Genomic DNA, 115,343 nt, shown 5'->3' with positions numbered 1-115,343 from the left:
GCCAACTAAGATCGCTCGCCGAAACGGAATCGCCCTTGGCCCGGTTGGACGTGGAAATGAAGGTTCCGTCAATCCAGTCGTTGGCCCATTCGAACCACATGACGTCCATAGCCATCTTGACCTTCTGCTTAAAAGCAGGCTCGTCCGTATACTGGTACAAAGCATTCAGACAAAAATACGTCATAAACGTATATTCGGGACTTTCATATTCGGCCCAGCCGTAATGAACCCCGGCATCGATCATCGCTTCGATGTTGGCTCTGTTCTCGCTCTTCAGAACCGCCCCCGACTTGCCGTTCAGATCCTTCAGATCGGGCAAATACTGCCCCACCAAATAGCCGGCCGTATAATTGCTCATCCGGAGATTCTCGGTCTGTGGCAGCTTGGCGTACGCATATTGGGAAAAATACGATTTGACATGCTCTTTCATCGTGCTGCTGAATTGATCGCCGATCATAAGATACGCATACATTTTGGACACCGTTTTATACTGCTCCGGATCGTAAAGTTGGAACATTTTATCGATCTTTTGCAGGTTGACCGCCACGTTCTGTCCGTCGAGAATTTGGGCGACGTACTGCGAAATGTTGAGCTGCAGCCCCATTTCGGACATGGTCTTGGTCTTATCCCACAGCCACTGCCGCCTGCTTTGGACCGTTCCCGGATATGGCGAGCTGGTGCCGTCCGACGGGGTCACCTCGCCGATGCTCACCTGATCGAATTCCGCACCGGCCAGCTTGCCCGGGTTGTGGCTCGTCACCGCCAGGCCGATATATACGGTTTCCGGCAGCGTGAGCGCCGCTTTCTTCACCAGCGCCCAATGAATTCCGTCTATCGAATCGTAGGCGCTGATCACGTTGTTCACCCGCACCAGCTTCACCCAATAAGGCGCCGCCGCTTTCGTCCCCGCCATCGAGGTGGAGGCGCCCCCCGCTTGCTGGCGGTCCTGGTAATAGACGCCGCTGCCGGGTGTAACCGCAATCATCGCATACGGCGACTGCTCCGATATGCCGCCCCGGATCATGACCCCAGACTTCGTCCAAGTGACGCCGTTCTCGATGTTGGAGACGCGCGCCACGATCTGCCCGTCCCCTGTCCAAGGCCGGTACACGTAATGGAACGCATCCTCCGTTCCCCAGATATCGCTCCCGGAGCCCTGCACCTTGAACCGGCCAGCGGCCGCATCGAAGACGGCGCTGCCGGCCGTCTTCACATCGCCGATATCGCGGTTGCCAAGGGGCGCGGGCAGTCCCCCTGCCGACGGGTCCGTCGTGACGGCAAGCTCGCTGCTGGCCGCAGATACGTTCCCGGACCCGTCCCGGGCTTTCACGGCGAACCGGTAAGTCGTTGAAGGCGACAGCCCAATGGCGGCGTACGACGTCGTGGCGCCGCTTACATAACCGTTTAAAACGCCATCCCGGTAAATGTCATACCGCGTAACGCCCACATTGTCCGTCGATGCCGTCCAAGTCAGATTGACGCTCGTATCCGTTTTCCCCGCTAGCGTTAAGTGGGAAGGGACCGAAGGGGGCTCCGTATCCTCCGCTTGCTGGCTCCTCACTTCGGAAATCGCCAGGTCGTCGACAATATACGCCTCGTCGGTCCCGCCGGTATCGACACGCACCGAGAAAGCCAGCTTAATGCTCGTAATATTGCGCTGGCCGCCGTTCGGGTACACCTTGAACCGGTAGGTGGCCAGATCGCTATCATCCACGGTCTTCAGCACGTTCGGCTGGCCGCTCAGGTAGGCTGCCGTCCCTGCGATGCTCGGATAATCCACGGGAAAACGCGGGACCAGATTATTGTCGTAGGGGGCGAACTGGATCTGCGCATATATATCTTTGGCGACAGGCTTGTCGCTGGCCGCGCTGCGCAGAAGCTTGTAGGAGAAGACGAACTCCACCGGGGAACTCCCGGCCGGCCTATTGTAAATTTCGTTAATCCGGTCCTTGAGGCTGCCGCTGTTCAATTGGTAATAGAAATAACTGGCCAGGTTCGACCCTTGTGACGCATCGCGAAACTCCAGCGCATTATTGCCGTTAACCTGAACGATCCGCTGCGACCCTCCGGCCGTGCTCTTATCGAGCGTAAAGGGACTTGTTCCCCCGTCAAAATGTGTATCCATATCGGCAGCCAACAAGTTCACGAGCGTATACGGCCCGCTTTCCGCCGCGTATAGGGCAGGCAGATTACACAGTGCAAGCGCCACTGTCAGCAGCAGGCAGAGCCATCGTTTACTTTTTCCCAGCATCATCGATCCTCCTCGATAAATCGCTTTCGAACGACCGCAATCATTCGCTGTTTTGTTCCCGGTACTGATTAGGCGTCAGCCCCGTATACTTTTTAAACGAGGTAAAGAACGTCGTTTTCGATTGGAAGCCCGATCTCTCGGCAATATCGAGCACGGGCAAATCCGTGGAAACCAGCAGTTTTTTGGCCTGCTCCAGCCGCTCTTGATGGATGAAATCGGATAACGTCACCAGATACGTTTCTTTGAAGACCAGCCGCACATAACTGACAGAAAGAACCAGGTAATCGGCAATGCTTTCCAGAGTGAGCATAGGATCGTGAAGGTGCTGCTTCACGTAGTCGAAAATTTCCGAGGCTAATTCTTCCTTCCTGTTGGACGTCGAATGCTTAAGCGCAACACTGTCGATGATTGTGACACACTGGCTGTAGATCCAATCCTTCACATCCATGAGCGTATCGAACTTCTGAAGGAGCAAGTCCGCTCCCCCCGTCTCTTGATCGGCCATGACTTTATTGAACGCCTTGAACATGTAGAAAAGCAGCAGCTTCAATTGAAATTGGCACTCGGCATAGGTCAGGGTTTGCAGTCTGGCGAACAGCTTGTCGAGCTGCTCGCGAGCCTTCTCTTTGTGCGATTTGCGCACCGATTGGATCAACTCCTGCACCAGCTTCTCGTCGAAATCCGGCTTAGGCTCAGACCAATAAGGGCCCAGGTCCTCTTCCGCATACACCTTATCCTGCTCGTTGAAGAACCGCAGCAAGGTCAGATCGCATGTCCTGTCGTACACGGCTCGAATATTGCTCTGCACCGCCGTACGCCCGCTTAGCGCGACAGTCACCTGGAACTGCAGCCAATTGCCGATCTCCTGCCGGGCCTCGTACAACGCCTGCGCGGGCGTCACGCCCTGCCCGCCTCCGCCGATCATCACGACCAGATGGTCGCTTCCGAGATCGACGGTCTCGGATATGAAGCCATGCTTCGCCAGCACCTCTCCCGCAATGTTGCCCATCGCATAGAGGAGCAGCTTCCTCGAAGCATAGGAATAGCGCTCCGAGAATGCTTGAAAGCGGTTAATCCGCATGATAGCCAAATAAATATCCGAGCTCAGCAGCGCTTGCAGACGAAGGCCGCCCGTTTGCAGGAAGGCTTCGTTATACGTGCCTTGAAGCACCCACTGCCGCATGAATTCGTTTTTGATCACCTCCTGATGGTTGCGGATGACATTGTTCATCTCTTCCATCGATTTGACCATATGATCGAGGCCCGACTTGATAATTGCGAACTCCGTAATCCGCTTGTTGCCGGGAGCGGGCATCGTAGAAGCCACGGTTTTCTTCATCTGACTGGCCAACTGGCTGAACGGCTTGAAATGCCGGCGCGAGTTCCAGAAGGTCAGCGCCGAGAGCAGGAGGAGAAGGAACAGGCACATGCCCAAAATTTCCAGCTCGATCCTGTCGATATTTTTACTGATATCTTTCAATTTGACGGTGGAGTAGAGTGTCCAGTCCTCGACTTTAAACGCATGGGCATGAATAAGATACACGTTGTCGCCCAGGTACACTTGATGGTTTTTCAAATCCGGCTGGAGCAGCCTGGTATCGAAAGCGTCGGAGCCGCCGAGAATGACATGCCGCTCACCGTCCACAATGCGGATGCTGGCAGTCGCATCATTCAGATTTTGGAGCAAATACTTCTCCAGCAGACCTTTGTCCAGCAGGATGACGACATATCCTTGACCGGCGATTGGCGAGCGGTTCGACGGCACCGTCAGCGCCAAATACGATTGGCCTGCCACCGTGTGGTCAAAAAATCGCAGCATCGTCGGAGGACGCTCGCTCATGCGGGTCAGCATCGCCTGATCCTCGAAATCCGCAAACGTATGGATGCCGTCCTTCGAATTGATGACCTGCCCCGTCTTCCGGTTCACCAGATACGTCGAGGCAATGTACGACTGCAGGCTCATATATTTGGATACCGATTTGAACGCGGCAGCCGCAGACAGCGGCTCGTTCTGATCGGACATTAACCAATTCGTAATTTCGGGGTCCTGGTAAATATTCAACGCGTACGAACGAAGATGATCGAGCTGGTATTCGAACCCCTGGCTCAGGCTGTCCGTCTTTGTTGCCATTAATTGATTGATATCCTCATAAGCCTGCCTGGAATATTGCTGCCTTAACAAATAGGAGAACAACAGAATAATAACCGTAAATAACAGGCCCATATTCAAAAAATTTCGAAGGTATGTTTTTTCCGGCAGTAACCGCAGCATCTGAACTCCCCTTCATCGTTTCTTGTCCCCTATATTAAAGCACAAATATCGGCATCTGTGAGGTTCGATAATGGCGATGAGGCCGGTTTTACTTCTTGGCGAGAAAAGCGTCGATCTGCTTCTGCTCTTCCAGCTGAATTTTTTTGGCTAACGGCGCCGCTTCCGCCTTGAATTTGGCCCAATACGATTCGGGATCGACAACGCCGTTGAACAAAGCCGAGTAGTATTTCGCCTCCATGCTGGTGTACTGGGAAATCTCGTTGCTGACCGGAGCGTTGTTGAAGGTAAACCCGGACAGCTTGTCGATCGTAAAATTGCCGGCGTCCGCCGTCCACTTGTTGAGCTTCTTGGTCTCCTCGTCCTGGCTGGCGTCCTGCCGGTCGGTCGTCGGATTCCATACCCATACGTAAGGGAACCATTTGTAGCCGTCGCCTTTGAATTTATACTGGTCGTCCCCGACCGCTTCCCAGTTCTTGTCCTTTATGCCGTAGACCAGCAAATCGTAGTTTTCCTTCTGGTTCGCCCAGTCCAGAAACTGAATCGCCCGCTCCTTGTGCTTGCTCACGACGGGAACCGAGATGAAATTGTATTGCAGCGAGTTCGTCAGCACGGCGCCTTTGGTCAAATTCATGAAGGTGACCGCTTCGAACTCCGCTTTGGGATTGCCGCTTTTCAGCGCTTTCTGAATGTCGTCCTTCACCCCGAAATCGTTGCTGACCACAATCGCGGCTTTGCCTTGTTTGGCCGGCTCCATCACCTCCTTGATGGCGAGCACGTCCGGACTGATCACTTTATCCTGATACAGCTTGCGCGCGTTCTGAATCCAGGACCAGACCGACGGCTCCATCTCGTCGAACAGGTTGTAGATTTTCCCGTCATTGTTCTTCGTGTACAGGATGAGGGATTCGGAGAGCGCAGGACTCGGTTGGATGTTCTCCTTATTATCCGCCCAATAGTGCCTGTAAGCGCCTTCAGATAAGCCTTTGTTTACATCCTGGCCTGCCGGAACCAGCGGAGTAATGTTCGGCACCTTCTCCTTCACCGCGTAGGCGAATTTGATCAAGTCGTCATAGGTTTTGATCGGCGCGATACCGAGCTGCTCGCGAAGATCTTTCCTCACATAGTACACGCGGCCCTGCACGAAGGAATTGCCATTGGGGATTCCCATGATCTTCCCGTCGAATTTGTTGGCGTCCCACATTTGCTGCGGGCGGTTCTTGAGAATGTTGGGCCCGTACTGCTTCAGCAGATCGTCCAGCGGCTCGTAGCTGCCCGCGGCGATTTGCTGAGTCAGGTGCAGCCAGGGCGCATCGAAGATCAGATCGATGTTCTCGCCGGAGGACAGCGTCACCTGCGTTTTTTGCGCCAGATCGGCCCATGGCACGAAGACCACGTCCAGCTTCACGTTCAGCGAGTCGGCCATCCGTTTCTCCGCTTCCTGAATCACGGCGTCGAAATCTTTGGGCCTGTCCCCCGGCACCATAATCTTGAGCGTAACGGGGTCCGGTTTCTTCGTCCCATCCCCCTTCGCCGTGCTTCCGGGCGCGTTCGTCGCGGCGGAGCCGGCGTCCGAATTGCCGCTGCAGGCCGCCAGCAAGCTTGTCAGCAGCACCAACGCTATTGCAGCACCTGTCCATTTTTGCATCTTCATGTTGCGTTCCTCCTGTGTTTGTATGGTACCGAGAGAGAACTCGGATAAATCCTCCGTACGCTCAGCCTTTCACAGCGCCAATCGTAATGCCTTTTACGAAATACTTTTGCAGAAACGGATACAGAAACACGATGGGACCGATCGTCAGGCAGACCGTCGCCAGTTGGATAGCGCTCGTCGGCGCCGATACCTGGTAGCTGCCGCCGCCGCCGACATAGGCGGAAACGTTGAGATTCGAAATCAGCTGACGAATCATGAGCTGCAGCGGATGCAGCTTGTAATTGTCGATGAACAGCAGCGATAAATACCAGTCGTTCCAGTACTGGATCGCATAGAAGAGCGAGACCGTCGCAATCACCGGCGTCGAAATCGGCAATATAATTTTGTAGAAGAGCCGGATGTCGCCGGCTCCGTCAATCGTGGCGGCCTCGTTGATCTCGAAGGGCAGCGATCTGTAGAAGGCCACGAGAATGAACGCATAGAACGGATTCAACAAATACGGAAGAATGAGCGCCCAGAGGGAGTCCTTCAGGTGAAGCCAATTGGTCACCATGATGTAGAACCCGACCAGACCGCCTCCGAGCACCATCGCCAAATAGGTCAAAAAGGAAAGCGCATGGCGGTACTTCACCTTCGGATGCGCCAGCACGTAGGCGAACATGGCGGTCATGACGACGGCCAGAACGGTGCCGACCGCCGTTACAATCAGCGAGTTCTTGTAGCTGGTGAGGAACTGGCCCCCTTGCAGCAAATACTTGTAAGCGTCAAGGTTCCACTCGCTTGGAAGAATCTGGTATCCATACTGAAGGAAGCTCGCTTCGGAAGCGAAGGAGTCCGCCAGAACGATCCAAAAGGGAATAACGCAGATCAGGCTGAACCCGATAATGAACAGATAGATGAACCCTACAAACATTTTCTCCCGCCAGGACGTATCCGTCCGGATTCGCGTCCGTGCCTTTTTGTCCGGTGATACCTTAGCTATGGCTTCCATAAGCCCCTCCTAAAAAAGACTGGAATCGGGATCGATTTTCTTGGCGATCCGGTTGAAAATCAGGATGGTCACGAGTCCCATCATCGACTGGTACAAGACGACGGCCGACGACATGCCGAAGTTGCCTAACTGGCGCAGCGCGCGGAACGAATACGTATCGATGACGTCCGTCGTCGGGTATAGGATCGAGTTGTCGCCGATAATGCCGTAGATCATCCCGAAATCCCCGAAGAAAATACGGCCTACGCCCAGCAGCATCAGCACAACGATAACCGATCGGATCGAAGGAATCGTAATATGAACGATTTGCTGGAACCGGGTCGCTCCGTCGATCTTCGCCGACTCGTAGTATTCGGAGGAAATGCCCACAATCGCAGCCAAAAAGATAATGGAATAGTACCCGGAAAACTTCCAGATGTAAACCAGCGTCAGCAGAAACGGCCACAAATGCACGCTTTGATACCAGTTCACTCCATCGATCCCCGCACTCTTCAGCAAGTTGTTCACCAGCCCCTCCGTGCTCATGAATGCGAGCATCATCAGACTGACCACCAGCCAAGAAATGAAATAAGGAAGGAAAATGAACGACTGGCTCAATTTCTTGATCAGCGCGGACCGAACCTCATTGACGATAATCGCCAGCACGATAGCGATCCCGATCCCGAAAATAAGAAAAAGCATATTCAGATACACCGTATTGAACGTAACCCGCAGCCAGTCGTGTCCTCCGAAAAAAAACTTGAAATTATCGAAGCCGACCCACTGGCTGCCCCATATGCCTTTCACGGGCTGAAAGCGTTGGAACGCGATCAAATGGCCCAGCATCGGAATATAGGAGAAAATAGCCAAAAAGATCATGCCGGGAACCGCCAAAATATACAACTGACGGTTTCTTGTAATCTCCCTCACGAAACTCATAATTCTGATACTCCTTCCCGATTGTCGAAGTCACCGTTGTCTCACATATTCACCATAAAGAATCCGGCGGACCTTGCCTAGTTCGAATACTGCTTCTTCTGGGGCAAAAGTCAATTTTCAAACCTGTCGCACAATCGGAACTCGCTTGCCGCCTAAGAAAACATAAAAAGCATACTATTGCCTGTACGGCGAAAGTATGCTTTAATCATTTTTCTGCGGTCAGGAGCTTAGCAAAATGTCAACGGAAGCTTCCTCCAGCGCGGCCCTCAGCTCCTCGCCCGGAGAACCGTCCGTCACGATGCGGTGAATGCCGTGCAGCGGGGCGAAAGAAAACAGGTCCTGACGGCCAAACTTCGTATGGTCTGCCACGACGTTCACTTCCGTGGCCTTCGCAATGGCCAACTGCTTGATTTCCGCCTCGTGCATGTTCGAGTTGCTGTAACCGTGCTTGACCGTTATCCCCGTCGTGCCGATGAACACGCGGTTGAACGCCATTTTGGCAAGGGCTGCAGCGGCTACGGGCCCCACCAGCGTGGCGGTGCTGTCCAGCATCATGCCTCCGATCACAATCGTCGGGATGCGCTTGTTCTGGAGCTCCGCAGCGATGTTCAGCGCGTTGGTGACGACCGTGATTTGCCGGTCTGGCTGCAAATATTTGGCGACCTGGAGTGTCGTCGAGCCCCCGTCGAGAAAGATGGAATCCCCCGGCTCCACCAGCGAGGCCGCCCGCTTGCCGATGCGCGCCTTTTCCTCGATGAGAACGCTGGTCCTCTCTTGCAGAGCGATATCTTTGCCGAGCAGGATCGCGCCGCCGAATATACGCCGGATATAGCCCCAATGCTCCAGCTTTTCCAAATCTCTGCGCAGCGTCATCTCGGTAACGTCGAACATGATCTTCAGCTCGGCGATTTTCACCTCGCCGTCTTCCGCCATCCGGTTCAAAATCATCTGTTGGCGTTGGTTCAATTGGTGTAACGTCATGCGAAACCTCATTTCTTAATCGTCGATGCCTCTATTATCCCAACAACTCATGCCAGGTTCAACTCGATCCGGTAATTGACCGTTTCTCCCGGCTCCAGGAAGACGAGCGTGCCCCGCTTGCGTTCCATAGCCCGGCCCGCGACGCCGCAGTTGGCGGGCTCGATCCCGAGCACATGCATGCCGGCCCCCGGCATTTTCCACTGAAGGAGGTTCGGAAGCGTATCCGCCGACCATCGCAAGACAGCCTCCACCTGCCGCCCTCCGTCCGGCAGCGGGAAATTCCGGTTCACGATGCGGACTGCCGGATCGGTGATCCCGGTATGCAGGTAAACGCGCTCCCGATAATCGGGGTCGGGGGCCTGCCACGTATCGTAGCCGTCCACAGGCGTCTGAGGCTCCCGCGCCCGCACGTTCGCCGCCGGGAAGCGGATCGCCGTATTTTCGTCCATCAGGGGGAAGCCGAAGTTGAAATGATAAAGCATCATATGCGGACAGCGCCGGAAGCCCATATTTCGCACCTCGTCCTCGATCCGAATCGAATTTTGCCCGAGAAAACTGCTAATCCGTCTCGTCAACCGCAAATAGCCGCCGAATAAGGACGCCTCCTCGACGATGCCGGTGATGCGCATTTCCATCTCGTCGCCGTCCCAATTGCTTGCCGCAGTCACCTGCCTGGCAGGCGTATGATGCGCCCGCCCGTGCAGTCCGAGCGGTTCGCCCTCATCCTCGCAGGCCGAACCGACCTGCATCATGCCGCAGGTCATCAGCAGACCGCCCGATGCCGTCCTCAGCCAGCCGTCGCCCTGCGCTTCATAGTAACGGGGATGCGCATCCCCGTTGCACGATTGCCAACTGATCGGCACACCGCCGTAATCGGCCATGGCGATATCCAATCCTTTGGTAGGCGTCACCCAGTAGCTCAGCCCCGCTCCCGTGCGGACATGCAGCTGCTCGACGCCAGCCTCCCGTCCCTCGGCTGCGACCCACCGCCGAATACCGGCGATCTGCTCGATCCGCCCTACGCGCGCCTCCAATTCCCGTCGCGACCATTCCCTGCCGTACAGCTTCATGGCCGCAGCCTCTATTCGTCTTCCCGGATGACCGGAATCCGCTCGATGCGGGGATCGGTGAAAATATCGAATTCGTCCCGGCTTGTGCTGGAGAACTCGGAAATAACCGCTCCCTCTGCGCCAGCCTGAAACCAGTGTTTGACGCCGGGCTGAATCGTATATTGTTCTCCGGGATGCAGCACGATTTCGTGGAAGACCGTGTAGTAAGGCTCGCCATCTGCCGGAACTATCACTTGTATCGCCGGTGCCGGCTTGCCTTCTACATACAGGAAAACGCTTCCTGCCCGGCAGCGGAACGTTTCCATCTTCCCGGGGTCGCCTCCCACTGGCGGGTGCAGGTGCTCGGGGCACGTTTGCCCTGGAAACATGACCAGTTCCTTGGCGCAGTACCGATCCGTGTTCACGTACGTGATAAGCTGCAAGCCTTGCACCTCAAGCTGCCCCAGACCGAAGCCCGCGACTTCGATCGCCTCGATTTCCTTCTGCGTCAGCACAATACCGCCGGCGTGCAAGAATGCCGCCGTTCGCCGCTGCGCCTCTCTGATCTCGCTTCTTTTCATCCGGCATCCCTTCCTGTCTTCCGTAAATGATGATGTGGTCCAACCCACACCTGCCGCTCGTTCAAAACCCAATCGGCCAAATCCAGCTTCTGCTCCCGCTTGGCCCATCCCCGGTTCATCCGGCTCTGCACGTCGGCCCAAGGCGGGATGCCGCTGACGGCATCCGCCTGCTCCACGTTGCACGCGCCGACGCCGACAGCGGCATGAACCGCCTCTTCGAGCGGCATACCCCGCAGCAGGCCGTATAGAAATCCGGCGATCGTACAATCGCCGGCTCCCGTCGTCCCTCTAACCTCCACCTCGTAACAAGAGGTAAGCAGTTCGCAGCCGAGCCAGCCCGCTGACAAACCGTCAACGGGGGCGCATGCGCCCATGGCGGAGAGGCGGTCCGGGTCCGAAGTCGTGCGGACGTATAGGCCGTGCTCGCCCAGTTTCAGCGCGACGATGGCAGCACCCATGTCGAGCAATTGCCCGGACAGTTCCGATAACAGGGTCCCGTTCGCCAACGGCAGCAAGTCATCAGATGCCGCCTCCTGCGACAGTTGATGAAAGCGCTCGCGATTCAGCATAAAGAGCACCTCTTCGAAGCTGGGCATGAATACATCCACATAAGGCAGCGCGCTTGCCAGAATCGCCCGCCAATCGGCTCGGCCCGCCTCCGATTCCGGGTCCGGCTTCGCCATGTCCAGCGACACGGTTAAGCCGAGAGCCTTCACCTTCTGGAACAGGCTTGTCAATTCGCGCCCCCCCTGTTCGTACATCCTGCACATCAGCGGCGGATAGCCGAAATGGAACAGTTTCGAGCCCTCCAGCCGGTCTGTCTGCAAATCTGCGGCGGAGTACGTATCGTTCGCTCCCGTCGCATGCAGGAAAGCCCGATCCGTTTGCGGCGGACTGATAACGATGGAGTAGGAGCTGGTCTCGCCTTCGGCTACGATCATTCCCTCCGCCAAAACATCTTGCTGCTGCCGCAATAGCGACAAAATCGTTTCGCCGAAAGGATCCTTGCCCACTTTCCCCATCAGCTTGACCCGGCTGCCGAGCCGGTGAAGCGCAAGCCCCGTATTGGGAACCGCGCCTCCCGTCGAAAGCACGGCGGGGCCGATGCTCATCAGCTTGCCGGGGACGAGAATTCCCTCCATCCCGATCCGCTTCTCATCGATCGTCGGTATAATGTCCAGACAGATGTGCCCTGCAACCACCACTTCCGCAATATGACGGCTCAAAGCTAGCTCCTCCAGTCGATTGATATCGTGCGCCCCGTCCGATTCGATTCCAATGCCGCCGTAAAAATCTGATGGCTGGACCCAGCCTCCTGCGGCGTCGCGCAGCGGAAAGGCTGCTGCATCCGGTCGCCATGCGCCAGCTCGTCGCAGAACGCGGCCCACATTTGCAAAATGGAGTCCGGGAAGCCGAATTCGAAAATGCCGCCGGTGACGGTGCCGTAGGCCGATTTATAAGGCGCATCGGCCACATGCCAAGCCTGAACTCCGCCCGGCGAATAAGGCAAGGAAGCGATCTGCTTCGGCTGCTTGGTGGTAAATTCGGCGGAAAACGCTGTTCCGGCTATGCGGATAAACCATGTATTCGCATGTCCGGGCGCGATCCGTTTCATGGACAGCAGCATGGGGAACTGCTGGTCTTCCGTGTGCGCTTCACAGGCCAGAATGGCGTTGTCCCAGGTTTCGCAAGGGACCGTGCCGCCTTGTCCGTCCGGCCTTTCCGGCACGATTTGAGACAGAAGAGCCCGTACGGACCGGGGCCTCCACCCGAAGCGCATCGGAAGATGCAGCACATGCATGCCGAGATCGCCCATACATCCATATTCGCCGTTCGTGGCGATTCGCCTCTTCCAGTTGATCGGTTTAGTCGGGTCAAGGTCGCTGGAATGCCAAAAGCCCGCCTCCACCTCGATGATTCGGCCGAATTTGCGTTCCTGCACCCATCGATAGATTTGCTGTGCGCCGGGAAAGAAAGGGAACTCGGACGAGCAGCGGACAATCACCTCCGGATGTCTGTCGATGGCATCCTGTATGAGCCTGTTGGCCGCCTGATCGATGCCGAACGGCTTTTCGCCGAGCAAATGCTTGCCTGCTTCGATTATATCGACATAGATTTGCGCGTGAAGCTGGTGAGGCACGGCACAATAGATCGCATCGACGGCCGAGTCCGCAAGCAAGCTTTTATAATCGGTGTAGACCGCCTCCACGCTGGACACATGATCCCTGAACCACTGTGAGGCGGCTTCATTGGCATCGCAGACGGCCGTGATTCTCGGCTCGAAGTCTACGCCGGTCAGATGACACCAGCGAGCCGCCGCGCTGGCGAATTCTTTGCCCATTAAACCGCAGCCGATAACGCCGAAACGGATAATTGTTCTGGCCATGACCGATCAGCGCTCCCTAACAGGCGAAATGGCGTCCGTATTGCTTAACCAAGCCAAAGCTTGCGCCTCATCGGCCCCGTCATGGACGATGGACATCAGCGCTTTGGTCATCCCGGCGGGGTTAGCGTGCTGAATGACATTACGTCCGTACACAATGCCCGAGGCCCCCTGCCGCATCAGCTGCACCGTACGGCTCACGATCTCCTCGTCGGCGGCTCTCCCTCCGCCGCGCACGAGGACGGGAATGCCGGAAGCCACCTCGATGACCCGGTGATACTGCTCGACATCGTCGCACGGATCGGCTTTAATGACATCCGCTCCCAATTCCACTGCCTGACGCACCAGCGGCATAATTTTGTTGATATCTCCATCCACCATATAGCCGCCCTTGACTTCGTTCGCAAGCATGACCAGCGGTTCGACCATGAGCGGCATACCGTATTTCTCGCATTCGGTGCGGAGCGCCGCTACATTTTTCACGCATTGATAATGAAGCTCGGGTTGGTTCGGCAGCAGCAGCAGATTCACGCATACGGCCACGGCATCCAAGCGTACGGCCTGCTCGACGGCTCTGTCAATCAACTCGCTGAATAAGTAGCGCGGCAGCGCCTGACCATAAATGTTGGCGACATCGGTACGCAGCACGAGTCCGATACGCCGGCTCCCCGGGATCGACGGCAGGTGTGCCGCCTGTCCGACGCTCAGCTGGATGCAATTCGGACCGGCTTCCACGATCGTTGCGATCGCCTGCCGCATATTCTCGATACCGGACAAGAATGAGATCTCATTGAAAAATCCGTGATCAATCGCCACATCGAAACATTTGCCCTGCTCGCTGAACATGCGCTGCAGTCTGGGTTTTATCGGCATTGTTGTTCTCCTCCAAAATTAAAATGTTAATATAAAACATAAATATTCGTTTACAACATTATGATATGTTTATTTATAACAAATGTCTACGAAAATTTTATCCCTTTGTCACTCCAACGGGAACAAAAAGAGCTTCAACCCACCGCAGTGAAGTTGAAGCTCTCTCTAGGTTCTTCTATATGCTGAAGCCTTCATCAAACCGGCTGCATCACCTGCATAAACCTTCCCATCCGCTCCAGCGCCTTCACCAAATCGACGAGCGAGGTTGCGTAGGAGCAGCGAATAAAACCCTCTCCGCCCGATCCGAATACATGTCCCGGGACGACCGCCACCTTCGCTTCCTCCAGCAGCCGAAGAGCAAACCGCTCGGATGACATGCCGGTAGAAGCAATGGAAGGGAAGGCATAGAAAGCCCCCTCAGGCTCGTGACAGGCCAGCCCGATTGCATTCAAGCCGGCTACAAACAGCTTGCGGCGTTCATTGTAGCTTGCCATCATCTCATCCTTGGCAGCCAAGCCATGACGCAATGATTCGAGCGCGGCAATCTGGGCAATGGTAGGGGCGCACATGGCCGTGTACTGGTGGATTTTCAGCATGCCGGCAATCAGCTCGCGCGGACCGCACGCATAGCCTACCCGCCAGCCTGTCATTGCGAACGCTTTGGAAAAGCCGCTGACGACAATCGTACGCTCCTTCATGCCCGGCAAGGAGGCAATGCTGACATGCTTTCTCCCGTAAGTCAATTCGGCATAAACTTCATCCGAAATGACGACCAGATTATGTTTGATAACGAGCTCTGCAATCGGCAGCCAATCCTGCTCTGTCATAACTGTTCCGGTCGGATTACACGGATAATTGATCATCAAAACCTTCGAATGAGGCGTAATTGCCGCTTGCAGCGCTTGCGGGGTCAGCTTGAACCGCTCCTTTGCCGTAGCCGCCACCTCTACAATTTTACCGCCATGCAGATGGGTAATCGGTTCATAAGCGATATAGCTTGGCGCCGGAATCAGCACCTCGTCACCCGGATCGATCACGGCCCGCAGAGCTAGGTCGACGGCTTCACTGCTCCCCACCGTCACGATGATTTCCTGCCCGGGGTCGTAGGATAGCGCGAAGCTGCCGGCAAAATAAGCCGAAAGCTCCTCCCGCAGCTCCATCATTCCGGCATTCGAAGTATATTTCGTCTGCCCTTCGCGCAATGCTCGAATACAAGCTTCCCGCACCTTTTCCGGTGTAACGAAATCAGGCTCTCCGACCCCAAGAGCGATTGTATCTCCGCCTGCTGCATTCAGATCAAAAAAAGCACGAATTCCCGATGGCCGAATATCCCGTACACGCGAGGATAAAAATCGCCCTGTACCCTCTTCACTAAGCATGCTGCATCATCCCCCACTCCTGTTTCCGCTCATGGAGCGAGCTGGCAATAATACGGTCCAGCAGCTGTGTAAAGGTGATACCCGCAGCAGCCGCACTCTTCGGAAGCAGACTGCCCGCGGTCATTCCCGGTAAGGTGTTCACTTCCAGCACGTAAGGCGTATCCTGACACAAAATCATATCGACCCTTGCATAGACCTTGCATTGCAGCAGCCGATAGCTGGCCAGCGCCGCCTCGCGCACACGCTGCTCCATCACGGGAGGAAGCTGAATCACCTTCTCCTCAGCGCCGCCGGCCTCATATTTCGCTTTGTAGTCGAACCACTCCGAATGAGCGGAGCGAATGCCGATAATCGGCAAGACCTCGCCATCCACAATCGGGCAGGTGAGCTCCGTCCCTTGAATATAGGGCTCGATCAAGATCGCTTGATCCAAGCGGCAAGCCTCCTGAACAGCCGGCAGCAGCTCTTTCTCATTCTGTACAAGCCGGATGCCGATGCTGGATCCCCCCGTATTCGGCTTCACAATAACCGGGTAACCCAGCCGCTCTACCGCTTGCGGATCATAATCATCCATCCCCTGCCAGCAAAATCCTGCAGGCGTATGCACACCCGCTGCCTTCAGCAGCATCTTGGACAGCTGCTTATTCATGCCTAAGCTGCTTGCCAGGACACCGCTTCCTGTATATGGAATGCCCAGCGTCTCCAGCGCTCCCTGCACCGTGCCGTCCTCGCCATACTGGCCATGCAGCGCCAGCAACGCGAGATCGATGCCTGCCTGCTGAACCAGTGCGATTAAATCCGCTCGCTGTTCGATCACAATGGGAACCACCTCATAGCGGCTGCGATCCAAATGATGGATCATCTCTTGACCTGTCAGCAGCGAAACCTCACGCTCAGAGGAAATACCGCCCATAATAACGCCAATTTTCATCACGACACCTCATTTTAGCTCTTTTCTTCATCGTTATGCCTTAAGAAAGCTGCGCGCCTGTTTGCCGATGATTCGAATCCCCCGCTCGATATTTTCATCCGTTACTCGTGAAAAACCAAGCCGCAATGTATTCGTCCCTTCGCCTTCTTGAATAAAAAACTTGTCTCCCGGTGTAAAAATAACGCCCTGTTCCGTGCATGCTTCCAGCAATTGCCGTGTATTTACGCCTGTCGGGAAAGTGAGGAACAAATGCAAGCCCCCGTCGCCGGACAGCTGCGCCTCGGGAAGATGCGCTTCACAGCATGCCTTGGTCAGCTCATATTTTCGCTTATACTCCGTACGTGCTTTTTTGACATACTTATCGAAATTTCCATTAAGCAAATATTGGTATAAAATCGATTGATCGATGGTTGAGGTATGAATGGTGCGCGCACGCTTAATACTTTCCAGCGTGTCGATCAGCGCCCGGTCTCCAAGCACCCAGCCTACCCGCAAGCCAGGGAACAGTACCTTGGAGAAGCTGCCGATATAGATGACTCCGTTCCCTTGCCCTGCCGTCGCTATTAAAGGTGCAACATGCGCTCCCGAGTAGCGCAACTCCTCATTGAATCCATCCTCGATCACCGGAATCTGATAGCGCATCATTAATTTCATAACGGCACTGCGCTTGGCCGGCGACATGACGATGCCTGTCGGATTGTGATAGGAAGGGGTCAAATAGGCCAGATCGAAGCGGTTTGGCTGCTTCTGCAATACCGCCTCCAGCCGCTCCACATCCATACCGTCACGTTCCATCGGAATGCCGGTAATTTCAAAGCCTTGCAACTTCAAATTTTTGATCGCCGTATGATGGGTCGGATTTTCACAAATGGCCGCTCCGCGGCGCGCAGAAGGGCGCAGTGCCGACAGCACGATGTCAAAGCCTTCTGTAAACCCGCCTGTAATCAGCATATCCTTACCGCTTAGATCAACGCCCTTGTTCTCCATGTAACGCATCAGGTAATCGATCAGCGGTTTGTAGCCCTTGGCATAGCCGTAATTGAGCAGCACCTGCCCTTCGATGGCCATTCGGTCCATAAAGGCTCGCCTGACATCCCCCAGATCAAACAGGTGCTCATCCGGAGCGATGCTTGTGAACGAGATGGCTCCTTTTTTGCCGCGAATGCCCTGCTTGATCCTATCCAGCTCTACAGCCGATACGGCATACTCGTTCATTCTTGCCTTCCAGTCGATCTGCCAGACGGCTGGGCCGTCAGTTCCTCCGTTCTCTGCCGCCAAATGACCTACCATAGCGGCGACATAGCTGCCTTTGCCGGGAATCGCGTACGCAAATCCGTCATCCTCCAGGCCTTCATAGGCGGCAATGACGGTATTGCGGCTCACCTGAAGCAGACCGCTCATTTCTCGTGTAGAGGGCAGCCTCTGATCCGCCTGAAGCGCCCCTTTTATAATTAAACGTTTGACGTATTCTTTCACCTGTATCGCGACCGGACGGTCACCGACGAGCTTGAAATCCTGGAACATCCTTCATCGCCCCCACCTACAATGATGGCATAGGAGACGAGAGAAAAAAAGAACCACCGCACTGGATTTTTCATCCTTCGGTGGTTCCTCCGCATTTTATCCCCTTGGTCCGCCCTTAACTCAGCGACCGCCTCATGAAAGCCGCCAAATCTTTTGTGTCAAAAGGACCTTGCTCTTGGGTAATCGTGCTTCTGACGCGAAGCCCGTACAAGATCATGGCAAACATCTCCGCGGTTACGTCGCTGTCGATTTCAGCAGGGATGGCACCGTGCAGCTTCCCAATATCGATCCATCTTGTACAGATCTGCATCGTATAGCCGTAAACTTCCTGAACGATTTCCGCAACCTTCGGATTGTCCATCTGCCCTAGCAGATAGATAAAGATCAAGTTCGTCACGTTCTGATGATTGGACGAGCGTACCATCCCCTCGGCTATGAGCTGCAGGGGATCGCCCAGTCCCGAAGACTGCGGGCTGTTGACAATCTCCGTGAACCGTTCATTCAACTGTTCTACGCGCGATTTCAAGATGAGTCCCAACAATTCGTCCTTGCTCGATACATAATGGTAAATGGCGCCTTTGGACAGACCGGTTTCCCGAATAATATCTTGAAGCGTGGTTTGCCGGCAGCCCTTCTCCTGAATTAATCTCTCCGTAGTATCCATGATTGTATGAAAAGTCGTGTTTCCGGTTGTCATAACCTTATCACCCTAGCCTTATTTGCACATTTTTCGGTCCATGATGGCATTTCCCACTCTAACATACCGACTCCCGGTTTGCAAAATCCATTAGCTTAAGCGTTCCTCAATTAAATTGAATAGCAATTCTTTCTCCCGATTAGGAATCCATTCGGATAGTCTCGCAGCTGCAATCGGGAGCATCCACTCGTCAATGTCACTGAATGGAAGACCAGAGCATGAAAGATAGCGCTCCAGGTAGATCCGGCTTATCTTAGTACTCATGAACTGCAGTGCTTCTTTCACGGCTCTTGGCGCTTCGTCAGGCAGCGTACCGAAGCGGAATAGGAGTACGGTACGAGCCACATCGCCGGCAGGATTACCTACCATTCCCGTCATCCAATCGATAACCCAAGGACGTTCACCGACGATGACATTATCCGGGTGAAAATCACCATGGCATAAACATTCTCCGTCCGGCAGCCGCTCCAAAACATCGATTATCTTTTTTTTCACATCGTCCGAGAGTTCCCGTGCATTGTGTATATTTCGGGCTAATATCACTTTTTGTTTCACGATGGATGACTTTTTATGTTCATCAAGCTTGTAGCTATGAACTTGATAATGGAGATCGGCAAACTCTTTTGATAAACGATCCAGGCCGTCAGGATGTTGAACCATCCTGCTTAGAAAAGTTGAACCTTCGATCCGTTCAAAAACGATCCCGTCCCTTTGTTCAAAGTGTATTAAGTCATAAGCACGGGGGGCAGGAACGCCACAGGAAGCGATAGCCTGATTCATCTCATATTCATACCTGATGGCTTCCGGCGGAAAACCGCTTCGATAAAGCTTTAAAATTTTTCCCGGTCCTTGCTCGAAAATTTCGGCTGTTCGCCCCTCACTAATTTTCAGCATTTCTTTATCTCCTTTCCGAATTGGCGATCAAATCAAGACGGGTACAACGCTTCCGTAAAACCTCCTAGGTTAATACGGTTCAGGGTTGCATACCGACCGTCGGTTTCTTAACTACATATTGACAGACCGTTGGTCGGTCTGTCAATAGTCAATTCTTATTTTGGGCTTGCTCGACTCCCATTATTCTATACTTTTTAAAGATTCAATCATATGGATCTGGTTTACTTTTCTCCTAAGCAGCAAGTTAGCCAGAATGGTAAGCAGGAATGCTAGAACAACTGCTGCCAACAATACAACAACGTTTAATTGATCCGGGATTTGTTGATGGGCGCTGGAGAGCGCCTTTACAATAATGGTGTACATATAGCCGCTAATCGGTAAAGCAACAATTACCGCAAATGTGGTTAGGATGATGTTTTCAAAAAATATGAGTCGGTTTATTTTATATTTGGGATAGCCTAATACCTTAAGTGTGGCAAGCTCACGATTTCGTTCATAAATGTTTATGGAAGATATCGTATAAATAGCGCCAAAGGAGAGGATGACGGCACAAATAATAAACATGATAAAAACAAAGCTGTTTTGCTTCACAATATATTGAGCTGATTTCTTAAGATCATTCTTATCTGTAATCTTATCTACGCGAGGATCTTGCTCAAAGAAGCTACGAACGCTTACAAGCTCTGTAGAGCTAGTGGCTTCAACGAAAAGCGAGGATGGACTGTAGTCGATGTCAAAGCTCTTCAAGTAGGCTGGCGTACTATAAAACGACGGATTCGAATACTGGGTGGATATATTCAAAACCTTCATCTCGATCGTCTTATTTTTAAACTCCGGTGCTGTGAACTTGAGCTGGATGAGATCCCCTTGCACAATATGATATTTATCGGCGTAAGATTTGGGCACCAAAACGCCATTATTCCCCAAATACAGTTTATTTTTATTTTCGTCAAAGAAATGAATGAGATTGTTTTCTTTTTCAGTGACCGTTAAAGTAGCCTTTTCTTTTTTATCATCCTTTATGAATTCAACAGGAGAGGCGGATAAATCAAACTTTTGTTTAATACCGGAGGGGAGGTTTGATGCCTCGGAAGATGCTCCTGTCGCATAATCTACTCTTAAATCATAAGCATACACCTCTTCGATCTGGTCAGCTACTTTTAGCAAGGCCGTGTGCGTGCCGAAAGCCGTTATCAATAAAACCGTGCTTGCCACAACACCGACCGAGCTCACTAAAGCTTTTTGTTTATTCAATAGTATGTTTCTCAAAATGAGCTTGTAACTGTAAGAAATACGACTCCAAATGCCCGGAATTCTTTCGATGAGAAGCATTTTCATCTTCTTTGGCGGTTTGGGACGCATAGCTTGGGCCGCACGTTCTTTTAATACGATTCTGCCGCTTAAGTAACACGAGAGAAGTCCAAAGGCACTAGAGAATATCATGGGAGGAAGAAACGAGTAAAAATCAAGGGCGAATTTTATGCCCGGCAGAGAGTAAGCCCTAGAACTGGATGCCGTTATTAAAGGAATAAATACCATAGCGGCTATGGAGCAACCTAGAATTGAGCCTATCATCGATACCAGCAAAGGGTATCCCATGTAATGAAGCATGATCGTTCTGTTTTTTACACCCAAAGCCTTCATGATACCCACTTGATTTCTTTGAGAATCGATCATCCTCGACATGGTTAGGAACAAGATAATAGCTCCTATCAAAAAAAGAACCAAAGGGATAACCTTGCTCATCAAGTTATTATTATGTATCGTTTCCGTTAGCTTCGAATAGCTGAAAGTCCTTTCTTTACTTACCTGGTTTAAATAGGAAAGCGGTTTGGATTGGGCTTCAATCGATTTGCCTAATTGGTCAGGATCGTAGCCTTCTTTGGCATCAATCAAGACTTCATTATAGAAAAAGCCGTCTGCCATTTCGGGGATCGTCTCTTCGGACATATAAGCTACTCCGAAGGTTTTATGGTCTTGGATTTCGTTCTTTTTGGCATATTCGACATTCTCGCACAGACCGCTGATCGTAAAGCTGTAGTCTTTTTTATTTGAAGTTATGTTGATTTTATCGCCGACGTTGTACTGATGTTCTTTGGCATAATGGGAATCTAGCATGATCTCATTTTTTTTGGACGGGACCCTGCCCTCTACCATAGCAGGCGTATTGATTTCATTGTTCACCGGGATTGAATGAATTTTTATTGAAGCTTTATACCCTTCGAACGCTTGCGTGGCGTCCAGCGTATAGCGTCCTTCTATTTTATTTATCCCTTCTATTTCGCTTAAACCAGCCACGTCCTCTTTGGAAATTTGGCTGTAATACACATTCAGATCGCTTAAATTATGCTCTTTAAAATAAGCCTTCGTATAAGCACTAAGGATATCGCTATACGTGATCAGCCCCGCATAGAAAAAAGCCCCTACTGCAATAACCGAAACAATGGCTATGAATTGCCCTATCGATTGTCTAATATCCCTTACTAATTTTAAAAATAATTTCATCATTACCACTCAATTCCTTCCACACTTTGTTTCACATCATTGATCGTAATACTTTCGATCCTTCCGCTTTTCACTTTAATAATTTTATCGGCCATCGGAGCGATTGCGGAATTATGTGTGACCAATACAACGCACTTTTTCATTTCCCTGTTTAAATCCTGAAGAAGCTTTAAGACGGATTTACCGGTAACATAATCCAAAGCTCCAGTGGGTTCATCGCAGAGTAGAAGCAAAGGATTTTTGGCGACAGCTCTGGCAATTGCCACTCTTTGCTGTTCTCCCCCGGAGAGCTGGGAAGGGAAGCTGTTCATTCGATTCTTTAATCCGACTTGATGCAAAATAGCTTGAGCATCCAGATGGTTTTTACATACTTCAGCGGCAAATTCAACATTTTCCAGTGCGGTTAAATTCGGAATCAAATTGTAGAATTGAAAGACAAAACCGACCTTCTCACCGCGATATTGAGTTAATTTTTTTTCGTTGAATTTTGTTATTTCTTGATCGCCGACAAACACCTGGCCTGAGGTAGCCGTATCCATACCGCCAAGGATATTCAATATCGTACTTTTACCGGCGCCGCTTGCTCCCAAAATAACGACGAATTCCCCCTCTGAAATGGAAAAATCAACACCATCAAGCGCATTGATTGGCACTTCTCCGATTTTGTATTGTTTCGTTACTTTTTTGAACTCGATTAAGTTTTTCACTTCGGACATCTCCTCGAATAACAATGATTGAAACTTCGTCAGTTCCCTTTAGCCAAGTTTCTCTTCGATCAGCATGCTAGTATGTTACTCATGTAGCACACTATAATTCATGTTCAAATGATTGTCAATCACCGATCGAACGATCGTTTATTGACAATTGTTTGCCTATCCATTATGGTATGCTAGATGGATAACATACCGATATACTGAAGGTGGGGCAATGAACATCACTTTCGACGATAAACAACCGATTTTTCAACAAGTAGCCAACATCATTGAGGACGATATTCTGAACGGCACTTTCCGTGTGGACGAGCAAATTCTTTCTGTGGCGCAGTTTTCTCAACTGTTTCAAATTAATCCGGCGACCGTCGTGAAGGGGATCGCCCTGCTCGTCAATGAAGGTATTCTGTACAAAAAAAGAGGACTTGGCATGTATGTCGCGACCGATGCGAGGCAGAAGATTCAGATGAAGCGAAGAGATCGTTTCTACAAGGAACTGTTGTCCAATCTGCTGAATGAAGCCGACAAGCTCGGGCTGACAACCGAAGAGATTATGGACATGATCAAACAGTTGAGAAAGGAATGAACGAACCGTGAGCATTGCATTGACTTGCGGCAATTTAAATAAAAAATACGGTCGAACTGACGCATTGCGGAATCTGAATCTGCAGCTGGAGGAAAACGTCATTTACGGCTTGCTTGGGCGAAACGGCGCCGGCAAAACGACGCTGCTTAACATGATCGCAGGCGGAATCTTCCCGGACTACGGCACAATCGAGGTAAGAGGAAAAAAGCTGGGCAAAGGAGAACTTCCGAAGGATTTCTGTTTCGTACGCGAGAAAAACAAACCCTTCGGAGGAGCACGGGTTATCGAGGTTTTGCAGTTTGCTGCGAATTTCCATCCAAATTGGGACTGGACATTTGCTCATGAGCTGCTCGAGACGTTTCGGCTCGATCCGCGCAAAAAAATCAGACAGCTATCAAGAGGCACGGAATCGCTCGTAGGAAACATCATCGGTCTGGCCAGCCGGGCATCGCTGACGTTATATGACGAGCCGGTGCTCGGACTCGATGTCTTGATGCGGGAAAGGTTTTACAAGGCGCTTCTGGAGGATTATGCCAATCACCCTCGCACGATTTTACTATCTACGCATTTAATTGACGAAATCGCCACCGTCGCAGAAAGAGTATACATCATTGAAGCCGGCTCCCTCCTGCTTCACGATGAGATGGATCGGATACACATGGCGGCTCATCTGATCCGGGGAAATTCGGAAGCGGTGGCTTCGTTTACAACCGGTAAGCGAGTATTACATACGGAAGCCTATGGCCGCGGCACACTTGCCGCTATTTACGAAATGTTGGACGACGGGGACATGCTACGGGCGCGCGAGATGGACATTTCGATTGAACATCTGACACTTCAAAAGTTTTTCTCGTATTTGATCGAAGGAGGTCACTAAGTTGGGCGCATGGGCCGTTCATTTAAAGGCAACCTATTTGCAAATGAGGATTTACATCTGGTGCGTCATTATTCTTATCCTGCTTGGAAGGCTGGCGGATTTCATTGTTAGCCTCTGTACGGACAGCAGCCACAATACCCGCCTTTCGGACGGCAACATGCTGATTCTCATTTTGCTCCTTATCGCTATCGTGCTGCCGCTCCGTTATTACAAACGCATCGTACATTTGGGCGCAAGCCGAGAGCAATATTTTAAAGCGCTTCACTTCGTCTTTGCCGTCTGGGCAGCAGCCATCGCTTTGTTCAATTCTTTATGGTTTGAATTTGAAGTGGGCGTGCTCCGGAATTACATGAACACCGTTGATCTGATTGAAGCGTTTCATTGGGTTGACTTTGGCTTGGCAGGTTCTTTTCTTCACCAAATCGCCTTTTATTTGATGGTGATGGCGCTTCTAAGCATGCTGATCTCCGGGTACTACCACCCTGTCGGTTGGCTGCTGTGGGCGCTGCTCCTTGCGGCGATCCCGATCGGAACGGCGATTCCTTCGCTGCGCGTTTATGTCGTCTTATTTTTCAAAGCGCTGTTATTCAACAGCTCGCTGCCGGCGGGCGTCGGATATAACCTTATACTTTATCTTGTTTTCGTGGCCGGCGGTTGGCTTTTTACTAGGGGAAGAACCCACTAAACGAACTCGTTTATTTATCCAGACACAAAAGAAAATGCATAAACATTCACCAATCTACACATGGGAATGTTTATGCATTATATTGAATGTTTAAATCCGCAGGAGGTTGAGCCACCTTAGGAGGGGAACAAGATATCCGCTGCGCAGTTCTTCCACAACGGAGATCGCATCTTCCGGATAATCCGTAATGATCCCGTCAACCCCCATGCCGATAAATCGCTCCATATTATCCCTGTCGTTCACCGTCCATACATAGATCGGTTTGTTATTCAGCTTGGCCGAAGCGACGATCGATTCGTTGACCATATATTCTTCCATCACGACAAAATCGGCGTGGATCTGCCCTATATCGGGGACTCCGGCGAACATGATGAAGCCGACCTGAAGCGCCGGCTCCGCGGCTTTGATCTCCTGCACGATTTCATAATCCAGCGATTGCACGACACAATGCGTCTGAAAATCATTTTCGCGAATGGTCTTAATGAACGTATTTACTAAATTACGTTCTTTTCCGTGTGTTTTTACCTCAATATTCAGCTTGATTTTTCCGCGAGCGGCGTTCATGACTTCCGCAAGACTGCTGATTTGGCTTGTGAAATTCCCTTGTTTGACTTCCAGCTTCCGTAGTTCAGCCATCGTCAGATCGTACACTTCCGCGTTGCTGCCTGTCAGTCTTTTCAGATTGGTGTCGTGAATGACGGCGAGCTCCCCGTCCTTCGTTTCCAATATGTCGATTTCTGCATAATCCGCGCGGGCGTCTATAGCACCTTGAATCGCATCGATCGTATTCTCGGGGCCTTTCGAAATATAGCCGCGATGGGCCATCACCGTCGCTTTTTGATCGCTTGGCCGGATATCGGTCAGGGCTGGAACCAACACGAGTGCCGTTGCGAAGGCGATGATCAGTCCGAGTACGATCAGCTTTCGTTTATGCTTGTGAAGCAGACCGTAGCTTTGGGAGGAACGGTTTTCAATGTCGCTCCAGTTGGGCATTTGCAGGACGGCATGATCCGGGTCCGCTTTGGCTATGTAAATTCTGGTGAGCGTTGTAATGTAAAGCGGCGTTACAAACAAGGTAGCAAGGTACAAAGAAATGATGGCGCTCTTCGATACGACGAACCACGCAATTTCAGCAAAAGCCGTCTCTTGAGGCAGCACGATATAAATGAGAATCACCGCGGCCAGAATCAAGACAACGACGACTGCAAACAAAAGAGAAATGCACAGCAGCGCCACAAACATTCGGATATAGATTTTTTTCAGGATAGCTGCGCTTTTTTTGGCGGCTTGCCGGAAGCTGCTTGTTCCCTCAATGACGATCACATGAAGCAGGAAGATCCACCGGATATTGAAAAAGGTCATGACGGCGAACAGCCCTATATAGAGCAGCGTGCCCCAGCCCGTTTTCAACAGCTCTCCGGAAATAAAATTCGGAATTTGCAGGGTAGGCAACAGGGTGGAGCCGCCGCCCGAACTCAGCAAAGGGACGACCAGCAGTAAGTAAAAGGCCCAGCCGACAAAGCCGTATTTGAAAAGCGACGGAAGATAGGCCACGGATTGCAGAAATGCCGGGATAAGCCCGATTCTTTGTTTCTTTTGCCCGTAGTACGAAAGGATCACCAGAACCGAAAATTCCAAAAATATCAATACCGTAGCGGCCGGGATCAAAATAAGCATGCATAGTAAACCGTAGCGGCTCATAACGAAATTCAGCAGCTCATAATTCGTCGCACCGACATATCCGCCCAAGCGGAGAAGCCTGTGAAAGATGAAAGAAATCGCCGGTATAAATATGAATAGCGTGAGTGCCTTATACAACAGCTCGAAAATGAAAACTTGCCTGTAAGTAAAAGCCAGTATATTGAAAATATCCGCAATCAGCTTATGTATGGGGGTCTCCTTGGCATTGCTCATGTTCTGTACCTGCTTTCAATGGGAAATAAAGGAAGAGAACCGATTCGAGCTGTACTGAGCCCATATCACAATCGGCAGTTTTGGGACTCAGAGTTATATATACCAAAAAAAGTATCAACCTGTCACCTGCAGTTCCATTATAGAACTTGTGGATGCACAGGCCAAGACATTTTCATTCAATTGTATGCGCTTCCGGCGCGGGTTTCTAAAATCTAAAATAAGACATGGCAGCTGCAGGACGTTCCCTGAAGCTGCCATGTCTTATTTAGAAGCCTAAAAATACGGCCAAGCATTACTTCTAAGCCCCTGTCATCAAGATTTTCAGTTAAAGCAACGAAGCGGCTTTGGTTATAAGTCAGTCGGGAAGCTGAACATTTCCGGGAACAAAGTAGGCAGCACCGCCATATTCCGGAAGGCCAGGAATCGTATCATAGACACTTATTCCTCGAATATCCGTAATTCTGACTTGAAGCGGTTGAGTACCCAATTGTTGCGTGCTGAGAAAATGATTGTAGGCAGTTTTCGGCAGATCGACCCAAGTACCGTTCTTGTTGACTTCGAACTTCATTACAGGATACTTATGATTTCTGACTTGAATGGCTGCCCACCATTGGCTGCTGCCTTCTTTGATTCGGTACGTAAAATTCCCGGAGATCGGAGCTTTAACTACCTTCCACTGAATATTGATTTTGCCGGCACTCATGTCCCCGATTTTAGAAAATGCGTTTGGACTTAAATCGAGCGCTCCCGGTGCTGCTTCCGGGTACAGGTCCGTTACATATACGACGGTTTTCCCCTTGGGTCCCTGCACTTCCAAATAAGCGCCCGCGAGCGCAGACTGTACGCCGTTATAATTATAATCCGCAGGGTTCAATGCCGTGATTTCCATATCAGCCGGAATCGGATCAAGCAGAGCCGCACCGCCTTCATACCCCGAACCAGTGTAGGTCGCATAGGAGCTGCGAACATCATTCCAGGCGGCAAAAGCCGTAACCGCAAATAATAACAGAGCGGATATCAAGGTGATTACAATTGCAAGCAACGATTTTCTTCTCATTCTCATGGCACACCGCCTCCTTAATTACTAGTTTTGATCATAAAGTTAACAAGTCGTCTCTTCACCTCCTGTCTTGAGTCTTGCTTGCGAGGAACGCATCGAGCTGTTTTTGCTTCTCTGCCTGTATTTTGTCTAAACCGGCCGCCTTCAGCTTCTCCGTATATTTCGGAAGCGTTTTTTCGGGATCTACGGAACCCGTATCCAGAGCCGGATCGTACTCTTTGCCGACATTCACGAGCGCCGCAACTTCCGTTTTAACGGGCTCGGCATTAAAGGTAAAACCAAGGCCGGGGGATTTTTTCGCATCCTTGTTGAATTCTTTGAATTTATCCCATTTTTGCGGATCTTCGGTATCCCAGATATAGTTCAGGAACTGATTGCCGAACATCCACGAGGCCCCGGGGCTGTAATTCTTTGTGGCATCCGTCGCCTTGATGATGTTGTCGGAAACTTTCCGATAATGCACGCCTTCGATTCCAAAGTTGAGCAGATTGTTCAACTCTTTGTCCGTATGCAGCAAGTTGATGAACATCATGGCCCGCACCGGATCATCCGACGTGGTCGAAATTCCCAGCATAGAGCCTGCGGTTTCTCCGGTCGATACGGTTTTGGCCGTCATTTCGATTTGCTTCAGCTTCCCTTGCAGGCTAATCCCGTTGGCCATCTCGGCATCTTTCCCCGGTTTTAAAGGAGAAACGATCATAAACACGTTCCCTGCCTTTAAAGCGTCTCCGGTGCCAAGTGAAGTCGTGGCCGCATCTTTGTTGATGAAGCCTTTTTTCATATAATCACGCGTCATTTTCAAGGTTTCTTTATACCGGTCAAGCTCGCTTGTTTTCACTACCTTCGTGCTGTCCTGATCCTTCAGAATGACGCATGGAATGGTAGCATCGCCAAGCGCGTCGGTTTGGGCAAAGTAATGCGCGTTGAACGTATCCCCTTGTCTCAGGAACAGCGGAATCATATCGGGCCTTTTCTCCTTGACGGCATATAAAATAGGATCAAGATCCTGAATTGTCTTGACGCGGGTCATATCCAGACCCAGCTCTTTGGCAATATCCGAACGATAGATGACTCCACCCTGAGCAGCCAATTCCTTATTTGTCGGCACGGCGTAATTTTTACCGTTAATTTTCGCTCCTTCCAGGAACATGGGACTCAAGGTGTCAAGAACGCCTTGGCCGTACTTTTTTAGTAAATTTCCATAGGTGTCGAGTCCGTCGGCATTCAGCGGGAGAAACGCGCCCTTGGACACATTGACGGCATGCCCGTTCCACTGGGCGGTAAACAGAATGTCAAACTTTTCACGGGACGCGATCATCAGATTGGATTTGTTATCCCATTGTCCCCAGTCGATCGGCATCAGTTCGATCGTAGCATTGATTTTGGGCTGCAAAATCTTGTTCAAGGCCTCTTCGACTTTGGCTTGATCCGGTTGAGGGCTTCCCGGGTACACCATTTTCAGTTTATATGACTTCTGGCCCATCGCAGATTGACCGTCGCCTTTCGAAGGGCCGCCAGCCTCATTCATACTGCCGTTATCCCCACTGCATCCGATCAGAGTTAAAGTGAAAAATAAGAAGAACGCGAATAACCCAAGAACGTTTCTTCGCCATGCTTTCATGGAATAAAACCTCCGTTTAGCTAAATTGCTTTAGGCCAACAACACTCACCCTTTTACGGCTCCTACCGTCAACCCTTTGACAAAATATTTCTGAAAAAAGGGGTAAGCGAATACGATCGGGCCAATGCCTAACACCGCCATGGCCATGCGTACGGTCTCCGTGGGAAGATTAAGACCTCCTCCTGATTGGTTAATAGCCTGCAGGGCTTGCGTGTTGGAGGTCAGAAATTGGATATCGAGCATGGTTTTGTACATTAAATACTGCAGATTGACATTTTGATTACCGGTTATAAAGACCAGGCTGGTAAACCAATCGTTCCAGTAATTTAAAGTCTGAAACAAGGAAACGGTTGCCAGAACGGGTAGAGAAAGCGGCAAAATGATTTGAACAAAAATCCGAAACTCGCCGGCTCCATCTATTTTAGCCGACTCGATTAGCGCAGGCGGTATCGTGCCCGAAAAGAACGTTCGCAGCATCAGTACGAAAAATGCGGATACCAGCAAAGGCAAAATCAGAGCGAACAGCGTATTTTTAAAATTCAGCATCTGGGTGTAGACCAAATACCAGGGAACAAGTCCGCCGTTAAACAGCATCGTGAAAAACATAAAGAATGAAAACACGTTTTTGTGCGGAAAATCTCTGCGTGAGATCGGGTAAGCGTACATCGCCATGATGATCACACTGACGACGGTCCCGACTGCCGTGACAAAAACGGAAACCCCAAACGATCGTACGATCTGTTCCCAGTCCTTAAACAGAAATCGATACGCCGAAAGACTGAATGATTCCGGTATAAAGTTATAACCGTTTATTAATACAGCCTTCTCGTCGGAGAATGACACGATGATCACGAGCAGAAGCGGCAGAATGCATACTGCCGTATGAAACCAGAAAAACAAATTAATTATAATGTTAGCGGTGTTTGAAATGTCATTTGGCCTACGCCTGTTCACCCAAAATCACCCTTCTTAAAATAATGCATTCTCTTTGCTGCTCCGTCGTACAATCAGGTTCGAGCCAAGGACCAGAATAAATCCTATGACCGATTGAAATAACCCCGCTGCAGATGACATCCCGATATCCCCCATGGACAAAAAGGTTTGATAGACGTAAGTATCAATAACCTGCGTCGCAGGATAGAGCGCCCCCGCGTTCCGTGTCACTTGAAAAAACAATCCGAAGTCGGCATAAAAAATTTTTCCGATTTGTAATAAGGTCATGACGATCATAACAGGTACAATAAGAGGAATCGTAATATTTTTGATCTGCTGCCATTTCGAAGCGCCGTCAATCAGCGCGGCTTCGTAGTATTCGTTGTCAATTCCCAGCATGGCCGCCATGTAGATTACCGTATAATAGCCGATGTTCTTCCAAACGTTTACAATCGGTAAAATCAAGGGCCAGTACTTCGGCTCGGAATACCATTCGATCGGCTCGATCCCGAATTTTGGAAAAACGACGGTGTTCAAGAAGCCGTGGTCTTGCCCAAGAAAAGCATAAACCAAATAGCTGACAACGATCATCGATAAGAAAAACGGAAGGAACATCGTGCTCTGATGGAATTTGGACAGAAACCTGCTGCGCATTTCGTTGAACATCATAGCGAATGCTACGGCAATAAGGAGATTCAGGACAATAAATACGGCGTTATAACAGATTGTATTTCGGGTGATGATCCAAGCGGCTTCAGTCGAAAATAAAAATTTGAAATTTTGAAAGCCAATCCATGGGCTTTGAAAAATCCCTTTGGCGTAGTTAATGTTCTTGAAAGCGATGATCACGCCGAACATTGGAATATAGTTGTTTACAATCAGAACAAGACCCGCGGGCAGCATCATGAGATAGAAAACCCAATAGGCGCGGACTGTCTTGCAAAACGCAGGAATCGATTCAGGCATTGTCCAAACGTGCCCTCCTCTTGGCCGAATTGCTCATATCATTGCTCATGGTTCTGTCCCCCCTAGTCGGTTAGTTGCTACTTATTATCACAGATATGGAATATCCAGGTCTATCCGATATGTAGCTTTTTGAGCATCATTATGACTTGTTGGTTTGGAATTTTTTTCGGTATTCTTGCGGGGAAATGCCGGTGACCCTCTTGAACATTTTGGCAAAATGCGAGAAGTGGCTGTAACCGATAACTTCCGCTACGCTGCTGATTTTACGATCCGACTCGATGAGCAGCTTCTGCGCCTTGTCCATTCTGATCTTGAGCATATATTCAGATAGCGATAGCCCCGTTTCCTTCTTAAAAAGACGGGACAAATAAGCCGGATTCAGGTGCACGAAATGTGCAATATCGTCCCTGCTCACTTCCTCATGCAGATGATCGTTCATATATTTCTGGACTTTCGCGACGACAGCGGAAATATCCTGATGATGCCTGCTCATATACTCGATGCCGGTCGATACAACGCGAATCGCCCAACTGCGAAGTTGGTTGATTGACCGGATAGCGGCGTCAATATCCTGCAGTTCGTCGTGCGGGAACATGTTCTGAATTGACAAGCCCTTTTTATGACCCACATGATATACCATATGAATTAGACCGTAACCCAAAGCTTGCAAGGTTTCCGAACGCGCCGCGCCTTGCTGCATCCGATCTGTAAGTTCATCGATGCGCAGAAGCAGCTCGTCCAGTTTGCCGAGCTCATACAGTAAAAACCAGTCAGTGATTGAAGGTGCCGTCGGCAAGAGAATCCCGGGTACTTCGTCGCGAAGCTGATGCAGCACGCCATTGATCTTGACCACATTATCCCGTTCCATTCTAAGCAGCGTGCCCACCACCTGATTGATTTCGGCAACAGGCGTCTTTTCCCCGATATAACACGATAAGCTGCAGTGAAAGAACCGGTTGCAAGCCTGAATGTAGTCGTAACACCTCCTGTCTAATTCCATGGGAACAGGAGTGCTATCTTGCACATAGAGGAGCACCAGATGAAAACCATTTTGATCCAGTATGACGCAACCGGGATGCTCTTGAAGAATCATTTCCGCACCCGCTTTGCGCAAAGCGTAACCCATGATTTCCTCGTCTCTTGCGTTCAAATCTTCCTTCCATTGTTCCACGCTGATCAGAACAGGAATCACCAGGCTTTGTGCGTTCAGCGGAATGCCGTACAACTCGAACGCCGCCTGCAGCCGTTCTTGCGTCAAGGGGATTTTGCCGGCCAACACCTCTTGCCAAAACCGCTCTACAAGAATAGGCAGTTGATTTAACCAATGCTTGTAATAGGTTTCGTACGTTTTATTGAAATCCAGCAGTTCCCGCTCCGATTGAATTTGATGAATCGCCTTGGCGACGATTTCCTTCAATTGGCTATGATCCACAGGCTTTAACAAGTAATTAAAGCTTCCAAGCTGGATCGCTTTCTGCGCGTAATCGAAATTGGCGTGGCCTGTCAAAAAAACGGTTTCTGTAAAGGGGGATTGCTCCTTCACCCATTCCTGCAGCTTCAAGCCGTTGGTATCAGGCATTTCGATGTCGGAAATTAATACGTCAATAGGGCAGGCCGTCAATATATGCTTGGCTTCTTCCGCACCGTAAGCCTCATACATTTGCCCGATGGGCAGGTCGGACCAATCGATCCCTTGCGTAATGCCTTTTACGGCGAATTTCTCGTCATCCACGACCAGTAAGTTAAACAACCACATCATCTCCATGTCCAAAATGTTGAAGAGGAAAGCGAATTTTAATTTCAGCGCCTCTGTGCTCCCGGTTTGCAAAATGGATTTTGACCGCCCCGGAGCTCATTCCAAGCCGGCGCATCACGTTCCAAATCCCTAAATGCTCCTCTCCGGATTTCTCCGCATAGCACCCGGAATTCAACTCATGCAGCATCTCCGGCGCAAATCCTTTTCCGTTGTCGGAAATCGTGACCATAAAGTAATGTTCCGGGTCATCCGGGTCAGGGAGCGCTTCGATTTCCACATAAAACCGGTCTTGATCCATTCGGTAGCCGTGAATCACCGCATTTTCCACAAACGGCTGCACGGTCAACGGCGGCAATGGATACTGCCTATACGCTTCTTCGATTCGTATAGCAAACGTCAGGTTGTCGGGATATCTCATGACCTGGATTTCCAAGTAATTGCAAATGTGCTGAAGCTCGTCTCCTAGCGATATGAACGTGCGGTTGGTGCGTATGAGATTACGGAAATAATCGGCCAAATGAAGCGACATTTTTTGCACGGATTTGTGGTCTTTTAAGGCGGCTAGATTGTAGATGATATTCAAGCAATTCATGTAAAAGTGGGGATTGATTTGCACCTGAAGATGTTTGAACTCGGCTTGCTGCACCCTTATTTTTTCTTCGTATACGGAAATTTTCAAATGTTCGATTTGCTTGGCCATATCGTTAAAAGTCGATATCAGGTACGCAAACTCGGCGGAGTGGCTTTCATTCAGACGGACATCGAATTGACCACGGCCGATTTTTCTCATCCCCTGAATGAGCTGAGCCATCGGCTTAAAAAAAATTTTTTGCAGGAAAGCAAGATATAACGCAAGTACCAAGGCGACTCCTAAGGGGAGAACATAAATGGCCTTTTGCAAATAAGGAAGATTCTGCAAAATGTTCGTCTCGGCCACTACAACAAGGTAACGAATACTCGCATACTGTGACGATCTTCCGACCACCAAGTATTTCTTGTTACTCGTGTCGTCTTGTACGGTTTGATATACCTGGTGATCGGGGGTAAGCTGACTTTTAATCGCAGCATAAGTTTGAGTCGGCAAAGCCTGGCTCGTCAACGGTTGTCCGTCGCCCGTAACGATGACCGATCCACCGCCTTCCCCCACATCCCATGTGCCAAGCGGCTTCGCCAAGCTCTTCATATCGATAAGACAGCCTGCATACATATCGGAACCTAAATCTTTCATTTGCACGATAAAATAAGAATGGTTCGATTCGATTAACTTCCATTTACCCTGGTTTGGAGTCATTGAGCTTAAACTTAAGGCTTGCGAAAGATACTTCTGTACGGTTTCATAACGTTCGTGGAAATGCCCGTTCTCCTGCGTGACGATGAACAGGTCCTCATTGGATTTGGCGTAGACGAAAAAAGTATCGATCAAGCTGTAATATCCGAGGTCTTGAATTAGTTTGTTGTACACTTTTTGTTTGGCCAAGATATAGTCGTCCTTATAGGATCTATAAGCCTGCATCGAAACAATTTCCGGGTCGCTCTCCATGCGGTAGAAATAGTAGTCGAATTCCTTCAACGCATTATCGGTAACATTTACATAATGAGCGAGCATTTTACTATAATTCATGGAAACTTGATCGCGAACTACATTCATCGAATAGATGTTATTGTAAAAAAGTAAAAAAACAAGCGGAGCCACAACCAAAATGAATCCGCTTACAATTTTGAATTTAACGGAATTCTTGAAGTTCATATAGGACACCTCAATAGGACATATGAGTTTTTATACCGATATTATACAATCCGTAAGTTTTTTGACTCTAGCACTTTTAATGTAATAGTAACACTTTTATTACTTTTTTGCCCAATTATGCACATCCGTTTTTTAACAAGTCATGAAAGTGCTAACGATATCACGCCATAGATAGATGTCCTCTTGCCGAATCGGTAAAATAAAAACAAATTTAAGGGAGGGAGGTACTTTGACCGGCGGCACCACAGCAAGGAGAGAAAAAATCATAAGGAGGTAATGTTATTATGCTGAAAAGAATGGTTTCGTTGCTCTGCGCATTTCTTGTCGCTGTCCTGCTGTCCGTGAATTTCGTTCCGGCAAGCGAGGCAAAGGCCGAAGCAAGTACGTTCGTCACCCAAAACGGTCAACTGAGCGTTTCCGGAAGCCAGTTGGTGAACCAGGCGGGGCAAGCCGTCCGATTAAAAGGGATGAGTTCCCATGGGCTGCAGTGGTTTGGACAGTTTGTGAACAAAGACAGCATCAAATGGTTGAGAGACAATTGGGGAATCAACGTATTTCGTGCGGCGCTATATACGGGTGGTCAAGACGGCTATATTCAAAATCCTTCGCTGCAAAAAAACAAGGTGAAAGAGGCCGTTCAAGCCGCCATTGATCTTGGCATCTATGTCATCATCGACTGGCACGTGCTGGAAGAAAGAGATCCGAACGTCTATAAACAAGAAGCAAAAGAGTTTTTCCGGGAAATGGCTTCCTTGTACCATAATTACCCGAACGTGATTTATGAAATCTGCAACGAGCCGAATGGAAGTAATGTCACGTGGAATGGCAGTATAAAGCCTTATGCGGAGGAAGTCATCCCGGTCATCCGCTCCCTTGATCCGGACAGCACCATTATCGTTGGAACCGGAACATGGAGTCAGGATGTCCATGACGCAGCGAACAATCCGCTCTCTTACAATAACGTTATGTATACCGTGCATTTCTATGCCGGTACTCACGGTCAATGGCTGAGAGATCGCATAGACTATGCGAGAAGCAAAGGTGTAGCTGTGTTCATTACGGAGTGGGGAACGAGCGACGCTTCCGGCGATGGCGGCCCTTTCCTGCCGGAGTCGCAGCAATGGATCGACTTTTTGGATAGCCGAAATTTGAGTTGGGTCAATTGGTCGTTATGTGATAAAGCTGAAGTCTCCGCAGCACTACTCCCCGGCGCAGGTCCATATGGAGGATGGTCTGATGCGCAGTTATCGCCTTCTGGTAAGTTTGTCAAAAGTAAAATGAATCCAACCTCGCCCGGCGACGGCATCATTTCCGGCAAAACCTACAAATTGATTAATGTGGGAAGTGGAAAAGCTCTTGATGTAGCCGCTGGCAGTACCGAAGACGGTGCGAACGTACAAATCTGGGAAGATAACGGTACCGGAGCTCAGCGATGGGTGATTACCGATGTAGGCGGCGGGCTGTATAAAGTGATCAAGGAAAATAGCAATAAAGCTTTGGATGTAGCCGGAAGTTGGAGTGGTGCGAATGTGCAAATATGGAATTACGGCGGCGGCGCCAATCAGAAGTGGCGTATTGTAGATGTAGGCGGCGCCTACAAATTAATCGACAGCAACAGCGGCAAAGCTTTGGATGTAGCAGCTGCCGGGACTGATAATGGGTCCAACGTTCAGGTCTGGGACGATAATGGTTCGAACGCCCAAAAGTGGAATCTGTATAAATTGAATTAAATTAGGAGAGTACATTCCCTGTAATTGAAAAAGCCTGCATCGTTTATTGATAAGCGATAGCAGGCTTTTTCAGAATTTCAGCAGCGTGTCATCCAAAGGACTAAAGCTTGATCATTCTCCACTTCTACGCGCCCGGCCGTTCCTGCGCCGGCGACATACTCGTGCATTGGGTCTTAGGGTTGAATTCCCCAGACAAGAGTGCCTTTGCGGAAAAGCGTCACTTTGTCCCAATCGGCAAATGACGTCTTCGTCCCGTCGAATGAGTAGTCATTCGATTCGTTAAAGTTTGACCAGTCTGCTTTAGCCATACGGAGCTGAATTTCTCCAGACTGACCGCCTGCCGGAATGGAGCCGGCCTCCGGTGAAAAGCTGAGCTCGATATAAGTATCCGTATTGATGCCGCTTGCGCTAACGAATGTTTGCTGAATATTCGCACCTCCCACTTGTGCCCAATCGATCCAAGCCCTCATCTCCGAAATGCTGTCTTTCGTAAAATAGTACCGGAGTTTGATGTCGCTTAATGGAACGGAAGTTGTACCGTTATTTTTGATGTTGAAATGCGGTTTGATCTGGTCATTATTGGCGTCAGTGTCGGCCGCTCGATATTGCACGATTAATTCCCTTGAAGCAGGCTTTCCTTGCGGTGTCGCGTCCACTTGCACGGAATTCGCGCTTTCCCCCCAGCGGTTCAGTGCGCTCACGACAAAGTAGTATGTCGCCCCATTGTTCAAGCCTGTGTCTGTATAATTTGTTGCTGTCACTCCGGTAGCCACCGTTGTATACGGACCGCCGCTTCTTGTCGCGCGCTTAATATTGTAGCTCGTTGCACCGCTTGAAGCTGCCCAGTTTAGCATGACTTGTGCGTTTCCAGCCATAGCCTTCAGGCCGGATGGAGTAGCGGGTACCGTTGAATGATCGATAGGTATTTCCGGAAAAGCGTTCTGTACAAGCTGCACGAATTGGTTGTGGAACCAGTGCCCAGATAACGGAGCATCCGGCATTGCTCCGGTTGGCGTACCGCTGCCGCTTATATAATCAGGATCACACATTCTGTCAAAACCTTTGCCCTCATCATTTGGAATCTCTTTGCTTGAGCCATCCGACTCGCCCGGAGGTTTCACCCATACGAACGCGTCGAGATGTGATGCTGGGTATTCTGAGGGTGCTGCCGTTGGAGGTTGCCCCATACCCGCACCGGAGGGATTGCACCAATTTCCGCGGTGAAAACGTTTATCGACGCGTCCGGAATTGGCGTATTCGTTAACGTCATTGCCGCTTGCACCAGTCGGCCGATTTGGACCCCCCCACCCGTTACGCGAAGTATCGATCAAGAAACCGATACTTTCAGGCCAACCGTTCTTCACAAATCCCGCATACAACGCCGCGGTGAAATCCGCCTCATCAAAATACGGATTCCATTGATAGAAATTTGCAGACCTCAACTGCTGTCCGCCAACTGTCAAGTTCGGATCGGTTAGATAGGGTTCCTCTAACGGAGTAGTATTCGCTGTGTTGGTGATAAAGCCGTCGACGCTTGCAAGCCCATCTCTGGTCCCTGCAACTACAGCTGTAAAAAGGTCAATGGCAGGCTGACGGTTTGTATCCCAACCAAGCCAACCCGAGTGACCGATATCTAGATAAGTGTAAACATTAGGGATCGCATGCAGTTTATCCAGCGCGTATTGATTGGCATCCCGGTAAATATTTGTAGAATTGGCCTGCGCACACTTCGGGTCGCTCAAATTCGTGACGAGGTTAGGCAACGAATCTGGTTCGATCACCGTTACAATCCGAATGCTTTGGTATTTCGGGTTGGAAAATACATCTGCAATCACGTCAATGTATTGCGTCTTGTACGTCTGCAAGCCTTCAGGAGTCAACGGTAGTTCTCCGTTCGACGCTAATGCATGACAATCCCGTCCCGGCATGTCATAGATAACGAACATGACCGTGATCGGGGTATTGCCTTTTTTTTGCGCTAATACCGCATCCATAGTTTCCACAAGACTCTTGCGACCGCCATTCGCGCTGCCGCCTTTAATGGCCGCGATTCGATCAAGCCATATAGCAGTAGGATACGATTTAACCTTCTGCATCTTTGCAATCAGAGTACTATCGCTCACCCTCGCGATCGACGTGTCGATAAGAGCCGCATAATCCGGGTTCACATACATTGTCGTACCCAGGAACGGATTATCCACATGTGCCTCAGCGGCAAAAGCATCGGTTTCGTAAAACAGGTTAATCACCAAGGCTAAGATCATAGCAAATATCGCGGCACGCTTAGCTATAGACAAAGCGATTGTCATAATCTTCAACTCCTTTTTAATAACACGAGTTGGACAAATCGATTTGGGTTCAAACAAATCAGCTCCGCCTTAAAAGGAATCTATTCCATCAAGCGGTCAAGCATCACCTGCTTCGGTTGATTCCAGGTGACCCAATCATCTAGCAGAAGTCCTCCTGTATCGCCACTATTTGGGTTGACGCACCAATACGTCCAATATAGTTTTTGCAAACGAATATAATCGACAAGCTTGTTCTGCCACTTGCCTTCCGCTGAAGTCATATCGACACTTCTGCCTCCGAATTCGCCAACGAGAATCGGTGCGATGTTGTTTTTGTGAATATATCCCCAATACGCATCCCAAATGCCGGGCAAGTTGTTGGGGAACGCGGGATCGGAGAACCAAGGTTGGGAGGCTACCCCTGGACCGTAATCGTGAGGAGAATATACAATACGATTGGTCACCGTCAAGCGCACCGGATCATTCTGCACCCCTTTCAGATTGCCTCCCCACCAGTAGTTGCCGGTCTGGCCCTGAATATTAGAACTAACGCCTTCAACAATGATCAACCAATTCGAATTGACGCTTAGTATGGCATTACCAGCACGTTCGGCAGCCAAACGCCAATCACGAGCCAAATCCCCGCACCCCCAACAAGCATTCCCATGAGGCTCGTTATGCAGATCAGCTCCGATGACCGTATCGTTGCCCAAATAACGCTTCGCAAGCATCTTCCAGTCTTCTACCCATGTCGTTTCTGAAACTGTCGGAGTGTACCATAGTTCGGATTGTTCCGCGGAAGTGGGGCGGTGGCGGTCCAGAATTACCTTCATTCCTCTTGCTCCCGCCTTTTCAATCAATTTATCCAGAATTTCAATAGGCTTCAAACCTTGTAAATCAGGATTTTTCCAGTAATCAATGCTGTTAGGCATCTTACCTGGTAGAAACATCTCATTTGTATAAGGAATACGCAGTAAATTGTACCCTTTACCCTTCATTTGATCGAGTAAACCGTCCATCGAACGAGTCCACAATCCGTGTGGCGTAAAATTCGACGTTTCAAAACCAAACCAGTTGATACCTTTAAAAATTGCAGCATTTCCCTTAGAATCGACGATTCGATTACCGCTGGTGTGATAATAATTGGGACTGTCTGCAGATACCTGAAATCCCAGCATACTCCCCATAAGGAAAAGAACTAACGTGAGTCTCCATACTTTTCTTTTCACATTTCCCAACCTTTCTTTATTAAGAATAGGATCTAGGGTATTTTGCATGATCTACATTTGTATCACCTCCCTTCTTCTTTATATCTCCTTCTTTCCTGGAAACTCGTCTTGGTAAAACCGAATTCATTGTGCAAGGAATACGAAATAGGTAGGATGAAAACTTTTCGAGAGGGAAAAAGTGGGAGAGGACTGGAGTATCTTACATTTGATCGTGAGCCCATTATAAGAAGGAAAGATCAGATGGCGCTACAATTTTAGTTACCTGATTAGCATTTTTATGATTAATACCCCATTTTCAAGTTTTTTCATGTTCTAAATAAGTTACAATAATGTTCTTTTAGTCATTTTTTGGATAGAACACTCATTCTTTAATTAGGTAATATATACATACTGAGACAAGACACACGACGATGGAAAACACCTTGATCCAGGCATACATTTTGATGCTGCCTCGACAGTCGTTTCGAGAGGAGGGGTAGATAAGGAGTAAAATTATTCAAGCAGGAGGTGATATTTGCTGTAAACGATTTTCCACATTAATGAATCTTATATAAGGAGTGATCTTATGTTTTACGAAAAGAGGTTTAAACGCATCTCCTCCGCTATTGGGGCAATGCTGCTGCTGCTTCAGATGTTTGTGCCTATTGCTTACGCTGAGGCTGTTATACCGGGGAGAATTGAAGCTGAAAAATACAGCAATATACACGACATTCAGGCCAAGACGACGACCGATACGGATCAGGACTTGAATGTGGGCCGGATGAATACGGGAGGATTATCGACGTCTTCTGTGTACTCTATTCCTCCCTCTTCCATACCCGCACCGACTGGAAAAGGAGTTTTATCCTTTAAGGTCATGAATGGAACCAATGGCGCTTATGCGGATAGCCAAATCTTCTGGGGTGTTCTCGGGATCAATCCAGATAACGGAAAGTGGAGTTACTTGGATCTAAATGGAAATTTGCTGCCTATTTCATTGGCGCTCAATGATGCTCCCGGACATTTAACGAAAAATGGCATGAATTATGCAAACATTTATCACAAAGTTAGCGATGCACCGTGGGTAAGTATGCCACGAATAACATCGGGAAGAATGTACCTTTGCGTAGCCACTGAATGCTACATTAAAACTTATGATCATGGATTTGCCGGGCCTGATCTTAATAACCCGAGAGATCCGAACCTAAACGTATATTTTGATTTTATCGAATTTACAGTTGATTCCGCGGGATATCATGGGAACACAACCAGGGTCGATATGTTCGGTCTCCCCCTTCAACACCGATTAGTAAATGTAGAAGGGACTTATGATCGAACCGTTGGTGAATTAGAAGTTGAAACCCGCTCCGGATTATTTACAAAATTTTATCAAGAAGTACCTTCGCAATTTACATCGCTAGGCACCATTCAAGCTCCCTACCGAATTATCGCCCCCATTCACGGTTCTTTTGCAGCCGGCGGCGCTAACGCGAATTACTTTGCAGGTTATTCCAATTTTTCGACACAAGACATTCTCAGATGTGATGGGGCTGTAAGCAATGCTCAAACGTGTGCTGCGATCAACAGGCATGTATATACAGATGACAATTGGAACGTCGTTAGAAATTATTATCAGGCTGCTCCAGCCAATTACTATTCGAAATTTTGGCATACTCATGCTATTAACGGTTTAGCCTACGGTTTTGCTTATGACGACGTTAATAATCAAGCGGCATACTTGGAAACCAGCAAACCCAAAGGTTTAATTGTTCGAGTTGGATGGTAATATCACATGTCAAAAGCCGGTGCCTGTTTGTAAGGGTACCGGCTTTACGCGTCGCGCTGCGGTTCGTAAACTATTGAACTGACTGTATAATGTTAAGCAACTCTGATTCTGTTATCGCTTGATCTATTTGTAGGGAATACGAGAAATGTTTGAATTGCCAGATAGCAAGATTGTATAACCATTTTTACCTTTGATAGTCACATTATAGGAACCTGCTTGGCTATTCTTTATATCATTGTAGTTATCATAGTTGCCGCTTACGTCTTCATCGCTTGTAGCCATTCTAAAAACTAATACCTTATTTTCTCCTGAGTAGGTTATTTCGGACATTCTTCCCCAATAAGAAGGTAGCAACAACTTATGGTGGTAATTGACAAGAATAGCTTGCGCTTTGTTCGTAGCATCTTCATGCCGCTTTGCTATGGCTTATCTCCGAAAAACTGCTAATCGCAGCATCATTGTCTCCAATTATCTCCGTTCGTGTCGCTTCTGGAGCTATAGTACTTGAAACGAATGCCTTAAGTCCTTCTTCATCTATTACATGATCAGGTTTACATCATAGACAGAATGAACTTCAACATCTTGGAGACGTTTGTACGCACTGGCATGATAATTGCTAATTGTCCCTGTTTCAATTTCAACTTTGATCCTTTAAATTCGTCCAATCCAAAAGAACCCCCATGGCTGAGCTGCGGTTTTGCACCAGTGAATCATAGACCTCAACAGCCTCTAGTGGGGAATAGCGATGGGTAATTAAAGGGGCTACATTCATTCTTCCCTGCATAATATAGCTCAAATACAGAGCTGCCATAGCGGGATGATCCCAACCTTTGTAATTCGCGGTTCCATGGATACCCAGAATGGCAACGGAGTTGGATACCACATTGCTTCCAATTCCCTGCGCAGTAGGAGTAGCGGTATCTCCGAGTAAAATAACGCGTCCGAAATGGTTGACGAGTTGTGTGGCTTGGGCTAATACAACCGGATGACCCGTAATATCGAAGACAACGTCAAGCATTTTCCCCTTAGTCTTCTTTGAAATTTCCGCCTTAGCTTTCGCTGCATCCATAGCCATCCGATGGATACCCGCCTTTTCGGGAACAAGTTGGATTCGGCTTTCCGCCGGATCAATGGCGTATATCTCTTTGGCCCCAGACAGATAGAGGTATTGGGTAACCAATTGTCCAAGGAGTCCAAGTCCGATCACACCGACTGCTTCTCCGAGAACTAACTCGGCTCTCCTTACCCCAAGCTGCGATATTTTGGAAAGACTAATCCATACGCCTTCCTCAGAGCTGACCTCATCAGGAAGCACAGTTGCATGGATAGCTTCTGTCTTAAAATATTGGGTATGTGGTCCTTCCACGAATACGCGATCACCTTTGTGAATTGCCTGGACATCCTCACCGACTTCAAGCACTTCAGCGACCAAGGAATAGCCAGGATAAAACGGATACTTAACCCAGCTAGCCCAGTTTGTATCCTTGTCGAACACGCCTCTAAGACATTGAAGCTCCGTACCTGTACTAATGAGTGAAGAGATAGCTGCGCATAAAATTTCTGTCTTTCCGAGTTTGGAATCGAATGATTCTTTGCGAATCTCTACCTTTTGTTTTTCTACGAAAACGATACTTAAGGTTTCCATCTGAATTCCTCCTCCGAAGGGATGATTTACCCTTGAGATTAGCTTAAAGGTATCGGATTAGGAAAAGAAGAGCATGGTTTTGCTGAAATTTAACACTTATACAGGTCAAAATATTGGATGATTATTTAGAAGTTTTTATTAAACAAACCCTTGTATTGACTAGGGGAAATACCTGTGTACTTTTTGAAAAGACGGGTAAAGGTTTGGATATCGTTAAAACCAAGGCTTGTGCTAATTTCCGTAATGTTCATTTCCTGTATTTTCAGAAGCGATTTGGCTTTTTCAATTTTGATCTCCCGATGTAGCAGGATGGGTGATTTGCCGAACATTTCTTTGAAATGGTTGCTGACATAGGTTGGATTCATATGTAATTCCTTGGCTAAATCCGGTAAAGAAAAGGAAGCTTCCGGCTGGGATACGATCTTCAGTAAAATGGATAAAAAGCTGTGAGACTGCTGCCTCGTATCCACGACGTGAACATTTTCAAAAGCATTATCTAATAATAGATACAGTAACTCCAACGATTTAGCTTTTTGCAAAATGATGTTGGGTATGTAACCCCCTCGTGTCCTGGTGAGTATAAATTCATCAAATACAGCTTCGAATTTTTTGTGATTTTTCAGCGGGTAAATGTAGGGGATTCGTAGAAGTGGCAGAACATCAACCACATTCTGAATCTTGTAAGTGAAATTCCACCATAGAAACTCAGTCTCCTCATCATTATCTTTATATTGATCATATTCCAGATGGGGAGGGATAAAGATGACGGTTCCCGGATCAATGTCATAGATTTGGTTCTGAACTCTGAGTTTGGCTGATCCTTTTCTTACATAAGTCATCATATAAAATTCTTTAATGATGTTCTTCCTATAGTTCATCTCCGTGCGATGATGGATGTCGAACGTCAAAACTTTCAACTCAGCTGTTTCCAACAGAGATGAGAGGATATCATCCTTCAAAAATAAGCACATCCTTTTACGGCATTTCTATCCAATGCCTCCTCCAATAATGATGACCTTAGAGTTTTGGATTGTCTACACAAAATCAGACAACTTTTTCAAGGAATCGCCGCCTTAAAAAAGTAAAGACCGGAACTCCTTATAAGGGAATCCCGGTCAATCTAATGATCTTTAGATATGCAATTTCTTCTCGTTCAATCATGCCATTTCAGATTTTGCGGCGCCTGCCCTTTCCTATAGCACGGCATTGCCCCGGAGCAGCCGCTCCTGCAGCCGCTTCACGTCCAGCTCTCGGGCCGGCACGTCGATCGCGCAGGCAAGCGCCGCCGCCGTACCGGCCGCCTCCCCGGTGGCCATGCAGCTCGGGGTCAGGCGCGTCGTCGCCAGCGCTTCATGCGTCGTCGAGATGCACCGGCCGGCCGCGAGCAGGTTGTCCAGTCCCTGCGCGATCAAGCTGCGGTACGGGATGTCGTATGCGCCGCTGCCCTTAATAAAAGCGGACGTTACGCCTTTCCCCGACGGATCGTGGAGATCGATCGGATAGCCGCTGCGGGCGATCGCGTCGTCGAAACGCCGCCCTTCGAGCACGTCTTCGATCGACAAGCGGTACAGCCCGTCGATGCGCCGCGTCTCGCGGATGCCGATCTGCGCGCCGACCGACGAGATGGATGCTTTGGCGAAGCCGGGAATGCTCTTTTGCAAAAATTCGGCCATCATAAGCACTTGCTTGCGGCCGATCGCTTCCGCCAGCGTCAAGTCCTCGACGCTTGTGCCGTCCAGTCCCTGTACCCGGGTGCAATTCACCAGCACTTCGTCCTCGGCCGGGCCGGTGAAGAACAGCACCTGGTCGCGGTTAATCGGGACTTGGCCCGCTTTCCATTCGGCGTAGAAACCGGATACGCCAGTCAGCGGAAGGCGGTCGAGCTCGGCAAACGGCGTTTTGTGATAAAAGTTAGCCGGATTGTCGATCATCGCCTGCCGGACTGCTTCCAGATCGACGCCACGCATACGGAATTTCATCGTCATCGGCTGTGTGCGCTGATCCTCCTCCCTACCTTTCAGGGTCGGCGCTCCAGCCAAGTGCGCGACGTCGGCATCGCCAGACGTGTCAACGAACATGCGTCCGTGCACGTCGATCCGGCCCGATTTGCCGGACAGCGATACGGAACGGATCTTGCCGCCTTCCACTTGAACCTCGTCCGCAAAGCTGTGGGCCAGCAGCTTCACGCCTGCTTCCTGAAGCATATCCACCGCGAGCACTTTGAAAATTTCCGGATGATACGGCGTTACCGAATAGACGAAGCCGACCGTATCGCGCAGATGCCCCGGAGATCCGCCCCGCTCCATCAGCCGGTCGACGATCTCCTGCGCCAGCCCCTTGATCACTTGCTCGCCCTGCTCCGTATGAAACGTCATCCACGGGTAGACCGAAGCTGCCGTAGACATGCCACCTAAAAATCCGTACCGTTCGATCAGCACGGTACTCGCGCCCTGGCGCCCCGCGGCAATGGCAGCAGCGATCCCGGCCGGGCCTCCGCCAACGACAACGACATCCGCTTCAAGCGTATGCTTCATTTTGCGTCCCTCTCCTTCAGCTTTTCTGTACCGAACGCCGCTTTATTCTTTTAAACCCGTCATCGCAACGCCTTCAATGAACTGCTTCTGCGCGAAAAAGAACACAACGAGCAGCGGCAGCGTCGCCATCACCGAAGCGCTCATCAGATGATGCCACGCGGTCCCGGCCTCGTCGGTGAACAAGGACAAGGCGAGCGGCAGCGTCATCAGCATCCGGTCGTTGATGAAAATCAGCGGATCGAAAAAATCGTTCCAGCATGTCAAAAAGGTAAAAATAACCAAAGTAGCAATCGCCGGCCTCGCAAGCGGCAGCATAATGCTGGCATAAATCCGCAGGCGCGAGCAGCCGTCGATCATTGCCGCTTCTTCCAGCTCCTTCGGAATGCCAAGGAAGAATTGCCGCATAATGAAGACGCCGAACACCCCGCCCGCCCCGAAGATCGGCAGCACGATCAGCGGCAAATGCGTATTAAGGAACCCGATTTCCCGCATGAACAAAAACATCGGAATTGCCGTCACTTCGTTCGGAATCATCATCGTGCTGAGCAGCAGCAGAAACACGAGATTCCGTCCCCGGAACGGAATGCGGGCGAAGGAATAGCCGGCCAGCGAGGCAAAAAAAGCCGTGCCGGCCGTCACGACGACGGCAATATAAGCGCTGTTCCAATAAAACAGATGAAACGGAATCGTTCGCAGCACTTCCGCATAATTCGCCCAGCGCACCGGCGAAGGAATAAGTTCCGGCGGGAAGACGAAGACTTTGGCCGGTTCCTTCAGCGAAGTCGAGACCATCCACAGGAACGGGACGATCATGACGGCGGATATGACGGTCAACAAGATATAGTGGAGCGTCAGGCCAAGACGGCCGCCGGTCTTTGCGGCGGATAAGGAGTCAGCTCTCATGAATAACCCACCTTTTTCTCATCTGCCATTGGATCATCGTCAGAATCAGAATAATGACGAACAGCACATAAGCCAGGGCGGACGCGTAACCGAACTCGAACAGCTTGAACGCTTTTTCCCAAATGTAATAGACGAGCACCTTGGTGCTGCCCGCCGGTCCGCCCTGCGTCATGACGTAGATTTGGCCGAATACTTTAAGCGACCCGATGATCGTCATCATGACCGTAAGAAAAATCGTCGGGGTAATCATCGGAACCGTGACCCGGAAGAACGTTGCCGTTTTGCTGGCGCCGTCGATTCTGGCCGCCTCATAGAGCTGGACGGGCACCTGCTGCAAGGCAGCGATAAACAGCACCATATTGAGCCCGACATTTTTGAGCACGCTGGTTACGATGACCGCAGGCATCGCCAGCTTCGTATTATAGAGCCACGCCGGACCTTGGATGCCGATCAGTTGCAGCAGCTGGTTGATAAAGCCCGAATCGGTGGCGAACATGTATTTCCACACGATGGACCATACAACAAGCGAAGTCATGACCGGAATGAAAATGACGGTCCGGTACATGCCCATTCCCGGCAGGCTCTTGGACAGCGGCACCGCCAGCAGCAGCGCCAATATGATGTTAAGCGGAACCAGACCGGCCGCAAAATAAACGGTATTGCCGAGCACCTTCCAAAATTCGCTATCCGTCAGAATCGTGCGGTAATTGTCCAAGCCCGTAAAGGTGGCCTCGCCGAGCAGCGGCCAATCCGTCAAGCTCATGTAAAATGCGGTAACGAGCGGAATGAGAAGCAAAGTGACGAAACCGAGCACCATCGGCGCCACGAACAGCCACCCGGTTAAGTTGGCTCCCCGAGCCAGCGGACCGGCGGAACGGGCGACTTGAAGCCTGGGCATTGCTGCCATATCCATTCCCCCTCTTCTAGAAGTATGTGACGTTCGTTACCGGTCGATCGCCTCGCGGAAGCCCGCAACGGCCCGGCGAACCTCGTCCGCTTGATTGCCGGTAACGACCGCGCCGATGAGCAGTGCCTTCACGCCGCAATCCACTAGCGACGGAACGTCCTCCGGCACGATTTTTCGTTGGGACGGCACAATGACCGGAAGTCCCGAATGCTGCACAAGCCAGCGGTATTTCAACAGGTCGGCGAAGCTGAGCGGAGACCCGTACTCTTCTCCCGGAATGACCGATGCTTCCAGCGCGTCGATCCGAAACGGTCCGGCCGCTTCGATCAGCCGAAGGTCGAACTCGCTGTTGATGGCAAACGTGCGCGCCAGCTTGGGAAAGCGCAGCAGGAAGGTTGGCATATGAAAGGCGTAAATGGAGAAAAAATCGAACCCGATGTCCGGCAAAGCTTCAATTTCCTCCGGGTGAATATCTTGAAGCGAGCCTCCCGGAACGATGCCCAGCGGCCCGTCGAACATGCCGCGGATGCGTTCGAACGTCTCCCGGTAAGCGGCGAGCGGTCCGAAGCTGTTGCCGCTGGCTCGATGGCTGACATTCATATGCACCTTGACGCCGTCGGCGCCTTCTTCGATCGCTGCTTTGGCAAGCTCCTCATCGTTCGACGGCAGGCTGACAAACAACTGCAGCTTGTCGCGTTTCCATGCATTTTGCAGACGATTCATCGTTGTCGCTCCTCTTCTCGGTTTGCCGTATTTATGAAGCAACGGTCCGTTGCCGAACCGCTGCCCGTCCGTTCCTTTATTTTTTCAGCAATGGATTGACTTTCTCTTCAACCGTCTTGAGCACTTTTTCCGGCTCGGCCACTTGGCCGAACAGCTGATCGAAGCCGGCCAAAATTTCCGTGTCGATCTTTTGCCATTGGATATGGCCCGGCTGCACCTTCGCCTTCGGCATCTCGTCGATCACCGCTTGCTTGATGATGTCCGGGTCCGGATTGCCCGGCTGCTTCAGGAACGCATCGGAATCGAGCACCGATTTGCGCGGTGGTACGAAGAAGGTCGCGGTCGCCTGTATGCCTTCCTGGCTTGCGAAAAATTTGAGCAGCTCCTTGGCTTCCTTCGGATGCTTGGTTTCCTTGAACACCGCGTACCCGGCCTGTCCCATCATCGGCACGCTTCCCTTGGAGCCCGACGGCATCGGCGCGATGCTCCATTTGAAGTCCTTGATTGTACGCGCTTTCGAGACATAGCTGTAGTTATCGAAGAACATGCCGATCTTGCCGGATTCGAAGCTGACCTGCTCGCCCGCTTTCGGATGCGATTGGTCGGTAAACATCATGGTTTGCAGCATTTTCAGCGCTTGTACTCCGTACTGGTCACTCCAGGTGAATTTGCTCATGTCGTCGCTAAACGGCCCGCTGCCGTTGGACAAGGAATACGAGGCAAGCATGATCCACGTTTTCCAGTCCCGGAAAAAGTTGGCCCCGTACGTCTTGTTCGCGCCGGAACCGCTTGAGAGCGCCTTTGCGGATTTGACGAACTCCTCCCACGTCCATTTGCCCTGCTTCGCCAGCTCGTTCGGCGACGAAAGTCCGGCCTTATCGAACATGTCCTTGTTGTAGAACATGACGCTGGGGGGCGTGGAGAACGGCAATCCGTACAGCTTGCTGTCCTTCTGGAACAGCTGTAGAGTCGAAGGAATGAAATCCCCGCTGTTGAAAGCCGCGTCCTTCGTAATGTCCGAGACGTCTTCGAGAATGCCGTTCTGCATAAACTGCGGAACCATGCGTTCCGCTACCCATGCCAGATCCGGCAGCTCCCGGCCGGCCGCGAGCACGGACATCTTTTGCTGGTATTCCGCAAACGGGATCGAATCGATTTTGACCGTGATGTTCGGATGGGTTTCTCTGAACTTGTCGACCAGCTTCTGATACACTTCCAGGTGGGCCTGGTTGCCCCAAGTGACGAATTTCAGCTCAACCGGCTTGTCGCCGCCCCCTCCGGCGGCCGGGTTCGCCTTCTCTTCCTGCTTCCCGCCGCCGCATCCCGCGGAACCGGCCGCCAGCGCCATAACAAGCGTGCCCGTCAGCAATTTCTTCATGGTATCCCCCCGTTTTGTAATGGATCAATTGCTAGCTTCATTATATTGAAAGCGTTATCTGGAAAAAATCACGCATCGTTTAGATTTAGTATGTTATTTTTGGAACTGACGGCCGGGAGCCGTTCGGCCTATACGGAAGTTTCAGATGCCCGATTCGTCGCGAAAAGAGCCCGGCGTCCGCCCGACCTGCTGCTTGAACACCAGCATAAAGTGCTTGGGGCTTTGATACCCGGACAGCCGGGCCACATCATAAATTTTAAGATCCGTATGTGTCAGCAAATGCTTCGCCCGCTGGATTCTCGCTTCCGTGATGAAGTCGGACAAGTTCGTGCCCGTCTCCTGCTTGAACAGTTGGCTCAAATAAGCCGGGTTCAAATGCACATACTCGGCCAGCGTCTGCAGCCTCAGATCGCCCTCGGGATGGCCGTTGATATACTCTTTTACCTTGCGGATCAGCCGGCGGCCGTCTCCGCCCGTCTGCGACTCCGCTTGCGGACCTTCGTCCGCCGGCGCTTGGCCGATTCCGCTGCGCTTCAGCAGGAGCTGACGGATTTTGTCCAGCGCGGAGACGAACGCCGTCCGGTCGATCGGCTTCAGCAGGTAGTCGAGCACGCCGTGCCGCAGCGCCTTCTGCGCGTAAATGAAATCGCTGTAGCCGCTAATAATGAGCAGCGGCATGTCCTCGTACTGCTCCCTGATTTTGCCGATCAACTGCAAGCCATCCATCTCGCGCATCCGAATGTCCGTAATGACCGCATCCGCGACGTTCCTGCTTAAATAGTCCAGCGCCTCCCGGCCGTGCGCGGCCTCCTTCACCACGACAAAATCGTCGGACAATTGACCGATCAACGTTCGGATTCCACTGCGTATCACTTCTTCATCTTCGACCAGAAGCACTTTAATCATCGCGTTCTCCTTCTTCCCTTGTCGGAATCGTGATTGTAAATGCGGTTCCTTCCCCCGGACTTCCGTCCACATGCAGTCCGTACCGTTCTCCGTACATCAACACGAGCCGTTGGTTGATATTTTTCAGCGCGAGCCCGTGTTCGCCTGCCGTTTCGGCGGCAGAGAACGGCGGCGCGGCAAGCGACTGACGCAGCTGCTGCAGCTCGTCTTCCGACATCCCTTTGCCGTCGTCCCGCACGGTCAGCAGCAGCTCGGCTTCGAAGCGGACGGCTTCGATCCAGATTGTCCCGCCCTCTTCGCAATCGCCGATCCCATGATAAATCGCGTTCTCCACCAGCGGCTGAAACAGCAGCTTCGGCACCTCATAGCCAAGCAGACCTTCCTCCACGTCGATCATGACCTTCAGCCGTTCTCCATAGCGCAGCTGCTGGATCTTCACATATGAAGCCGCTGATTCCAGCTCCTCGCGCAGCCGTACCAGCCGGGCGTTCCGGCCGACGGTATACCGCAAAAGCCGGCCGAGCGCGGATACCATATCGGATACTTCGTCATTTTGCCGCTTCAGTGCCAGCATGTTGATCGATTCCAGCGTGTTGTAGATAAAATGCGGATTGATCTGGCTCTGCAGCGCAGCCAGTTCGGCTTCTTTCTCCCGAAGTCCGATAACGAATACCTCGTGAACAAGCCGGTCGATCTCTTCGACCATCCGGTTGAAGCTGCGGCTGAGCTGCCCGATCTCGTCCTGCGACTCGACCTTGACGCTCTGCTTGAAGCTGCCTTGTTCGACCCGGAGCATTTTGTTCTTCAAGGCGGCTAGCGGTCGGCTCAGCCGGTAGGAGAAAAAGGTGGCCAGCGCCCCGGCAAATATTAAACAGATGAACCCGATGCCGAACGTAAAATTACGCAAGTCTTTCGTCTCTTTCAGCAGCGATTCGACGGGAATGAAGCTGATGACCTTCAAATCGGAATAGTCGGAATAATCGACGATGGCGAGATAGGTTTTGCCCTGGATGTTCATATGACGGACATTGGAAGCTTGGGGCAGCTCGGTCGTAAGGCGAAGCTCGTCCATCATTTCAGGAGTCAGACCGCCGCTGCCTTGCTGGAAGAACAGCTCGCCGCGGCTGTTTACAACGAGCAGGCCGCCCTTCTCCTCGAATTTGACATTCGAGACAATTTGCCGGAAGACGTCCTCTTTCAAGTCGATTTTGACCACGCCGAGCCCTTCGTTCGTATTCGGCTCCCGGATCAAGCGGGCCACCGAGACATAATCTTGGGCTCCGTTATCCAAGTAGTAGCTGGGCCGGTGCTTCGGAATGACTACCCATGCCCCGTCCTCCTGCTTTACCCGTTCGTACCAAGCTTCCCGTTTCACATCGGTAAACGACCGGATCGCGCTGGCATCGACGTTCGAGAACGTGTAACCGCTTCCCGCAAATAGCTGAATCCCCCGAATTTCGGGACGGTTGTACGTCATCCCTGCGATATATAGCTGCATCTTCTCCAGATCCTCCACGGCAGGACGCTGGTTGGCAAGCGCCGGACCGCTGTATTTGCGCAGGATGCCAAGCACCCCGGGGTCATAGGTGGGCATGAGCGACAGCCGCTGCATTTCCATAAACGTCCGGTCCAGATTGCGGTTGATTTGCCCGACCAATTGCGCGGAGTAATCCGCCGTACGGCGTTCGACGGACATGGAAAAGTCGTAGTACGTTATGATTCCCTGCAAGCTGAGCGGGATCGCAATGAGGAGCATAAAAATAAGCAGCGTTTTGGAGCGCAAGCTCCAATGGGAAAACGGGTGGATCTCTAAGGTACGTAGTGATTTCATCTGTAACCGCCTCTCGTCGGCTTGAAGTGTGCCCTTAAGTGACCCTATTGTAGCACAGTCCCCGCTTCTCGCGGATATGTTAAGTTCAAATGGCTGGACAAGTGATCAAAGAAATAAAGTCCTAGCTGATAAATAAACTTGTAGACTAAGAAAAAAAAGTAGTAGACTGAGAAAATAAGTCTTAGCGTGATAAGCAGCCTCGCTTTTGGAGGTGAAACAATAAAAGACCCTGAACGAAAGGCCAGAGACTTAAATCATGATTAGGGGTGTAGAACGTTGCGTAACGAAAGCATATTGTTGGTGGACGATGAAGAAGGCATTTTGAACATGCTTGAACGAGTGCTGAAACAAGAAGGATATAACAGAATTCATACCGCCATGACGGGAGCAGAAGCCCTAAGGCAGGTTCAGAACGGATCGATCGACCTTATCGTCCTCGACGTCACACTGCCGGATACGGATGGATTTGAATTATGCAGACAAATACGGCGTTACACAACAATTCCAATTCTCTTTGTAACCGCTCGTTCCGGGGAGCTGGACAAGCTGATGGGTCTTGGAATCGGTGGCGACGATTATATCACAAAGCCGTTTAGTGCGCTGGAAATCGCAGCGAGAATAAATGCACAATTACGTCGTCATATTCAGTATCGTACCAGTGAGTCAACAAGCGAAGAAGTTATGCGATATGGCCCGATGATCATAGACAAAGGCACAGGTCTGTTAAAGCACAATGGCAAGCAGGTCCAATGTACGGCAAAAGAGTTTGAACTTCTCGTGTTTCTGTGCGAACGTCCAAACAAGGTGTTTACTGCACATCAATTATATGAACAGGTCTGGAATGCCTTTATGCCAGGTGATGAGAAAACGGTTGTCATTCATATCTCCAAACTACGAAAAAAAATTGAGCAAAACCCCGCAGATCCTAAAATTATCGTTAATCTTCGAGGCATTGGTTACAAATTTGTCCCCCCCGTCGGGAGTGATTCCGAATGAGGTTCATCATACGTTTAGTCCTGATTTTTCTTTTTCTCTTCACGGTCATACTCATTGGCGGCAGTATGGTACTCGCCATGACTGTTGAATTTTTTATCCCCTCGGCAAGCGGGTCAGCAAACACGACAGCAGACATTATTATTCTATTGGGGATGCTGATCCTTTTTATGGGTTCCTTGTTATTCTTCGCATGGTTTATCGGCCGTCCGATTTATTATATTGTTCTCTGGATTTTCCAATTGGCACAAGGATGTTACGAAGAGCCATTTAAACGAAGCATGTACTCCCGCGAAAGCGGAACGCTGAAACAGCCCTACAAATTATACGAGGAAATGATCGTGCAACTTCGTACTTTAACGGAGACATTGGCTCGGAATGAGCGGGAACGGATTGCCATGGACAAGATGAAAGAGGAATGGATATCGGGGATTTCCCATGACCTGAAAACGCCTCTGACCTATATCACGGGCTATTCGGAGATGATGTTGTTACCGAAATATCAATGGAGCGAAGAAGACAAGACGGAATTTCTCAAGCAAATTAATCAAAAAGGCTTGCATATGCAGGCCTTGATCCAGGATTTGAATTTGTCGCTGCAATTAAATGGTCAGCGCTTGCCCCTTCATGTAGAACCCGTCAACATGGTCGAGCTTATCCGACGCAGCGTGGCTGACATCGTTAATGCGCCCTGGGCAAGTGAATATTTGCTTTCATTTCATGCAGACATTGACCTTCTGGAAATGGCCGTTGACCCACAGTTTTTGCAACGTGCCCTCCGCAATTTAATCGTGAATGCAATTATCCATAACCCAAACGGCACGAGTGTCACCGTTTCTTTACGTCAATCGCCGACCCAAATCATCATTATGATTGAAGACAATGGCATCGGGATGGACAAAGAGACCGTCAACAGACTTTTCGACCGGTATTACCGGGGAACGACAACGGATGCGAATAGTGAGGGGACCGGTCTTGGCATGGCGATTGCCCTGCAATTAATCGCGGCTCATCATGGAGAAATCGACGTTGCTAGCCGTAAAGGGGAAGGAACGTCAGTCCGTATTAGGATCCCGTTATCTTAATTAACTTATTGTTAGTTTTCCGTTTACTTCGATTTAACCATATAACATTTATAATACTCCTTGAACAACCATTCTACGGTTTTACACGACACGTAGTGGGGATACGAAAGGAGTATTTTTTATTGGAACTCATAATCGACGAGGGCTGACTCTGCACTATCTTGCACCCAATTCTTAGGGCGGTTTGGATTTTATTTCTTAAGGAGCAGTATGGATGAGGAAAATAGGTATATTCATAGGGTGGCTTGCTTGCCTATGGTTGTTATGCGCATGCACGAAATTGCAAAATATTCAAGATTTGTGGACCAAACAAGTCAATATTCAAAAAAGCATCAAGCCCGATAAAATCGATACCATCGTACTTGACGGCAACAATGCCGAGACAGTGGAAATCACCCAAGGGAACTCGGATGAAATTCTCATTCATTTGAGTGGGAATGCATCGTCTAAAATTGCGGATGGGGTGAATGTAAACGCGGAAACTAGCGCCAATACGCTGACACTTGGCATTCATCCTTTGGATGGTTCCGAGAATGGGGTTACCCTGAGCGATCTCAATTTGACGATCCAATTGCCTGAAAAGCGATGGAGCAGCATTCATGCCAAAACTACACACGGCAACCTTCATGTTGCCCGGATCAAAACGGATGAACTTCTGCTAAATACGTCGTCCGGCAGCATTAAAACCGAAAAGCTGGAAACCGGTAAACTGGAGTTAACCACAAAATATGGAGCGGCACTTGTGTCGTCAATCCAAGGAGATTCCATTGCTCTGCAGACTCAAACGGGCAATATCGACGCTTCGGATTTTAAAGCGAAAACCTTCACCTTCGATACAAAGGACGGTTCCGTTAAATTGGTGAACGGGGAGGCCCCGATATCAGGGAACACAAGGTCAGGTTCTATTCATGTCTCGTACAAAGAAATGCTGCATAACGCAGATTTGCAATCGAATGACGGATCGATTGTGGTGAATTTTGATGACCGGCCACAAGCGTTGGCGATCGATTTTGCAAGTAAGGTTGGCAAAGGGACTATCGATCTGCCCCATTTAAGCTATGAGGAAAACAAACAAAACCTGATCAAAGGCGGATATGGGGGCGCTGGAATCATACTTAAAGTTCGCACAACTACGGGTAACTTTTCTTTGAAATAACCGTGAAAATAAAGCAATAAAGAACGCGCAACCTGCGCTCCAGCCTATACCAATTTCATTGAAGGAGAATTTTCTAATGCGCAAAAAAAGAGTTTCAAAAGTGCTCGCTGTAACGCTAAGCACGTCTCTAGCTGTAACTTGCTTGATTACATTAGTCGGAGGGCATAGTGTCAGTGCGGAACAGCTCCCTCTTAAGGGGCAAACCATCACAGCGATTCAGCCTGCAGCTGTTCCTGCTGCTCCAAGCGGTCCGGTTGACCCCAAAGAAGTGGAGGCCTTCGCGGACAATTACTTTGGGGAAAGCTTGAAAAAGTTCAATGTCCCGGGTGCCATGTTCGTCGTCGTTCAGGACGGACAAGTCGTTTTATCCAAAGGATACGGGTATGCAAACAAAGAAAGCAAAACCCCGGTTGATTCCAATACCGTTTTTCGCATCGGTTCCATTTCTAAGACGTTTACGGCTGCGGCTGTGCTGCAGCTAGCTGACCAAGGAAAGATCAAGCTGGATCAGGACATCCAATCCTATCTCGGAGGTATCACAATACCCAATTCGACAGGTAAACCGCTAACGATGGAAAATATGCTGACCCACATGACGGGGTTCGATTTCCCATATGAAAAAGACGATGACGCCTCGCCCGATCTTCTTAATCAAGAGACTTCTCTTCGAGATTTCTTAATCGATCGAATGCCGACCATCGTCCGGACGCCGGGGGAAGCCTACCAGTATGACGATTATGCTTTTGCTTTGGCGGGATATGCCGTGGAACAAGTTACCGGGCTCCCTTTTCATGAATACATGGATAAAAACATCTTTCAGCCGCTCGGCATGAATTCTTCCCATGATCTTGTAACCCCAGAGCTTAAAGCCCGAATGGCTACAGCTTACGATCCGCAAGGCACGCCATACCCGGAGTATGGCCTTTATCCTACGGACATGCCTCAGGGCGGAATGTTGTCCACCGGAAGCGATATGGCTAAATTCATGATCATGCTTCTGCAAAATGGAAAGGCTGGAGATCGACAAATATTAAGCGAACAAAGTGTTCAGCGAATGAGCAAGTTTTCCGTTTTCGCTCATCCGGCCATACCCATTACAAGCTATGGATTTGAAAGTATTTTCAATGAACTGTCGAATGGTCAGTATGTCGTCGGCAAAGGCGGGAACATCCCCGGATATGCCACATGGACATGGCTACTGCCTGAGCGCAAAACGGGATTGTTCGTCATTTATAATAATGATTCCGAATTGCGCTCGGATTTGTATGCTGCCTTTATGAACCATTATTATCCGAAGAGCACCGAGACGCCTGAATCGGTATCGCCTCTGACAGAACAGCAAGCCGCTCGTTACGTCGGATTATACAGAGACCTGCATACCCCGGCATTTGTGACTAGAATTACGTACAATAACGGACAACTAGTAGTGGAAGACAGATACAAGTTGGGGAATAGCAAGACTACGTTGAAAAAGATAGATCCCTTGTTGTTTATGGATGACCACGGGAACAAAATAGCATTTCTTGAACAAAAGGATGGCGGTATTGCTTATATGTACAGACCTGACAAGTCACCGATCGCGTATTCGCCCAAAATGCAGGAAAAAGCGCTGTTTTCCGATGTCTCGAAAGAAAGCCCCTACCAACCGTCTATTGAAAAGCTCCATTCGCTGGATATCATCAATGGAAGAGATGGGCGCAGCTTTGACCCGAAGGCACCCATGACCCGCGCGGAATTCATCACAATGCTGCTGCATGCTGTCGGCTATCCGCCCTCCAAATCGAAATCCGGTTACACGGATATCGAGCACCATTTTGCGGTCAAAGAGATACAGGCAGCGGTCGAGAATCATTGGTTGGGGGATGAGCCCGGAGGCCGATTTGAACCGGATCGCACAATAACTCGGGAAGAAATGGCCGTCATCTTAACGCGCATTCCTCTTCCATGGCCGCTTGGCGATGAGGTACGATTAGCAGGGCAAACCGATGAATCGGCTATCAAGGCCGTAAGCAAGCTTGTTGCTGCCGGAGTTACGGATCCAGTCACAATAACCCATTCTGACGGTTCAGTCGATTTCCGCTCCAAAGCACCTTTGCTTCGCCAAGAAGCCTCCTTTTTCATTGACAAGGTTCTATTTGTTCCTTAATCTCTTATCGGCCGTTACAGCCATATTCGCTGCATATAACAAGAAACCTTCTAAGAAATTTTCAGGTCATAGACAATCACCTGAACCATTTCCTAAAAGGTTTCCTTTTTTTATTATTGTTTGCTCGATCACCATGCGTGTCGCCAGAGGCAGCAAGCCGAACCATCGCGTCTGCCAGCCTTCTCTGTGCTCCTTTTGATTGCCTTGGTCTGCTTCCGAGCATCCTTCGGCGTTTCCATGCAGGTCACGACCTGCTGGGCTTTCAATCGGAATTATTCCGGATAGATTGGCATTTTAAACCTATTTTAAGCACCTCTGAGATGCTGTGAATGAAAGCTTCGCCTACAATTTAATCAACACTTCCGTGCCGTCCTGAGCCTTGACATCGACCAGAACCGTCCCTTTGCAACGTTGTAACTCTTTGATGAGCTGCCTGATCGCTTGCTTCGTGCTTCGGTTTTCGAGAATCGACAGCACCAGTTCAATCCCGAACCGGCTGCTGTCCGAATCGAAATCATGCTTCCGACTCGTGTGCCCCCCCGCATGTCCGTCATGCTTGTTCAGCCAATCCTTCATTTTGCGCTGGACCAAATTGGAAGTCAGTATACCGCTCCCCATGCGCAATACGGCATAAGGGACCGGAATCGTAAAAGCGTGATCCTTGCTCTTAACCCTCACAATCATCATGACCCATCACTCAATCACTACGGTGACGGTATCCTCTTCACCGGAGCGGACGTCAATGATTTGCCCGTCAAGCTCGTTCTCGATTGCATCGATCAGCAGATCGATATCGATATCCTTCACATATTTCGCAGCCTGCGGAATATTGGACGCGATGTTGTGCCCCGCTCTGAGAACAGCCTTCACCAGTTTAATCGGCAAATTGATGATGACATTATCGTTTTCTTGGGATGTTACCCGTATTTTCAACGTTTTGTCTAAATAACCGCCGGATGCCGATGACAGTTTCTTCGAATAGTCGGGTTTCCCCAGCACCTGCACAGCTTGCGATGTTTGAGCCGTTTGCTTCTCCTTTAGCGCGTCAATCAACTCCGAAGCCTTGTCTGAATCAATTTTGCCTTCTTGCATCATGGACAGCACTTTGCTGATTTCTTCTTTCATCGTTTATTCCTCCTTATTCATCCTTCAACATTTTGACCGCTTCATCCGCGGTGATTTCGCCATTCTCCAGCATGGAAATGACCTTCTTTTCATCGACTTCCGGCTTCTTCCGCGTATCGTATCCGAGGGCCGTAATGATATCATTGAGCTTGCCGCGCACCGTCGGGTAAGATATGCCGAGCTCTTTCTCCACTTCCTTTATGTTGCCCCTGTTCACTAGAAAGGTGATCACAAAATGGAGCTGTTCGGGCGAGAGTAGAGCCAGCTTTGATAATTCAAACGTGTTCTCAATCGTCGTCCGGCAATGTCCGCATTCCAGCTTGACGGCGTGCAGCGGATGGTCGCATACAGGACACTGTGTGATAATGGGATATTTCATACTACACTCCTTTCTTTTTTGAATTATAAATCAATATATTCAATTTGTAAATAAATAAAATTAATTATTTTAATTCAATAATTAATTTTATTGATTTTACGGTTTATTATCCTGAATATTTAAAATACTCTATTAAAAAAAGAAAGCCTCAACGAATCCATCAGGACGGAGCCCAGTTTCAACCAGGTCCATCTCGATCGACTCGATGAGACTCTTTCCATTTTGGCCTGTGATTCATAGGTATCTCCACCTAGGAAACGTTAGGGATAAGACCATTTTGCCCTAAATCAACTATACCACATATTGGAACTCCCCTGCCCCGTCAGGCGAACAAAGACAGCCATTCTTGGCCGGCTGCCTTCGTTGTTTACAACAATTTGATGATGCGAGTTTCATTTACTTAAAGCAACTTATCTTCTACGATATGGGTATCTCGGCTGTTCCAATCGAAGAGCCAGTGGCCGTATTCATCCCGGATTAACTGATCGGTAATTTGTAAGGTCGTCTCAGACAATTGAGAGGGTTGTGGATTCTTCGAGTAAGAAACGCTTGAGAACGAGTATCTGAGGCGATACGTTGCACTGCCCTTCTTTCCACTAGGGTCTACCTGAACGCTTTCGATTTCTACTCCCTCAAATTTTGCGCCATTTTTCCCTGTAAAAGAACGAGCAAATGTATTGGCCGAAGAGGAAAAAGCATACAGTTCAATCCAATGTGCAATTCGCTCATCTTCAGTTATCCGTGCTTCCGTACTCATCTGAATTTCCAACCGATCATCTTCCCACTTTACGACGATACCTGTCGATTCCTCGAAAAAATCAAGAGGTATGTATGAAACGCCATCTATTAACAGGGGTGAAGTAAAAAGCCAAAACTGCATCCCATTCGCATCGCCGACCCCTCTATTTATTCTGAAATCGATTCTGGATAGGCCACGCTCAGCGTGGATCGTTTCATCTGACTCGTTCCATTCAACCTTGTAACCGAGCCTTTCAAAAAGTTGGCGAGCTGGAACCAGGACCTCCTTGTTTATAATCACGGGGGTAGGATCAAGGATAAGGGCTTCTCCGTTCAAAAATGTATTTATATAACGATTATCATGGTCTGTAGCTGCATTTACAGATTCATCGGTAAAACCGATAGCTACTATTAAACACGATAGAATGATGACTAAGATGGCACGTCTTCTCAACAAGGGCAACTCCATTTCGACTATCGATTGATTTTATAATCATATATTGAAAATCAACTATGCTGTCCATTGGCCGGAATTTCTACCGAATTGCGCGGGATCTTTAAGCGTAATATTGCCTCCCGCGAAATGGCTATCGTTCGTTACCCGCGATGGTTGTCCGGAGCGAGCTGCTTCTCCAAGAGCAGCTCCGCAGCCTTCCGGAAATACTCCGGATCAAAATCGGACCTATCCAAGTAGCTCTTCATGACGAATCCGTCATACAACATCCTCAGCTGCGCAGTCAGCTCCTCGGGCTGTCGTGCCCCGCCCTCCCTTGCAAGCTCTAGAACCCGAGACCAGAAGCTCCTCTGAATGTCCAGCAATTTGACGTGGGCGGGGTGATCCGGATCCGGGAATTCGACCGCCGCGTTCAAGAACGGACATCCCCGGTAATCCGGCATCCCCATCTGTTCGGTCACATCGTGAATGAGGGTGTGGAGCTGTTCCTTAGGGGAGCTCGGATACAGCTGTCTCAGTTTTTCCAGTTTTTCTACTTTTAGCTCATCCCTAGATTCCAGATAAGCAACCGCCAGATCATCTTTCGTCGCGAAACTTCGATAGAAGCTTGCCTTGGCAACGCCGGATTGCTTGATAATCCGATCGATGCCGACCGCCCGTATTCCCTCCATGTAAAACAATTCTGAGGCGACCCGCAGTATACGATCTCTAGCCGATTCTTTTTTCATCTTAGACCCCCGTTTCTATAGGTTTGGAAAAAAGCGCATTGACATGAGACAGATCTGTCTGTATCATTTCATCATGAAGAGACAGACCTGTCTCCTCCATTATATGAAATCCTCTCGCCTCCTGTCAATTGAGCGAGTAGTGAGAAAGGGGAACTTTCTATGCCCAATACACTTTCGGACGCTTCCGCCCAGTTGGTGCGGACTCGTGACCCCGTCTCCAAAGGAGACGGACGCAGATCGCGTCTGATGCTGCCGGCTCTGCTTTTGCCTGTATTTATGGCAGTGTCGAACGCGTTCATCGTGAACGTAGCCACGCCTTCGATCCAGAAAGGGCTCGGGGCCAGCTTCGCCGATGTACAATTCATACTTACCGGGTATACTCTTACGTTCGCCGTTTTGCTGATTATCGGCGCCCGGCTGGGCGATCGGTTTGGACGCCGGAGAATGCTGTTCATCGGGGTGGCCTTATTCACGATCGCTTCTCTGTTATGCGGCTTATCTGCCCATGTCACTATGCTCATTGCGTCGCGCGTGTTGCAAGGCGTTGGCGCCGCTCTGTTAATGCCGCAGGTTTTATCTCTCATTCAAGCCAATTATACTCTGGAACGTCGAGGTGCGATCTTCGGCATGTATGGAGCGACCCAGGGAATTGCGGCGACGGCTGGGCAGATCATCGGCGGGCTGCTTCTCCGCATGAATTTGTGGGATCTGGATTGGAGAGCGGTGTTCCTGATCAGCGTCCTGCTCGGGGCTCTGATATTGGCCCTGATTCCGTTTATTCCAGAATCCGGCTCGTCGGATCGCGCCGGACTGGATTGGATGGGAGCCGCACTCGCCGCTGCCGGCTTACTGATGCTCGTCTATCCGCTCGTGCAGGGACAGCGTGAAGGATGGCCCGCCGGCCTCGTCGTCAGTTTGCTCTTGTCGGCCCCTGTGTTGGTTTTGTTCGCCTGGTACGAACGGCGACTGTTGCGCCGCGGCCGACTCCCATTTATGAATATCGATCTCTTTAGACATAAGGTGTTCACGTTCGGCATTCTCGTCGTGCTGCTGTTGATGTCGTCGCAGGGCGCCTTCTTCCTTGTCTCCGCCTACATGCTTCAGCTTGGACTTCATTTCTCGGCTCTGCAAGCAGGTCTTGTCATCGGGTCGATGGGAATGGGCTATTTCCTCGCATCGCTGTTCTCTTCCCGAGTCGCTGCGAAGCTTGGAGCCCATGTGCTGACCGTCGGTTCCATCTTGACGACTGCAGGTTACCTGCTGCTTAGCTGGGCGGTCCGAACGACCGGAGTTTCATCCGATATCGGCGTGTGGATCCCGGCTCTAGCTGTGCTCGGCATCGGTCAAGGCTTCGTCGCCGCGCCACTGACTAACATCGTTTTGGCGAAAATCCGTACCACGGACATCGGCTCTGCATCCGGTGTCATGACAACCAGCATACAGATCGCCTCTACGATCGGAATCGCCCTGATCGGCATCGTTTGGCTTAGCGCTCTTGGAGCCCATACCGGCTCGGTCTCCGCCTATCCCGACGCGTTTAACATTTGCCTATATGTGCTGGCCGCCGCCACTGCGCTCATCCTGCCGCTGGCATTGATGCTGGCGGGGCGAAACGGAGCCCGTCGATCGTGAAAGAGAATAAGCCCACGCGCAACCTGGGGCTAACTTCAACTTATAAGGTACTTCCTCCCAAACCTTGAACGACCGGTATCAACTCCCGTTGGTATAGAAGATTGTTCTTTGCGGTGCCAAGAGGACAAAACACAAACAAAAAAAGAGGCCCGAAGGCCTCTTTCCTAACTGCAGCGGCTGTAGCCGCAGTTGCTGCAATTTTTACAACCTTCGCTGTTAATCAGCGAAGCCGAGCCGCAGGACGGGCACAAGTCAAGAGACGTCGCCGCGCTGCGTGTTACCGCGTATTGAGCGGGCGTTTCCATCACGACCTCCTGCGTGGCGGTGATGTAATCGTCCGCGCTGTCGGAGAAATCGCCATGCATTTCAAGCGCCTTGGCGACAGCGTCGGCAATCGACTCGACGCGGTTCGCGCCGAAGCCGATCGCACCGGAGCCGCCGATGCCCTTAAGGTGCTTGATCAACAGCTGCACCTTGTTGCCATGGTCGCCGTAGCGCAGAAACAGCGAGCAGACGCGTCCGAGCGCTTCGGACATCGCGAAGACATCGGAGCCGGCTTTGCCGACGTTCAAGAAAATTTCGCTCGGGCTGCCATTCATATCGTTAATCGTAATGTAAGCCATCCCGAACGGGGTGTTGAATTTATACGTCGCCCCGCGCAGAGCCTGCGGACGGCGTTTGTATTCCTTGTCGAACACCTGCTCCGTCTTGGCGTCAATGTTGACCGTCAGCGATTGGGACAGGTTGGTGAGCGACTTCTCCTCGCCTGCAGCGGATGGCTCGGCCGCCACCACCGGTTTCGCTTCCGCAGCCTTCTCTTCCTTCTTGTCCGTGCTCAGCACCTGCACGTCGCGGCTGCCGTCCCGATAGATCGTCACGCCTTTGCAGCCCAGATCGAAGGCAAGCTCGTACAGCTGCTTCGTTTCTTCAACCGTAAAGTCGGACGGGCAGTTCGCCGTTTTGGAGATCGAGCTGTCCACCCATTTTTGAATGGCGGCCTGCGCGCGAATATGATCTTCCGCGGACAAATCCATGGCGGTCACGAAATAGTCCGGCAGCTCTTCGTTCGGATGCCGATCCTTCCATTCTTGAGCGATCGGCACGTATTGCTTGTCGAAGCCGAGACGGCTTTGACGGTAGTACTCGAACGCAAAGTACGGCTCGATCCCTGTCGAGGTTCCCACCATCGTTCCCGTGCTGCCCGTCGGCGCTTGGGTAATGACCGTGACGTTGCGCATGCCCTTTTTCTGGATGGCGGTGCCCACTTCCGGGAAGACGGACGTCATATGCTTCATGAAGCCGCTCTGCAGGAACGGTTCCGCTTGGAACTGCTTGAAGGAGCCCTTCTCTTCCGCGATATCGGCGGAAGCCAAATACGCTTCCTTCGCCATGAAACCATACAGCTTATCGAGGAATTCGAGCGATTCCGGACTGCCGTAGCGAATGCCAAGTTTAATCATCAGCTCGGCGAGGCCCATAGAGCCGAGTCCGACACGGCGCTCGCCCTGCTGGTTCACCCGGTTTTGCTCAAAGTGATACGGCGTTTTGTCAATAACGTTATCCAGGAAACGCGTGGAATAACGGACGACCTGGGCAAGCTCGTCCCATGCCACGTCGTGATTATGCTCATCGTAAAACTTGGACAGGTTGATCGCGGACAGATTGCATACGCCCCACGCCGGCAATCCCTGCTCGCCGCAAGGGTTCGTGCAGATGATCGGGTTGAAATACCAGCTGTTGGACATCTGGTTATAGTATTCCATAAACACGACCCCGGGCTCTGCCGATTTCCATGCGGACTCGATAATCGTATGCCACACGTCGCGCGCTTTGACCGTACGGTAATGGTTTATTTTTTTACCGGTCTTTCTCCACTTGTCCAAATCGCCGTCCCACAGATCGTCATACTCGGGGTCGGTCGTATCCGGATAGACCAATTCCCAGTCCAGATCCTCTTTGACCGCCTTCATAAAGCCGTTGCTGACGCATACGGACAAGTTGGCGTTCGTGATCTGGCCCATCGTTTGCTTCACGGTAATAAAATCGACCACGTCCGGATGCCAGTCGTTGATCATCAGCATCAGCGCACCGCGGCGGCTTCCGCCTTGTTCGATCAGGCCGGTCGTGTAGCTGAACAGTCCTCCCCATGATACCGCGCCGCTCGAAGAACCGTTGACGCCTTTGACCACGGAACGCCGTGGACGAAGCGAGGACAAGTTAATCCCGACGCCGCCTCCGCGCGCCATAATTTCCGTCATTTCGGACAGCGTCGCCATAATGCCTCCTCGGCTGTCATGCGGGGACGGGATGACGTAACAATTGAACAGCGTCAATTCGTCGCTTGCATCCGCTCCTGCGGCGATCCGCCCGCCGGGCACAAGCTTCCAATCGTCGAGCACGTAACGGAACTTGTCCGTCCATTCCTTGCGTTTCTCCGGAGTTGCTTCCACGGAAGCCATGGCAGCGGCCAAGCGGTCCCACATCTGCTGCGGCGTTTTTTCCAGCGTCAGCGTCAGCTTCTCGACGGAGGAATCGACAACGTCTCCGCTCCGCAGCTTGACTTTGACCTGGTTTCCTTGACGTTCAATGACTTCCCCTACTTCCTTGGCCGGAAACTTCGGATCGTCCTTCGTCAGCACCAGTACCGTATCTCCCACCTTCGTGTTGCGGGTGTCGGCATCCTTCATCGCATAACGGTCAAGAAATATTTTTTCGCTTAAGCCTTCCAATTTGGTCTGCTGCACGGTCTTCAAAACAACAACCTCCCGGAAATATGTTCAAAGATCAATCACAATATCTGGTATGCGAAAATCATTATACAATACAATATATTGTGTTACGAATAGGCAAAAAGCGGATTTAACGATGTAGTATGGAATACAATCCCGCTAGCTTCTTTTTTCGCGGTCAGGCTCTCTTTTTCGTTGACGAAATATTCATCTTTTTCGACAAAACCGACCTTAGCTGACGGAAAACCGGAACTATGTACACCCAAAAACATGTTGAAACGAACCTTGCGAACCCGCCCTTTGCTTCGTTTTGACAATGAATCAGCCGATTGTTAGTCTAGTAATAGTATAACCGAATCCAGCAGCATTATCAAACGTATGTTCCCATTTCCAAAACCTACATCATACGGGAGGTGTACCCATGACTCCGATTTACTTGATCCAAGACAGACTCGTTCCCAAGGAAGAAGTTCGCGTCTCGCCGGACGACCGCGGGTACTATTTCGGCGACGGCATCTATGAAGTATTCCGCGTCTACGGAGGCAAATTGTTCGAAGCCGAGGCGCATTTCAAGCGGCTGGAGCGCACGGCGGCTGCCGTCCGCATAGACTTACCCGCTGCGTCAAGCGAATTGCAAAAGCAGTTGGAACAATTAATCGCCGCAAACGCGCTCATCGAAGGCACCGTTTACCTCCAGATCACCCGCGGTACGGCGTCTAGAGCCCATGCGATTCCCGCTGATGCCGAACCTGTCCTTATGGCTTATACGACCGAGCTGAAGCGTCCCGTTCGCACGATGCAGCAGGGCATCGCCGTCGTTACGATGGAGGATATCCGGTGGCTGCGCTGCGACCTGAAGACGCTCAACCTGCTGCCCAACACGTTGGCGAAGCAGCACGCGCTTAATCAAGGCGCGGACGACGTCGTATTGCACCGCAGCGGATTGGTCACAGAGTGCAGCGCCTCCAACGTGATGATCGTCAAAGAAGGCGCAATCATTACCCATCCCGCCGACAACCTGATCCTGCACGGGATCACGCGCGCCGTTGCGCTGCGTCTGGCCCGCGAGCTCGGCATCCCGGTCGCCGAAACGCCGTTTACGCTGGAGGATCTCCGGCAGGCAGACGAAGCGTTCGTCACCGGTACGACCATCGAAGTAACGCCCGTCATTTCCGTCGACGACATTCCCGTCGCCTCAGGCAGCCCGGGTTCGGTCACGCGCCGCCTGCAGCAAGCCTTCGAACAGGCCATCTCCTCCTGCATCCCTCAATGAACGAACCAAAAAACCTTCGGAGAGATCATCTCCGAAGGTTCCACTCTGCATTGCCGTATTTTTCTTCCGCCAGCCGTTCCGCCAGCTCCAGCTCGTACGTGGTCAGCTCTCCCGGAACCAGCTTTACGCCCAATCCCTCGGCCATGCCGGCCAGAAACGCCTCTTCCGTCTGCGCCAACCCGACCGGCGGTTGTTCGACGCCGCGAAGCAGATCGTTGATCGCGACCGCCTTCTTCAAAAACTGCTGCTTCATCCGTTCCATGATCCGTTCGTTCTTGAACCTGAGCAGCCGGAACAACTGGTCCGCATCAAGATCGAGCAAAATCGACCCGTGCTGCAGCACGACACCCTTCTGCCGGGTCTGCGCACTACCGGCCACCTTGCGTCCCTCCACGACGAGCTCGTACCAGGAAGGTGAATCGAAACAGGCCGCCGAGCCCATCGACTCGTACTTGCTCTTGTCCTCCTCGCTTTCGAGCTGGACCATATCGGCCGCCAGCCCGAGCTTGCGGAACCCGAGCAGCAGTCCTTCGCTCAGCACCCGATACGCTTCCGTCACGCTTCGCGGAATGCCCGGATAGTCCTCAGACACGATGATGCTGTACGTCAGCTCCTTGTCATGGAGCACCGCCCTTCCCCCGGTCGCCCGCCGGACGAAGCCGATGCCTTCGCGCTCCAGCGCATCGAAATCGATCTCTTCCGTCGCTTTCTGAAAATAACCGATCGACAGCGTCGGAGGATTCCAGCCGTAAAACCGTACGGTAGGCGGCGCCGCTCCTTCGCCGTGCGCCGTCAGTATCGCTTCGTCTACCGCCATATTGTAAGCCGGCGAACCATAGCCGGACCGAATCCATCGCCATTCCTGCGTCATCCGCGATCCCTCCCTTTTCTGTCGCCACCGGCGCAGACCGCAAAGCCCGCTCACTTTACCGCTTAACGGCCAGACATTTTGCCGCCCGCAAGCCGGGAACCTGCATCTCCCGATCGGGCTTGTCGGCCTCGCCGGGCTTCACAAACGCAACGGCGCCGTCTTCCCCAAGTGCGACGAATTCGTCCCCGCTCTTGTCCAGCGCCACCGGCCGGTGATCCCAAGCCAGATGGGTCTGCTTGCGCGTTTTTAAATCCAGCACGGACAGCGGCTTCTCGATATCCGGATGGGCTCCGGTCGCATCGAAGCGCGCGATCAGCATCTTGCCGTTCAGCGCTTGCATCGCGTACGAGTACGGCCGGGTATTGGAGACAAAATGGTGCGCCAACTCGTAAGGCTGCTGCTGCGGGTCCCAGCGGTAAATTTTGTTTGACCATTCGGTCTTGTTGCGCTGCGAGATCATCATATAGATGTCGCCGCCGGAATCGGCTTCCACTTGATCGAGCGGGTACCGCCGGGCCTCGGCGATCAGCTTGCCCCATTCTCCGGTCTCCAAGTCGACCTTATACACATTCGAGCTAGTTGCCGCATTGTTGGACGTCACAAGCCACAGGTCTTTGCCCCGTCCGGTAATGTCCTCGATACCGCCCGGCAGCATCCATTCCTTGACCCACTTGTGCTCCTTCAACTGATAAATGCCGACCTTCGCATAGTCGCCGTCCTTCTGCGCCGTTTTATCGGCGGAAGCAAGAAACATCAGGTCCCCGTAAATGTAGCTGAACTTGGGCGAGAAGCCCGGCGTCGGATACATTGTGAAGCTGTCGCTCCTGCTGTCCCGCAAATAAAAGCCGCGAGACGCCTTCGGATCGGACGGCTGAAATACGGTGATCGCCATGTGCTCGCCCGTATAACTGAGCGAACTGACCGGCTGCTCCGTCTGCAGCACCTCCCGGGCTTCGTTCGTTTTGCTGTTGACGCTGAATACCCGGTTATCTCCAGCTACGAGCAGGTCGCCCGTCTCATCCAATGCTTTGGAAGCTTCCGCATCGACCGGCGTCGTGCGAGGCTTGGCATCCGAACCGAATATAGAACATCCGGCACAGGCCGTTGTCAACAGAACCGTGAGGCAGATACGAACGCGTCTGCTCAAAGATAGCTCTCCCTCTCTTTATCGTTCCGTCACCGCGGAAATCAAGAGCCCGGCGTCCGTCCGCCAGGCCCCATCCCTTTCATCATATAGCATTGCCGGTTCGTTTGAAAGACTTTATTTTCGTGCATACTAAAAATTGACTCGATTCGTTACCCGATGGAAAAGGAGCGCGTCCGATGCAATCCACCGAGCAAAAAGAACACGTGCGTCAATTGAATGAGCATGTTCAGCTGTATTTTGAACGGGATTGGTTCGAGGAGCTGCACGACCGGGCGGAGCGCAACGGTCCGTGGGATGACTGGACGATGTTCCGGCTGGCCGAAGAGGCCGAGCAATCGGGGCTAATCCGCAGCTTCGACGAGCTCCAATGCTTGTCGCATTTGCCGAATCTGGTGCCGATGGACCATCAGATCGATACCGCCAAAAAAGTACTGACCGAGATGCGCGGACGGGCCATTCTCGCGGACGAGGTCGGGCTCGGCAAAACGATCGAGGCCGGACTCATTCTCAAGGAGTACATGATCCGCGGACTTGTCCGCAAGGTGCTCATCCTCGTGCCCGCTTCGCTGGTGCTGCAATGGGTGCGCGAGCTGAACCAGAAATTCGGCATTTCCGCCGTCGCCCAGAAGAAAGAATACATGTGGGCCGCCAACGATGTCGTCGTCGCTTCGATGGATACGGCCAAGCGCGACCCGCATCGGGATATCGTGCTCGGCCTGGAATATGACATGCTGATCGTGGACGAGGCGCACAAGCTGAAGAACAAAAAGACGACCAACTACCAGTTCATCAACGAGTTGCGCAAAAAGTACTGTCTGCTGCTGACGGCGACGCCGGTGCAGAATGACCTGAAAGAGCTATATAACCTGATTACCCTGCTCAAGCCGGGACAGCTTGGCGGCCAGGGGAGCTTTCAGGCGAATTTCGTCGTGGACAAGCGGATTCCGAAGAACGAAGAGCAGCTTCAGCACGAGCTGAGCAAGGTCATGATCCGCAACCGGCGCAGCGACGGCAACGTGAATTTCACCAAACGGATCGTGCGCAATATTCCTTTGCAGCTCTCGCCCGAAGAGCAGGCGCTGTACGACGGCGTGACCAACTTCGTCCGCAGGCGTTATGAGGAGTCCGGCGGCGATATCGGCAGCATTTTGTCGCTTGTGACGCTGCAGCGTGAAGTGTGCTCCAGCCGGGATGCGGTATTCATCACGCTCGTCAATTTATTCAAGAAAACCGAAGAAAACTCGCCGCTCCGCGCCAAAATCTGGGAGCTCGTCGAGCTGATCCGCAGCATCAAAGCGAATACGAAGGCCGAAAAAGTGATGGAGCTGATCGGCGACATCGGGGAAAAAGTGATTATTTTCACGGAGTACCGTGCGTCTCAGGAATATTTGCTGCAATATTTGAAAGATCGGAAAATTTCGGCCGTCCCTTACCGGGGCGGCATGAACCGGGGCAAAAAAGACTGGATGATGGACTTGTTCCGCAACCGGGCCCAAGTGCTGATCGCGACCGAAGCCGGGGGCGAAGGCATCAACCTGCAATTTTGCCACCATATGATCAACTTCGACCTTCCGTGGAACCCGATGCGGGTGGAGCAGCGGATCGGCCGCGTGCACCGGCTCGGTCAGCAAGAGGACGTCAAAATCTACAACCTCTCCACCCTCGGCACCATCGAGGAGCATATCTTATCGCTGCTGCACGAGAAAATCAACATGTTCGAGCTGGTCATCGGCGAGCTGGATACGATTCTGGAGCGGTTCGAGAAAAAAACGTCGCTCGAATCGCACCTGGCCAAATTGATCTTGTCTTCGCGCAGCCAGGAAGACATCCGCCGGCAGCTTGACGAACTGGGGCGCTCGTTCACCGACGTCCGCTCCGAGGTAGAGCAGGAGTCGCAGGAGAGCATGCGGCTACAAAGCGTGCTTAACGCGGTAGGCAGTCCCATCCGCGGGCAGGACCCCGGCGGGGAGGAGGTCCGGCTATGACGATGACGGCGGACCAAATCCGTTCCTTCGTGCTGCGCTATCTGGAAGCGGAACAATGCGACATTATGGAGAAGCATCCGGCCTACGTGACCGTAAAGCTGTCGCCCTCCGCCGACAAGGATTTGAATCACCGCCCTTATTATTGGAGCTTCGTCGAACGGACCGGCGTTACTCCGGAGACGATGACCTGCACCTTCGTCTTCGACCCGGAGGCTTACCGCGAGCTGCAGCCGCACGGTCCTCCCGGCGGGCCTCAACCCGGCGTCAGCACCGCCGCTCCCGGGATCGCGGGCACGGCCGGGACGCCGCCCGGCGGGCCTCCTGCGGGAACAGCGGCGCAGCCGGGTACACCGCCTGGCGGACCGCAACCGCCGCAGGGAAACAGCATCCTCGGCCGCTATTTCGGCTTCGTGCCGACGTCTTTTACCGCGCGCATTCCGCGGGACGAAGTCACTTACGGCAGCCGGCGGCTGGAGCAGCTTTTTGCCGCTGTCCGGTCCAAGGGCAAGTATGTCCGGCTCTTCGAGCAGCATGTGCCCGAGCAGCCCAGACGAACCGCGACCGTTCCTTACGACAGTTGGCTCGCCGTTAATTACAAGGTGGAGCTCGCCTGCGATATGAAGCGCAGCGAAATTCACTCTCTGGGCATCCAGCTTCAGACGGGCGTGATCCGCGAGCGGTTCATGGATTGGATCGCTCCGCTCACTTTTACGCCGCAGTTGCCCGCTCACGTCTACATTACCCCGGACCGGATTGCGCTGCCCCGCGCGGTGCTTTACCTGGAAGAGCATCTGGAAAGCAAGCTGGCCAGATACGACCACCGCTGGGCGAAGGAAGCCCAGCTTCGGCTTGCGGATGAACAAGCCCGCATCCGCGATTATTACGAGTCGCTGCTCAAGACCGCAGAGCCCGATCAACGGCCGGACATCGAGGCGCAGTACGCCGGCCGCGCCCGGGAAATCGAATGGCAGTACCGCCCGCGCATCCGAATATCCGCCATCAACTGCGGATTGTTCCATGTTTCCTCTGCGAAACCGCCCGCGTACTGACGAACATGCGCGAAACGGTGCGTTTTTCAGGGGAAAGTATTTTTGGACAGACTACAGGTTCTAACAATCTTTTTGCCGCATACCTTGTACAATAAAGGCATATTCGCAGCGGAATGCGCATAATACCAATTTCAGGCCAACGACTCCTAAGCGAAGCAGGTGAAACTATGAAAAAGTTTACGTTCGCGCTCGTCTCGCTGCTGCTCGGCACAAGCCTGCTTGCGGCCTGGCCGCTCGAATCGCCCTCCGCACATGCGGTGGAGGAAACGAAGCCAGCGGCTCCCCCGTCCGCGCCGCCGAAGGAACCGGCAACCGACATTGCCGCTCCGACGCTGCAAGCGGCCGTGGAGCGGTTTATGAAGCAGCTCGCGCTCCAGCCCGGCTTCGAACCATGGCAGCAGGCGACCTGGACAAGCTATCCGCTCGGACCGGGCATGCACGGCTGGGTCATCATCGTAAGCGCCGAAGGCTCGGAAGCGGGCTATCTGGTCATCCACTCCGGAGAAGCGGATACGTACAGGCTGACCGAGTACGGCAAAGGCTCCTACCCGTTATTCAGCTTGCAAACGCTGCATCGAAGCTTGGTGCAGCTTGAACTTATCGAATATCCGCATCAAACCGAGAGATTATACTTCGGTCCGCTGCAGGCTCTCTGGAAAATTACCGTGCAGAACGCGGACCGCATCTGGTATATCGACGCCAAAACCGGCGAGGAAATGCCTTTCACCGGCGACGCCAAGCTTCCCAAGAGTAACGCGGCGCCCGCGCCGAATGTCCAAGCATTCACCACTACCGATGCCAAGCATACGATAAAGGAAAGCGGACAATCGGAGCCCGCCGAGCCTTATGCCAGGCTGCCGTGGGTACAAAGCAAATCGGGCAAGCCAATGCCCTTCGACGATCTGAAGCAGTTGATCGCTCAAGGCAGCAAGCCGGTGTACGCCGCCCAGCTTTACGAAGGCAGCGTAACCGTGCCGCTTCCCGTCGCAGGCTTTCAAGTGTGGTCCAGCGGGGATCGCTTCGTGCAATTCCGGCAGGACGACGACCGCTTTCTTCCCTACGAGGCGCTGCAGCGTCTTGGCAGCTTTTACCCTTAACCTACGGTTTTCTCCTCTTCCCTATATAGAAAAGCTTCCCGCCTGACGGCAAGAAGCTTTTCCTTTTTTATTTTATCCACTGTTGCTTCCACCGCTCCGCTCTCTTGCCCAAGCTTTTCCCGAGACGCCGGGCGCCCTCGCGCACAGGCTTCGTCCACATGCCGATCGCCACCGGGAGCATGCCGAACCAGCGGTACTGCCACGGCTCCTTGCCTTCCCTTCTATCCGCCCGCACTTGTCTGCGCACTTCCTTCGGCATCTCGATGTACCGGACGAACCGCTCCGTTACATATTTCACAAGCTCGTCGCTTTTCGCCATTCCGCCGTTCACCTCTACATCCCAGTATGAACCGCACCCGGTTGCGGCAAACCTGTCTTCGTCCTATAATGAAGTCGAGCGTAAAATCGCGGTCCGGTTGGTAGCCCGGATGCACGGGATCTCCCAGCTTTTCGGAGATGCAAGCCCGTGTCATATCCTTCCCCCCTCGGGATGTCCATCGCTCGCAAGATCTAAGGAGGGGAAAGCATGAAGCTTACCGTTTATTTTGAAGGTGAATTTTGGGTAGGTGTGACGGAACACGAAACGGACGGCAAGGTCAAAGCCACTCGTTACGTGTTCGGCTCGGAGCCGTACGACGCCGAGGTGATGGAGTTCGTGCAGTTTCGGATGCTGCCGCTGCTCGCGCAAACATCGGTGGGCGTTAGCGTCGATGCCACGGCCCGGCGGGGCCGCGTCAATCCGAAGCGGCTCGCCCGTGAAGCCGCCCGCGAGATGGATCGCAAAGGTATCCGCGGCGCAGCGCAGGAAGCGCTAAAGCTCGATCTGGAGCACCGCAAGAAGACGCGCAAGGTCGTCTCCCGGGAGCAGCGGGAAGCCGAGAAGGAACGCAAACGCGAAATCGCCATTCAAAAAGCGAAAGCGAAGCACCGTGGCCGGTAACGGTCGCGTGCAAAAAAACACCCGGATGCCGGGCTGTCTATAGGACAGTCCGACAATCGGGTGTTTTTGCCATAGTGATGAGGTTTAAATCTTTTCCGGTGCTTCGATACCGATCAGCGCCAGGCCGTTCTTCAGCGTAATCCTTACGGACTCCACGAGCGCAAGACGCGCTTTGCGCACTTCGGCATCCTCCGCCTTCAATATCTTGCATTCATGATAAAACCGGTTGAAGCTTTGCGCCAGATCGACCAAATACCGGCTAATAATGGAAGGCTCCAGCTTATGCATCGCCTGCTCGACCCGTTCCTTGAACAAGTACATCTGCTTCAGCACGCCTTGCGCCTCTTCGTTCTCCAGGTGCTTCGGATCGAAGCCTTCGAACGACTGCGTCTCCGAGGGATCAGCTTTCGACAGTACGCTGCATGCCCGCGCATGCGTATACTGCACGTAAGGACCGGTTTCGCCTTCGAAATTCAGCGCCTCGTCCCAAGAGAAGACGATATCCTTGATCCGGTTGTTGCTCAGATCGTTGAAAATAATCGCTCCGACGCCGACCTTGCGCGCGACTTCGTCTTTATTTTCGAGATTCGGATTTTTCTCTTCGATAATTTCGCGGGTCTTCTCGATCGCTTTACCCAGCAGATCCTCCAGGTTGACGACCTTGCCCTTCCGGGTCGACAGCTTCGCGCCTTCCAGGCTGACTTTGCCGAACGGCACGTGCAGCATTTGCTTCGACCAATCGTAGCCCATCAGCTCGATCACTTTGAACAGCTGGTTAAAATGCAAGCTTTGCCCCGCATCGGTCACATAGACAGCTTTGTCAAAATCGTACGTGTTCTTGCGGTACTTGGCCGCCGCCACGTCGCGCGTATGATACAGCGTTCCGCCGTCCTTTTTCACCATTAAGGCCGGAGGCATATTGAAATCGTCGAGCCTGACGAGCAGCGCTCCACCGTCTTCTTCCAGCAGGTTTTTCGCCTTAAGCTCGTCCAGCACTTCCGCCATTTTATCGTTATAGAAGCTTTCGCCGGCATACGAATCGAACTTCACGCCGAGCAGATCGTACATCTTGTGGAACTCCTTCAAGCTGATGTCCACAAACCAGCGCCACAGCTTGTGCGCCTCCTCGTCTCCCTGCTCCAGCTTCACGAACCAGGCACGCGCCTCGTCCTCCAGCTCCGGCTTCACGTCGGCTTCGTCATGGAACTTGACGTAAATGCGCTGCAGCTCGTCGATGCCTTCCGCTTCGACAGCCGCCTGGTCTCCCCACAGCTTGTAGGCGACGATCAGCTTGCCGAACTGCGTGCCCCAATCGCCGAGATGGTTAACGCCCACGCTGTTGTATCCCATAAAGTTGAAAATATTATAAAGCGCATTCCCGATGACCGTCGAGCGGAGATGCCCGATATGGAACGTCTTCGCAATGTTCGGCGAAGAGAAGTCGATGACGATGTTGCGTCCTTGACCGTATTCCTGCGAGCCGTAACGGTCTTGGCGGGTTAACACTTCACCGACGACTTCATTGGCGAAAACAGCCGGGTTCAAAAATACGTTAAAATAACCGGACACCGCATCGACCCGTTGAACCGACGCATTGTCGCTCCAGCCAGCCTTCAGCTCTTCCGCAATCGCCTGCGGCGCCTTCCGGAGCTGCTTGCTGAGCTTAAAGCAGGGCAGCGACAAATCCCCCATCTGCGGATTCGGCGGATATTCGATCAGCTCCGCCAGCGCTTCCTGCGATATGCCCTCAAGCTTTGCCGTCAGCTGTCCGGCCAACCATTGTTTGTAATTCATTCACGATGTGCCCCTTTCTTCGAACGAACGCCGCCATCCCGCAGTACGCTTTCATACAAGAAAGCACCCCGGTCGGGGTGCCGTTTTTCAACGTCGCACGTAGGTTTTGCCAGCCTTTGCATATGTTCCATTATATCGGGCGCGAAAAACCGAGTCAAGCCGGGTTTGCTGCGTCAGCCCAAGGATTTGGCGGTCCGGCGGCGCTTCGTTCCGGCATGTGCGCGATTTTGGTATGAATTTTGAAGACCGACGAAAAAATAAGGGAGGAAATTCAAAACAGACTTTAATAAAGGAGGCGTTCGTTTATGCCGTTGGTTCCGTTCGAACCGTTCAGACGCGTGGATCATTGGAAAAAAGAAATGGACAAATTTTTTAACGAGGGGCTGCCTTCCGCTTTCGGATTCCAGCAGGAATTCGGCGCGCCGCGGATGGACGTCTACGAAACCGAGAATGAGGTTATCGCCCACTGCGAGATTCCGGGTCTGGAGAAGAAAGAGGACGTTGACATCCAAGTGGAGCAGCAGACGCTCACGATCGTCGGCACCGTACACAAGGTACACGAAGCGAAGGAGGAGCAGTATCACCGCAAGGAGCGTTATAGCGGCCGCTTCCAGCGCACTGTTGCGCTGCCGGCGGAAGTGCAGGCCGAGGGTACGGTCGCTACATATAAGAACGGCATTCTCGAAGTGAAAATGCCCAAAGTTCAAAATAGCGCCAGAAAACGAATCGACGTGGAATTTCATTAATTCCTGTCGTCCAATTGTAATCCAATTGAAATATGCTTTTCATCTTCCTTTAATGTAGATCCTCTATAATAAAGCTCGACCCCCTTTTTCATATAGATGTCTCTCGACCCGCGGCCCGTTGCTTGCGGGTCGCTTTTTTTCGCGAAAAGCAAAAAACCGGAGCTTCCGGCTGCCGCCGGTACCACTCCGGTTTATGAGTTTAAAGCATTTTTTGCAGCATGACGACGTCCAGCAGCTTTCCGAATTTGAAGCCGACCTCGCGCATCGTGCCTACGGTATCAAACCCGAGCTGCCGATGAATATGAATGCTGCTGTCGTTGCCCTCCGCGATCCGCGACAGCACCGTATGCAGCCCGGCCTTCTTCCCTTCGGCCAGTACGGCTTCCAGCAGCTTTTTCCCGATTCCCCGACCGCGGTGTCCGTCCCGGATATACAAGGACAGCTCCGCCGTACGCGCATAGGCCAGCCGGTCGGAGTACCGGTTCGCGGCGGCCCAGCCGAGAATCAGACCGGCGTCCTCGGCCACGATGACCGGATAAGCTTCGCCGTGCTGTTCGAACCATTCCAGCTGCTGCTCCAGCGTGCGCGGAACCGTATCGAACGTCGCGACCGTCGTCAGGACGGCTTCGTTATAAATATCCAAAATGTGCGGTACATCCGCATGTCCGGCCCGCCTGATCTCCATTCAAAGCCCGCTCCCTCTCACGAAATCCTACCGATTTTTTCGCCTACTATAACAAGGTTTCGGGAGAAATGCAAGACTCGGACCAGGAAGCCATATATCACAAACCAAGCGTCTCCGTCATATCCTTCAGCACTGCCGCGTCTTTCATCATATGCACGGCTTTTCGGAAGTCCGTGTACATTACGCGGTCTTCGTCCAAAAACGGCACCTGCTTGCGGCACTCCGCGTACACCCAAGCCGTTCCCTTGCCCAGCCCGTCGGCCCCGCGGTAATCGGCCGCTTGCGAGCCGCACAGCAGCTCGATGGCAACGACGTTGTACGCATTTTCGACGATTTTGGCCGCTTTTCTCGCGCCGATCGTTCCCATGCTCACGTGATCCTCTTGATTCGCCGAGCTTGGAATCGAATCGACGCTGGCCGGATGCGCAAGCGATTTGTTTTCGGAAACGAGTGAAGCCGCGGCATACTGGGCAATCATGAAGCCCGAGTTCGTGCCGCCGTACTTCGTCAGAAACGGAGGCAGTCCCCCGCTCAGCTGGGGATTGACCAGCCGCTCGATTCGCCGCTCCGATATATTCGCCAGCTCAGCCACCGCAATGGAGAGGAAATCCATCGCCAGCGCAATCGGCTGGCCGTGAAAATTGCCGCCGGAGATCACTTTCTCCTGCTCGGTGAAAATGAGCGGATTATCCGTTACCGAATTCATCTCGATCAGTAATTTATCGTGAATATATTGAAGCGCATCGGCCGAAGCGCCGTGAACCTGCGGTACGCAGCGCAGCGAATAAGCGTCTTGAACGCGCAGCTCCCCTTGGTTCGTCATCAGTCGGCTGTCTTGGGTCAGCTTGCGGATGTTCGAAGCGACCTGCTGCTGGCCGGCATGCGGGCGGATGTCGTGGGTTTCCGGGTCAAACGCCTGCCTTACACCCTGCAGGGTCTCCGTCGTCAATGCAGCAGCGCAATCGGCCCATTTGGCCAGTTGCAGCGCGTCCCAGCAAGCCAAAGCGCCGACGGCGGTCATGACTTGCGTACCGTTGATCAGAGCCAGACCCTCTTTTGCCTCAAGCGACACCGGTACGATTCCGGCCTTGTCCATCGCCGTTTTTCCGTCCAGCTTCTCTCCCCGGAACAACGCTTCCCCTTCCCCCATCATGACCAGCGCCAAATGGGACAGCGGGGCCAAGTCTCCGCTTGCGCCGAGCGACCCTTTCTCCGGAATCAGCGGAACGACGCCTTTGTTCAGCATCTCGACCATCGTCTCCACGACGGAGTAGCGTATCCCGGAATAGCCCTGAATCAAGGCATTGATGCGAAGCAGCATGATCGCTCTCGCCACTTCCGCCGGGAACGGATCGCCGATCCCGCAAGCGTGGCTGCGGATCAGATTCACTTGCAGCATCTTTGCGTCCTCGCTCGAAATGTACGTGTCGCTGAATTTGCCGAAGCCCGTAGTCAAGCCGTAGACGACCTTTTTCTCAGCCAGCAGCTTTTCCACGTATTGTCTGCTCTTCGTTACCTTCGCTTTGACCGAAGCGTCAAGCTCGATTTCGTAACCGTGTCGCGCCACGAGCACGACATCTTGCAAGGTCAGCTTGCCGCCGCCGATCGTAATAGGTGCCGTCTTAATCATCACGAATCACTCTCCTTAAGTAATGGACACAAAAAAAGAGGCCATACCAAATCAATGGTCATGACCTCTAAACGCAGCTATAAGACTATGGTCTAAAGATATTCAATTGAAACGCCTGAAACGCTGATTCGATCATCAAATGTGATTGATGCCGAAGCCCAGAACCTCGTGCTCAAAGCCCTTCTTCGGAGCGCCGATCGTGCCGTACATGCATACGCAGATCCACTCCCCTTCGTCCGGTTGATCCTGCTCGGTCGACATAGGACCGCGGACAATGGCGAAGGTAAGTCCTACCGTACGCAATACATCCCGAATTTGCGGGGTTCCCCGGCTCACTCCTTGCAAAGCCTCTAGGATCGCATGGTACAAGCCGTGCGTCTCCCGGTACCGCTTTTCGTCGATGACCCCATTGTTTTTGGCAGCGGTTTCGATGGCCGCAATGACTTTCGCGCTGTCCATGGAGCCGACCTTCCCGACGGTATGCCGATATCCGTCCGCTTCCAGCTTCCGTACGATGTCCGCCCCCAACGCATGATCGTGCATCATCGTCAATAAAGCGGTTAATTTGCCGATAGTAGAAGGAATCCCCTGCTGGCCCGTCACTTGCATGCCCCTTTCTTGCGGAAAAGCCACAATAAAAATAAAAAAGACGCTACAACAGCAAATGGGAAAGCTTCTTCCCGCTCCCATAAGACTTGCCTTGTATCGACCCGACTATACGCTAAATTGTCTAAAAGGATTTTGCTTATCACTAAAGTATCTGATGAAATTGTATCATACATCACGTGGGTTGACAATGAGGCGTGCGAAGGCAAATGAAAGCAGGCCACCGCTGCTTTCAACGCCTCCGGCCGTTCAATTCGCAACCGCTTTATAACCGCTCCTGACTTTACGGTCCAGACGATAACTGATACAAGTCAGCAACGATGCAGCGACCGCCGCGATTGCGCCGACCCAGGAAACATCGATCAGCTCCATGTTCGTCGTGACCCATCCTCCCAGTGCCGATCCAAGCGCGATTCCGACATTAACGGATACGGGAGCTAAGGACGAAGCCAAATCTTTAGCCGACGGGAAATACTTATCCGCTAAATCGATGAAATACAACTGGATGGTCGAGCTCATGACATACACGACAAGAGCAATGAACGATATGCTGATCAATCCCGTGACAACCGAGCTAGAGGAAACATAAAGCGACGCGAGAATGGCGGCTTGAATCAGAAACACAACCCGGAGCTTTCCAATCCCGTTGCGGGCTGCCAGCTTCCCGCCGATTAACGTACTGAAGATGGATACGACGCCGTAGAGCAAAAATATAAGTCCGATATACCGGTCCGGGACAAAGAGCACTTCTTGCAGCAGAGGAGTCAAATACGTATAAACGGTATAGGTCGCCGCAATGCTGAACGCCGGAATAAAAAACGCGATAATAATACGCGAGTTCGTTAATAATCCGATTTGGTTTTTCAATGAACTTCGCGTTCCCTTCAACCCTCTTGGAATGGTCGCCGAGCTTGCGATGAAAGACCCGATTCCCAATAGAGCGGTGAACCAAAAGGTCATATGCCAACCGCCCCATTGTCCGATGTAGGTGCCAAGAGGCACTCCGATGACACTCGCTATTGTAAATCCGGTAAAGATAATGGAAATCACCGCGCCCCTTTTCTCAGAAGGTACGGCTTCGCTGGCAACGGCCATGGCGAGTGCGATCAACACTCCGGTCACGACGGCGGTGATCACTCTGGAAACAAGAAGCAGCGCGTACGAACCGGATATCGCGGTTAACATATTCCCTGCAATAAATACCGCGATCAAAGCAAGCATAAGCGGGTATTTGGAAAACCGGCTGAATACAGCCGTCAAAATTGGCGTACCGATGGCAAATGCGATGGCAAAAGCCGATACCAGCGCACCTGCTGTCGATATGGCGATATTCAAGCCGTTGGACACTTCCGTTAGCAGCCCGACAATGACAAATTCACTCGTTCCCAGAACAAAGGTTAATAAAAATAAATTTAAAGTCAGAAGCTTTTGTTGTTTAGTCAAAACCGAATCTCCTTTCATATCAAAGCGCTGTTCCGTCAAGCTCTCTCGACGGCAATCTGGACCTCGGCAACGTAGGCTTCCGGATCGTCCGATTTTTCATGAGGGACGCAGATTTCGCGCCGCGGTTCATTTTCCTTCATTCGATATCCGTTTCGTTCGATCCACACCGCCAATTCCGTACTCGCCGTGCAGGGGCTCGTTGTCCGGCAATGATGAATAAGCGTAGCCATCATCGGAACTCCCGGCAATCGTTTGACCGTAAAGGGAGAACGGCTCGGCATCTCGTGAGCGAGCACACGAGCGACTTCCATGTCCATATCGTCTTCGCATTCCTCGCAGCCATGCCAAAGAACCATGCGGGATAGCGAAGATACGCCGCAGCTTTCCAAATGATCGTCGAGCCGCCGGTAAAGCCCGGGAAGCTGCCGAAGCGATGCTCTTTGCCGGTAAGACACGACAAGCTGCGGCTCCACTTCTTTCAGAACGACATCGTGCGATGTCAGATGCTTCCCCTCGTTCTCGATAGCATGTAGACGCTCCTTGATTCGGTCAAGCTTGGCCTGCTCCTTATCCAGAACGGACTGAATCTCGTTTTGCTTAATCCGGAACATCCCTCTGATTTGCTCAAGCGGAATGTCCTCGCCTATCATCTGGCGAATTTGATCCAGCGAAAAACCCAATTCTTTATAAGCCAAAATGTGGTGGAGCTGAAACAACTGATCGGCCGAGTAATACCGGTATCCTGTATATTTGTCGGTGTGGGCCGGCTTGAGCAAATTCAATTGATCGTAGTAACGAAGCGCCTTGACCGACACTTGGCCAAGTTTCGAAAACTCGCTGATTTTAAACATCGACAGTTCTCCTTGCACGAATATTTCTGTACTCCCCTTGCTTTACCGAGTATAACTTTCCCGTTAAGGGGAGAGTCAAGGGGAAACTCGTCTTAGGAGCTATCAGCCCATTCCGAATCTTCCGCGCAAGAATACTTATAAAATCAAGTCGAAAAAAGGCGGTGGATAGGTTGACACAAGGAAGATTAAGACGATCCGCTCCATACAAGCCGGCCGGCTCCAGGATACGGACCCGCGTTCGCCCGGGGTGGAAATCCGGCAATTGGTCCGGATATGCGCTGAAGAAAGCGAAAAAAAATTCGTTTCGCAGTATTTCCGGATATTGGATTGTTCCGCGGGTAAAGCCCGGCAAGAAAAACGGCTTTTCTTCGGCATGGATCGGAATCGATGGCTTCGGCAACCCGTCATTAATTCAGACAGGAACGCAGCAGGATTACAAACAAGGGAAAGCCGTTTATTATGCATGGTGGGAAATCTTGCCTGCGCCGGAAACCCGAATCTCTTACCCTGTTTCTCCCCATGATTTGATGTATGCGAGAATCTCAAAGCAATGTAAAAATAAGTGGCTCATTGTGCTCAGGAATAAAACGAAAGGATGGACATTCAGAAAGGTCAAAAAGTATACCGGACCGGCTACGACGGCGGAATGGATTATGGAGGCTCCCTCGATCAACAATAAAACGACCCGATTGGCGCATTATCGTAAAATGCTTTTTAAAAGATGCCGGGTCAACGATAAGAATCCTTTATTAAAACCAAGCCAACGGGGAATTATGATTCAAAACGGCCGCATCGTTTCAACCCCGTCTCTTCCAGGAAAAAAAAGAGACAGCTTCTTCGTCGCCTATGGCGGCAAACCCCCGCTGCCTCCGAGATGAATCGCAAAAATATCAGCCTTCCTGAACCTCGACGGCGATTGCTGCCGTTTTTTTATGTAACCATGCCCGAGAGGACCCGATAGGGCAAAAGCCGTTTCGGAAGACCCATTCTTTCCATAAAATAGGTGGGAACCTCAGAAAGGGATGTGTTGAATATGAAGACTCTGTTCCAGACTTCCAGAGCCCGGCTGTTGGCTAATGTAAAAAAGCTGAAAACCAACGAATTCACTTTTATTGGCATGGGTGACAGTTGGGCGGGAGACGGCCAAGCCGCCAATTCTATCTTCGGCTTAGCCTTATCCGCTATCCGCGGATTGAAGAAGAAGCCTTTATTTATTTTGCACAGCGGAGATGCGGTATTCACGGGAACCGAACAAGAGTTCAAGACAGGCGGCACCTATTCCGGCGTCCCGGTCAAAAGCTTGCTGCAGTTGATTCAAGATCCGAAAAAAGGCGTACCCGATATCCCCTTTTTCATCGTCCCCGGCAACCATGACCATACAGGCATAAACGGTCCACTCACGAAATTCAAACAATTTATCGGTCCTACGCATTTCGCAATCAACCTCCCGAAAATCAAAACCACGATCATCGGTTTGGACAATTCGCAGCAGTTCGGTGTGGATGCAAGCGGGCAGCCGATCTACGGCTTTGCTCGGGGAGAACTGACTTTTCTGAAGAAGCGGTTGAAAAGCGCCCGGAAAAACGCTCTGATCGCGATGCATGTGCCCCCCAGAATCGGGAAATGGGCAAATCCCCGTTATTTCCAGGACCCGTCATCCACCTTCGGTAACACCAATGGACAATTGACCCGATTCCTGTCTGCCATTCGCGGCAAGGTCCCTCAAGTTCTTGTGGGGCACGTACACGCTCTGGACAAATTGACCTTTCGTGGTACAAGGTATGTGCTGTCAGGAGGAGCCGGTGCACCGCTTGTAAAAAAAGGTTTCCTGAAGGGTGCGCCAACCCCGATCTTCCACATTATCGAGTTTACTGTTAAAAACGGTACGATCGTTAAACGCCGTGTCATTCCGGTCGGTTTTACGGCCTAAGCCGTTTACTTCATTTACCGAGGAGAGACCTTTGCCCGGAAAGTCCGTTCAATTCGTTACGATTATTTTTCTGGGGGATAGCCTGACCCGCTCCATAAAATTTGCATAAAAAAAGCCCACGAATCGCTACCAGAGCCATTCATGAGCTTTTATTGTAATTAGGATGCGGTCGAGAGGACTCGAACCTCCACGGCTGTTACACCACTAGAACCTGAATCTAGCGCGTCTGCCAATTCCGCCACGACCGCATATTTCGCTGCGATTCGATCAATTTCGAACCGACAAATGGAATTATATAACGATCGATTCTCCTATGTCAAGCATGAAATCATCTAATGCCCCTCTACCCGGCGGCATGTTGCCCGAAACCGGCGGCGAGGGGCATGCAGCGATCATCATCTTATTGGCGCTTAATCGCGGTCAATATAAAAATTACGATTGCCGATTTGCACATCTTCGAAATTCGGTTTACCGTTCTTGCCGTTATGGAAGAAAAACAGATAACGTTTCTCTGTTCCACCGTCAAACTTCAGAACGATTGTATTGCCTTCAATGCTGTAGGCTCCCGATTTGTTGGAGGCAGAGGCCGAATTCGTCGTTGCCGCTCCCGTATCAACGGTTCCCATCAGCGTATTGTCACTCTCGAATGTGCCGTTTTTCTTAAACGTAATCCACTCTTCCCATGCCGAGGAAGCGGAATTGATGCCGATCATACCGGAGTACCCCCGATGGACGAACGCGCCTTCCAGCGTCGGACTGCCGGTTACGGGTTGAACGGGCGACAGCAGAACGTCATTGACGATAAGATTTCCTTTCTCCGAAACCCGGATCGGGTAGCTCTCCCCGTTGTTCAGCTTCATTGTGCCATTCTCGATCGTGTACGTTCGGCAAGTTTGCTTGGAGCAATCGATCGTCTCCGGACCACCCTTCTCGGGTTCGCCGACAACGACTTTTCCATCCGGCAGAAACGTGTAAAAATCCCAGCAAGTCCCTCCACACTCATAACCGGTAACATCCATACGAATACCGAAGTACATTCCTTTCAGGTCGTTCAAATCCGCTTTGACGGCAGGCGCGATCTCATCGTCAGCTTCATTCCGGCCCTCGGTTTTCGTACCCTGCTCCGGCTTCTTGCCGCCGTTATCCGTCTTGCTCCCTTGCTCCTTCGAGGCTAAATAGTCGGCGATAGCCTTCTCCGCATCCTTCTTGGTTATTCCGAGCGAAGCCAGCATTTGCTCCGTCATGATCGTTATTTCTTGACTGTACGGGTCCCATACGACAAGCGCACCCGTCGCTTCCCCGATAAAACGAAGCGGCACAAGCGTATTGCCGTCAACGATCCGCGCGGCCGTCTCCAACTGGACCGTTTTGCCGTTTACGGTCGCCTGCTTGCTGCCTATCGTCAAGACTAATTGAAGGCTGCCCTTCTTACCCTCGATGACACCGCTTTCCGGCTTCCAATCAAGCACAATGCCCATGGCTTCGAATAAAGGGCGAAGCTGCACTAGCGTCGTTCCGTTTTCCAGATACGGGTTAACGTTAAAGTGAATTCGCGACTTGTCGATGTACACCTTAATCGGGGACTGCTCTGTTGCGCTTGCTTGAACCGTCCCCACAACCGAAACCGACAGCAGCACCGCCACGATAGCAAGCAGCATACTCCATTTTCTTAAAATCATGATAAGTATCGAATCTCCTCCCGTGTTGGATTCCTTTAGATTATAAGCGGGTGTGGAAATTCATTCCTAGCGGCTATTGTCCCGATTCCCTGGGACGAGGAAACATCCAGCGGGTAACAAATTCACCGGCTCATGACGAATATTTAGTTCTAAAGTACTTAGAGATACGAAGATGATCAAGGCGCCGCATGATTTTTCAGCCCGCAACTTTAATTAACAGCCTGCGACTTCCAATAGCTCTCCATCTCTTTAATGAACCCTTTACGATCAATCTTGTTAATTAAATATTTCTGCATGGAGGCGCCCAGCTTGGCGTAATGATCCCCGGGAAGGAATTTGAACATTCCGAGATTAATAACCTTGCCCTCTTTAACGTAATTACTTATTGAAGGAGAAATGGCATTCGTCCCCTTTACCTTTAAATCTTTATAAGGCATGATTAACCCCATTTTGGAAATAATGGAATTTTGTCCCTGTTCACTTGTGACCATCCACTCAAAAAATTGCTTGGCTGCTTCCTGCTGCTCCGGTGTTGCTCTTGTTTTATCGATGGTGTACAGAAATGGTTCCAAAACCGGAATTTCCTGGTTCCCGTAGTCATCCGGGTTGTTGCTGATCGGAACCGGCATGATCCCAAATTGTTTGTCCCGGCCTTCGACAGGGTCCATTACGGACCAAGCCCAGTCTCCCATAAAGTAAAATGCCGCGTTTCCTTTGGCAAAATCTATCGTGTCTTTATTGAAGTCGGCGACAATCGGATCGTTCTTGCGAAGATTATACTTTTTAAGCAAGTCGAAGGTATCCAGCAAACCATTGAATTGGGGATTGCCGGATAAATCCACGCTTCCCTTTTTCAAGCCCTCCAAAAATTTACGATTATCTTCAACCTTTTTGGATTGCAGGCCGTAGGCTAACGATAAATAATGGGAGCCCAAAGACCAGTCCGATCCATGAATCAATACCGGCGCCTTGCCGGCGGCTTCCACTTTTTTGAACAAAGCTTCCAAATCGTTGCGGGTCTTCACCGATGCGGGATCAAAAGCTCCTCCGATCGCTTCCTCAACCACCCGTTTGTTGTACAATAAGCCGTAGCCCTGCGTAGTCCATGGCACGCCCACAAATTTGCCTTCAAATAAGTTTCTTTCAATCGTGCCCGGCAGCGTCAACTTTTCGTATTTTGCTTTCTCCGGCTCCAAATCCAGCAAGGTGTCTTTGAACTTTAATACCGTTTGCTGTTCCAGCATGGCGGCCGTGGGCGGATTGCTGGAAGCCTGAAGCGCTTCGTATTTTTGTATATAATCGGTTCCTGCTTGCGCATTCAATAATTCAATTTTTACTTCCGGGCGCTCTTGCTGATACGCCTTCACCAATTCGGAAAAAGCGTTGTTCTGATCGACCGTATAAAACGTAATCTTGACGCCCTTCTCCGATTGAGCCGCTCCCGGCGATGCATCCTTATTGGAACAAGCGACCACCGTAGATAGCAGCAAAGCCGTACAAACTCCGAGCTTGATACCCGCTTTGATTTTCAATATCTTTTCCCCCTTATCTTATAAATAAGTAAACGGCTCTCTTGCATCAATAAAGACGACCGGAATCCCATGAACCAAAGGCTGCAGCCATTCCGCCATAAATTTCATGCCCCATTCTTCGCTGCGTTCATGCCCTACAACGATCATGGCTTGGTTAAGTCCAAGCATTTGGGCGTCGTTGATATAGGCGCAGAGCGTCCATTCCATAATTTCGCCGCAAACCATGACATCCAAATTCATATTTCGCATCAATTCCATCGGCATTTGCTCTCTTCCCAGGCCCAGGCTGCCCCCGCCCACTAAAATGCCGACCCTTGAACATTTCATTTCGGGTTTGCCGATGATTTGAACCACATCCATGGATAGCTTCCGTTTAAAAAAGCTCGCCAGCTCCGCCAAACTGACCTCCTCAATTTGGTAGGTGTGAGGATTTCCGTCAAGCATATGGTTTTCCCAGCCGATTTCTTTTAGGAGGCCGTCATAGATTCTGTCTGTTTTCCCCATGTGCATGTAATCGTGAAACCGCCAGATCACGATCTGATTCTCATCTATCAATTTTTTCTTAGCCGCATATACAGGGTCGTCCTGAAGCCAGTCCGTTTCATCCTTTCCCGTATAGTACGTAGGCTCATGGGTAATAATCATATTGGCCCCGCAAGCGATTGCCTGCTTGATAACGTCAACCGTTGCCATAAATGTCGTTACAATTCCAGTGACCTCCGTGTCGGGACTGCCGCTCATGATCCTGTCTCCGGTTTCGGGCAATCTAAAATCGCCGCACGAATCCGTCAAAATGGCATCGATCACTTGCTGAACGTTCATTTCCAATCCCTTCTTTCGTTAAGATTACGCCCCAAAAATAGCGCTGCCGCTCTCCCTATGGAATCAACGCTTAAAAGCTCTCGCCAAAGCATCCAAGTATCCGTTTCTGGCACGCTGACTAATCTCCGCATCCGGAACAACATGTTCGAAGCCGTGATAGCATCCGGGATACAGCTGAAATTCGACATCGACTCCCGCCTGCGCAAGACGCGCAACATAGTCGATCGTCTCGTCGCGGAACGGATCAAGCTGCCCTACGCAAGTATAGACCGGAGGCAGACCGGCCAAGCTCTTCGCGCGGCTTGGCGCCGCATAAGGGGAAATGTCTCCATGGGCATGCTCGCCAAGATACATCTTCCAGGCCGCCAGGTTATTGGCCCTGTTCCACACCGCTTGATGCGTAATTTCGTGGCTTGAGGGCGTGACGTTACGATCGTCGATCATCGGGTATAACGGCATTTGAAAACAAATGGCCGGTCCGCCTTTATCCCGAGCCATCAGCGCCAATGCCGCCGTCAATCCCCCTCCTGCACTTGCCCCGCCAATCGCAATCCGCGACAAATCGATATTCATTTCCTCCGCGCGGTTTGTTATCCATACCAATGCGGCGTAGCAGTCTTCAATGGCCGCCGGAAACGGATGCTCGGGGGCAAGGCGATAGTCGGGCGAAATAACGATACAATTGGCCGCTTTTACAAAGCATTCGCAAAGAACGTCATCGGAACTCGGGTGGCCCAACACATATCCCCCGCCATGGATCCAAAGAAAAGCAGGCAGCTTTTGATCCTCTCTCCGGACCGGTTCATAAATCTTGACCAGCATTTCCTTTGAATCTCCGCCGGATATATAACGTTCCGTAATTTGAACGGATTTCGAGCTATTTGTGGGAGGCAAAGGGCGCTGCCTCTCTATAGCCAGATCATCGGGCAAATGAAGAGGCGTTAAAAGCTCTACCCCTTGCTTTAATTCCGGAGCCACTCTGCTTATGAAGTCCAATATCCATACCTCCAAGTATGATGAAATTTCCCCAAGCTTAATCACACTGCAAAATGATCGGCGAATCCTTCTTCATCGACATAGGAAATCTCGGCAAGGCCTGCTCTCAAGTCGACTAGCAACATACAACTCTTATCGTCCTTTGTCCACTTGAGACGAAGCTCATCCGCTGGCGAATCAAGAACCTCAAATTCTCCTTGGAAAGCTTCATATTCGTTCCTGAAACGGATCAGCCTCAAAAGCCGCTGCACCGCTTCCTTCTCCAGAGACCGCTCGATCTCTTCCAGAGAGAAGTTGTGACGGTTGATTTCCCGGCCTTCTCCGGTATTCTTTACACGTTCATAATCGTTCTCGCCGGCCAACAGCCCCACATAATACACCTGCGGAATGCCGGGCGTAAAGAACTGAATGGCGCGTGCCGTCAAATAGGCGTCGTCATCGTTATTTAATGCGGAATAATAGGTACACCGGATTTGATGGACATCAAATCCATCCGCCGCTTTATGTTCATCCGACAAGATCAGGCTGAGGTTGGCTCCCCGAGCCACGCATACATCCACAATTTTTTTCGCTTCTCTCGTATCGATCAAATCATCCAAATCCGGCTTTACCGGAATACCGTCATGGCAATCCAGCATCGTAAACTGGTTCTTCGGCCGGGTCTTTAAATACTGAACCAAATCCCCGCTGTTTTGGTTGATCAAGGCTTCAAGAATCCGGTACGGCAGGATAAAATCGTAAATCCAGCAGCCATGCTCGGCAAGCTTGTATTGCGTGGTATAATGCGCATGAACCTCCGGCAGCAGCTCAATTTCAAGCGATGCGGCAAGCTTCATCACCCAGTCCAGAAACTCATATATTTCCGGCTCCACGAAAAAGCAGCTGGTGCCGAGCTTTTTGATCACATAACCGACAGCATCGAGCCTGACAATTTTTACATTATTTTTCTTAAAGTTTAGAAAGAAATCCGTCAAAAGCTGCTTGACCTTTTCCGATTTTATATCGAGATCAATCTGCTCCGATGGGTCCGTTTTGCCAAATGTCGTCCATACCTTTTCCTCTTTACCGGTCTCCGCAATAGTGAAGGTCGAATAAGGCAGCTTCCGGCGCAGGAACATTTTATCGATGTCTTGCTGCACAGGCTGACCATCCGGCCAAATTTTATCCAATGTGATAAATAAGTCCGCGTACTCGGACTCCCTCCCCTTTTCAAGGAAGTCTTGAAAGTATGACGATTGCCGGGAAATATGGTTAACCATCAAATCAACCAAAACATCGAACTCCTCGCCAATGGCCTTCATGTCTTCCCACGTGCCGAAGCTCGGCTCAATTTCCAGATAAGTTTGCGGCGCGAATCCCCTGTCTCCGGTGGAGGGGAAAGGCGGCAAAATGTGGACTCCACCTTTGAAGACGTCCGAAAAATGCGTATTCAGCACGCGATGGAGCGTTTTTAAATCTCCACCAAGGGAGTCGGGATACGTTATCAGCTGCACTTGATTTTTAACGGACATTGGGAACCTCCTACAGTTCGTATAAGTTTTTGATCGCTTCGAGTTCGGGCAAATCCACCACCGCGCCGGTATATTTCAGCTTATAAGCGCTAACGGCGAATCCGAGAGAAATGGCTTCGTGAATGGAATAGCCTTTCACCAGCGCCGTATAAAATCCGGACCAGAACGCGTCTCCCGCTCCGGTCGTATCCACTACCTCCGTAGCCAGAGTCTTGAAGGTAACGGTCTCGCTTCCGTTGGATACGATAGCGCCGTACTTTCCCAGGGTCAGGATCACCAGCTTGGCGCCGAGACTCAAAAACTTCTTAATGTGGTTATAGGGCGTATCTTTGCCGAATAATCTTTCCGCATCGTCGCCCGACGGCTTAATGATATCGACCTTACCGATGATGGATTTTACATAGGCTGCGCCATCTTCGCCCTGTTGCCATAATACCGGATGATAGTTAGGGTCAAAACCGATCAGCACGTTTTGCTTTGCGGCAAGGTCCAGCATTTTTCCGATCGTATCGCGGGCCGGGAGCATGGAAATGGGCCAGCAAGAGAAATGCAAGATCTTTGACCGGAGCAGGGCTTCTTCAAGCTTTGAAGTATAGGAAATTTGATAGTCCGCACTTCGATAAAAGACGGGGACCGGTGTTGATTTGCTCTTTGTAAGAAGGACCAGACTGGTTGAATTTTCCACGGTTTCAACGTATTCCGGCTCAATCCCCGCTATACGCAAATGGTTGATCAGAAACATGCCTAATCTGTCTTCTCCTACGGCTGCCGCAATCTGCGAACGGCCCCCTAATTTTTTGACGTTCATCGCGATATTCGCAGGCGATCCGCCAAAAAACTTATGGTATGCGGCTCCTTCAAAAGCATCTTCGTAATCCGCGGAAATCAGATCGATCAGAAGCTCCCCCACCATCAATACATCATTCTGTCTATCCTCAAAATCCAAGACCTGCTTAAATTCAAACACAATAACTTCCTCCTGCGGCTACGTTAATTTAATTGCGGGAAACACCGAGTCCACTTCTTTCAGAAAAGAACCTATGTTGTTCCCTTTTCCAACAATTTAACCGGAAGAATCGTTTCCAGAGGTATATCTTCGCCCGCAATTTGCCGAAGCAGGTATTTGACCGCCAATTCCCCCATCTTCTTGACCGGCTGCTCTACCGTCGACAAATCGTCCGTACCGCCAATCTGAATTCCGTCATAGCCTACGACCTTCACATGCTCGGGTACGGCCTTGCCGCGTCTCCGGCATTCCTTGATGACCTGCAGCGCCAGAATATCGCTGCTTGCAAATACGCCGTCAATATCGGGATGTTCTTCAAATAATTCGCGAACCAAATTTGCGTATTCCTTATATTTAAAACCGTTCAAATCCGTTTGTTTAACCACAAAACCGACGTCTTTGCCGCTCACTTGTTCAATGAATGCGTCATGCCGCTGTTTGGCCAATAGATTTAGCCGCAAGTTTCCGCTTAAATAAGCGATTTTTCTGCACTTTTTGCCAAGAAGCAGTTTGGTGGCCAGCACGCCTCCGCTATAATTGTCTGACGAAATACATGGAATGGATTTGGAAATTTGACGATCCAGGGTCACCAGCGGAAGCTTGATCGACGTATATTCTTTCACACTCATCGTGTGACTGCCCATAATAATTCCATCCACTTGGCTGGCCCTCAGCAAATCGATATACTCCTTCTCCTTTTTTTTATTAAGCAAAGAATTGCAGAGCATCAGCTTATAGCCGTGCTTGTAAGCGTAATACTCGATATGCTTTGTGATTTGCCCAAAAAACGGATGGGAGATGTCTGGAATAATGAGACCAATAACATTCGATTTTTTGCGCGATAATGAACGTGCCAGCTCGTTAGGCTGGTAGTTCATCTCTTCCATGGCTTCGTGCACTTTTTTCTTCAGGTCGTCGCTTAAATATCCCCGGTTGTTTAACACACGGGAAATTGTCGTAACCGAAACCCCTACTTTTTCTGCGATATCTTTTATCGTAACGGCCATCAAAGCTCCTCCTTGTATCAGACAGCCGCCGTTTTGGATTTGTGCTGTCACAAGAAAAACCATTCATCAAGCGGGGGCAGCCTCTCCGTGATCACGGACGCTTCGTCGTATCGAATGGGAACGATTCCTTTCTCCTTGCATAGCTGCAGGATTCGCGGATCGGTGAAAAGCCTCGCCTCCAACACTCTGCCGGCGGCAAGCTCATCCCCGGAAATGTGTTTATTCCCCAGCATTCTCATTTCGCAAGTATCGATCGCCGGATGACCGACAACTAAATATTGTCCCTTATCAGCGGCTTTAAGGCGCGAAACGATATCATCAATAAGATGATCCGTTTCTTCTACCCGTCGTAAAGAAGAGCAAAAACGGTTCCAGTATAACAATCCCTCTTTATCCGCCCATTCCATCATTCGATCTTCCATACCGGGCACATGGTACTCCGGAAACATGTGGGTATCGACATAAGCGATTCGGAACCCCAGCCGTCTAAGCTTGTCCAGCTGTGCCTGAATCTCCAGCATGATCTCGTCCAAATCAGGCTTTTGCGCCTCAAATACTTGCGGAGAAGACGTAAACATTCCGTTCTCGTCGACTAAGGTAGAGACTTGTGAAATCGGCAGAACGGGCCCCCACTTTACTTGATCCCATTCCGCGTTCAAAGTCGCATGCAAACCAAAGCAAACATCTTCATGTCCGATCAGCATTTCTGCGGCTTCTTCGATAAAGCGGCAAGGAGCCATTAAAGAGACATTTTTTATAAATCCGGCTTTTAAAGACTCTGCGATGCCTACATTAGCCGAATGAGAGCTGCCGCAATCGTCCGCTCTGGTTATGAGCCGGATGGCGGGCTCCCTTCCATTCGATTCCCGAAGCACGGTTCACTCCCCATTTCGATCCTCGATGTTAAGATTGATTTTGGGACAGCAATGACGCAATCGTGTGTCAACCGGTTGACATTAAGGGCACAACCGGATGCCGGCTTCTGTCCCGAAGCCACGCGCCCGCTATTTTGTTCATCGCTCGTTAAATTCCCATTCGAAAATTCACGTCGTATCCCGCTGTATGAGCGTGACCGGAAACGAATTTATCATAGAGACCTCTTCCCCTTGGAGCAGCTTTGCAATCAATTCAATGGCGCATTCGCTCATTTCCCGAATAGGCTGCCTTATGGATGTCAGGCGGGGCCATACCAAGGATGCGATTCCCACATCGTCATACCCGATAATTTTCATTTCTTGCGGGATTGTTTTCTTTAATTGATGACAAGCTTGAATGACCAAGGCAGCCAGGACGTCGCTGGTGGCAAATACTCCGTCCGCATCCGGATGCTCTTGAAAAAATCGCACAAGCTCATCCACATTTCGCTTATCGCCTAAACCGGTAAGCTCCAGCTCCAAGCTAACATGTTCGATTCCGGTATCCGTAAGCTCGTCCCTGAATCCTTGAAATCTCTTGCTCGCCAGCAATGCGGCGTGATTCGGCCCGCCTACTCCGCCAGAAATATGCGCCAGCTTGCGGCAGCCCTTGTCGATTAATAATCGGGATGCGAGTCTGCCTCCCATATAATTATCGGAAGTAACGATAGGAATATTATTGGCAACCGTACGATCAAATGAGATGATCGGCAAATTTAAATTGAGATAGTGCTTGACGTCCTGCACATTGCTTCCCATAACGATGGCGTCCACTTGATTCTTTTTCAGCATGTCGATATACTTGCGTTCTTTCGAAATATCGCGATTGGAATTGCATAGCAGCACTTTATACCCTTTTTGATCGGCATAATACTCAAGCTGATAAACCAGCTCGCTAAAAAAAGGATGAGCTACTGTAGGAATAATCAGACCGATCATATTCGATTTTTTTCTAAACAAAGAACGAGCCATTTCATTCGGCTGATAATTTAGCTCCTTCATTGCCTGAGCTACCTTATCCCGTGTCGCTTGGCTGATATATCCCCGGTTATTGAGCACGCGGGAGACCGTTGTTACCGAAACCCCTGCTTTCGCAGCTACATCTTCGATTTTAGGCATAGATGCACACCTTAACTTTTTTAAGGCAATTATACACTTTTTTTATCGCATTTTCAGCCTCGAAAGCGGACGGGGATTTTATTTCAGGGCCCCCTCCGTAATTCCTTTGACGATCTGTTTTTGAAGAAAAAGATATAAAATCAGCACCGGTATAATCGTCATAACCAATCCTGCCATCAAGGGACCGTAATCAACGGAGTAAGACGAGAAAAAAGAAAACGTAGAGAGAGGCAGCGTTCTCTGTTCCGGCGACAGCAAAACCAGGCTGGGCAACAAATAATCGTTCCAAATCCAGAGCACATCCAAAACGATTAGCGTTACGAAAACCGGTCTCAGCAGCGGCAAAATAATCTGGAAAAACGTTCGCAGCCTTGAGCTCCCCTCAATAAAAGCCGATTCTTCCAATTCATAAGGAATCCCTTTGATGAACCCGTGGAACGTAAATACGCCGAACGGTACACCAAACCCGAGATACATAAACAGCAAAGTTGCTTTCATATTCAACAGGTCCAGCTTTCCGTACAACATGACCAGCGGGATCATGATGACCTGGAACGGAAGCGCCATGGATGCCAGCATGATAAAAAATAGTATGGCGTTTAGCTTCCATTTGAAGCGAACGAACAAATAACCTGTCATTGACGAGAAAATAAGAATGATGAAAACGGCAACCGCCGTAATAACGAGAGAATTCAGAAATCCTTGCATAAAGTCCATACTTTTATACGCGCTGATATAGTTTCCGAAAAGCAGGGCTTTAGGGGGAGACAAAGGATTTTCCACAAACTGCTGTGTCTTTTTGAAAGAATTCATGACGACCAGTAAAAAGGGAGTTAAAAATACGAATAAAAGAATATACAGCAATGCTGATTTGATTTGTGAGGTTGATTGCCCGGCACGGTTCATGATTCGACCTCCAGTTTCTTCAGCAGGTAGGATTGAGTAAGCGCAAGCAACGCTATGACGGCAAACAAGACAACCGCTTCGGCCTGGCCCATTCCAAATTGATTAGACAGAAACGCTTTTTGAACGATATGGTACGAGGCCATCTCGGTCGAATGGAACGGTCCGCCTTTGGTTAAAGCCAGATTTATATCATAAGCTAAAAATGACCGCGAAATGGAAATGAAAATGCTTATGACGATTGCGGGAATCGAAAGCGGCAAAATGATTCTGCGAAGTATCGTAGCGTTGTTCGCTCCATCCATACTGGCGGCTTCCAATACGTCATTAGGAACACCCGAGAAGCCGGCTATATAAATGAGCATAAGATAACCGACCAATTGCCAAGCCGTTGCAATGACAAGCGCCCAAAAGGCCGTATCCGTATCGGTCAGCCAAGACGATTGAAACAGGGACCATCCGTATTTATTGCCCAGATACGGCAATACTTGCGAGAATAGAGTCTGCCATAAATAACCCAGTACGATTCCGCCGATCAAATTCGGTGTAAAAAATCCCGTCCGAAGCCATTTCTCCCCTTTCACACCTCTAGTCAACGCCAGCGCGATGAAGAAAGCCACGATATTGGAGATCAATACGGTACATAACGCATATTTGACGGTAAACCATAATTGGGTAAGAAATACGTTATCATGAAACACCTTTGCGTAATTAGTCAAACCAATGAATGAACTGCTGGTCGTTCGTACATCCCAATTCGTAAACGTCAAATATAATCCAACCAGAAACGGGATCAGGACAACAGCAGCAAACGCAAAAATGGAAGGAGCCCCAAATAGCAAAAATATTCCTGCATTCCTTATAAATATGTTTTTCTTCATGATGCCGCACCCTTTACAACCAGGATTTTAAATTCCTTTATTTCCCGGAATATGATTTCCAATACATTTGAACTTCATCCGCCAGTCCCTTGCGATCGATCTTTCCTACCAAATATTTTTGCATAGACGCTCCCGTCTTCGACCACCAGTCTGTCGGAAGATAGTTAATGACTCCGATATTAATAACTTGTCCTTGATCTACATATTTGGTTACGGCATCGGATATCACATTCGTACCCTTTACCTTTACCTCCTTGTAAGGCATGGAGAGACCCATTTTGTTAACGATCGCCGATTGCCCCTGCTCGCTTGTCACCATCCATTCGATGAACGCTTTGGCCGCATTTTGCTGCTCGGGAGTAGACCCCGATTTATCAACAGCCAACAACTTCGGTTCGCTATAGGCTACTTGCGTATTGCCGTAGTCCGTCGGATTATTGCTAATCGGCACCGGAATCATGCCAAACTCTTTGTCTCGTCCTTCTAACGTTCCGATGACAGACCAAGTCCAATCTCCCATGAAGTAGAACGCCGTGTTGCCTTTTGCGAAATCCCCGCTGTCTTTCATGTAGTCTGCAACAAGTGGGTCATTTTTTCTCGCATTGTATTTCTTCAACAAGTCGAAGGTATCCATCAATCCGCTAAATTGAGGATTGTTCGCCAATTGGATATCGCCCTTTTTCAGGCTCTCTACGAATTTGCGGTTCTCATCCACGTTTTTCGATGGCAATGAATAGGCCAATCCCAGATAGTGAGCGCCCAAGGACCAATCCGCTCCGTGAATCATCACCGGAGCCTTGCCGGAGGCTTCAATTTTCTTAAACAACGCTTCCAAGTCATTGCGGGTTTTCACAGAGGCCGGATCAAAGGTTCCCCCGATCGCCTCTTCTACAACTCTTTTGTTATATAGCAAGCCGTATCCCTGGGCAGTCCATGGAACGCCAAGGAATTTTCCGTCCAGCAGAGCTCCGTCAACCGCTCCTTGCTTCGTTAGCTTTTCGTATTTCGCTTTCTCCGACTCCAGGTCCGCAAACTTGTCTTTAAATTGTAAAATGGTTGCCGGGTCAAGATTGGCGATCGTGGCCGGGCTGCCGGAAGCTAATAACGATTGAAATTTCTCCAGCTGTCCTCCGCCGATTGGCGTCGGAATCAATTCTATGCTCACATTGGGATTCAGCTCATGATACGTTTTAAACAGGTCCTCAAATACATTGTTTACTTCGGCTGAAGTATTAAAGAAAGTGATCTTAACGTCTTTGGTCTGTTTGGTCGCTTCCGCCGAAGGGCTTGAAGTCTCGTTTTTGGAGCAAGCTGCCAATGAAGAAAGCAATAAAACAGAACAAATTCCCAATGTAATGCTCTTTTTAATTTTCAAAATTTTTCCCCCTAACTATCGTTTTTGAATGCGCATTCATCCTTGTTTCACATTTATGATAACCGGTTGTCATATCGTATGTCAACCGGTTATCATATTTTTTCTGCGATGCAAAAAAAGATTGGGCTTCCATTCAAATTAAATTCAATAAAATGATCCCCATCAAGGCTGCTCCGGCAGGATCAAATTCCGCTCCAGGATCAGCATCAATTGTTCCACCATTTCCTTAGGAGTGTAAGGCATCGATTGAACAATCCACCATTCCACCAGACCGGCGACCGCGGCAGCCAGAAATTGGACGAGGATTTCCCGGTTTAGGCCCGGGCTGAGGCCGCAGCTTTTGATATGCTCCTCGATGCCCCGCTCCATCATCGCGATCATCCGCTTTCGGAAGGCTGGTATCCCCTTGCTCGTTATGAGCGTGGAGTAGATGGAGGCGTGACGCTCCAAAAATTCGAACGTGCGAAGCAGTAAAGCATTTGCAGCCACTATGCTTGGGTCCCCGTCAGGCATGCAGCTTTCATATAATAACTGCAAGTACGTCTCGATGCACTGGTCTAGCAGATCGTACTTATCCGTAAAGTGCAAATAGACGGTCCCCCGGTTTACATTTGCCCGGTCCGCGATTGCGTGAATCGTGATCTTCTCAAAGCTTTGCTCCTCCATTAGCCCGACAAAAGCTTCCATAATGGCCTGCCTCGTTTTTATAATTCGTCTGTCCATAGCTCTGTCTCCCCGCTTATTTATAAACAATCCGAGCGCATTTGTTGAATACTCAACAAAATCAAAAATATTACCGATTGATCCGGTGTTTCGCCGGATGCTATCGTAATTGTAATCAACAAACGTTATTTATACAACAAATGTTCATTAAACATGAAAGCGAGGATTGCAGCATGAGAGTATTGGTTTATGGCGCAGGTGTCATAGGCAGTTATTTGGTCCATGTTCTTGTACGCGGGGGCAACGATGTGACCGTATTGGCCAGAGGGAACCGGGCGGAGGAGCTGGAGAAGGAGGGGCTTGTCATCCGCCATTATTTTCAGCGGAGAACGACGGTGGATCCGGTGCGCGTCATCCGGACGCTGGAAGCGGGCGATATCTACGATCTCATCTTTGTCGTCATGAAATATACGGATTTCCAGGCGGTACTGCCTATCCTGGCCAACAATCGAAGCAGCAATATCGTTCTTGTGGGAAATAATACGGATGCCCATGATATGCAAAATTACCTAATGGAACATAGCGATACGCACAAAAATATCGCCTTCGGTTTCCAAATCAGCGCCGGGAGCAGAGAAAACGGGCGGACCGTCTGTATCCGAGGCGGCGTGCAAATGGTGCTCGGCGGATTGAACGGTCCGATTCTCTTTAAGGCCGTTCTAGACCAAGCGTTTGCGAAAACCAAATACAAGCTTGTCTATCACGACGATATAGACGCTTGGCTGAAGAACCATATTGTGCCCATTTTAGCGCTGGGCTTTGTAACGATTATCCATGAGCGCCAAATGACAAAAATCGCCAGAGATGATAAGCTGCTGCGGCAAATGATTGCGGCCATGGACGAAGCCTTCCGCGTGCTGGAAGCCCAGGGTTATCCCCTAACACCGGCCGAGCAAGCTTCATTGATCCGCAAACACCCAACGCTACTGCGGCTGCTTCTAAAAATATACCATATCCTTCCGTTCAGCCGGCTGGTCGACGGTTCTCCTTACGAAATCGCCGCTTTAAACCGTGTGTTTCGCGATTGGAAAGAACGGTCCAATGTCCCCACTCCAAATTGGGATGTGCTGGAAGAGCGGTTTAATGCCAGCTATCCGTTCATTCATTAACAAAATCGCCCAACAACAAACAAAGGTTCCAGCCGCATGAGCTGAAACCTTTGTTAATACGGATGCGGTCGAGAGGACTCGAACCTCCACGGCTGTTACACCACTAGAACCTGAATCTAGCGCGTCTGCCAATTCCGCCACGACCGCATATTTCGCTGCGATTCGACCAATTTCGAACCGACAAATGGAATTATATAACGGGTATTGGGACATGTCAAGCGTTAGATTTGCTATTCTTCGTTGTCGCGGATCTTGGTTTCAAGTCCATGTTGACAAGAAAGATGCCTGATCCGATGCACAGACCGCCTGCAATGATCGAAGGGTGCAGCGGTTCCCCCAATACGCTCCAGCCCGTTAACACCCCGAAAAAAGGAGCCAAAAATAAAAACGCGCTCGTTTTTCCCGGATCGCTTCTCTGCAGCACGTAATACCAGACCGCAAACTGTACAATGGAAGACAGTACGCTTAGCCACAGCAAAATCGCCAAGGAGTGGCCGTTGACAATAAAGAACGGCCGTTCAAGAACCAAGCTGGCCAATAAGAGCAGCAAGCCCCCGAAGAGCATTTGATAAGCAGATAAAACCCATGAGTCGATACTCCCTCCCCACCGTTTGACCAGTAAGGTCGACACTGCCCAGCATACTGAGGAGAGCAAGCCGAAGAGCAGGCCGATTTTGACTTCCAGCTGCGTTCCCAATGTTATAGCTACACCGGTTAGCCCCAGCAGAACACCTGCCCATTGATAAGGCTTATACCGAATCTTAAGCAAAATCGTCCCCAGGATGACCACAAGCAGCGGATTCGTAAACGTCAGAATGGACGACTGGCTGGCCGTAATGGTTCGGAGACTCAAAAAAATGCAGCCCATGACCCCTGCCGTTTGAAATGCCCCGATAACCAGCATCCTGATCCAGACGCGCTTGGAATTCGGATGTGGCCTTCGGAACCCGATAACAAAGACCGCCATAAGGATTCCAGCCAGAATGAAGCGATATCCGGCCAATAACAAAGGAGACGAGTAAGCCAGTCCCAATTTCCCTACAGTGAAAGAAGAACCCATTAAAAAAGTTGTTAAAACGATCAACGCCACAAATTTGATTGCATGCATACAGCGATATCCCCCTTCGTTTACTTTGATTCGCGGAAGCGTCATCCTTTGTCATTGTAAACGAAGAATATTTCGTTCTTCATCGAAGTATGGAATGCATTTCTACAATAATTCTGGGATAGCACTGCAAAGCCCAACCATGATTCATGTTTACGCCCGCTTGTCCGTCCGCAAATATTCGTCCGTGATGCGTTCGATATACGCCATCGTCTCCTCATCGAGACCAAGCACCTTCTCGCGGCCGCCAGGTTCCGGACGAATCCATTCCCAATATTTCTCCAATACATCCTCTCGATTTCCGAACCATTGTCCCTCGATTTCCAGCAGTCGTTCGGCTAACCGTCTCGAAGCGGGAGAATCCGGCGGCTCCCCGAGGTGGCCGTGAATGTCGCGCAGTAAGCTAATCCATTCGTCTGCCCGCGGGTCGTTCTCCTCGAGCCTCGGCAACGATTCGATAATCGGCAATTCATCAGGAGTGAACCGTTTCATCCGGTTAGCCCGCTGAACGGACTCTGCTGTCGTTTCGGTCTGTCCCGACTGAAGCACATAGATAAACAAGAGCAATTCTTCCGTCGGCACGTCGTTTCGCAGCTCGATCGTACGCAAGGTCGTTTGAAGCATGCGTTCGAGCAGATCGAGCCGATTTTTTTCTTTGCGGATCGTTTCCATTTGCAGGCGAATCGCGTGCGTCCATCGTTCCGTACGGGAGCGGCCGGCCTCTTCTTCAAGCACGCGCCGGATTTGCGGCAGCGTAAAACCTAGCTGCTTCAATGTAGCAATATGATGAAGCTTCATGACGTCTTCATGGCTATAGTACCGGTAGCCGGCTTCCGATACGAAGGAGGGCTTCAGTACGCCCAGTTCATTGTAATATCGCAGCGTCCGGATGGAGATGCCCGCTTCCTTGGCCAATTGTCCGATTCTGTACACTTCTCTTAGGCAAAAACATAAACGCACCGTACATTTTCACACGCACATTCAAGTTAAAGGGATATCAAATTTCATCGGCTCAAATTTACCGAAATTATCTCCATGAAAATCACTAAGGTTTAACGAGGTTCATTTTCGGCGGGATATACCCGAGTTGCCTGCCCATTTTTACAATTTGTCCTCTATGATGAAATTCGTGGGTGATGGTGTGCGTAAAAAGCCATAATTCGGTTAACTCTACGCTGTCACTCTGCCAGGATGCTTGAATGGTAGGATCCCATTTGTTTTTAAATTCATTCAGAAATTCAAGAACCAAGGCATCCGTTTTCTTAAAAACTTCACGCATTTCCTGTACATTGTCAACGGATTCCGGTTTTACTTTGGGAAGCGATTTACCAAGGGCACGACTCCCCAACCAAACCCGATAACAATCGGCTACATGAGCATGCAGACTGCGAATAGAAACTCCGCCTAAGCTCTCAAGTTCTTTAACATAATCTGTGGGGGACATCGTTTCGCAATAACGAAATAATGATTCCCTCGTGCGTTGGATCAAATCATACTGGCTTTCGAATACATCCATCTTCTCACTTTCCTTTTGGTAATAAGGTTTAAAAACTTTCATCCGTAATATCCGCATTGACCACAGCTGCAGCTTTATTTCCTTCTCCAGCAAATCATCCCCGGCGAGAGCCGCTAGCCGACGGATGGATCATTCATTGGGTTTTCTGCCAAGCTTCCCGATTTAATTCTCCATTTATTGCTGCCGCAGCTAAAGCCCCCGATGCGGCTGCGGCAATGGATTGATGCATTAGTGAAGACGCGTCACCCGCTGCGTAAATGCCAGGGACACTGGATTTTCCAAATTCGTCGACTGCAATCACCCCCGTATCCGATATGCGGCAGCCAAGGGACTGCGGCAAATCCGTTCCCGGAACCAGTTCCGACTTGAAGAAGATTCCCGTGCACGGAATTTCTGTCCCATCCTCAAGCACAACATGGTTCACCATGCCTTCGCTGGATAAAATGGCACGAATGGGCGTATCGAATAGCGGAATATGATGATCCCGCAATTCATCGCGTTCAGCCTCGCTCAATTCATCGGGGCCATTCGTGCAAACAACAAACCGCTTCGTCCACCCCGACAACAATGGAGCAAAATGCATGAGTGCCGCTCCTCTGCTAATGACAACTAGCGGCTCATCCCTTAATTCCCAACCATCGCAATACGGGCAAACAAACGCGCTCTTCCCGTAAACCTCGGCCAATCCCGGAATCCCAAGCTCGCGATCCTTCATGCCAACGGCAAACAACAGCTTTTTGCTGGCGATCTTCATCCCTGTGGCCGTCTCCAGCAAGAAATACCCGTCCTCACCCGTGATCGACACAACGGTATCTTCCGCTTGGGAAACCGAAGGATAGACGCGCAGCTGCTCCTTCGCAATACGTCGGAATTCACCCGGGCTGATTCCGTCCCGCGTCAAAAACCCGTGCGCCTCCCGGGTCACGGCATTGCGAGGACGTCCCTCATCAATGACAATCGTCTGCTTCCTCGCGCGTCCCAGTATAAGTCCGGCGCTCAAACCGGCGGGACCTCCCCCGATAATCACTACATCCACTTTGTTCATGATTGTTTAACCCTCCTCGTTAGTGCTCCGATAGGTGAACTTCGCTTCATGAAAAGAGAGAAGACGAAACCTACAATCCCAACAACAATAGCAATATCAAAAACATGTTGTATACCTGCTGTCAAAGCAAGCGCCACGTTTGCTGAGTCCGCCTGGTCTGCCGTTTGCTTCAAAAAGCTGCTCATGCCCACAGACATGATACTTACCGCAACCGACGCCGATGTACCGCATTATGCTGTCCTTCTGTCGCCACTGCTTGCATATTCTCAGTTCTCCCAGTTATCTTTAATTGACTTAAAAAAGAAGTGTTATGTAACTATATTCAGCCTTCTAACAATATCGATCTATAATATCCATAATTAATGCACAAGAAGCGTATCACTTCTTGTCTGCTTCATAGTCGCAACGCTTGAAAGCCTCATCCAGTACGGACTGGATCGTGCGTTCTCGCAAGTATTGGTGCAAATGCTGTTCCGCGCCATTCATCACTTTCGCAACCAAACATTCGCACTTTCCTTGACGTTTCTGATCCCGTACAGTCCCCTCTTCAGCTAACAATAGATGCTGCCGTGAATTCGAATTCGAGCATTCGAACAGTTGCTGTCTTCCTTCAATCACTTGAATAACATCAAGAAAAGTAATCTGTTCGGCTGGCCGTGCAAGCTCGTAACCGCCGTTCACCCCCGGCACAGCGCGTACGATTCCATCCTGCCTCAACTTGGACATGATTTTGGATAAATAACTTTCTGAAACACCAAGTGTCGCAGATAATTCCTTGATTCCGATGTTGTTAGGATGCTCCGATTGACCCAAATGTATCAAGGCGTGCAGGGCGTAATCTGTACTTTTAGAGAATTGCATGTCTTCCTCCTCCCTTCATATAATCGTTATTAAAATGGACCTACGATATCCACAATAAACGATTTGACAACGTTTTGCAATGATAAAACAAACTTAATCCTAAATATACTATGCAATAGCACCGCCTCAGCAGGTTTAAAGGTTTGAAAGCTTCTTGCGGTCCCACTAAAAAAAATTAAAAAACCCTTCCTAGGAAGGGTTCATAATCGGGTATGATGCGGTCGAGAGGACTCGAACCTCCACGGGGGGTTAGCCCACACGGACCTGAACCGTGCGCGTCTGCCAATTCCGCCACGACCGCATATTTCCTTGCCTTGACTGGTTGCCCGAAAGCAGCTCTTTCAAGGGGACAAGGAGTATCATATCATCGTTCAAGTCCGAAGTCAAACATTTTATGCATCATATTTTTTTACAAATCATATTATGATACAATTTGTATTAATAATCCATATAAAGTTACATTTTGTATCTAATTCCATAGGAAACCAGGTGATTTCCCTTGAAACGATGGAAGCTCTACACGCTTGCCGTTATCGTATTCGCAGGGGCTGGTCTCGGGCTATTGTATCGTGATTTGGAGCCCTCCCGCCATTTTGAAATGAAAACGCATCCGGTTGTTGCCACGCCCTCTGCTGCCACCTCCACAGATCCTCCGAGCCATTCTCAGTCTCTACCGAACGACCCGTTAGCTGTCGAAGCTTCAACCGCTTTAGCTTCTCCCCCACCCGACAAGCCGGTTCCTCCCGCATACCTGAACGAATCAACCGCCTTTAACGCTCTAATACTCGGATTGGACACGACGAGCGGCCAAACCGCCCGTACGGACGTCATTCTTCTCGCTCATGTCATTCCCGCCGAGAAAAAGGTCAATCTCATTTCCGTTCCACGGGATACCCGAGTCCCGCTGCCCGGGATCGGCTTAACGAAAATAAACCACGCGCATTTCATGGCTGAAATGGATGGCGGAAAGAACGCGGGAACCGAAGCGGCGATTCAAGCCGTCAGCGACTTGCTGCAGATTCCGGTTCATTATTACGTGAAGACGAACTTTTCCGGATTCGTCACCTTTATCGATACGATCGGAGGCATCGACGTAGACATTCCCAAAGACATGTGGCTGTCCATGACCCGAACGCCGTTGGAAGCGGGAAACCGGCATTTGGACGGGGTAACCGCGCTGGCTTACGTCCGGGAACGGTATTCGCTGGAGGACGGCGACTTCGGAAGACAGACGGACCACATGAAGGTGATGCGCGCCGTCGTACAGAAGCTGCTGGCGCCGGAGAAAATAACCGAGCTTCCGGGGCTTCTGAAGCAGGCCAAAAAGGAGCTGGCCGACACGAACTTGACCGACAGCGATCTTCTCAGCCTCGCCTGGCTGTTCAAGGGCATGAGAGGCCAGGATATCAAATATATGCAAATTCCCGGCAAATCCGTCGTAGCAGCCGATCCGCTTGTTCGCTCTCCTCTCTGGTACTGGGAGCCCGATAAGGAACGGCTGAAGGAGCTAGTCCGCGAAAATCTGCGCTAAAGCAGCGGACATGCGAAGCGGGAAAGGGTTTCCTTAATCGGCCAGCCATTTGCGCACAAGCCATATGATTACCACCCATATCGGCAGCGTCAGGACGATGCCGATCACGGTTCCTTTCAATGCCGAGCCTTGCTTCAAATGGCACCGCCTCCCAAGGGGTATGGTAGAACCCATTGTATGCCGCATCGCGGCAGATCATGACTTGTCCGGCTGCATGACATGTTTTTTCCGTTGCGCCATATACTTTCCTACAGGAGGGATCGATCTTATGGTGCTGCTGCAGATCTTGGGAGGCATTTTGCTCGCTTTGGCGCTGTGGGGCTTGCTGAAGCTGACGCTCAAGGCGCTGCTGTGGGTTGCTGGCGGCGCTTTTCTTCTGGGAATCGTATTCCCCGGCCTGCTGCTTTTGCTGGGCAGCCTTGTGTTCGTCACGATCAGTCTTCTCGCGACGCTTGGCCTGCTGCTGTTGTTGTCCGCCTTCCGGTCATGATGCGGCGGTCAAATCGTCAGCCTTCCTCATAGGCCCGGACCGCCCGCTCGGCCCAGCGTTTAAGCTCCTCCGCGCTTTCCTGCCGTGGAACGTGGAACAAATGCGTATCTGCGCCATGTCCTTCTTTATTCCGCAGCCATACCTCGCCTGATGCCCCTCCGCTTTCCGAGCGTATCCGCAGCAAATAATACGGCTGCAGCAACAGCTCGGCTTCTTCAAACGGCTGATCCTGATCCATCATCTTCCCCCTCTCATTTCACGATGTTGTTACCTTAACCGAATCCGGACGGACTCATACCAGACCCTCCCATTCGCTTCAGGCACTGCGCTGCGGACCGCTTCGTTGCCTCGTAGACCGTTCGCCCGACCGCATAGCCTAACCTGGTCGCCGTTCCCGCATACCGGTACGCTTCGCCTTGCTGCGTCGCTGCAATAAGGATCGCGTCGGTCGTCGTACCGGTAGCGGTCTGTCCCCCTTCTTCCAGAACGATGTTCAAATCCTGCAGAGCCGCCGTTTTCGCTTCTGTCGCCGTAATGACGGCATTGACGAACGCAGCGTCCGTCAAACGGCCTTCGATCGCCAGCACCGTATTGATCGTGCCCGGAAACAACGACGAAACGTCGCATACCTTGCCTGCTCTCGCCTTATTGCTTAACCCTGCTGTCACCCATGCACATACGTCCGTTCCCCCGGGGAGACGAAGATGCTCGTGTCCAACATCGGCCAAGCTCGCCGCCGTCAGCAGCGCTGCCGTATTTTGGGGATCAAGCCCCTTTTCCCCCATAAAAGCATTCATCTCGGCCAGCGGGTCGTCCGAGGCATATTGCTTGGGCACCTGCCGGTTCATTAAGCGGCGGAACTCCCCGAACCCTTCTCCCCACATGGAGGAATTCAGCGTCCGCAGCGGACGTTCGCTCTCGATCAGGAAGTAGCTCTCATAGCCGCGGCTTGCGAAGCCGAACCGAAAACCGGCCAAGGGAACGTCCGAATAGACCAGCTCGTCCGCGTAACGGCGGGAAGCAGGCTGCTCCGGAGTCATGACGGCTCCCCCTCAAACAGCTCGATGCGCGGCTCCTGAAATGGCTGAAAATGATAGCTGCGATCCAGCTTGACGATGCGTCGGTTCTGCTTGCGGATCATGACCGTACGGTCATCCCATGCAACGACGATCCCTTTCACGTCGTTCGCCTTGTCCGCATCGCGCACGATCCGCAGCAGCGTCCCTTCAACCCGGTATTTATCCAATTGTTCGTCTGAAATCACGGTACTATCCCCATCCTTTATTCGGAAATCGTGCTTATAATTTAAGTTCGTTATGTAATAAGAATACATCATTCGGGAGATACAATAAATATAGATAACAGGATGCGGATGGGAGGATCGAATAGATCATGGAAAAGAAAACGTACTATATCGCCGTCGGAAGCGGCGAGATGCCAGAGCCGGAAGAGGCGACCGGCAACTTCAAGTTCGAAATACAAGCAACGGAAGAAGAAGTCGTCAAGCTGCAGGAAATGTTCGAGGAGCTTACCACGAACGAAGAGGATACGGCGGTGCGGGCGACGATATCTAACCGTTCGGATAAAGAGAACAACGCGGACGACTGGAACTTGACGGAAATCTACCGGATGCTGCACGAGCTCGGCACGCCGGATACGAGAAGGCATATTGAAGCGATGCATGTGTTGCCCCGGACTTAACGTCAACCGTTGTGCAATCCGCTTCCACAACAAAAGAACCTGTACTGCGGACGCAAGCCCGGTACAGGTTCGATTTATGATTAGGGACAACGTTATCCTACATGCTCTTTGGTATCGTTCGTTTCGAACCAATAATCGAGCACTTTGCTGGACATGACGCGTTTGTTGATGTAGTCCACTTGCTGCTGCGAGAATTGCTGTTCCCACTCGACATCCAGCTCTTTGCAAAGCTTTACGACGGTCAGCAGCTCGGACCAAGCCACGTAGCGTTTGTACCAAAAAAATTGAGGATGCTCAATCATATAGGGATACAGATCATCAAAATCCGTATGTTTACAATCTAGGGCACGTTCGAAGTGTACTTTCGCCTCATTCAATTTGGTCACGAAAAAATCCGCCGGAATTTCTTTCCCCATGCAAGTAGCACCTCCCCATCTTTGTCATTCACCAACTGGCCGAAGATTAAACCTCATACTTTTCAGCCTACGATCCATTATAAAGGAAAAAGCGAACAGATGGAAGGCTTCACGTCCAGAAAGCCGAGACAAATGTTGCTATTCGAACCGGATCTCTCCGCCTGCAAGCGATGCGATCTTCGCAAGCGACTCCACCCGTATGCCGGACTCGCGGATCGTGCGTCCGCCGGCTTGAAACGATTTTTCCACGGCGACTCCAAGACCGAGCAGTGTGGCTCCCGAACGGCGAATGATCCGGATCAGCCCCCGTGCCGCATCGCCATTGGCGATAAAATCGTCGATCAGCACGACGCGGTCTTTTTCGTCCAGAAACTCCTTCGAGACCAGAATGTCGGTGACAATGCCTTTCGTAAACGATGGCACGCGCTCGCAGTACGTTTCCGTCTCGGTGTTGAGCGACTTTTTGCGCCGGGCGAATACGAGCGGTACGTTCAATTCCTGTGCGGCTGCGAATGCGATCGGTATGCCGGACGATTCGATCGTTAAAATTTTCGTCACGTTCTCGTCGCGATACAAACGCGCGAACTCCCGTCCCATGGCCGTCGTCAGTGCCGGATCGACCGCATGGTTCAGAATCGCATCCAGCTTGATCACCTCATCCGACAGGATCACGCCCACTTCCCTGATTTTTTGTTTTAATAATTCCATTCTCCACGCCTCCGCTCTTTCATTTCCCTGTTCCCGTAAAACTTAACATAACGGCAAAGTAGGTTTCAAGTACCATCTTTTACGGAATTGGAAACAAAGATGCAACTTTTTGCTTCGAAACATCGTCTAATGGGTATAACATAAGAAAGAATGTCTACCCGAACGAAAACGAAGCTTTGAAAATGAAATTCCCGCATTTTCATAGCAAACGGCGGGGATTTGGGCATTTTTACTCTTTGTGAAGAGGCCGGGGTACACGGTATGATTTAAAGAGGTTACAGCCAAATTGTAACACGGAAAGGAAGCTCATGATGAACAGAAAGAAAGCCTTCATCGGAATCTTGTCCGTTATAATGATCATGATGATGGTAACAACGGGGTGCAAACCGAAACAAACGGCGGCGCCTGCCCAGCCGAATGAAACGGCTCCGCCAACGACGACCGTTACGCCGACGGAAACATCTTTGCCTCAGAACGAGTCGATCACGAATCCGTCTGTCCCTACTCCTGCGACGCCGGCGGGAAATCAGGCCGATAAAGTATCGCTCGCAAGCGCCGACAAGGGTGACAAGGACAAAGCGGAAGGCGAGCAGACTCCTCCGGCAACGAAGCCCAATGCGCAGACGAAGCCGAAGATCGAAATCAAGTCGCCGTATACGCAGGCCAAGCCGACCTTGCTGGGCTTGACGCTCAAAACGAGCGCTGCGGAAATTACAGAGAAATTCGGCAAGCCGAAAGAGCAGTTCGTCATGGAGGATGACACCGATCCGATTACGGTGTACGATTACACCGATTTCCTCGTCGGCTTCGACAAGCAGAATCAGCTGCATTTTGTCGATGTCCGAAGCGCCGACGTCAATCCGGGCCTGAACGGCCTCAAGCTCGGCGATCCGGTTGATGAGGTAACCAAAGCGCTCGGCAAGCCGGATTCGAACACCAGCTTCGTTCTTACATATAAGGCGACTGGAGCCGTTCTGAAGCTGGATATCGATCCGAAATCGCAGAAGGTCAATTCCATCAAATTGTTCGCGGAATAGCATCGTATGCAAAAAACCTTGACAGGAGCTTCCTGTCAAGGTTTTTTCATGTTCGGGTTATGGCCCGCTTGCGGTGCCGCCAATAAAAATAACCGATGATGACGACAAGTGCGACAAGGATCGCGATCGTGATTCCCATATATCTGTGAGCCACCGCAATGATATGCGGAGCATTGATTCCGATGACGTGTCCCAGAGTAAGAAACGACAAGCACCAAATTAAGCCCCCCGTTCCCGCGTAAAGGAGATACCGCCAAAATCCGACATTGCTGACGCCGGCCAAATAACATGTAAAGTGCCGTACCCCCGGCACGTAGTAGCCAAAAGTGACCGCCCACATGCCATACTTGTGAAACCAGCCCTCGGCTACGCCCAGCCTTTCGGGCGTTAGCTTGACCCATTTTCCGTATTTGTAAAGAAACGGCTTGCCCACGGTCCGACCTAAAAAATAACTGATCAGCATGCCTGTCATGGACCCGCTAAAGCAGACGGCAAGCGAAGTGCCGTAATCAAGCAGCGGATTTTGTCCTACCGTAAGCGAGCCCACGGTCGTCATTAATATTTCATCCGGCACAGGAATGCCGACAATGCCGAGCGCAAGCAAACCATAAAGAGCAATATACCCGTATTGATCAATCATCTGCAAAAGATGCTCCACCTTCACACGCTCCAGCCAAATAATTTCAGATCATGCCGATGTCGGTCGAAACCTTTATTCATTGTATCAGAATTCGTCCGTTAACCCAAGAACAAGCTTTCCTCCAGACAGCTTGGCACGTCCGGCGCAAACAAAAAGTCATGAGGCTTGGCCCCTTCTCATACGTTGTATCATAGAAGGAAGCCGTCTGGAAAGGGGGACTTGCGAGAGAATGAAAAAATGGGGAAGCATTCTGCAGGTCAGCTTCACCTATGTAGGCACCGTTGTTGGCGCCGGGTTCGCGACCGGGCAGGAAATTATCCAATTCTTCACCCGCTATGGCTGGATGGCGACCTTCACTATCGGCGTCGCCAGCGCCTTGTTTATATGGCTGGGCATCAAGCTGATGCTGCTGGCCCACGATACCCGCGCCAAGTCTTACGAAGATCTTAACAGGCTGTTATTCGGAAACACCGTCGGTAACGGTGTCAGCTTGTTCACGTTGGTGGCTTTGTTCGGCGTATCAACGGTCATGCTGGCCGGGGCGGGATCGGTTTTCGCCGAGCATTTGAATCTGCCTCTTCAGTCGGGGCTGCTTTTTACCCTGCTGCTGGCTTATGCCCTTCTTGTCCGGGGGATGAAGGCGATCATGGCCGTAAACTCCGTTATCGTTCCGCTCATGATTGGCTTCAGCTGCGTTGCCGTATGGATTACGTGGGACACGCCCGGGGCCGGCAATTGGCTTCACATGGAATCGGATTTTTCCGCCCAGCGCATTTGGTTCTCCCCACTCCTCTACGCGGCCTTCAACCTGACCATGGCGCAAGCGGTGCTCGTACCGCTCGGAGCTCAAATCCAGGACCGGTCGGTGCTGTATTGGGGAGGCGTCTGGGGAGGCATCGGTATCGGGGCCATGCTCCTGGCCGGCCATTATGCATTGTCCGCCCAAATGCCGGGGATCACGCAGTTCGACATCCCGATGGGGCACCTGATTCACGGACTCGGCCCGCTCCTGCAGCTTCCGTTCATTCTGGTGATCTACGGAGAAATTTTCACAACCTTGCTGGCTGACGTTTACGGCTTGGCGCTGCAGATCGAGCAGCGGAGCTCCGTGTCTTACCAGATCATCGTGCCGCTCCTTCTTGCGCTCTGCTATGTGGTGAGTCACATCGGCTTCAAAACGCTGCTCTCGTCGCTCTACCCGTTACTGGGCCTGCTCAGCATGGCCTGGATGGTCCTGATGATCTGGCGCAGGCAACGGCCGTTCGGAACGAATTGACGCAATCGTCAGCGCGAGCCGGACGATCATCATAATCATACCCGCCAGCGTAAAGACAAAACCGCACAGCAAATATGCCAAATGATAAGGCGGATATTGCTCGGCATCCCGCAGGACGGCAACCAGATCCGTAAACAAAAACAAGCTGCCGACCACAAACAATGCAAGCAGCGCATAATCGAAAAATGTCCACCGGGCTAAATGCGGGCCGGCCTGCCGGACCAAAGCAGCGGATATGGACGGCAGCTCTTCCGGGTTCGCCGTATCTTGGGCAGCAGCCTCCTCCGGGACGGCTGAAGGTGCAGCTTCGGCTTTGGCCCGCGAATAGACGGTCCAGGCCAGCAAAACGGCCGATCCCGTCACGACAAGCCCAATTGCCCCGCCGAGCCAGGCAAGCATCGTCATCAACATGTGTCAACACCTCGTCTATTTCATCTTATCGGACATACCGGGCAAGCTCGTATACCATCCATAGAAACAACCCAAACAGCACAACCGGCATCGCATATACGGCGACTTGCAGCGTCCGATAGCCCGGCGAAGGCGCCTTGCGCCACAGATAGCTGCGGTTCCACCGCTGCAAGCGGGAATCCCGGATGATGGACATGTCCGGGGAATGTCCGGATACGGCAGCCGGAGGGCGGCTTCCGTTCGGATCGATGGTGCCGCGCTTCCAGCCGATCCGGTATGTAATTTCGCGCGGTGCGCGCTCTTCAGGCTTCACCCCACGTACCTCCATTTCAAAATGGGCATGACTTTATACTTGCTTATTATATAGCTTCCTGAGAACGCATGCTATGTCATTTTGTACTCCCGTGTGAAATGATGAGCATCAAATGTTGTATACGATGTATGTAATTTTGTAAAGGGATATACTTTTGACTATGATCGTGGCAAATTATATGGTATTAAGAAAAGCTTCTTATCGAAGCCTTCTTACACGGAGGGGAGCATATGCGAAAGGTGGCAGCCGTTACAGGCGGCGCGCAAGGAATCGGCAAGGCGGTCGCTCTGGAATTCGTGAAGGCCGGTTATGAGGTGTCCGTTGCCGATACGGATAAGGAAGCGGGCATGGAACTGATGGAGCAGGTCCGCAGCCTCGGTGGCAAAGGTATGTTTCTGCCCGTGGACGTCGCGGAGGAAACCGAAGTGGAGCGATGGTTCAAGCTGATGCTGGACGATTTCGGCCGGATCGACGTGCTCGTGAACAATGCGGGAATCGGGATGAACGGCCCTATGCTGGAGCTACCGCTGGAGTCGTTCGACCGGGTGCTCAACGTAAATCTGCGCGGTACGTTCGTCTGCTCGCAGCTGGCGGGCCGGGCGATGAAGCGGCAGGGCGGCGGCGTCATTCTGAACATGGCCTCCACACGGGCGCTGATGTCGGAAGCGGGCACCGAAGCGTATTCCGCTTCCAAAGGCGGTCTGCTGGCGCTGACTCATGCAATGGCCGTCAGCCTCGGTCCGTACGGTATCCGCGTGAATGCCGTAAGCCCCGGCTGGATCGAGACCGCCGACTGGCAAAAAGCGTCCAAACGGCGCCGCCCCTTGCACAGCGAACGGGACCGACTGCAGCATCCGGCCGGACGAGTCGGAACCCCGACGGATATCGCGGCGGCGTGCCTGTATTTGGCTGGGGACGGGGCCGGTTTCGTTACGGGACAAAATCTTGTGGTCGACGGCGGCATGACCGTCAAAATGATTTACGAAGATTAAAGCACAACCAGCTTTAGAGAAACAATGCGGTAGAACTGTACATACGACGGGAGAATCAGACATCATGTGGTTTTTGTTTGCAGCCGCCTCGGCGCTTTGCTTCGGGCTGAGGGGCATCTTATATCAATGGACGTCGCAGCGCCCGATCGACCGGAACCTGCTGCTGCTGGGCGTCTATGCGTCCGGTACGCTGATTGCGCTCTTTGCGGCGGCGGTCACCGGACAAGCCTGGACGAAGCCCGTGTGGATCGGTACGCTGCTCGGGCTGTTTTCGTTCGTTTCCAACGCGGCGATGTATAAGGGGTACTCCGTCGGCAAAGCGTCGCTGGTGGCCATGTTCACCGGGCTTCCGCCGGTCGTCGTCGTATTGTTCGCGTACGTGCTGTGGGGCGAAAAGCTTAATACGGCGCAGCTCGCCGCCTTTATCGTGATCGTGGCCGGGATTTTGATGATCCGCTACTCCAACGACATTTCGCTCAAAAATTTGCAAGGCGCGCACTGGGGCGCGATTACGATGCTGTTCTTCGGCTTGACCGACCTCTCGTCCAAGCAGGCGACGCTCATCGAGGCCGCCACCTTGCCCACGCTGGCGTTGATGTACGGCACCGGTTCGCTGCTGTTTGCCGCATCTTGGCTGCTTGGCCGGAAGCAAGAAGCCTTCGTCCGGGCGGCGACCCGGATCGGGCATGAAGAAGCGGCCGCAGGGAAGGAGGAGGCGCCCGGCAGCCCGGTACGCGCGGCTGCTTCTGCGGCTGCAACCGGAAGCGGACCTGCTCCAGCGATAGCTCGTGGCTGGTCTCCCGGCCGCACTTTAATCTGGGGCATGTTCGTCGGCATAACCAACGTCTGCGGCATGATCCTGGCCATGCCGGCGTTCGCTGCGGGCGTCACCGGACTTGTCTCCGTCGTCATTGCGATGAACGTCGTACTCGTGCTCTTCTATGCCCGCTTCGGCCTGAAAGAAAAATTCAGCCGCCTCGAATCGGGCGGCCTTTTGCTTGCCTTAATCGGCATTATCGTATTACGTCTTGCGGCTTAAATGCCGGACGGATGCTGCGGAAAAACGCGAAACATACGCATCCAGCACGTGCTTGTGGCACGTAAACAGCAGCAGTTGGCGGCCCTCGGACACCATTTGCAGCAGCTCCATGCCGTATCCTAGCCGCTCATCATCGAAATTCACGAACAAATCGTCAATCACGAGCGGCAGCCGTACCCCGGACGCCGCGTATTCGTCCGCGAGCGCAAAGCGGATGCACAAGTACATCTGCTCGGCCGTCCCCCGGCTGAGCGCGGACGCATCCAGCAGCTCGCCGTTCGCCCTCTCCGCCAATACGCGCTGCTCGCCGAGCGGTGCAATCATCCGCGTGAATCGGCCAAATGTTATCTTTTCGAAGTACTTGGAAGCCCTCTGCATGACGGAGGGCTGTTTTTCGTGCTCGTACAATCGTTTCGTCTGTGCGAACAGCGTTCCGCACATGGAAACTACTGCCCAGCGCTTCATCAAACGCCTCAGCTCGGTACGGCGTTCCTCCGCCTGCTGCAGCTTGTCCGCATGATCTCCGCCTTCGGTCAGCCGTTCGATTTCGAATCGTTTGCGGCTTTTTGCCTCCCGGCATGCTTCCAGCCGCTCCCGGAGCGCATCCCGCTGTTCCGACAGACGCGTTCGCTCTTCTTCCAGCTCTCCTCCGGCGACGTTCGCAAGCCTCTCGTCGAGCGGCTTCATCCCCGCTTCCCCTACCAGCGTCCGAATCGCAAGCTCATCCTGTCTCAGCTCCCCGAGGAGCTCCTGACGGCGAAGGTATTGGCGGTGGAGATGCCGCAGCGTCTCTTCCCCGTCCGCCCGCGCGGCGTCGAGCAGCTCCCGCCGCTTCGCGGCCGTGCGCTCAAGCTGCTGCGACAGCAGCGCGGACTGGCGGCTCAGCTCGGCGTGCTGCC

General features: G+C 51.1%; 104 protein-coding genes and 3 tRNA genes (1 of these 107 running past the window's edge). 26 read left to right on the top strand and 81 right to left on the bottom strand.

The window, feature by feature from the left end:
* The 18 genes from PEL01S_RS14535 to PEL01S_RS14450 all read right to left on the bottom strand — a co-directional run.
* Positions 1-2,251 carry the 5' portion of a fibronectin type III domain-containing protein gene (locus tag PEL01S_RS14535; RefSeq protein ID WP_239551329.1) on the bottom strand. It extends 1,427 nt beyond the left edge of the window, so the window shows 2,251 of its 3,678 coding nt (coding positions 1-2,251); its start codon is at positions 2,249-2,251; its stop codon lies off the left edge, out of view.
* Positions 2,252-2,291: 40 nt separating this feature from the next.
* Positions 2,292-4,523: an AraC family transcriptional regulator gene (locus tag PEL01S_RS14530; protein ID WP_127460790.1), complete on the bottom strand. Its 2,232-nt coding sequence runs from the start codon at positions 4,521-4,523 to the stop codon at positions 2,292-2,294.
* A gap of 88 nt (positions 4,524-4,611) precedes the next feature.
* A complete protein-coding gene (locus PEL01S_RS14525) occupies positions 4,612-6,174 on the bottom strand; it encodes a DUF3502 domain-containing protein (RefSeq protein ID WP_127460789.1) in 1,563 nt (520 codons plus the stop codon).
* Between the two features lie 61 nt (positions 6,175-6,235).
* On the bottom strand, positions 6,236-7,165 hold the full coding sequence (locus PEL01S_RS14520) for a carbohydrate ABC transporter permease (RefSeq protein WP_082867222.1): 930 nt from the start codon (positions 7,163-7,165) through the stop codon (positions 6,236-6,238).
* 9 nt (positions 7,166-7,174) lie between these two features.
* Entirely contained in the window at positions 7,175-8,083 is a 909-nt protein-coding gene (locus PEL01S_RS14515) for an ABC transporter permease (protein WP_010499492.1), read from the bottom strand.
* 219 nt (positions 8,084-8,302) lie between these two features.
* Positions 8,303-9,064 carry a DeoR/GlpR family DNA-binding transcription regulator gene (locus PEL01S_RS14510; RefSeq protein WP_063187454.1) on the bottom strand — a complete coding sequence of 254 codons (762 nt, stop codon included), beginning with the start codon at positions 9,062-9,064 and terminating at the stop codon, positions 8,303-8,305.
* Between the two features lie 47 nt (positions 9,065-9,111).
* Positions 9,112-10,134 (bottom strand): aldose 1-epimerase family protein, encoded by a 1,023-nt coding sequence (locus tag PEL01S_RS14505; protein WP_127460788.1) that lies wholly within the window; start codon positions 10,132-10,134, stop codon positions 9,112-9,114.
* A gap of 11 nt (positions 10,135-10,145) precedes the next feature.
* Entirely contained in the window at positions 10,146-10,694 is a 549-nt protein-coding gene (locus PEL01S_RS14500) for a D-lyxose/D-mannose family sugar isomerase (protein WP_127460787.1), read from the bottom strand.
* Positions 10,691-11,920, bottom strand: coding sequence for a carbohydrate kinase family protein (locus PEL01S_RS14495; protein WP_108530709.1), 1,230 nt, complete (start codon positions 11,918-11,920; stop codon positions 10,691-10,693). Before PEL01S_RS14495 ends, PEL01S_RS14500 begins: the two co-directional genes overlap by 4 nt.
* 2 nt (positions 11,921-11,922) lie before the next feature.
* The gene (locus PEL01S_RS14490) at positions 11,923-13,080 is read right to left on the bottom strand and encodes a Gfo/Idh/MocA family protein (RefSeq protein ID WP_127460786.1); all 1,158 of its coding nucleotides are present in this window, start codon (positions 13,078-13,080) and stop codon (positions 11,923-11,925) included.
* A gap of 6 nt (positions 13,081-13,086) precedes the next feature.
* Entirely contained in the window at positions 13,087-13,950 is an 864-nt protein-coding gene (locus tag PEL01S_RS14485; protein ID WP_010499506.1) for a class I fructose-bisphosphate aldolase, read from the bottom strand.
* A 194-nt stretch (positions 13,951-14,144) separates the two neighbouring features.
* Entirely contained in the window at positions 14,145-15,329 is a 1,185-nt protein-coding gene (locus tag PEL01S_RS14480; protein ID WP_127460785.1) for an aminotransferase class I/II-fold pyridoxal phosphate-dependent enzyme, read from the bottom strand.
* Positions 15,322-16,260, bottom strand: a complete 939-nt coding sequence (locus PEL01S_RS14475; protein ID WP_127460784.1) for a D-alanine--D-alanine ligase — start codon at positions 16,258-16,260, stop codon at positions 15,322-15,324. Before PEL01S_RS14475 ends, PEL01S_RS14480 begins: the two co-directional genes overlap by 8 nt.
* A 33-nt stretch (positions 16,261-16,293) precedes the next feature.
* Positions 16,294-17,784 carry an aminotransferase-like domain-containing protein gene (locus PEL01S_RS14470; RefSeq protein ID WP_127460783.1) on the bottom strand — a complete coding sequence of 497 codons (1,491 nt, stop codon included), beginning with the start codon at positions 17,782-17,784 and terminating at the stop codon, positions 16,294-16,296.
* 115 nt (positions 17,785-17,899) lie between these two features.
* A complete protein-coding gene (locus tag PEL01S_RS14465; protein WP_063187439.1) occupies positions 17,900-18,481 on the bottom strand; it encodes a TetR/AcrR family transcriptional regulator in 582 nt (193 codons plus the stop codon).
* 90 nt (positions 18,482-18,571) lie between these two features.
* Complete coding sequence (locus tag PEL01S_RS14460) at positions 18,572-19,375, bottom strand: phosphotransferase family protein (protein ID WP_063187438.1); 804 nt, start codon at positions 19,373-19,375, stop codon at positions 18,572-18,574.
* A gap of 180 nt (positions 19,376-19,555) precedes the next feature.
* Positions 19,556-21,883 (bottom strand): ABC transporter permease, encoded by a 2,328-nt coding sequence (locus PEL01S_RS14455; protein ID WP_063187436.1) that lies wholly within the window; start codon positions 21,881-21,883, stop codon positions 19,556-19,558.
* Entirely contained in the window at positions 21,883-22,587 is a 705-nt protein-coding gene (locus PEL01S_RS14450) for an ABC transporter ATP-binding protein (RefSeq protein ID WP_063187434.1), read from the bottom strand. The genes PEL01S_RS14455 and PEL01S_RS14450 overlap by 1 nt, the downstream gene beginning before the upstream one ends.
* A gap of 220 nt (positions 22,588-22,807) precedes the next feature.
* On the opposite strand from PEL01S_RS14450, the gene PEL01S_RS14445 reads away from it, so the two are divergent.
* The 3 genes from PEL01S_RS14445 to PEL01S_RS14435 are packed head-to-tail and all read left to right on the top strand — an operon-like array spanning position 22,808 to position 24,738.
* Positions 22,808-23,176 carry a GntR family transcriptional regulator gene (locus PEL01S_RS14445; protein ID WP_010499518.1) on the top strand — a complete coding sequence of 123 codons (369 nt, stop codon included), beginning with the start codon at positions 22,808-22,810 and terminating at the stop codon, positions 23,174-23,176.
* Positions 23,177-23,183: 7 nt separating this feature from the next.
* Positions 23,184-24,053 (top strand): ATP-binding cassette domain-containing protein, encoded by an 870-nt coding sequence (locus tag PEL01S_RS14440; protein WP_063187432.1) that lies wholly within the window; start codon positions 23,184-23,186, stop codon positions 24,051-24,053.
* Between the two features lies 1 nt (position 24,054).
* Entirely contained in the window at positions 24,055-24,738 is a 684-nt protein-coding gene (locus PEL01S_RS14435) for a hypothetical protein (protein WP_127460782.1), read from the top strand.
* Between the two features lie 90 nt (positions 24,739-24,828).
* Here PEL01S_RS14435 and PEL01S_RS14430 read toward each other — a convergent pair whose 3' ends face one another.
* The 7 genes from PEL01S_RS14430 to PEL01S_RS14400 form a co-directional block, all read right to left on the bottom strand.
* The gene (locus PEL01S_RS14430) at positions 24,829-26,652 is read right to left on the bottom strand and encodes a glycerophosphoryl diester phosphodiesterase membrane domain-containing protein (RefSeq protein ID WP_127460781.1); all 1,824 of its coding nucleotides are present in this window, start codon (positions 26,650-26,652) and stop codon (positions 24,829-24,831) included.
* A 355-nt stretch (positions 26,653-27,007) separates the two neighbouring features.
* Positions 27,008-27,709, bottom strand: a complete 702-nt coding sequence (locus tag PEL01S_RS14425; protein WP_127460808.1) for an expansin EXLX1 family cellulose-binding protein — start codon at positions 27,707-27,709, stop codon at positions 27,008-27,010.
* A 61-nt stretch (positions 27,710-27,770) separates the two neighbouring features.
* Positions 27,771-29,333: an ABC transporter substrate-binding protein gene (locus PEL01S_RS14420; protein ID WP_127460780.1), complete on the bottom strand. Its 1,563-nt coding sequence runs from the start codon at positions 29,331-29,333 to the stop codon at positions 27,771-27,773.
* 45 nt (positions 29,334-29,378) lie between these two features.
* Entirely contained in the window at positions 29,379-30,287 is a 909-nt protein-coding gene (locus PEL01S_RS14415; RefSeq protein WP_127460779.1) for a carbohydrate ABC transporter permease, read from the bottom strand.
* A 15-nt stretch (positions 30,288-30,302) separates the two neighbouring features.
* Complete coding sequence (locus tag PEL01S_RS14410) at positions 30,303-31,232, bottom strand: ABC transporter permease (RefSeq protein ID WP_127460778.1); 930 nt, start codon at positions 31,230-31,232, stop codon at positions 30,303-30,305.
* Positions 31,233-31,371: 139 nt separating this feature from the next.
* Positions 31,372-32,982 (bottom strand): helix-turn-helix domain-containing protein, encoded by a 1,611-nt coding sequence (locus PEL01S_RS14405; RefSeq protein ID WP_163767960.1) that lies wholly within the window; start codon positions 32,980-32,982, stop codon positions 31,372-31,374.
* On the bottom strand, positions 32,975-34,609 hold the full coding sequence (locus PEL01S_RS14400; RefSeq protein ID WP_163767962.1) for a sensor histidine kinase: 1,635 nt from the start codon (positions 34,607-34,609) through the stop codon (positions 32,975-32,977). Before PEL01S_RS14400 ends, PEL01S_RS14405 begins: the two co-directional genes overlap by 8 nt.
* Before the next feature lie 410 nt (positions 34,610-35,019).
* Between PEL01S_RS14400 and PEL01S_RS14395 the strand changes: the two genes are divergently transcribed.
* Entirely contained in the window at positions 35,020-36,465 is a 1,446-nt protein-coding gene (locus tag PEL01S_RS14395; RefSeq protein ID WP_127460775.1) for a cellulase family glycosylhydrolase, read from the top strand.
* Positions 36,466-36,638: 173 nt separating this feature from the next.
* On the opposite strand, the gene PEL01S_RS14390 is transcribed toward PEL01S_RS14395, so the two are convergent.
* On the bottom strand, positions 36,639-38,774 hold the full coding sequence (locus PEL01S_RS14390) for a glycoside hydrolase family 6 protein (protein ID WP_127460774.1): 2,136 nt from the start codon (positions 38,772-38,774) through the stop codon (positions 36,639-36,641).
* Between the two features lie 80 nt (positions 38,775-38,854).
* Positions 38,855-39,940, bottom strand: a complete 1,086-nt coding sequence (locus PEL01S_RS14385; protein WP_371860705.1) for a glycoside hydrolase family 5 protein — start codon at positions 39,938-39,940, stop codon at positions 38,855-38,857.
* A gap of 607 nt (positions 39,941-40,547) precedes the next feature.
* Here PEL01S_RS14385 and PEL01S_RS14380 point away from each other — a divergent pair.
* A complete protein-coding gene (locus PEL01S_RS14380; protein ID WP_127460773.1) occupies positions 40,548-41,747 on the top strand; it encodes a glycoside hydrolase family 64 protein in 1,200 nt (399 codons plus the stop codon).
* A 637-nt stretch (positions 41,748-42,384) separates the two neighbouring features.
* Here the strand turns inward: PEL01S_RS14380 and PEL01S_RS14375 are convergent.
* The 9 genes from PEL01S_RS14375 to PEL01S_RS14335 all read right to left on the bottom strand — a co-directional run bounded on the left by PEL01S_RS14375 (position 42,385) and on the right by PEL01S_RS14335 (position 52,574).
* Entirely contained in the window at positions 42,385-43,392 is a 1,008-nt protein-coding gene (locus PEL01S_RS14375; protein ID WP_127460772.1) for a zinc-dependent alcohol dehydrogenase, read from the bottom strand.
* A 125-nt stretch (positions 43,393-43,517) separates the two neighbouring features.
* Positions 43,518-44,351, bottom strand: coding sequence for an AraC family transcriptional regulator (locus tag PEL01S_RS14370; RefSeq protein ID WP_163767964.1), 834 nt, complete (start codon positions 44,349-44,351; stop codon positions 43,518-43,520).
* Positions 44,352-44,585: 234 nt separating this feature from the next.
* On the bottom strand, positions 44,586-45,926 hold the full coding sequence (locus tag PEL01S_RS14365) for an FAD-dependent oxidoreductase (protein WP_127460770.1): 1,341 nt from the start codon (positions 45,924-45,926) through the stop codon (positions 44,586-44,588).
* Between the two features lie 42 nt (positions 45,927-45,968).
* Positions 45,969-46,829 (bottom strand): carbohydrate ABC transporter permease, encoded by an 861-nt coding sequence (locus PEL01S_RS14360; protein ID WP_127460769.1) that lies wholly within the window; start codon positions 46,827-46,829, stop codon positions 45,969-45,971.
* Positions 46,819-47,736, bottom strand: a complete 918-nt coding sequence (locus PEL01S_RS14355) for a carbohydrate ABC transporter permease (RefSeq protein WP_371860704.1) — start codon at positions 47,734-47,736, stop codon at positions 46,819-46,821. The genes PEL01S_RS14360 and PEL01S_RS14355 overlap by 11 nt, the downstream gene beginning before the upstream one ends.
* Positions 47,737-47,772: 36 nt before the next feature.
* Entirely contained in the window at positions 47,773-48,459 is a 687-nt protein-coding gene (locus tag PEL01S_RS14350) for a hypothetical protein (RefSeq protein ID WP_088832157.1), read from the bottom strand.
* A gap of 76 nt (positions 48,460-48,535) precedes the next feature.
* Positions 48,536-49,837 carry an ABC transporter substrate-binding protein gene (locus PEL01S_RS14345; protein ID WP_127460768.1) on the bottom strand — a complete coding sequence of 434 codons (1,302 nt, stop codon included), beginning with the start codon at positions 49,835-49,837 and terminating at the stop codon, positions 48,536-48,538.
* Positions 49,838-49,978: 141 nt separating this feature from the next.
* Positions 49,979-50,743, bottom strand: a complete 765-nt coding sequence (locus PEL01S_RS14340; RefSeq protein WP_127460767.1) for a response regulator transcription factor — start codon at positions 50,741-50,743, stop codon at positions 49,979-49,981.
* Entirely contained in the window at positions 50,736-52,574 is a 1,839-nt protein-coding gene (locus PEL01S_RS14335) for a cache domain-containing sensor histidine kinase (protein ID WP_164824281.1), read from the bottom strand. The genes PEL01S_RS14340 and PEL01S_RS14335 overlap by 8 nt, the downstream gene beginning before the upstream one ends.
* A gap of 276 nt (positions 52,575-52,850) precedes the next feature.
* On the opposite strand from PEL01S_RS14335, the gene PEL01S_RS14330 reads away from it, so the two are divergent.
* From PEL01S_RS14330 to PEL01S_RS14315, 4 genes are all read left to right on the top strand, one after another.
* Entirely contained in the window at positions 52,851-53,570 is a 720-nt protein-coding gene (locus PEL01S_RS14330) for a response regulator transcription factor (RefSeq protein WP_127460766.1), read from the top strand.
* Positions 53,567-54,652 carry a sensor histidine kinase gene (locus PEL01S_RS14325; protein WP_127460765.1) on the top strand — a complete coding sequence of 362 codons (1,086 nt, stop codon included), beginning with the start codon at positions 53,567-53,569 and terminating at the stop codon, positions 54,650-54,652. The genes PEL01S_RS14330 and PEL01S_RS14325 overlap by 4 nt, the downstream gene beginning before the upstream one ends.
* 214 nt (positions 54,653-54,866) lie before the next feature.
* Entirely contained in the window at positions 54,867-55,808 is a 942-nt protein-coding gene (locus PEL01S_RS14320; protein ID WP_127460764.1) for a DUF4097 family beta strand repeat-containing protein, read from the top strand.
* 76 nt (positions 55,809-55,884) lie between these two features.
* A complete protein-coding gene (locus PEL01S_RS14315) occupies positions 55,885-57,954 on the top strand; it encodes a serine hydrolase domain-containing protein (RefSeq protein WP_127460763.1) in 2,070 nt (689 codons plus the stop codon).
* Positions 57,955-58,296: 342 nt separating this feature from the next.
* Here the strand turns inward: PEL01S_RS14315 and PEL01S_RS14305 are convergent, their stop codons facing one another.
* The 5 genes from PEL01S_RS14305 to PEL01S_RS14285 form a co-directional block, all read right to left on the bottom strand.
* A complete protein-coding gene (locus tag PEL01S_RS14305; RefSeq protein ID WP_063187386.1) occupies positions 58,297-58,641 on the bottom strand; it encodes a hypothetical protein in 345 nt (114 codons plus the stop codon).
* Between the two features lie 6 nt (positions 58,642-58,647).
* Positions 58,648-59,079 (bottom strand): SHOCT-like domain-containing protein, encoded by a 432-nt coding sequence (locus tag PEL01S_RS14300; RefSeq protein ID WP_063187384.1) that lies wholly within the window; start codon positions 59,077-59,079, stop codon positions 58,648-58,650.
* 13 nt (positions 59,080-59,092) lie between these two features.
* Positions 59,093-59,458: a DUF2089 domain-containing protein gene (locus tag PEL01S_RS14295; protein ID WP_063187382.1), complete on the bottom strand. Its 366-nt coding sequence runs from the start codon at positions 59,456-59,458 to the stop codon at positions 59,093-59,095.
* 400 nt (positions 59,459-59,858) lie between these two features.
* Entirely contained in the window at positions 59,859-60,650 is a 792-nt protein-coding gene (locus PEL01S_RS14290) for a copper amine oxidase N-terminal domain-containing protein (RefSeq protein WP_063187380.1), read from the bottom strand.
* 143 nt (positions 60,651-60,793) lie between these two features.
* Positions 60,794-61,378, bottom strand: a complete 585-nt coding sequence (locus tag PEL01S_RS14285; protein ID WP_063187379.1) for a TetR/AcrR family transcriptional regulator — start codon at positions 61,376-61,378, stop codon at positions 60,794-60,796.
* A 159-nt stretch (positions 61,379-61,537) separates the two neighbouring features.
* Here PEL01S_RS14285 and PEL01S_RS14280 point away from each other — a divergent pair, with 159 nt between their 5' ends.
* Positions 61,538-63,010, top strand: coding sequence for an MFS transporter (locus PEL01S_RS14280; RefSeq protein WP_127460762.1), 1,473 nt, complete (start codon positions 61,538-61,540; stop codon positions 63,008-63,010).
* Between the two features lie 164 nt (positions 63,011-63,174).
* Here PEL01S_RS14280 and PEL01S_RS14275 read toward each other — a convergent pair whose 3' ends face one another.
* Positions 63,175-65,763, bottom strand: coding sequence for an adenosylcobalamin-dependent ribonucleoside-diphosphate reductase (locus PEL01S_RS14275; RefSeq protein WP_063187375.1), 2,589 nt, complete (start codon positions 65,761-65,763; stop codon positions 63,175-63,177).
* A gap of 397 nt (positions 65,764-66,160) precedes the next feature.
* Here PEL01S_RS14275 and dat point away from each other — a divergent pair, with 397 nt between their 5' ends.
* Positions 66,161-67,012 carry a D-amino-acid transaminase gene (dat, locus tag PEL01S_RS14270; protein ID WP_127460761.1) on the top strand — a complete coding sequence of 284 codons (852 nt, stop codon included), beginning with the start codon at positions 66,161-66,163 and terminating at the stop codon, positions 67,010-67,012.
* A gap of 25 nt (positions 67,013-67,037) precedes the next feature.
* On the opposite strand, the gene lipM is transcribed toward dat, so the two are convergent.
* Entirely contained in the window at positions 67,038-67,883 is an 846-nt protein-coding gene (gene lipM, locus PEL01S_RS14265; RefSeq protein ID WP_127460760.1) for an octanoyltransferase LipM, read from the bottom strand.
* Positions 67,884-67,938: 55 nt separating this feature from the next.
* Positions 67,939-69,030 carry a hypothetical protein gene (locus PEL01S_RS14260; protein ID WP_127460759.1) on the bottom strand — a complete coding sequence of 364 codons (1,092 nt, stop codon included), beginning with the start codon at positions 69,028-69,030 and terminating at the stop codon, positions 67,939-67,941.
* A 176-nt stretch (positions 69,031-69,206) separates the two neighbouring features.
* On the opposite strand from PEL01S_RS14260, the gene PEL01S_RS14255 reads away from it, so the two are divergent.
* The 3 genes from PEL01S_RS14255 (at position 69,207) to PEL01S_RS14245 (ending at position 73,161) form a co-directional block, all read left to right on the top strand.
* Positions 69,207-71,015 carry a DEAD/DEAH box helicase gene (locus PEL01S_RS14255; protein WP_127460758.1) on the top strand — a complete coding sequence of 603 codons (1,809 nt, stop codon included), beginning with the start codon at positions 69,207-69,209 and terminating at the stop codon, positions 71,013-71,015.
* Positions 71,012-72,064 (top strand): YqhG family protein, encoded by a 1,053-nt coding sequence (locus PEL01S_RS14250; RefSeq protein ID WP_307722004.1) that lies wholly within the window; start codon positions 71,012-71,014, stop codon positions 72,062-72,064. The genes PEL01S_RS14255 and PEL01S_RS14250 overlap by 4 nt, the downstream gene beginning before the upstream one ends.
* 167 nt (positions 72,065-72,231) lie before the next feature.
* A complete protein-coding gene (locus tag PEL01S_RS14245; protein WP_127460757.1) occupies positions 72,232-73,161 on the top strand; it encodes a hypothetical protein in 930 nt (309 codons plus the stop codon).
* Between the two features lie 67 nt (positions 73,162-73,228).
* Here the strand turns inward: PEL01S_RS14245 and PEL01S_RS14240 are convergent, their stop codons facing one another.
* A complete protein-coding gene (locus PEL01S_RS14240; protein WP_108530744.1) occupies positions 73,229-73,480 on the bottom strand; it encodes a YqzE family protein in 252 nt (83 codons plus the stop codon).
* Positions 73,481-73,687: 207 nt separating this feature from the next.
* Here PEL01S_RS14240 and PEL01S_RS14235 point away from each other — a divergent pair, with 207 nt between their 5' ends.
* Positions 73,688-74,101 carry a YjdF family protein gene (locus PEL01S_RS14235; RefSeq protein WP_127460756.1) on the top strand — a complete coding sequence of 138 codons (414 nt, stop codon included), beginning with the start codon at positions 73,688-73,690 and terminating at the stop codon, positions 74,099-74,101.
* 84 nt (positions 74,102-74,185) lie between these two features.
* Here PEL01S_RS14235 and argS read toward each other — a convergent pair whose 3' ends face one another.
* The gene (gene argS / locus PEL01S_RS14230; protein ID WP_127460755.1) at positions 74,186-75,895 is read right to left on the bottom strand and encodes an arginine--tRNA ligase; all 1,710 of its coding nucleotides are present in this window, start codon (positions 75,893-75,895) and stop codon (positions 74,186-74,188) included.
* A 305-nt stretch (positions 75,896-76,200) separates the two neighbouring features.
* On the opposite strand from argS, the gene PEL01S_RS14225 reads away from it, so the two are divergent.
* On the top strand, positions 76,201-76,641 hold the full coding sequence (locus PEL01S_RS14225) for an Hsp20/alpha crystallin family protein (RefSeq protein ID WP_063187359.1): 441 nt from the start codon (positions 76,201-76,203) through the stop codon (positions 76,639-76,641).
* Between the two features lie 199 nt (positions 76,642-76,840).
* Here PEL01S_RS14225 and PEL01S_RS14220 read toward each other — a convergent pair whose 3' ends face one another.
* The 5 genes from PEL01S_RS14220 to PEL01S_RS14200 form a co-directional block, all read right to left on the bottom strand.
* Positions 76,841-77,326 (bottom strand): GNAT family N-acetyltransferase, encoded by a 486-nt coding sequence (locus PEL01S_RS14220; protein WP_127460754.1) that lies wholly within the window; start codon positions 77,324-77,326, stop codon positions 76,841-76,843.
* A 97-nt stretch (positions 77,327-77,423) separates the two neighbouring features.
* Positions 77,424-78,956, bottom strand: coding sequence for a histidine ammonia-lyase (hutH, locus tag PEL01S_RS14215; RefSeq protein ID WP_127460804.1), 1,533 nt, complete (start codon positions 78,954-78,956; stop codon positions 77,424-77,426).
* Positions 78,957-79,091: 135 nt separating this feature from the next.
* On the bottom strand, positions 79,092-79,565 hold the full coding sequence (hutP, locus tag PEL01S_RS14210; RefSeq protein ID WP_063187486.1) for a histidine utilization transcription antiterminator HutP: 474 nt from the start codon (positions 79,563-79,565) through the stop codon (positions 79,092-79,094).
* A 246-nt stretch (positions 79,566-79,811) separates the two neighbouring features.
* The gene (locus PEL01S_RS14205) at positions 79,812-81,005 is read right to left on the bottom strand and encodes an MFS transporter (RefSeq protein ID WP_127460753.1); all 1,194 of its coding nucleotides are present in this window, start codon (positions 81,003-81,005) and stop codon (positions 79,812-79,814) included.
* Positions 81,006-81,040: 35 nt separating this feature from the next.
* Positions 81,041-81,856, bottom strand: coding sequence for a MerR family transcriptional regulator (locus tag PEL01S_RS14200; protein ID WP_127460752.1), 816 nt, complete (start codon positions 81,854-81,856; stop codon positions 81,041-81,043).
* Positions 81,857-82,026: 170 nt separating this feature from the next.
* On the opposite strand from PEL01S_RS14200, the gene PEL01S_RS14195 reads away from it, so the two are divergent.
* Positions 82,027-82,734 (top strand): G1 family glutamic endopeptidase, encoded by a 708-nt coding sequence (locus tag PEL01S_RS14195; RefSeq protein WP_204343550.1) that lies wholly within the window; start codon positions 82,027-82,029, stop codon positions 82,732-82,734.
* 155 nt (positions 82,735-82,889) lie between these two features.
* Complete coding sequence (locus PEL01S_RS14190) at positions 82,890-83,786, top strand: metallophosphoesterase family protein (RefSeq protein ID WP_127460751.1); 897 nt, start codon at positions 82,890-82,892, stop codon at positions 83,784-83,786.
* Positions 83,787-83,950: 164 nt separating this feature from the next.
* On the opposite strand, the gene PEL01S_RS14185 is transcribed toward PEL01S_RS14190, so the two are convergent.
* The 14 genes from PEL01S_RS14185 to PEL01S_RS14120 form a co-directional block, all read right to left on the bottom strand.
* Positions 83,951-84,034: transfer RNA gene (locus PEL01S_RS14185), tRNA-Leu, on the bottom strand.
* 162 nt (positions 84,035-84,196) lie between these two features.
* Complete coding sequence (locus tag PEL01S_RS14180) at positions 84,197-85,465, bottom strand: stalk domain-containing protein (protein ID WP_127460750.1); 1,269 nt, start codon at positions 85,463-85,465, stop codon at positions 84,197-84,199.
* Between the two features lie 209 nt (positions 85,466-85,674).
* Positions 85,675-86,997 carry an ABC transporter substrate-binding protein gene (locus tag PEL01S_RS14175; RefSeq protein WP_127460749.1) on the bottom strand — a complete coding sequence of 441 codons (1,323 nt, stop codon included), beginning with the start codon at positions 86,995-86,997 and terminating at the stop codon, positions 85,675-85,677.
* A gap of 18 nt (positions 86,998-87,015) precedes the next feature.
* Positions 87,016-87,819 carry a Nif3-like dinuclear metal center hexameric protein gene (locus tag PEL01S_RS14170; RefSeq protein ID WP_127460748.1) on the bottom strand — a complete coding sequence of 268 codons (804 nt, stop codon included), beginning with the start codon at positions 87,817-87,819 and terminating at the stop codon, positions 87,016-87,018.
* Between the two features lie 63 nt (positions 87,820-87,882).
* The gene (locus PEL01S_RS14165) at positions 87,883-88,815 is read right to left on the bottom strand and encodes an alpha/beta hydrolase (RefSeq protein WP_127460747.1); all 933 of its coding nucleotides are present in this window, start codon (positions 88,813-88,815) and stop codon (positions 87,883-87,885) included.
* 41 nt (positions 88,816-88,856) lie between these two features.
* The gene (gene gtfA / locus PEL01S_RS14160; RefSeq protein WP_127460746.1) at positions 88,857-90,326 is read right to left on the bottom strand and encodes a sucrose phosphorylase; all 1,470 of its coding nucleotides are present in this window, start codon (positions 90,324-90,326) and stop codon (positions 88,857-88,859) included.
* Between the two features lie 10 nt (positions 90,327-90,336).
* The gene (locus tag PEL01S_RS14155; protein WP_127460745.1) at positions 90,337-91,293 is read right to left on the bottom strand and encodes a carbohydrate kinase family protein; all 957 of its coding nucleotides are present in this window, start codon (positions 91,291-91,293) and stop codon (positions 90,337-90,339) included.
* Positions 91,294-91,364: 71 nt separating this feature from the next.
* On the bottom strand, positions 91,365-92,339 hold the full coding sequence (locus tag PEL01S_RS14150; protein ID WP_127460744.1) for a LacI family DNA-binding transcriptional regulator: 975 nt from the start codon (positions 92,337-92,339) through the stop codon (positions 91,365-91,367).
* A 47-nt stretch (positions 92,340-92,386) separates the two neighbouring features.
* Positions 92,387-93,214 (bottom strand): ChbG/HpnK family deacetylase, encoded by an 828-nt coding sequence (locus PEL01S_RS14145; protein WP_127460743.1) that lies wholly within the window; start codon positions 93,212-93,214, stop codon positions 92,387-92,389.
* A gap of 168 nt (positions 93,215-93,382) precedes the next feature.
* Positions 93,383-94,372, bottom strand: a complete 990-nt coding sequence (locus PEL01S_RS14140) for a LacI family DNA-binding transcriptional regulator (RefSeq protein ID WP_127460742.1) — start codon at positions 94,370-94,372, stop codon at positions 93,383-93,385.
* Between the two features lie 78 nt (positions 94,373-94,450).
* A complete protein-coding gene (locus tag PEL01S_RS14135; protein WP_127460741.1) occupies positions 94,451-95,278 on the bottom strand; it encodes a carbohydrate ABC transporter permease in 828 nt (275 codons plus the stop codon).
* Positions 95,275-96,156 (bottom strand): carbohydrate ABC transporter permease, encoded by an 882-nt coding sequence (locus PEL01S_RS14130; RefSeq protein ID WP_127460740.1) that lies wholly within the window; start codon positions 96,154-96,156, stop codon positions 95,275-95,277. Before PEL01S_RS14130 ends, PEL01S_RS14135 begins: the two co-directional genes overlap by 4 nt.
* 37 nt (positions 96,157-96,193) lie before the next feature.
* On the bottom strand, positions 96,194-97,531 hold the full coding sequence (locus PEL01S_RS14125; protein WP_127460739.1) for an ABC transporter substrate-binding protein: 1,338 nt from the start codon (positions 97,529-97,531) through the stop codon (positions 96,194-96,196).
* Positions 97,532-97,693: 162 nt separating this feature from the next.
* Complete coding sequence (locus PEL01S_RS14120) at positions 97,694-98,254, bottom strand: TetR/AcrR family transcriptional regulator (protein WP_127460738.1); 561 nt, start codon at positions 98,252-98,254, stop codon at positions 97,694-97,696.
* A gap of 173 nt (positions 98,255-98,427) precedes the next feature.
* Here PEL01S_RS14120 and PEL01S_RS14115 point away from each other — a divergent pair, with 173 nt between their 5' ends.
* Complete coding sequence (locus PEL01S_RS14115; RefSeq protein WP_127460737.1) at positions 98,428-99,363, top strand: ketopantoate reductase family protein; 936 nt, start codon at positions 98,428-98,430, stop codon at positions 99,361-99,363.
* A 63-nt stretch (positions 99,364-99,426) separates the two neighbouring features.
* Here PEL01S_RS14115 and PEL01S_RS14110 read toward each other — a convergent pair.
* From PEL01S_RS14110 to PEL01S_RS14080, 7 genes are all read right to left on the bottom strand, one after another.
* Positions 99,427-99,510: transfer RNA gene (locus tag PEL01S_RS14110), tRNA-Leu, on the bottom strand.
* Positions 99,511-99,577: 67 nt separating this feature from the next.
* A complete protein-coding gene (locus PEL01S_RS14105; RefSeq protein ID WP_127460736.1) occupies positions 99,578-100,471 on the bottom strand; it encodes a DMT family transporter in 894 nt (297 codons plus the stop codon).
* A 150-nt stretch (positions 100,472-100,621) separates the two neighbouring features.
* Positions 100,622-101,401 carry a MerR family transcriptional regulator gene (locus PEL01S_RS14100; RefSeq protein ID WP_163767967.1) on the bottom strand — a complete coding sequence of 260 codons (780 nt, stop codon included), beginning with the start codon at positions 101,399-101,401 and terminating at the stop codon, positions 100,622-100,624.
* Positions 101,402-101,513: 112 nt separating this feature from the next.
* Positions 101,514-101,984: a DinB family protein gene (locus PEL01S_RS14095; RefSeq protein ID WP_127460803.1), complete on the bottom strand. Its 471-nt coding sequence runs from the start codon at positions 101,982-101,984 to the stop codon at positions 101,514-101,516.
* A 133-nt stretch (positions 101,985-102,117) separates the two neighbouring features.
* Positions 102,118-103,029 carry an NAD(P)/FAD-dependent oxidoreductase gene (locus tag PEL01S_RS14090; protein ID WP_127460734.1) on the bottom strand — a complete coding sequence of 304 codons (912 nt, stop codon included), beginning with the start codon at positions 103,027-103,029 and terminating at the stop codon, positions 102,118-102,120.
* Positions 103,030-103,407: 378 nt separating this feature from the next.
* Positions 103,408-103,890, bottom strand: coding sequence for an RrF2 family transcriptional regulator (locus PEL01S_RS14085; RefSeq protein WP_063187316.1), 483 nt, complete (start codon positions 103,888-103,890; stop codon positions 103,408-103,410).
* 216 nt (positions 103,891-104,106) lie between these two features.
* Positions 104,107-104,191 (bottom strand) — tRNA-Leu (locus PEL01S_RS14080).
* 198 nt (positions 104,192-104,389) lie between these two features.
* Between PEL01S_RS14080 and PEL01S_RS14075 the strand changes: the two genes are divergently transcribed.
* A complete protein-coding gene (locus PEL01S_RS14075; protein ID WP_127460733.1) occupies positions 104,390-105,421 on the top strand; it encodes an LCP family protein in 1,032 nt (343 codons plus the stop codon).
* A gap of 268 nt (positions 105,422-105,689) precedes the next feature.
* A complete protein-coding gene (locus PEL01S_RS14070; RefSeq protein ID WP_127460732.1) occupies positions 105,690-105,911 on the top strand; it encodes a hypothetical protein in 222 nt (73 codons plus the stop codon).
* Positions 105,912-105,927: 16 nt separating this feature from the next.
* On the opposite strand, the gene PEL01S_RS14065 is transcribed toward PEL01S_RS14070, so the two are convergent.
* Genes PEL01S_RS14065 through PEL01S_RS14055 form a run of 3 tightly spaced genes read right to left on the bottom strand, consistent with a single transcriptional unit; the run spans position 105,928 to position 107,175 of the window.
* A complete protein-coding gene (locus PEL01S_RS14065) occupies positions 105,928-106,149 on the bottom strand; it encodes a DUF1387 domain-containing protein (RefSeq protein WP_218032549.1) in 222 nt (73 codons plus the stop codon).
* A gap of 34 nt (positions 106,150-106,183) precedes the next feature.
* A complete protein-coding gene (locus PEL01S_RS14060) occupies positions 106,184-106,951 on the bottom strand; it encodes an adenosylcobinamide amidohydrolase (RefSeq protein WP_127460730.1) in 768 nt (255 codons plus the stop codon).
* Entirely contained in the window at positions 106,948-107,175 is a 228-nt protein-coding gene (locus tag PEL01S_RS14055) for a hypothetical protein (protein WP_127460729.1), read from the bottom strand. The genes PEL01S_RS14060 and PEL01S_RS14055 overlap by 4 nt, the downstream gene beginning before the upstream one ends.
* 128 nt (positions 107,176-107,303) lie before the next feature.
* Between PEL01S_RS14055 and PEL01S_RS14050 the strand changes: the two genes are divergently transcribed.
* Positions 107,304-107,612, top strand: coding sequence for a hypothetical protein (locus PEL01S_RS14050; RefSeq protein WP_063187306.1), 309 nt, complete (start codon positions 107,304-107,306; stop codon positions 107,610-107,612).
* A 92-nt stretch (positions 107,613-107,704) separates the two neighbouring features.
* Here the strand turns inward: PEL01S_RS14050 and PEL01S_RS14045 are convergent, their stop codons facing one another.
* Complete coding sequence (locus PEL01S_RS14045; protein WP_025849236.1) at positions 107,705-108,028, bottom strand: hypothetical protein; 324 nt, start codon at positions 108,026-108,028, stop codon at positions 107,705-107,707.
* Between the two features lie 138 nt (positions 108,029-108,166).
* Positions 108,167-108,736 (bottom strand): xanthine phosphoribosyltransferase, encoded by a 570-nt coding sequence (locus PEL01S_RS14040; RefSeq protein WP_127460728.1) that lies wholly within the window; start codon positions 108,734-108,736, stop codon positions 108,167-108,169.
* 311 nt (positions 108,737-109,047) lie between these two features.
* On the opposite strand from PEL01S_RS14040, the gene PEL01S_RS14035 reads away from it, so the two are divergent.
* Positions 109,048-109,773 (top strand): DUF4309 domain-containing protein, encoded by a 726-nt coding sequence (locus PEL01S_RS14035; protein ID WP_127460727.1) that lies wholly within the window; start codon positions 109,048-109,050, stop codon positions 109,771-109,773.
* Positions 109,774-109,819: 46 nt separating this feature from the next.
* Here PEL01S_RS14035 and PEL01S_RS14030 read toward each other — a convergent pair whose 3' ends face one another.
* On the bottom strand, positions 109,820-110,431 hold the full coding sequence (locus tag PEL01S_RS14030) for a DedA family protein (RefSeq protein ID WP_127460726.1): 612 nt from the start codon (positions 110,429-110,431) through the stop codon (positions 109,820-109,822).
* 211 nt (positions 110,432-110,642) lie between these two features.
* Here PEL01S_RS14030 and PEL01S_RS14025 point away from each other — a divergent pair, with 211 nt between their 5' ends.
* Positions 110,643-111,689, top strand: coding sequence for a YkvI family membrane protein (locus PEL01S_RS14025; protein WP_108530775.1), 1,047 nt, complete (start codon positions 110,643-110,645; stop codon positions 111,687-111,689).
* On the opposite strand, the gene PEL01S_RS14020 is transcribed toward PEL01S_RS14025, so the two are convergent.
* Both PEL01S_RS14020 and PEL01S_RS14015 read right to left on the bottom strand, forming a co-directional pair.
* Positions 111,615-112,100 carry a hypothetical protein gene (locus tag PEL01S_RS14020; protein WP_239551332.1) on the bottom strand — a complete coding sequence of 162 codons (486 nt, stop codon included), beginning with the start codon at positions 112,098-112,100 and terminating at the stop codon, positions 111,615-111,617. The two genes, PEL01S_RS14025 and PEL01S_RS14020, sit on opposite strands and share 75 nt — an antisense overlap.
* A gap of 25 nt (positions 112,101-112,125) precedes the next feature.
* The gene (locus tag PEL01S_RS14015; protein ID WP_127460725.1) at positions 112,126-112,413 is read right to left on the bottom strand and encodes a hypothetical protein; all 288 of its coding nucleotides are present in this window, start codon (positions 112,411-112,413) and stop codon (positions 112,126-112,128) included.
* Positions 112,414-112,643: 230 nt separating this feature from the next.
* Here PEL01S_RS14015 and PEL01S_RS14010 point away from each other — a divergent pair, with 230 nt between their 5' ends.
* Both PEL01S_RS14010 and PEL01S_RS14005 read left to right on the top strand, forming a co-directional pair.
* A complete protein-coding gene (locus PEL01S_RS14010; RefSeq protein ID WP_127460724.1) occupies positions 112,644-113,405 on the top strand; it encodes a glucose 1-dehydrogenase in 762 nt (253 codons plus the stop codon).
* 64 nt (positions 113,406-113,469) lie between these two features.
* The gene (locus tag PEL01S_RS14005) at positions 113,470-114,444 is read left to right on the top strand and encodes an EamA family transporter (protein ID WP_127460723.1); all 975 of its coding nucleotides are present in this window, start codon (positions 113,470-113,472) and stop codon (positions 114,442-114,444) included.
* Here PEL01S_RS14005 and PEL01S_RS34500 read toward each other — a convergent pair.
* Positions 114,427-115,343 (bottom strand): ATP-binding protein (locus PEL01S_RS34500; protein WP_371860703.1); only part of this gene is annotated, 917 nt, incomplete at its 5' end. The two genes, PEL01S_RS14005 and PEL01S_RS34500, sit on opposite strands and share 18 nt — an antisense overlap.

It is taken from the genome of Paenibacillus elgii NBRC 100335 (assembly GCF_004000865.1).
Classification (GTDB): domain Bacteria; phylum Bacillota; class Bacilli; order Paenibacillales; family NBRC-103111; genus Paenibacillus_G; species Paenibacillus_G elgii.
The sequence above is the reverse complement of the archived record's forward strand: the minus strand, read 5'-3'. Positions and strand labels throughout refer to the sequence as shown.

Coding starts and splice junctions, on each gene's coding strand:
- PEL01S_RS14530 (WP_127460790.1), bottom strand. CDS start 4,523: ATGCTGCGGTTACTGCCGGAAAAAACATACCTTCGAAATTTTTTGAAT.
- PEL01S_RS14525 (WP_127460789.1), bottom strand. CDS start 6,174: ATGAAGATGCAAAAATGGACAGGTGCTGCAATAGCGTTGGTGCTGCTG.
- PEL01S_RS14520 (WP_082867222.1), bottom strand. CDS start 7,165: ATGGAAGCCATAGCTAAGGTATCACCGGACAAAAAGGCACGGACGCGA.
- PEL01S_RS14515 (WP_010499492.1), bottom strand. CDS start 8,083: ATGAGTTTCGTGAGGGAGATTACAAGAAACCGTCAGTTGTATATTTTG.
- PEL01S_RS14510 (WP_063187454.1), bottom strand. CDS start 9,064: ATGACGTTACACCAATTGAACCAACGCCAACAGATGATTTTGAACCGG.
- PEL01S_RS14505 (WP_127460788.1), bottom strand. CDS start 10,134: ATGAAGCTGTACGGCAGGGAATGGTCGCGACGGGAATTGGAGGCGCGC.
- PEL01S_RS14500 (WP_127460787.1), bottom strand. CDS start 10,694: ATGAAAAGAAGCGAGATCAGAGAGGCGCAGCGGCGAACGGCGGCATTC.
- PEL01S_RS14490 (WP_127460786.1), bottom strand. CDS start 13,080: ATGGCCAGAACAATTATCCGTTTCGGCGTTATCGGCTGCGGTTTAATG.
- PEL01S_RS14485 (WP_010499506.1), bottom strand. CDS start 13,950: ATGCCGATAAAACCCAGACTGCAGCGCATGTTCAGCGAGCAGGGCAAA.
- PEL01S_RS14480 (WP_127460785.1), bottom strand. CDS start 15,329: ATGCTTAGTGAAGAGGGTACAGGGCGATTTTTATCCTCGCGTGTACGG.
- PEL01S_RS14475 (WP_127460784.1), bottom strand. CDS start 16,260: ATGAAAATTGGCGTTATTATGGGCGGTATTTCCTCTGAGCGTGAGGTT.
- PEL01S_RS14470 (WP_127460783.1), bottom strand. CDS start 17,784: ATGTTCCAGGATTTCAAGCTCGTCGGTGACCGTCCGGTCGCGATACAG.
- PEL01S_RS14465 (WP_063187439.1), bottom strand. CDS start 18,481: ATGACAACCGGAAACACGACTTTTCATACAATCATGGATACTACGGAG.
- PEL01S_RS14460 (WP_063187438.1), bottom strand. CDS start 19,375: ATGCTGAAAATTAGTGAGGGGCGAACAGCCGAAATTTTCGAGCAAGGA.
- PEL01S_RS14455 (WP_063187436.1), bottom strand. CDS start 21,883: ATGATGAAATTATTTTTAAAATTAGTAAGGGATATTAGACAATCGATA.
- PEL01S_RS14445 (WP_010499518.1), top strand. CDS start 22,808: ATGAACATCACTTTCGACGATAAACAACCGATTTTTCAACAAGTAGCC.
- PEL01S_RS14430 (WP_127460781.1), bottom strand. CDS start 26,652: ATGAGCAATGCCAAGGAGACCCCCATACATAAGCTGATTGCGGATATT.
- PEL01S_RS14425 (WP_127460808.1), bottom strand. CDS start 27,709: ATGAGAAGAAAATCGTTGCTTGCAATTGTAATCACCTTGATATCCGCT.
- PEL01S_RS14420 (WP_127460780.1), bottom strand. CDS start 29,333: ATGAAAGCATGGCGAAGAAACGTTCTTGGGTTATTCGCGTTCTTCTTA.
- PEL01S_RS14410 (WP_127460778.1), bottom strand. CDS start 31,232: ATGCCTGAATCGATTCCTGCGTTTTGCAAGACAGTCCGCGCCTATTGG.
- PEL01S_RS14400 (WP_163767962.1), bottom strand. CDS start 34,609: ATGAATTATAGTAAAATGCTCGCTCATTATGTAAATGTTACCGATAAT.
- PEL01S_RS14395 (WP_127460775.1), top strand. CDS start 35,020: ATGCTGAAAAGAATGGTTTCGTTGCTCTGCGCATTTCTTGTCGCTGTC.
- PEL01S_RS14390 (WP_127460774.1), bottom strand. CDS start 38,774: ATGACAATCGCTTTGTCTATAGCTAAGCGTGCCGCGATATTTGCTATG.
- PEL01S_RS14385 (WP_371860705.1), bottom strand. CDS start 39,940: ATGGGGAGTATGCTGGGATTTCAGGTATCTGCAGACAGTCCCAATTAT.
- PEL01S_RS14380 (WP_127460773.1), top strand. CDS start 40,548: ATGTTTTACGAAAAGAGGTTTAAACGCATCTCCTCCGCTATTGGGGCA.
- PEL01S_RS14375 (WP_127460772.1), bottom strand. CDS start 43,392: ATGGAAACCTTAAGTATCGTTTTCGTAGAAAAACAAAAGGTAGAGATT.
- PEL01S_RS14365 (WP_127460770.1), bottom strand. CDS start 45,926: ATGAAGCATACGCTTGAAGCGGATGTCGTTGTCGTTGGCGGAGGCCCG.
- PEL01S_RS14360 (WP_127460769.1), bottom strand. CDS start 46,829: ATGAGAGCTGACTCCTTATCCGCCGCAAAGACCGGCGGCCGTCTTGGC.
- PEL01S_RS14355 (WP_371860704.1), bottom strand. CDS start 47,736: ATGGCAGCAATGCCCAGGCTTCAAGTCGCCCGTTCCGCCGGTCCGCTG.
- PEL01S_RS14350 (WP_088832157.1), bottom strand. CDS start 48,459: ATGAATCGTCTGCAAAATGCATGGAAACGCGACAAGCTGCAGTTGTTT.
- PEL01S_RS14345 (WP_127460768.1), bottom strand. CDS start 49,837: ATGAAGAAATTGCTGACGGGCACGCTTGTTATGGCGCTGGCGGCCGGT.
- PEL01S_RS14340 (WP_127460767.1), bottom strand. CDS start 50,743: ATGATTAAAGTGCTTCTGGTCGAAGATGAAGAAGTGATACGCAGTGGA.
- PEL01S_RS14335 (WP_164824281.1), bottom strand. CDS start 52,574: ATGAAATCACTACGTACCTTAGAGATCCACCCGTTTTCCCATTGGAGC.
- PEL01S_RS14325 (WP_127460765.1), top strand. CDS start 53,567: ATGAGGTTCATCATACGTTTAGTCCTGATTTTTCTTTTTCTCTTCACG.
- PEL01S_RS14320 (WP_127460764.1), top strand. CDS start 54,867: ATGAGGAAAATAGGTATATTCATAGGGTGGCTTGCTTGCCTATGGTTG.
- PEL01S_RS14315 (WP_127460763.1), top strand. CDS start 55,885: ATGCGCAAAAAAAGAGTTTCAAAAGTGCTCGCTGTAACGCTAAGCACG.
- PEL01S_RS14305 (WP_063187386.1), bottom strand. CDS start 58,641: ATGATGATTGTGAGGGTTAAGAGCAAGGATCACGCTTTTACGATTCCG.
- PEL01S_RS14300 (WP_063187384.1), bottom strand. CDS start 59,079: ATGAAAGAAGAAATCAGCAAAGTGCTGTCCATGATGCAAGAAGGCAAA.
- PEL01S_RS14295 (WP_063187382.1), bottom strand. CDS start 59,458: ATGAAATATCCCATTATCACACAGTGTCCTGTATGCGACCATCCGCTG.
- PEL01S_RS14285 (WP_063187379.1), bottom strand. CDS start 61,378: ATGAAAAAAGAATCGGCTAGAGATCGTATACTGCGGGTCGCCTCAGAA.
- PEL01S_RS14280 (WP_127460762.1), top strand. CDS start 61,538: ATGCCCAATACACTTTCGGACGCTTCCGCCCAGTTGGTGCGGACTCGT.
- dat (WP_127460761.1), top strand. CDS start 66,161: ATGACTCCGATTTACTTGATCCAAGACAGACTCGTTCCCAAGGAAGAA.
- lipM (WP_127460760.1), bottom strand. CDS start 67,883: ATGACGCAGGAATGGCGATGGATTCGGTCCGGCTATGGTTCGCCGGCT.
- PEL01S_RS14255 (WP_127460758.1), top strand. CDS start 69,207: ATGCAATCCACCGAGCAAAAAGAACACGTGCGTCAATTGAATGAGCAT.
- PEL01S_RS14250 (WP_307722004.1), top strand. CDS start 71,012: ATGACGATGACGGCGGACCAAATCCGTTCCTTCGTGCTGCGCTATCTG.
- PEL01S_RS14245 (WP_127460757.1), top strand. CDS start 72,232: ATGAAAAAGTTTACGTTCGCGCTCGTCTCGCTGCTGCTCGGCACAAGC.
- PEL01S_RS14240 (WP_108530744.1), bottom strand. CDS start 73,480: ATGGCGAAAAGCGACGAGCTTGTGAAATATGTAACGGAGCGGTTCGTC.
- PEL01S_RS14235 (WP_127460756.1), top strand. CDS start 73,688: ATGAAGCTTACCGTTTATTTTGAAGGTGAATTTTGGGTAGGTGTGACG.
- argS (WP_127460755.1), bottom strand. CDS start 75,895: ATGAATTACAAACAATGGTTGGCCGGACAGCTGACGGCAAAGCTTGAG.
- PEL01S_RS14225 (WP_063187359.1), top strand. CDS start 76,201: ATGCCGTTGGTTCCGTTCGAACCGTTCAGACGCGTGGATCATTGGAAA.
- PEL01S_RS14220 (WP_127460754.1), bottom strand. CDS start 77,326: ATGGAGATCAGGCGGGCCGGACATGCGGATGTACCGCACATTTTGGAT.
- hutH (WP_127460804.1), bottom strand. CDS start 78,956: ATGATTAAGACGGCACCTATTACGATCGGCGGCGGCAAGCTGACCTTG.
- hutP (WP_063187486.1), bottom strand. CDS start 79,565: ATGCAAGTGACGGGCCAGCAGGGGATTCCTTCTACTATCGGCAAATTA.
- PEL01S_RS14200 (WP_127460752.1), bottom strand. CDS start 81,856: ATGTTTAAAATCAGCGAGTTTTCGAAACTTGGCCAAGTGTCGGTCAAG.
- PEL01S_RS14190 (WP_127460751.1), top strand. CDS start 82,890: ATGAAGACTCTGTTCCAGACTTCCAGAGCCCGGCTGTTGGCTAATGTA.
- PEL01S_RS14180 (WP_127460750.1), bottom strand. CDS start 85,465: ATGATTTTAAGAAAATGGAGTATGCTGCTTGCTATCGTGGCGGTGCTG.
- PEL01S_RS14170 (WP_127460748.1), bottom strand. CDS start 87,819: ATGAACGTTCAGCAAGTGATCGATGCCATTTTGACGGATTCGTGCGGC.
- gtfA (WP_127460746.1), bottom strand. CDS start 90,326: ATGTCCGTTAAAAATCAAGTGCAGCTGATAACGTATCCCGACTCCCTT.
- PEL01S_RS14150 (WP_127460744.1), bottom strand. CDS start 92,339: ATGGCCGTTACGATAAAAGATATCGCAGAAAAAGTAGGGGTTTCGGTT.
- PEL01S_RS14140 (WP_127460742.1), bottom strand. CDS start 94,372: ATGCCTAAAATCGAAGATGTAGCTGCGAAAGCAGGGGTTTCGGTAACA.
- PEL01S_RS14135 (WP_127460741.1), bottom strand. CDS start 95,278: ATGAACCGTGCCGGGCAATCAACCTCACAAATCAAATCAGCATTGCTG.
- PEL01S_RS14130 (WP_127460740.1), bottom strand. CDS start 96,156: ATGAAGAAAAACATATTTATAAGGAATGCAGGAATATTTTTGCTATTT.
- PEL01S_RS14120 (WP_127460738.1), bottom strand. CDS start 98,254: ATGGACAGACGAATTATAAAAACGAGGCAGGCCATTATGGAAGCTTTT.
- PEL01S_RS14115 (WP_127460737.1), top strand. CDS start 98,428: ATGAGAGTATTGGTTTATGGCGCAGGTGTCATAGGCAGTTATTTGGTC.
- PEL01S_RS14105 (WP_127460736.1), bottom strand. CDS start 100,471: ATGCATGCAATCAAATTTGTGGCGTTGATCGTTTTAACAACTTTTTTA.
- PEL01S_RS14095 (WP_127460803.1), bottom strand. CDS start 101,984: ATGGATGTATTCGAAAGCCAGTATGATTTGATCCAACGCACGAGGGAA.
- PEL01S_RS14090 (WP_127460734.1), bottom strand. CDS start 103,029: ATGAACAAAGTGGATGTAGTGATTATCGGGGGAGGTCCCGCCGGTTTG.
- PEL01S_RS14085 (WP_063187316.1), bottom strand. CDS start 103,890: ATGCAATTCTCTAAAAGTACAGATTACGCCCTGCACGCCTTGATACAT.
- PEL01S_RS14070 (WP_127460732.1), top strand. CDS start 105,690: ATGGTGCTGCTGCAGATCTTGGGAGGCATTTTGCTCGCTTTGGCGCTG.
- PEL01S_RS14065 (WP_218032549.1), bottom strand. CDS start 106,149: ATGGATCAGGATCAGCCGTTTGAAGAAGCCGAGCTGTTGCTGCAGCCG.
- PEL01S_RS14060 (WP_127460730.1), bottom strand. CDS start 106,951: ATGACTCCGGAGCAGCCTGCTTCCCGCCGTTACGCGGACGAGCTGGTC.
- PEL01S_RS14050 (WP_063187306.1), top strand. CDS start 107,304: ATGGAAAAGAAAACGTACTATATCGCCGTCGGAAGCGGCGAGATGCCA.
- PEL01S_RS14045 (WP_025849236.1), bottom strand. CDS start 108,028: ATGGGGAAAGAAATTCCGGCGGATTTTTTCGTGACCAAATTGAATGAG.
- PEL01S_RS14040 (WP_127460728.1), bottom strand. CDS start 108,736: ATGGAATTATTAAAACAAAAAATCAGGGAAGTGGGCGTGATCCTGTCG.
- PEL01S_RS14035 (WP_127460727.1), top strand. CDS start 109,048: ATGAACAGAAAGAAAGCCTTCATCGGAATCTTGTCCGTTATAATGATC.
- PEL01S_RS14025 (WP_108530775.1), top strand. CDS start 110,643: ATGAAAAAATGGGGAAGCATTCTGCAGGTCAGCTTCACCTATGTAGGC.
- PEL01S_RS14020 (WP_239551332.1), bottom strand. CDS start 112,100: ATGTTGATGACGATGCTTGCCTGGCTCGGCGGGGCAATTGGGCTTGTC.
- PEL01S_RS14010 (WP_127460724.1), top strand. CDS start 112,644: ATGCGAAAGGTGGCAGCCGTTACAGGCGGCGCGCAAGGAATCGGCAAG.
- PEL01S_RS14005 (WP_127460723.1), top strand. CDS start 113,470: ATGTGGTTTTTGTTTGCAGCCGCCTCGGCGCTTTGCTTCGGGCTGAGG.